The 81,069-nt window shown below is 38.5% G+C and carries 87 protein-coding genes, 1 pseudogene and 1 riboswitch; of the genes and pseudogenes, 78 read left to right on the top strand and 10 right to left on the bottom strand.

Translation table 11 applies throughout. From position 1 onward, the window contains the following. Positions 1 to 92: 92 nt before the first annotated feature. A complete protein-coding gene (locus HMPREF3116_RS00445) occupies positions 93 to 917 on the bottom strand; it encodes a metallophosphoesterase (RefSeq protein ID WP_070466842.1) in 825 nt (274 codons plus the stop codon). A 125-nt stretch (positions 918 to 1,042) separates the two neighbouring features. On the opposite strand from HMPREF3116_RS00445, the gene HMPREF3116_RS00440 reads away from it, so the two are divergent. Then, the gene (locus HMPREF3116_RS00440) at positions 1,043 to 1,423 is read left to right on the top strand and encodes a DUF6568 family protein (RefSeq protein WP_070466840.1); all 381 of its coding nucleotides are present in this window, start codon (positions 1,043 to 1,045) and stop codon (positions 1,421 to 1,423) included. Positions 1,424 to 1,566: 143 nt separating this feature from the next. Further along, positions 1,567 to 2,190, top strand: coding sequence for a hypothetical protein (locus tag HMPREF3116_RS00435; RefSeq protein WP_070466839.1), 624 nt, complete (start codon positions 1,567 to 1,569; stop codon positions 2,188 to 2,190). 58 nt (positions 2,191 to 2,248) lie between these two features. Here the strand turns inward: HMPREF3116_RS00435 and HMPREF3116_RS00430 are convergent, their stop codons facing one another. After that, a complete protein-coding gene (locus tag HMPREF3116_RS00430) occupies positions 2,249 to 3,712 on the bottom strand; it encodes a phosphate:AMP phosphotransferase (protein WP_070466837.1) in 1,464 nt (487 codons plus the stop codon). A 193-nt stretch (positions 3,713 to 3,905) separates the two neighbouring features. Here HMPREF3116_RS00430 and HMPREF3116_RS00425 point away from each other — a divergent pair, with 193 nt between their 5' ends. From HMPREF3116_RS00425 to HMPREF3116_RS08705, 8 genes and pseudogenes are all read left to right on the top strand, one after another. Beyond that, positions 3,906 to 4,529, top strand: a complete 624-nt coding sequence (locus HMPREF3116_RS00425) for a carbonic anhydrase (RefSeq protein ID WP_070466835.1) — start codon at positions 3,906 to 3,908, stop codon at positions 4,527 to 4,529. 86 nt (positions 4,530 to 4,615) lie between these two features. Further along, the gene (locus HMPREF3116_RS00420) at positions 4,616 to 5,176 is read left to right on the top strand and encodes a ribonuclease domain-containing protein (RefSeq protein ID WP_070466833.1); all 561 of its coding nucleotides are present in this window, start codon (positions 4,616 to 4,618) and stop codon (positions 5,174 to 5,176) included. Between the two features lie 18 nt (positions 5,177 to 5,194). After that, positions 5,195 to 5,464 (top strand): barstar family protein, encoded by a 270-nt coding sequence (locus HMPREF3116_RS00415; protein WP_070466832.1) that lies wholly within the window; start codon positions 5,195 to 5,197, stop codon positions 5,462 to 5,464. A 55-nt stretch (positions 5,465 to 5,519) separates the two neighbouring features. Next, positions 5,520 to 6,332, top strand: coding sequence for a hypothetical protein (locus HMPREF3116_RS00410; RefSeq protein WP_070466830.1), 813 nt, complete (start codon positions 5,520 to 5,522; stop codon positions 6,330 to 6,332). A 362-nt stretch (positions 6,333 to 6,694) separates the two neighbouring features. After that, a complete protein-coding gene (locus HMPREF3116_RS00405; protein WP_371440290.1) occupies positions 6,695 to 7,357 on the top strand; it encodes a TMEM164-related integral membrane acyltransferase in 663 nt (220 codons plus the stop codon). A 173-nt stretch (positions 7,358 to 7,530) separates the two neighbouring features. After that, positions 7,531 to 8,730, top strand: a pseudogene (locus tag HMPREF3116_RS09090) (alpha/beta hydrolase). A gap of 119 nt (positions 8,731 to 8,849) precedes the next feature. Continuing rightward, complete coding sequence (locus tag HMPREF3116_RS00390) at positions 8,850 to 10,586, top strand: DUF975 family protein (protein WP_070466825.1); 1,737 nt, start codon at positions 8,850 to 8,852, stop codon at positions 10,584 to 10,586. Between the two features lie 68 nt (positions 10,587 to 10,654). Then, entirely contained in the window at positions 10,655 to 10,783 is a 129-nt protein-coding gene (locus HMPREF3116_RS08705) for a YvrJ family protein (protein WP_083272695.1), read from the top strand. Between the two features lie 119 nt (positions 10,784 to 10,902). Here HMPREF3116_RS08705 and uvrC read toward each other — a convergent pair whose 3' ends face one another. Beyond that, positions 10,903 to 12,708 (bottom strand): excinuclease ABC subunit UvrC, encoded by a 1,806-nt coding sequence (uvrC, locus tag HMPREF3116_RS00385; protein ID WP_070466822.1) that lies wholly within the window; start codon positions 12,706 to 12,708, stop codon positions 10,903 to 10,905. 316 nt (positions 12,709 to 13,024) lie between these two features. On the opposite strand from uvrC, the gene HMPREF3116_RS00380 reads away from it, so the two are divergent. From HMPREF3116_RS00380 to HMPREF3116_RS00360, 5 genes are all read left to right on the top strand, one after another. After that, the gene (locus HMPREF3116_RS00380; RefSeq protein ID WP_070466821.1) at positions 13,025 to 14,386 is read left to right on the top strand and encodes a metallophosphoesterase; all 1,362 of its coding nucleotides are present in this window, start codon (positions 13,025 to 13,027) and stop codon (positions 14,384 to 14,386) included. A 75-nt stretch (positions 14,387 to 14,461) separates the two neighbouring features. Beyond that, the gene (locus HMPREF3116_RS00375) at positions 14,462 to 15,820 is read left to right on the top strand and encodes a DEAD/DEAH box helicase (protein ID WP_070466819.1); all 1,359 of its coding nucleotides are present in this window, start codon (positions 14,462 to 14,464) and stop codon (positions 15,818 to 15,820) included. A 90-nt stretch (positions 15,821 to 15,910) separates the two neighbouring features. Beyond that, positions 15,911 to 17,290, top strand: a complete 1,380-nt coding sequence (gene glmU, locus HMPREF3116_RS00370; protein ID WP_070466817.1) for a bifunctional UDP-N-acetylglucosamine diphosphorylase/glucosamine-1-phosphate N-acetyltransferase GlmU — start codon at positions 15,911 to 15,913, stop codon at positions 17,288 to 17,290. Positions 17,291 to 17,415: 125 nt separating this feature from the next. Further along, positions 17,416 to 18,411, top strand: coding sequence for a ribose-phosphate diphosphokinase (locus HMPREF3116_RS00365; RefSeq protein ID WP_070466815.1), 996 nt, complete (start codon positions 17,416 to 17,418; stop codon positions 18,409 to 18,411). A 182-nt stretch (positions 18,412 to 18,593) separates the two neighbouring features. Further along, positions 18,594 to 19,535, top strand: coding sequence for an AEC family transporter (locus tag HMPREF3116_RS00360; protein ID WP_070466814.1), 942 nt, complete (start codon positions 18,594 to 18,596; stop codon positions 19,533 to 19,535). A 229-nt stretch (positions 19,536 to 19,764) separates the two neighbouring features. Here the strand turns inward: HMPREF3116_RS00360 and HMPREF3116_RS00355 are convergent, their stop codons facing one another. Then, positions 19,765 to 20,721: an L-lactate dehydrogenase gene (locus HMPREF3116_RS00355; protein ID WP_070466812.1), complete on the bottom strand. Its 957-nt coding sequence runs from the start codon at positions 20,719 to 20,721 to the stop codon at positions 19,765 to 19,767. A 794-nt stretch (positions 20,722 to 21,515) separates the two neighbouring features. Between HMPREF3116_RS00355 and pth the strand changes: the two genes are divergently transcribed. From pth to HMPREF3116_RS00250, 21 genes are all read left to right on the top strand, one after another. Then, positions 21,516 to 22,079 (top strand): aminoacyl-tRNA hydrolase, encoded by a 564-nt coding sequence (pth, locus tag HMPREF3116_RS00350; protein ID WP_070466811.1) that lies wholly within the window; start codon positions 21,516 to 21,518, stop codon positions 22,077 to 22,079. 22 nt (positions 22,080 to 22,101) lie between these two features. Next, positions 22,102 to 25,803 carry a transcription-repair coupling factor gene (gene mfd, locus HMPREF3116_RS00345; RefSeq protein ID WP_070466810.1) on the top strand — a complete coding sequence of 1,234 codons (3,702 nt, stop codon included), beginning with the start codon at positions 22,102 to 22,104 and terminating at the stop codon, positions 25,801 to 25,803. A gap of 36 nt (positions 25,804 to 25,839) precedes the next feature. Continuing rightward, the gene (locus HMPREF3116_RS00340) at positions 25,840 to 27,498 is read left to right on the top strand and encodes a putative polysaccharide biosynthesis protein (RefSeq protein ID WP_083272694.1); all 1,659 of its coding nucleotides are present in this window, start codon (positions 25,840 to 25,842) and stop codon (positions 27,496 to 27,498) included. Positions 27,499 to 27,679: 181 nt separating this feature from the next. Further along, positions 27,680 to 27,958 (top strand): RNA-binding S4 domain-containing protein, encoded by a 279-nt coding sequence (locus tag HMPREF3116_RS00335; protein WP_070466808.1) that lies wholly within the window; start codon positions 27,680 to 27,682, stop codon positions 27,956 to 27,958. Positions 27,959 to 28,053: 95 nt separating this feature from the next. Next, on the top strand, positions 28,054 to 28,500 hold the full coding sequence (locus tag HMPREF3116_RS00330) for an FtsB family cell division protein (protein ID WP_070466806.1): 447 nt from the start codon (positions 28,054 to 28,056) through the stop codon (positions 28,498 to 28,500). Positions 28,501 to 28,595: 95 nt separating this feature from the next. Beyond that, positions 28,596 to 29,156, top strand: coding sequence for a S1 domain-containing RNA-binding protein (locus tag HMPREF3116_RS00325; protein ID WP_070466804.1), 561 nt, complete (start codon positions 28,596 to 28,598; stop codon positions 29,154 to 29,156). A 158-nt stretch (positions 29,157 to 29,314) separates the two neighbouring features. Beyond that, positions 29,315 to 30,763, top strand: coding sequence for a tRNA lysidine(34) synthetase TilS (gene tilS / locus HMPREF3116_RS00320; RefSeq protein ID WP_070466802.1), 1,449 nt, complete (start codon positions 29,315 to 29,317; stop codon positions 30,761 to 30,763). A gap of 196 nt (positions 30,764 to 30,959) precedes the next feature. Then, on the top strand, positions 30,960 to 31,511 hold the full coding sequence (hpt, locus tag HMPREF3116_RS00315) for a hypoxanthine phosphoribosyltransferase (protein ID WP_070466801.1): 552 nt from the start codon (positions 30,960 to 30,962) through the stop codon (positions 31,509 to 31,511). A 79-nt stretch (positions 31,512 to 31,590) separates the two neighbouring features. Then, positions 31,591 to 33,750, top strand: coding sequence for an ATP-dependent zinc metalloprotease FtsH (ftsH, locus tag HMPREF3116_RS00310; RefSeq protein ID WP_070466799.1), 2,160 nt, complete (start codon positions 31,591 to 31,593; stop codon positions 33,748 to 33,750). 217 nt (positions 33,751 to 33,967) lie between these two features. After that, on the top strand, positions 33,968 to 34,843 hold the full coding sequence (hslO, locus tag HMPREF3116_RS00305) for an Hsp33 family molecular chaperone HslO (RefSeq protein WP_070466797.1): 876 nt from the start codon (positions 33,968 to 33,970) through the stop codon (positions 34,841 to 34,843). Positions 34,844 to 34,919: 76 nt separating this feature from the next. Next, a complete protein-coding gene (locus tag HMPREF3116_RS00300; protein ID WP_070466796.1) occupies positions 34,920 to 35,852 on the top strand; it encodes a PLP-dependent cysteine synthase family protein in 933 nt (310 codons plus the stop codon). A gap of 36 nt (positions 35,853 to 35,888) precedes the next feature. Then, a complete protein-coding gene (locus HMPREF3116_RS00295) occupies positions 35,889 to 36,242 on the top strand; it encodes an ArsR/SmtB family transcription factor (RefSeq protein ID WP_070466794.1) in 354 nt (117 codons plus the stop codon). A 217-nt stretch (positions 36,243 to 36,459) separates the two neighbouring features. Next, positions 36,460 to 37,986 (top strand): lysine--tRNA ligase, encoded by a 1,527-nt coding sequence (lysS, locus tag HMPREF3116_RS00290; RefSeq protein WP_070466792.1) that lies wholly within the window; start codon positions 36,460 to 36,462, stop codon positions 37,984 to 37,986. Positions 37,987 to 38,307: 321 nt separating this feature from the next. Continuing rightward, positions 38,308 to 38,718 carry a 30S ribosomal protein S12 gene (gene rpsL, locus HMPREF3116_RS00285; protein WP_059135282.1) on the top strand — a complete coding sequence of 137 codons (411 nt, stop codon included), beginning with the start codon at positions 38,308 to 38,310 and terminating at the stop codon, positions 38,716 to 38,718. A 25-nt stretch (positions 38,719 to 38,743) separates the two neighbouring features. Beyond that, the gene (gene rpsG / locus HMPREF3116_RS00280) at positions 38,744 to 39,214 is read left to right on the top strand and encodes a 30S ribosomal protein S7 (protein ID WP_070466790.1); all 471 of its coding nucleotides are present in this window, start codon (positions 38,744 to 38,746) and stop codon (positions 39,212 to 39,214) included. A gap of 110 nt (positions 39,215 to 39,324) precedes the next feature. Continuing rightward, on the top strand, positions 39,325 to 41,418 hold the full coding sequence (gene fusA, locus HMPREF3116_RS00275) for an elongation factor G (protein WP_070466788.1): 2,094 nt from the start codon (positions 39,325 to 39,327) through the stop codon (positions 41,416 to 41,418). 168 nt (positions 41,419 to 41,586) lie between these two features. After that, complete coding sequence (tuf, locus tag HMPREF3116_RS00270; RefSeq protein WP_070466787.1) at positions 41,587 to 42,774, top strand: elongation factor Tu; 1,188 nt, start codon at positions 41,587 to 41,589, stop codon at positions 42,772 to 42,774. Between the two features lie 212 nt (positions 42,775 to 42,986). Further along, positions 42,987 to 43,808, top strand: a complete 822-nt coding sequence (locus HMPREF3116_RS00265; protein WP_070466785.1) for a hypothetical protein — start codon at positions 42,987 to 42,989, stop codon at positions 43,806 to 43,808. A gap of 4 nt (positions 43,809 to 43,812) precedes the next feature. Further along, positions 43,813 to 44,256, top strand: coding sequence for a hypothetical protein (locus tag HMPREF3116_RS00260; RefSeq protein WP_070466783.1), 444 nt, complete (start codon positions 43,813 to 43,815; stop codon positions 44,254 to 44,256). Then, complete coding sequence (locus HMPREF3116_RS00255) at positions 44,238 to 44,918, top strand: HEAT repeat domain-containing protein (RefSeq protein WP_168125729.1); 681 nt, start codon at positions 44,238 to 44,240, stop codon at positions 44,916 to 44,918. The genes HMPREF3116_RS00260 and HMPREF3116_RS00255 overlap by 19 nt, the downstream gene beginning before the upstream one ends. After that, positions 44,908 to 46,320, top strand: a complete 1,413-nt coding sequence (locus HMPREF3116_RS00250) for a glycosyltransferase family 2 protein (RefSeq protein ID WP_070466779.1) — start codon at positions 44,908 to 44,910, stop codon at positions 46,318 to 46,320. Before HMPREF3116_RS00255 ends, HMPREF3116_RS00250 begins: the two co-directional genes overlap by 11 nt. Before the next feature lie 89 nt (positions 46,321 to 46,409). On the opposite strand, the gene HMPREF3116_RS00245 is transcribed toward HMPREF3116_RS00250, so the two are convergent. The 4 genes from HMPREF3116_RS00245 to HMPREF3116_RS00230 all read right to left on the bottom strand — a co-directional run bounded on the left by HMPREF3116_RS00245 (position 46,410) and on the right by HMPREF3116_RS00230 (position 50,516). After that, on the bottom strand, positions 46,410 to 47,246 hold the full coding sequence (locus HMPREF3116_RS00245; RefSeq protein WP_070466776.1) for an energy-coupling factor transporter transmembrane component T family protein: 837 nt from the start codon (positions 47,244 to 47,246) through the stop codon (positions 46,410 to 46,412). Continuing rightward, on the bottom strand, positions 47,239 to 49,038 hold the full coding sequence (locus tag HMPREF3116_RS00240) for an ABC transporter ATP-binding protein (protein WP_070466774.1): 1,800 nt from the start codon (positions 49,036 to 49,038) through the stop codon (positions 47,239 to 47,241). The genes HMPREF3116_RS00245 and HMPREF3116_RS00240 overlap by 8 nt, the downstream gene beginning before the upstream one ends. 14 nt (positions 49,039 to 49,052) lie before the next feature. Then, positions 49,053 to 49,607 carry an ECF-type riboflavin transporter substrate-binding protein gene (locus HMPREF3116_RS00235; RefSeq protein WP_070466772.1) on the bottom strand — a complete coding sequence of 185 codons (555 nt, stop codon included), beginning with the start codon at positions 49,605 to 49,607 and terminating at the stop codon, positions 49,053 to 49,055. Positions 49,608 to 49,673: 66 nt separating this feature from the next. Then, the gene (locus tag HMPREF3116_RS00230) at positions 49,674 to 50,516 is read right to left on the bottom strand and encodes an SAM hydrolase/SAM-dependent halogenase family protein (protein ID WP_070466771.1); all 843 of its coding nucleotides are present in this window, start codon (positions 50,514 to 50,516) and stop codon (positions 49,674 to 49,676) included. Between the two features lie 314 nt (positions 50,517 to 50,830). Here HMPREF3116_RS00230 and HMPREF3116_RS00225 point away from each other — a divergent pair, with 314 nt between their 5' ends. The 38 genes from HMPREF3116_RS00225 to fabV all read left to right on the top strand — a co-directional run bounded on the left by HMPREF3116_RS00225 (position 50,831) and on the right by fabV (position 74,452). Beyond that, positions 50,831 to 51,238 carry an SseB family protein gene (locus tag HMPREF3116_RS00225; RefSeq protein ID WP_070466769.1) on the top strand — a complete coding sequence of 136 codons (408 nt, stop codon included), beginning with the start codon at positions 50,831 to 50,833 and terminating at the stop codon, positions 51,236 to 51,238. Positions 51,239 to 51,610: 372 nt separating this feature from the next. Next, the gene (gene rpsJ / locus HMPREF3116_RS00220) at positions 51,611 to 51,919 is read left to right on the top strand and encodes a 30S ribosomal protein S10 (protein ID WP_016896561.1); all 309 of its coding nucleotides are present in this window, start codon (positions 51,611 to 51,613) and stop codon (positions 51,917 to 51,919) included. A 65-nt stretch (positions 51,920 to 51,984) separates the two neighbouring features. Beyond that, entirely contained in the window at positions 51,985 to 52,620 is a 636-nt protein-coding gene (rplC, locus tag HMPREF3116_RS00215; protein ID WP_070466767.1) for a 50S ribosomal protein L3, read from the top strand. A gap of 23 nt (positions 52,621 to 52,643) precedes the next feature. Beyond that, positions 52,644 to 53,267, top strand: coding sequence for a 50S ribosomal protein L4 (gene rplD, locus HMPREF3116_RS00210; protein WP_070466765.1), 624 nt, complete (start codon positions 52,644 to 52,646; stop codon positions 53,265 to 53,267). After that, positions 53,267 to 53,557, top strand: a complete 291-nt coding sequence (gene rplW, locus HMPREF3116_RS00205) for a 50S ribosomal protein L23 (RefSeq protein ID WP_070466763.1) — start codon at positions 53,267 to 53,269, stop codon at positions 53,555 to 53,557. The genes rplD and rplW overlap by 1 nt, the downstream gene beginning before the upstream one ends. Positions 53,558 to 53,578: 21 nt before the next feature. After that, complete coding sequence (gene rplB, locus HMPREF3116_RS00200; protein WP_070466761.1) at positions 53,579 to 54,412, top strand: 50S ribosomal protein L2; 834 nt, start codon at positions 53,579 to 53,581, stop codon at positions 54,410 to 54,412. Between the two features lie 37 nt (positions 54,413 to 54,449). After that, entirely contained in the window at positions 54,450 to 54,728 is a 279-nt protein-coding gene (gene rpsS, locus HMPREF3116_RS00195; protein ID WP_004262557.1) for a 30S ribosomal protein S19, read from the top strand. Positions 54,729 to 54,749: 21 nt separating this feature from the next. Further along, the gene (gene rplV / locus HMPREF3116_RS00190; RefSeq protein ID WP_070466760.1) at positions 54,750 to 55,106 is read left to right on the top strand and encodes a 50S ribosomal protein L22; all 357 of its coding nucleotides are present in this window, start codon (positions 54,750 to 54,752) and stop codon (positions 55,104 to 55,106) included. 3 nt (positions 55,107 to 55,109) lie between these two features. Then, positions 55,110 to 55,760, top strand: coding sequence for a 30S ribosomal protein S3 (gene rpsC / locus HMPREF3116_RS00185; protein WP_070466758.1), 651 nt, complete (start codon positions 55,110 to 55,112; stop codon positions 55,758 to 55,760). A 3-nt stretch (positions 55,761 to 55,763) separates the two neighbouring features. Further along, positions 55,764 to 56,192, top strand: a complete 429-nt coding sequence (gene rplP, locus HMPREF3116_RS00180; RefSeq protein ID WP_070466757.1) for a 50S ribosomal protein L16 — start codon at positions 55,764 to 55,766, stop codon at positions 56,190 to 56,192. Further along, positions 56,185 to 56,376, top strand: a complete 192-nt coding sequence (gene rpmC, locus HMPREF3116_RS00175; RefSeq protein ID WP_070466755.1) for a 50S ribosomal protein L29 — start codon at positions 56,185 to 56,187, stop codon at positions 56,374 to 56,376. Before rplP ends, rpmC begins: the two co-directional genes overlap by 8 nt. A gap of 29 nt (positions 56,377 to 56,405) precedes the next feature. Further along, positions 56,406 to 56,669: a 30S ribosomal protein S17 gene (gene rpsQ, locus HMPREF3116_RS00170; RefSeq protein WP_004262572.1), complete on the top strand. Its 264-nt coding sequence runs from the start codon at positions 56,406 to 56,408 to the stop codon at positions 56,667 to 56,669. Positions 56,670 to 56,696: 27 nt separating this feature from the next. After that, positions 56,697 to 57,065: a 50S ribosomal protein L14 gene (rplN, locus tag HMPREF3116_RS00165; RefSeq protein WP_070466754.1), complete on the top strand. Its 369-nt coding sequence runs from the start codon at positions 56,697 to 56,699 to the stop codon at positions 57,063 to 57,065. 32 nt (positions 57,066 to 57,097) lie between these two features. After that, positions 57,098 to 57,436 (top strand): 50S ribosomal protein L24, encoded by a 339-nt coding sequence (gene rplX, locus HMPREF3116_RS00160; protein WP_070466752.1) that lies wholly within the window; start codon positions 57,098 to 57,100, stop codon positions 57,434 to 57,436. Then, complete coding sequence (rplE, locus tag HMPREF3116_RS00155; protein WP_070466750.1) at positions 57,436 to 57,978, top strand: 50S ribosomal protein L5; 543 nt, start codon at positions 57,436 to 57,438, stop codon at positions 57,976 to 57,978. The genes rplX and rplE overlap by 1 nt, the downstream gene beginning before the upstream one ends. A gap of 27 nt (positions 57,979 to 58,005) precedes the next feature. Continuing rightward, a complete protein-coding gene (locus tag HMPREF3116_RS00150; protein WP_004262592.1) occupies positions 58,006 to 58,191 on the top strand; it encodes a type Z 30S ribosomal protein S14 in 186 nt (61 codons plus the stop codon). A 36-nt stretch (positions 58,192 to 58,227) separates the two neighbouring features. Beyond that, positions 58,228 to 58,626, top strand: coding sequence for a 30S ribosomal protein S8 (gene rpsH, locus HMPREF3116_RS00145; protein ID WP_070466749.1), 399 nt, complete (start codon positions 58,228 to 58,230; stop codon positions 58,624 to 58,626). 46 nt (positions 58,627 to 58,672) lie between these two features. Further along, positions 58,673 to 59,209: a 50S ribosomal protein L6 gene (gene rplF, locus HMPREF3116_RS00140; RefSeq protein WP_070466747.1), complete on the top strand. Its 537-nt coding sequence runs from the start codon at positions 58,673 to 58,675 to the stop codon at positions 59,207 to 59,209. A 92-nt stretch (positions 59,210 to 59,301) separates the two neighbouring features. Further along, a complete protein-coding gene (rplR, locus tag HMPREF3116_RS00135) occupies positions 59,302 to 59,667 on the top strand; it encodes a 50S ribosomal protein L18 (protein WP_083272692.1) in 366 nt (121 codons plus the stop codon). A gap of 21 nt (positions 59,668 to 59,688) precedes the next feature. Continuing rightward, complete coding sequence (gene rpsE / locus HMPREF3116_RS00130; protein WP_070466744.1) at positions 59,689 to 60,201, top strand: 30S ribosomal protein S5; 513 nt, start codon at positions 59,689 to 59,691, stop codon at positions 60,199 to 60,201. A 13-nt stretch (positions 60,202 to 60,214) separates the two neighbouring features. Continuing rightward, positions 60,215 to 60,394 carry a 50S ribosomal protein L30 gene (rpmD, locus tag HMPREF3116_RS00125; RefSeq protein ID WP_070466742.1) on the top strand — a complete coding sequence of 60 codons (180 nt, stop codon included), beginning with the start codon at positions 60,215 to 60,217 and terminating at the stop codon, positions 60,392 to 60,394. A gap of 25 nt (positions 60,395 to 60,419) precedes the next feature. Beyond that, positions 60,420 to 60,860: a 50S ribosomal protein L15 gene (rplO, locus tag HMPREF3116_RS00120; protein WP_070466740.1), complete on the top strand. Its 441-nt coding sequence runs from the start codon at positions 60,420 to 60,422 to the stop codon at positions 60,858 to 60,860. Further along, a complete protein-coding gene (secY, locus tag HMPREF3116_RS00115) occupies positions 60,860 to 62,167 on the top strand; it encodes a preprotein translocase subunit SecY (protein ID WP_070466738.1) in 1,308 nt (435 codons plus the stop codon). Before rplO ends, secY begins: the two co-directional genes overlap by 1 nt. A 26-nt stretch (positions 62,168 to 62,193) precedes the next feature. Further along, positions 62,194 to 62,841 (top strand): adenylate kinase, encoded by a 648-nt coding sequence (locus HMPREF3116_RS00110; protein WP_070466736.1) that lies wholly within the window; start codon positions 62,194 to 62,196, stop codon positions 62,839 to 62,841. 120 nt (positions 62,842 to 62,961) lie between these two features. Next, on the top strand, positions 62,962 to 63,180 hold the full coding sequence (gene infA / locus HMPREF3116_RS00105) for a translation initiation factor IF-1 (RefSeq protein ID WP_070466733.1): 219 nt from the start codon (positions 62,962 to 62,964) through the stop codon (positions 63,178 to 63,180). A gap of 31 nt (positions 63,181 to 63,211) precedes the next feature. Continuing rightward, entirely contained in the window at positions 63,212 to 63,325 is a 114-nt protein-coding gene (rpmJ, locus tag HMPREF3116_RS00100) for a 50S ribosomal protein L36 (protein WP_004262605.1), read from the top strand. Between the two features lie 31 nt (positions 63,326 to 63,356). Beyond that, positions 63,357 to 63,722 (top strand): 30S ribosomal protein S13, encoded by a 366-nt coding sequence (rpsM, locus tag HMPREF3116_RS00095; RefSeq protein WP_070466730.1) that lies wholly within the window; start codon positions 63,357 to 63,359, stop codon positions 63,720 to 63,722. A 23-nt stretch (positions 63,723 to 63,745) separates the two neighbouring features. Further along, positions 63,746 to 64,135: a 30S ribosomal protein S11 gene (gene rpsK / locus HMPREF3116_RS00090; protein ID WP_070466727.1), complete on the top strand. Its 390-nt coding sequence runs from the start codon at positions 63,746 to 63,748 to the stop codon at positions 64,133 to 64,135. Between the two features lie 66 nt (positions 64,136 to 64,201). Then, positions 64,202 to 65,146 (top strand): DNA-directed RNA polymerase subunit alpha, encoded by a 945-nt coding sequence (locus tag HMPREF3116_RS00085; RefSeq protein WP_070466724.1) that lies wholly within the window; start codon positions 64,202 to 64,204, stop codon positions 65,144 to 65,146. A 25-nt stretch (positions 65,147 to 65,171) separates the two neighbouring features. Further along, entirely contained in the window at positions 65,172 to 65,552 is a 381-nt protein-coding gene (rplQ, locus tag HMPREF3116_RS00080) for a 50S ribosomal protein L17 (RefSeq protein WP_070466722.1), read from the top strand. 416 nt (positions 65,553 to 65,968) lie between these two features. Continuing rightward, positions 65,969 to 67,876: an acyltransferase family protein gene (locus HMPREF3116_RS00075; protein ID WP_070466719.1), complete on the top strand. Its 1,908-nt coding sequence runs from the start codon at positions 65,969 to 65,971 to the stop codon at positions 67,874 to 67,876. Between the two features lie 115 nt (positions 67,877 to 67,991). Then, complete coding sequence (locus tag HMPREF3116_RS00070) at positions 67,992 to 68,423, top strand: OsmC family protein (protein ID WP_070466716.1); 432 nt, start codon at positions 67,992 to 67,994, stop codon at positions 68,421 to 68,423. Between the two features lie 101 nt (positions 68,424 to 68,524). Continuing rightward, positions 68,525 to 68,650, top strand: a riboswitch (FMN riboswitch). Between the two features lie 121 nt (positions 68,651 to 68,771). Further along, a complete protein-coding gene (locus HMPREF3116_RS00065) occupies positions 68,772 to 69,614 on the top strand; it encodes an energy-coupling factor ABC transporter ATP-binding protein (RefSeq protein ID WP_070466714.1) in 843 nt (280 codons plus the stop codon). Beyond that, positions 69,590 to 70,504, top strand: coding sequence for an energy-coupling factor ABC transporter ATP-binding protein (locus HMPREF3116_RS00060; protein ID WP_070466710.1), 915 nt, complete (start codon positions 69,590 to 69,592; stop codon positions 70,502 to 70,504). Before HMPREF3116_RS00065 ends, HMPREF3116_RS00060 begins: the two co-directional genes overlap by 25 nt. Positions 70,505 to 70,507: 3 nt before the next feature. Beyond that, positions 70,508 to 71,296, top strand: coding sequence for an energy-coupling factor transporter transmembrane component T family protein (locus HMPREF3116_RS00055; RefSeq protein WP_070466709.1), 789 nt, complete (start codon positions 70,508 to 70,510; stop codon positions 71,294 to 71,296). A gap of 21 nt (positions 71,297 to 71,317) precedes the next feature. Then, positions 71,318 to 72,139, top strand: coding sequence for a tRNA pseudouridine(38-40) synthase TruA (gene truA / locus HMPREF3116_RS00050; protein WP_070466706.1), 822 nt, complete (start codon positions 71,318 to 71,320; stop codon positions 72,137 to 72,139). 143 nt (positions 72,140 to 72,282) lie between these two features. Continuing rightward, positions 72,283 to 73,062 (top strand): type I 3-dehydroquinate dehydratase, encoded by a 780-nt coding sequence (aroD, locus tag HMPREF3116_RS00045; RefSeq protein ID WP_070466703.1) that lies wholly within the window; start codon positions 72,283 to 72,285, stop codon positions 73,060 to 73,062. Positions 73,063 to 73,252: 190 nt separating this feature from the next. Next, positions 73,253 to 74,452 carry an enoyl-ACP reductase FabV gene (gene fabV / locus HMPREF3116_RS00040; RefSeq protein WP_070466700.1) on the top strand — a complete coding sequence of 400 codons (1,200 nt, stop codon included), beginning with the start codon at positions 73,253 to 73,255 and terminating at the stop codon, positions 74,450 to 74,452. Between the two features lie 116 nt (positions 74,453 to 74,568). Here fabV and HMPREF3116_RS00035 read toward each other — a convergent pair whose 3' ends face one another. Continuing rightward, entirely contained in the window at positions 74,569 to 75,459 is an 891-nt protein-coding gene (locus HMPREF3116_RS00035) for a fructose bisphosphate aldolase (RefSeq protein WP_070466844.1), read from the bottom strand. A gap of 200 nt (positions 75,460 to 75,659) precedes the next feature. Between HMPREF3116_RS00035 and pepF the strand changes: the two genes are divergently transcribed. Next, positions 75,660 to 77,471, top strand: coding sequence for an oligoendopeptidase F (pepF, locus tag HMPREF3116_RS00030; RefSeq protein ID WP_070466697.1), 1,812 nt, complete (start codon positions 75,660 to 75,662; stop codon positions 77,469 to 77,471). Positions 77,472 to 77,764: 293 nt separating this feature from the next. Here pepF and HMPREF3116_RS00020 read toward each other — a convergent pair whose 3' ends face one another. After that, positions 77,765 to 78,943, bottom strand: a complete 1,179-nt coding sequence (locus HMPREF3116_RS00020; protein ID WP_070466690.1) for a uroporphyrinogen decarboxylase/cobalamine-independent methonine synthase family protein — start codon at positions 78,941 to 78,943, stop codon at positions 77,765 to 77,767. Between the two features lie 127 nt (positions 78,944 to 79,070). Between HMPREF3116_RS00020 and HMPREF3116_RS00015 the strand changes: the two genes are divergently transcribed. The 3 genes from HMPREF3116_RS00015 to rpsI all read left to right on the top strand — a co-directional run bounded on the left by HMPREF3116_RS00015 (position 79,071) and on the right by rpsI (position 80,984). Further along, positions 79,071 to 79,982 carry a LysR family transcriptional regulator gene (locus HMPREF3116_RS00015; RefSeq protein WP_070466684.1) on the top strand — a complete coding sequence of 304 codons (912 nt, stop codon included), beginning with the start codon at positions 79,071 to 79,073 and terminating at the stop codon, positions 79,980 to 79,982. Between the two features lie 151 nt (positions 79,983 to 80,133). Further along, complete coding sequence (gene rplM / locus HMPREF3116_RS00010; protein WP_070466681.1) at positions 80,134 to 80,577, top strand: 50S ribosomal protein L13; 444 nt, start codon at positions 80,134 to 80,136, stop codon at positions 80,575 to 80,577. Positions 80,578 to 80,591: 14 nt separating this feature from the next. Next, positions 80,592 to 80,984, top strand: coding sequence for a 30S ribosomal protein S9 (gene rpsI / locus HMPREF3116_RS00005; protein ID WP_070466678.1), 393 nt, complete (start codon positions 80,592 to 80,594; stop codon positions 80,982 to 80,984). The last annotated feature ends 85 nt before the right edge of the window (positions 80,985 to 81,069 follow it).

The raw sequence follows: 81,069 nt of genomic DNA, 5'->3' as shown, positions 1-81,069 counted from the left end.
GCCCCCTGTGAGACTAGGACGTTGCCATGCAAGATAAAAACCAGTAGCCAAAGCTACTGGTTTTTTGTTGTTATCTTTCTATCAGTATAAATTTAAACCTCTATTATATACATGGCGTGATCGATCTCATGATAGAGGTCATTGTTACGCCATTCACGTTCATAGGCTAAACTATTGCTAATGAAGTGTTGATTGCCATGGTGGATTTGATGTCTGATATGGACATGTCCCATGATAGACGTTTTAATTGGATAGTTTTGATAGAAGGGTAAGTAGTCATCAGTTGCGATATAGGCATTAAAAAAATCAAAGACTCGGTGCGGCATGGGAATTGTAAATTCAGGAATTGTAATGACATGAGTAAGTAGAATAATATTTTTGGGAGTATGTTTTTTCATAACTTGATCTAATGTTTCCATGGTTTCTTGCGCAAAGGTTTTAGAAACTTCCTTATCCGTCGTTTGCCAGTCTAATCTGACTTTGTCTTGCCAAGTAACGAGCTTATAACGACCACGTTCTAATTGATCTTCTGTAAATGCTGGATCATGATAAGCATGGTTGTACCATCCAATATGACCAACAATCGCAGTATCTTTTTTGACCATTAGAGACTTGTTTAATAAGCTTTGTGGATGACTTTTAAAAGTATCATGAATGGATAGTGTATGTTTTCTTTCTTGTTTAGGTTCCCAATAATCATGATTACCGGGTACAAAGTAGATTTTACAACCAGAGAGGGCTTGCAATTTTTCTACAAAGCGAATGGTCTTCTCATAATGGTTAGAGATATCGCCACCTATATATACTTCATCGATTTCTTTATCATTGATGTAGGCAGAAAGTGTGTTTAGAAAATCTGTTTCTTTGTGGTTCTTCCCCCGGTCAATATGTATATCAGAAATAAATCCTAGTTTCATTTGTTTCATCCTTATTTTGGCATTATCCCTATTTTACCATATGGATTGAAAAGGCATATTAATTGAATTTCTATGCTTTAAAGCATACCATAAATCTAAGGAATAAAAATTAGGAGGTATTTGATATGGTAGATGATATTCAACCGTTCACACAAGATGAATTTGAGGAAAAAGTGAAGGATTTTAATGAGATAACTGCAAATGTTGCACAAGAGATGTTAGAGGATGATGAAGCGAAATTGCTTTTTATTGGTCGTTCTACTTGTCCATTCTGTCGTAAATATTTGCCAAAATTGATTCAAGCTTTAGGTAATGATGTGAATAATACATATTACTTAAACTCTGAACAAACAGTAACAGATGATGCATTATCTGACTTTCGTTTTGAAGTTGGTGCTAAGACAGTGCTTTCTTTAGTATATATTGGTGGCGATGGTAAATTTAAAAATTTAAATGCGGATTCTTCAGATTCTGTGGATAAAATTGCGCAAGCTATTTATGGATAAATGATAGTTGCTAGATAGGTCGCATAACTTAATTCATAAATAGAATCTTATTAAACCCTTAAGAAAGATTAAAAGCCCATGAAATCGTTTGAATGTATCTATATTTTTCTTTAGACTGATAAGTATAGAAAGGTGTGATAGTAATGAAAACGCCAAAAGTAGTGATGGGATTACTCACCGCAGCTGTACTTACAGCTGGATATACCATTACCCAAGTTCAAGCACAGGAGCATGCACAAAATTTATATACAAATAATGTAGAAGTAGCACAAGTTAATACTAATACATCTAGTAGTGTATTAACAGATCAACTAGATAGTGATACAAGTACTGAAGAAATAGATAATAGTGAGCAAACTTCAGGACAAGTTTCTCATGAAGTGACACCCGTAGACAGTACAGCTGTACAAGCAGAGAAAGACGCAACTGATGAAAATACTCTAGCGGAAGAAGAAGTTGAAACGCCAGCAAGTGAATCAGTAGTTGCTGAAGAGGTAACTACGAATGATGTTGAATCAGACAGTCAAACGACACTTGATGATGCAGATACTACTAGTGAAGCATTGACAAGCTTACCTGACCAAACTGAAAACCGACAAATTATTATTGATCGTGTTGGTTTGGCTAGTGATGCATTAGATGGTTATAGTGATGAACAAATTGCGCAATCACGAGTTGAAGCAGAAAAACTAGGTTCTGACCCAGGGTACTCTTACTCATGGTTATTACAGCAAACACCAGCTAATGCGACAACTCAATCAATGTAAATTTTAAAGCAGAGAACCCTTTCTATTGAATCAATTTGATTCCAGAAAGGGTTCTTTTTTATTTTGCTAAGAAAGCTTCCATGCGTTTGATGAAGTCTTTTAATACTGTAATGCGAGCATAGCGTTTATCGACACCAGAAATAACTTTCCAAGGTGCTTCTTTTGTAGAGGTAGCTGCTAACATCTCATTCATTGCAGTATTGTAGAGGCCAAATTTGTCTCGATTTCGCCAATCTTCATCTGTGATCTTATATTGTTTATCTGGATCTTTTTCCCGGCCCATAAACCGATCGTATTGCGTATCTTTATCAATGACAATGAGGTACTTTAATAAAAGATAATCTTGGTTAGTAATATTATGTTCCATTTGATTTATTTCCGCATAAGCTTCTTGCCAACGGTATACAGGTGTCAATCCTTCAATACGTTCAACGAGTACTCGACCATACCAAGATCTGTCAAAAATAGTCATGCGTCCTAAACTAGGGAAGTCGCGGTAAAAACGCCATAGGTAATGATGCCGTATTTCCTCATCATTTGGTGCAGCGACTGTTGCAACATCATAACCGCGTGGGTCCATCAGCCGAGTTAAGCGTTGGTAATTCCCACCTTTTCCAGCTGCATCAGAACCTTCATAGACTACAATAACCCCCTTATTTTCCTGATAAGCTCTAAATAGTAAATTTGCGGCCTGTTTTTGTAAATCTTCTTTGATATCGTCATAGTCTTCCTGTGAAATGAAAGGAGAATGATCTATTTGCCCAACAATATTTGGACTATGATCAATAAAGTGTAGTTCCTTTTGTGGTCTAGTTAAATCTTTAGCTAGCCAATCTGTAAGACTATCAATACAAGTTTTGAGTGCCAGGCGTGATTGGTCTTTTTGGTCGTCTATATGTAAAATATGCCAAGGGGTTTCTTTAAAGTTTGTTTTAGCGAGTATATCGATAAAGTGTTTTCGGTAAGCCTTATAATTTTTAAGTTGGTCCTCATCTTCCTCAGTTACAAGTACTTTTCGATAAGGTTCTTTTTTTAAGGCTTTAATGCGCTCAGACATTTCATCCTTACTATGATGAATAAAGAACTTTACCACTAAAGTGTCATCTTGAGTCAAGGATTTCTCCACAAATGAAATATCATTTAAGAGATGGTTGAGCCTTTTTTCTTTCATATTCAATTGGTGAAAGAGATCGTAGTAGAAAGAGCGGTCGAAGAAAACAATTTGACCGCGTTTGGGTGCTCGCATAAAGAAACGACGTAAATATGGGCGTTGTGCATCTTTCAAAGTACTCTCCTCGAAGACAGCTACTTCGTAATGTTTGGGGTCCAGCTCACGGGTTAAATCTTTGAGTAAGAATCCTTTGCCAGATGCTTCCCAACCATCCACGATGACGAGCATACTTTTTTGTGTTTCCTGTAGTTGTCGATGTAATTTAGCAAATTGATCTCCTAGTTCTGAACGCTTCATATCGTGCAAATCAGTTGGAATACTTGTTCTATCAACATTTTTATTTGGTAACATCCGCTTCACTTCTTTCTATTGGCAAAATAGCAATCCTTAGTGAACTTTATTTTCTTATATATATTATAAGGCATAAATGCAATAATGCATAAGGATTGTGCTATTTTCGGTAGAATCGTACAAATTTTTAAAAGATTCCTAGAGTTTTATGATAAAATAATTAGGAACAAAAGTGAGAGAGAAGGAAAACTGAATGAAAGATTTTAAAAAAGCGGTCGATCAGTTCCATGAAACGGCCTATAAAGATAAGCAAGTGATCTATGAGTCATTAGCGCGTACCCATTCGCCACACACTTTGGTGATAACCTGTGGTGACTCCCGTATCAATGTTGAAAGCTTGTTGCAAGCCGATCCTGGAGAGGTTTTCCAAATTCGAAATATCGCAAATATCGTACCAGAATATAATGATCCAAATCCAATATTATCCCTACAGGCAGGTTTAGATTTTACTGTGACTGCCTTAAAAGTAGAAAATATTATTATACTTGGTCATATCAACTGCGGGGGCTGTAATACTTGCCTTAACCCACCAGCTAATTTTGACGAGATGCCCTATTTGAAGAAATGGCTTAGCCAATTAAACCCTGTCAAAGAGGCCATTGCAGATCAATTAGAAATGCTAGATGATCCAGTTGCAAAAAGTGATTTAATGGAAAAAGCAAATATTATCACGCAATACAATCATTTAATGGATTATCCTATTATTGCTGAACGAGTTGCAGCAGGCACCTTGAAAGTATCAGGATGGCACTTTCATACAGATGAAGGCTATGTTGAAGTTTATCAACCTGAAACCAAGACATTTACTAGACTTTAAGTTAAAATAAATATAATTGAAGCGTCCTTAGTTCGAAGGGACGTTTTTCTTTTCGATTTTTAGAAGGATTTTAAGGAGGGGGTTAGATGATGAATCCGCAAAAAGATCAGTTGGAGACTATCCAACGACTGATCAAAAACCCTAAGACGATGATAGGAATAATCATAGCTGCACTTACAGTTTATGCTTCACAAGAAACTTGGACAAATAATAATCAAGGCAATAGCCAGAATAACCAAACGCAAGTTGAAACAAGTGAATCAATCCAAGAAACAACCCAACAAACAAATACGGCTACAGATCAAATTCAAGTATCAGAGGATGGGGCATACACAAGCCCAGAAGAAGTTGCTGCATATATTGATGAATTTGATAAGTTACCAGAAAATTTTATCAGCAAATCAGAAGCTGAAGACCTTGGTTGGGTATCTAGCGAAGGGAACTTATGGGAAGTTGCAGAAGGTATGTCGATAGGCGGCGACTACTTTGGTAATTATGAAGGACTACTGCCAGAAGAAGATGAATACCGAGAAGCAGATGTCAACTATGACGGTGGCTTTAGAGGAGCTGAGCGGATCATTTTTTCCGATGACGGCGATATCTACTATACAGATGATCACTATGAATCCTTCGAACAGCTCTATTAATGACAAGGAGTGACCAGTATGCAAACACTTATTATTGATGGCCGAGACCTTTATGGGAAAAAGGAATTGCACGACTACATCGCAAAAGCATTAGACTTTCCTAGTTATTATGGTGCTAATCTAGATGCCTTAAATGATATGCTCACTTCACGAAAAGAAATCACCAATATCTATCTTCTAAACTTAGATATATTAGCAGATCATATTGGAAGTGATTATACAAAAAAATTCGTCAAATTATTAATGGATATAGAAGAAAAGAATGCATTCTTGACCATTCTTAGGTAAGATGAAGACAAAGCAAGTCTTAACGAAGAGAACAAATGATTAAAGGAGGGAAGAAATGGGTGTAATGTTAACATTAGCCTATGAGGTGGCAATTAAAGATCAGCAGATAGCACTTGAGATTATCAATCAAGCGCACAAGATGATTAAAAGTAAATTCCAACCAGTCTTAATGTCTGACAATGTACAATTAGACCATGCGATTCACAAACAATCTATATTGTTTGCTGATGGCATGTCCGCATATTTATACTACCGATTATTACAACAGGCAATTTACCCCATTCATATTAATGGCGGGCTAGGTCTATCTGAAGATATTGCTCAGTCCTTGACCTATTCTGAACAAGTATTAGAAGAAGCACAAAAATTAGGCGAGGGTTATATTTTATATAATGCCAATTTCTTTGAAGATAGTTTGTTAAATATGCAATTAATTAATTGGCAAAATATTGTCCGAAATCAAACACCAGTTGCCCGGGTATTAGCATTCCTTTATGAAATTCAAGCCCCTGTTTATGTAGATGGTAGCATGCTCACCCAAGATTTTCTAAGTGAAGACTTGATTAGCTTAGATCAGACCAAGCAAGTCTTATATGCGGATGATGAAAAATTATTATCGATGTCAGATATTAATTTTTCAGCTCGGAAAACCAGTAAATGGCTAGAGATTTTTGACCAAGTAGATAAAAAGAAATACTTTATCACTGGTCTGTTTAAAAAAGGCTATGCTACAGCAATTGCCAATATGACCTATATGACGCGACAAAATATTGATTATCATTTTCGTAGTGGACGATTTAGCTATGAGCGTGATATGCTGGCCACAATAGTCTTACAGATGGATCGTGAAATTGCAGCGTTAGGCTAAGATTAAACAACCAATAGATATTTATAAAAGGCTCTAAAATGTCCATACATATTGGCATTTTAAAGCCTTTTTATTAACTTATCAATTGTAAAAAATAGGTAAATGAGTTATTTACAAAAACAACACGTTACAGATGCCTTTTCTACTTGAGCAAATTAGAAAGGCTCTGTTAAGATGAAATTGAATTGTGATGGTTACTGTATAATTACCTTTTACTAGGAAGATTGATGGATGTAAGCTATTTGAATGGGATTGAAAGGATAATGGTGAAGATTTCATGGAATCATGGGATAAACAAACAAGTCAAAGCGCTAGACATATTGATCTCAAAGAGAAGATTTACTTGAGTTGTGTCAGTATTGATGCGCCTTTTATTAATGCATTTTCACTGGCACATATATTTATATTTATTAGCCTTCTTCGTTATTTTGTTTGCTATGTTTATATTTAGAGACTTTATTTATACTTATCGAGTCGCCATTGGCCGCGTAATGTTTACTATTTCTCTTTTGCAACAGATTCTTTTATATTCTTGGTATTATTTCGAAACAAAATTTGACTTAAAGCAAGCCTTACCATTACATATTTGCCGAATATCCACGATTATGGGGATGTTTTACTTAGTAACAGAAAATCAAATGATCATGCAAGTCTTATTCTATTTTGGCTTGTTTGCCTACTTCTCCTTCTTCATGCCCAGTCGCATCAACAAAATCTATCATATTTCGGGATTAAGTTATTTCTTAAACCATGTCATAACGATTTTAATTCCCTATTTTTCTTATTTTACTACCGGCTGGTTACCATCCTTTCGAGGTTTAATCCTTTCACTAGTTGCCTTTGTTATTTACTGGTTAGTAGCATTAGTGGTTAACCGATCAACAGACGGGAATTATTTCTATATGAAATATCGACCGCTACCAATTTTATATAAAGTCAACTTTTCAACCTATGCAGTAGGAAACTTTGTCTTTACCTCGTTATTATTTTTACTTGGCTACGGTATCTTCAACTACTTTGCCTAGCTACTTTCAGAGAAAACATCTTCGCACACTGAGTTGGCACTAGTCCGACTCTAGGTGCTTTTTTTAAAAATTTACAGTCAGTTAAAAGTATGGCTGAAAGGGCATTTCTTGAAAATACGAAAATGGTTATCTAAAATAAGTTATAAAGGTTGGTGTTTAGAAAGGAGATTGCTATGGGCATTATTCAAACATTGGGACGGCAGAGACGACCTCGTATACAAGCAGATTCAAGGTATTATGAACAAGTGAAGTTAATGCAAAAGCGTTATACGAAGCGGACTTTTCCAAATGGTGAATTTATTGTCAAAAAACTGCCCACCTCTGATGTAGGGGGCCAATTGGATGAACGTTTACTGGGATCAATCAAAATTCATCGCGATCCAACACCAGTTATTTACTTTCTTAACGATATGATTAAGAAAAAGTACAATCTCTTTCTATTCTTGTATCGAAGGATAGTAGGAACGACACTTAATCGTGACATATCAGATGGACGGGTGAGGATTCGTGAATTTTACTTTCCAATTGAAGAACGGTTAATGCGCGCTCGGGTGTTTTATCCGGATGAAAGCCAAGGATCAGCAGAGAAAGCACCTGTCATACTCTATATACATGGGGGTGGCTTCATAGGGACCACCTTTGAGACGGTAAAGAACACTTGTAGAGGGATTGCGCATAAAACCGGTGCAGTTGTTGTGGCATTTCCGTATAGTCTAGCACCAGAAAAACCTTTTCCCCAGGCTTTAATAGATGGATTGGCTATGTTAGGGTGGATTCGGGATAACGCTGATTTACTAGGTGTAGACCAAGAAAAAATAGCTGTTATGGGAGATTCGTCGGGCGCTAATATTGCCACGGCTATGACTATTTTTGATATTGAGTCAGATAATCATTGGATTAAACAACAAATTCTTCTCTACCCTATCGTTAATATGGCGATGAAGTAAACAGCAGAATATAAGTGGTCACTAGATGAATATGATATCCACGATAATGATGAAATGATTACCTTTATCGTTAAGTCACTGGGTATTGGTGTGCATTATATTAATAAATTATATGCTAAAGATGTAGACCTTAAAGACCCACTAGTATCGCCATTATTTGCTTCGAATAAAACGATTCAACAAATGCCGCCAACGATTATTGTGACAGCAGAATATGATTTCTTACGCATTGAGTCAGAAGCCTATGCGAAGCGTTTAGTAACTAATGGTGTACCAATTTCCTTTTTCCGCTATCGCGGTTTAGACCATGGCTTTGTGGATAAAATAGGGATATTGCCGCAATCTGAAGATGCATTACGAGAAATTGGTATACGGTTTAGAAAAAACTTTGGCTTATCAACCATGGCTGATATTGAAGGAAAATGACCTTTTCTTTCAATGTTTGAATGATTTTCATGTATAATCATATATGTAGTATTTATTGCATACATCAGAAAAAATGTAAGTGATCAAATTGAAACGGATGAACAAAAGGAGTGTGTCAAATGTCTTATAAAATTCCACAAAAGGCTTCTGAGATTAATAAGGAAGCGAGTGCTATCCAGCAAGGGAACACTCTGGCCATTTTGGGTGCGACTTTAATTACTGGCGTTATTACTGGTTTTATTACTTGGGCAATTGAAATGATTACAGGAACGGGAGATTCATCTAGTACAACAACGATGTCAGGAACAATGGGAGCGGTTGCTGGTATTGCTTCATTATTAATCAGTGTATTTATCTCTTTACCGATACAATTAGGGGTTGATTGGTCGGTTTTACGATTAGTAGATGAAGATCGTTTCCATATTGGGAACATTTTTGAACCTTTCCAAAGACGTTATTTCCGTAATATTTGGAATCAAATCATCTACATCGCCGTTTTCACCTTATGGACGATTCTAATTGCTGTTGTGCTTGGGCTAGTTGGCGCAGTTATTTTTTATCTCATTGGTGCACCATTAACGCCACCAACTGATTTCACAGGAGGGGATGCATCTGGTTTAGCGGGGGTTTTTGTAGGACTCGTTACCCTATTTGCCTTACTGTATGTCATTTTTATCACGATTATTACGCTACGTTTAGCAATGAATAACTACCTACTATTTGATAATGACCGTATCGGTGGTAAAAAACCATTGAAAGTTTCTAAAGTGATGATGAAGGGAAATAAGTGGACCCTATTTTGGATTAGTTTCCAAAATGCCATTTATCCAATCTTATTAGCGATCGTGATGTTTGGTGCTTTAACGATTTTTGGTTTATTCCTTCAAAATGGGGGTATATTAATTGGTGTCTTAGCGGTTATCGCAACTATAGCCTTGATAGTATTCTCAATCAAATATTCTATCCGTCAAATGGTCGCAACTGCCTTATTGTATCGTTTAATTACGGATGATTATGGTGATGATTTAGACCGGGCGTTTCCAGAATTAGACCTTACACCTGATACACCAGTTAATAACTATCATACAGCACAACGTCCAGCTTTTACGGAAAATGCGACAGCTATTCATCCAGCGAATGATATAGCAACGGGTATAGCTGCTAATCAAGCAGTTAGCGAAGCTGAAACGGAGAAAAATTCAACGAACGTGCATCCAGTTGAAGCAGATAATCATGTTAGTGAAAGTGGCGGAGCTGCCGCTGTTTTCTCGCTAGCAGATGAAGAGAAAGCTGGTAAAGACGAAGAAACTACTAGTGAAACGCCGGCTGAAACAGACGTTGAATCTGATGAATATAAAGCAGAAAATCAAGTAGTAGATAACAATATGACTGGTTCTTCAGCCTTACGTGGGTCCTATCAAATAGGGCAAGAACCTAATGTACGTCAACCTCACGTGGCGACTTATACAGCTAGTGAGCGACCAATTTCAGCAGTACGTGACCACTTTACTGTGGAAGCTTCTGATTATAATCAAGCAAGACCAAAGGAAGAGAAACCACACTTTGATTTAAATGCTAGTCCAGCCTCTGAATCTAAAGCTGTTCGACATTCCTATGTTGTTGGGGGTCAAGAGGCAACAAATGACCGAGTTGATGATCAACCATTTGACAAGAAGCCATATAACATTATGGGTTACAATACGCCAGATCGAACTGATTTTGGTAAAGTTGAAGATGCCAAAGATATGATTATAGCCGTAGATAAAGCTGAGAGCGGCGAGGATGGCATGTTGAATCCGGACGACTTTGAAAAAGACGTAGACTATGATCCGGAAATTGATCCAGATAAAAAATAAATAATCAAATACTTGTCATCAATTAAACCGTCATCGTTCCTTTTGATAAGGAGGTGGTGGTTTTGGATATGTTAGATGTTTCCATGCAGCTGATTGGCAATGTTGGTTTTCCTATATTTGTGTCTATCTATTTAATGACACGAACCGAGAAAAAGCTTGATGACCTAATTGCAGCCGTAGAAAAACTAGCAAAATAAGAAAAGACGATTATCCATTCAAGTGAGAATGGGTAATCGTCTTTTTTAGTTTAATTATCAGGATGAATAGCTTGGTCTAAGTCTAGTGGACTTGTTTCTGCATTGTTTCCCTTATTTACTCATTCATTGTCATAAGGATTATTCTTTTGCCCCTCCCAAGCAGCTTTGTGGATTTCTATGGCTACTTTTTCTGGAATAGATAAGGATTGTATATCTGCGATTGTTGCTTCTCGGATGGCCTTCATTGTTTTAAAATGCCTTAGAACTTTCGTCCGGGTTTTAGGACCTACACCACTAATATTATCCAGTTTAGAAGTAAAAGATTGTTTACTTCTAGTCTTGCGGTGGAAAGTAATGGCAAACCGATGGACCTCATCTTGAATTCGTTGTAAGAGATGGAAGGCTTGGGACCGCGGGTCAAGTGGTATAATTGCTAGAGGGTCCCCATAGATTAGGTTAGCTGTCCTATGTTTATCATCCTTGACCATACCAGCTACTGGTATATTCAAACCAAGTTCATCTTCTAAGACTTCTCTAGCTGCATTTACTTCTATAGCCCCACCATCCATCAATATCAAATCAGGCAATTGACCATCTTCTTTTAAGAGACGGCTATATCGGCGACGAATGACTTCTTGTGTGGTCGCAAATTCGTTTGACCCATCTACCGTTTTAATCTTATATTTTCGGTACATAGACTTATTTGGACGACCATCTTCATAGACGACCATCGCGGATACTGGGTTAGTTCCTTGAATATTGGAATGGTCAAAGCTTTCAATCACTTTCAAGTATGGTAAGTTTAAAGCTTCCGATAATTGGTCGATAGCCCCCGTCGTTTTTTGTTCCTTCATCGCTAACAGTCTAAATTTGTCCAAGTGGGCAATTTTCGCGTTACGTTCTGCCATTTGTAGCATCTTAAACTTGTCCCCGCGTTTTGGGGTTGCTACTTTTACCTCAACTGTTTCAGCTATCAATTGATTATCTAAATTACCAGGTACTAGAATTTCTTTTGGCTTAGTATGATTGGCTTCCTGATAGAATTGAACGATATATGAGGTTAACTCTTCTTCAGGATCAGAATAAACTGGGAAAAGAGCGGAGTCGCGTTTAATAATGGAAAATTGTCGTAGTAAGAATACCTGGATTGAAATCCATCCTTTATCAAAGTAAAAGGCAAAGACATCACGATCATTGTACTGCTTGCTCATAATATTTTGTGGCTCTACGGTTTGTTCAATATAATTGATTTGGTCACGGTACTCAGCCGCACGTTCAAACTGTAAATCTTCTGAAGCTGCTACCATTTTTGTTTTTAGGTCATCTTTAATATGCTTCACATCACCATTTAAAAAACGACGAATCCGGGCTTTTTGCGCTTCATATTCTTCAACAGAAACTTCATGGTCGCAAGGGCCAATACACTGTCCTAGATGGTAATAAAAACAAGCACGCTTTTCATTCTTCCCACATTTACGTAAGGGATAAGTTTTTTGGAGCAAATCGAGTGTACCTGTTGCCGCATAAATATTTGGATAGGGACCAAAATATTCGCCACCATCATCTTCAACTACGGATGTAATGATCATTTGCGGGTCACGTTCTTTGGTAATCTTAATATAAGGATACATGGTGCCATGTTTTAACCGGATATTATAGTGAGGTTGATGTTTCTTAATGAGATTAATTTCCAACAACAAACTCTCTTTATCGGTTTGGGTGACAATATAATCGAAATGATGAATCTCGCTTACAAGCTGCGCTGTCTTACCCGTATGGGATGATTTGAAATAAGAACGTACTCGATTCTTCAAATTTTTAGCCTTCCCAATATAAATAATTTGATCTTGCGCATTTTTCATAATATAGCAACCAGGCAAGGCTGGTAAAAGTTTTAGGGTATTTTCAATTAACTCACTGGCCATCAATTGGTCTCCTTTCGTTAGTATAGCGGTGTTCGATCAGGTAACAAAAGTCTGTTCAATCTATTATTATACCACCCATAAAAGCTTTTTGGCAGTAAATTGCGTGGTGTTAGTGAATCCATGGAGTATTCAATCAGTAGATGACCTATAAATCACCTTTGTATTATAAGGATTGCTTTGAATATGGTAGAATAAACATCAAAGTTAACAAGTACAGGCGGGTCTTTTATAAGAGACCGTATGTAGATAGATAAAGAGGCTTTACTAGACTACGGGATGTGTCTACGATGGAGATAGAAACCAAGGAGGAATTGTTATGGCAAAAAAATCGGCTTTCAACACATTATTAGGCTTGAGTACCTTAGCGCTAGGTGCTGCTTACGTTAGGTGGCAAAACTATACTGTTGGCACAACAGATTATTTTGTTGAGAATCCTCGTTTCAAAGATAGTTTAAATGGGTTTACCATTGCGCACCTATCTGATTTACACTTGCCTGACCAAAATGTAAACTTGAATGATATTTTAGATCACGTCTACAACATTCAGCCAAATATCATCGCCATTACCGGAGATATTGTGCAAACAGATGCTTCTGATTTAGATGAAGCGACCTTGTTTACATTCTTTAAAGCTTTGACTGACATTGCGCCAACATTTGCTACTTTTGGTAACCATGATGCAGCATCATTGCAACATAACCTTTTGGTTCGCACCATGGGCGCAGCAGGTATTGTTCATTTAAATGACCGAGCAATTACTTATAACTATAGAGGGCAATCACTGACTTTAATGGGCTTAGATGATAAAATGAACAAATATTTCTTAGTTGGAGATGCACTGAGAACAGTGGAATTGACTACTGAACAAATGGCTCAACCAAAGATCTTATTAGCGCATCATCCAGAAGCCTTCTTACGGTATCATGAAAATATCAACAAATCACCGGATTTAGTTTTATCAGGACATGCTCATGGGGGTCAAATCCGTATACCAGGTATTGGGGGATTATTTGCCCCTAACCAAGGAAAATTACCAAAATATACTTCAGGTGTATTCTATTTGCCAGGTAATCCTGACAAACAAATGGTAGTATCGCGCGGGATTGGTGCTTCAAGTTTCCCAATTCGTTTAAACAACCGCCCAGAAGTGATTGCGGTACATTTAACAACGGATATTGAACGTGCTGTGGATGGATTAACTAAATCTATTGATTACATCACTGAACAAGAAGGTGGCGTAACCAAACAACAATTAGAAAAACAATATTTAGCCCGTAAAAAAGAACGAGCAGAAGCACACGGTTATTATTCAGTTTCACCAGATGCCACAGATAGCCAAGAAATTATTGAAGCCATTGACAATGATAGGACAGTGGATGCCTATACATTGTTTGAAAATAAGGAGGAAGAGGGCATGAGAGATCCAAGAGAAAATTCTTTTATAGAAAATAATGACTACGATGATGATGTAGTAGATCGTTCAAGTATAGAACGGCCTAAATATGAAGCAGATGAAGAAAAAGTACCACACAATCCGAGTATTCAATCGCCTTATATCTTATTAGACCCAGAAACCAATGAAAAAACTGTCGTAGATGAAAATGTAGGCACAGAGGAAGTTTTCTCTGATCATTTAAATGAAGAAGTATTTATTGTGAAGGACCCTAAGAAACAATAGGAATTACACAATAATAAGTGAGGGCCAAACCATGGCCCTTATCTTTTGTAGATAGTGAAGAAATAGAGGAAAAAAATGACAGAAAATGATACACAAATGACGAATTTTATCAGCCGATTGCCTGTAGTACTTCAAGAAAAGTGGCAGTCAGCTGGATTTGATCAAGCAACTGATATTCAAACGGACGCTTTCCAACCCATGTATGATGCAAAAAGTGTCATCGCATCTGCACCAACAGGATCTGGGAAAACTTTGGCTTACTTATTGCCTATTTTAAGCAGGATGGTTATCAACCGCGAAGGAGAAAAGCAATATAATGGTGGTGTAAAGTTGATTGTTTTAGTACCTTCTCAGGAATTAGCTTCTCAAGTCGGAGACGTAGTGCAAGATTGGGCTCGTGCAGTTGACTTTAAGGCTTTGAAAATTATTGGTGGTGCCAATGTCAAACGCCAAATTGAAAAAATTCGTGAAAGACCAGACATTATTGTGGGCACTTCTGGCCGGATGATTGAGTTGATTGATCAACGAAAATTGAAAGTCCATGAAGTAGATACGATGATTATTGATGAAGCAGATGCCTTACTGGATCAAGAGCATATCTTACAAACAAAACAATTAGCAAAAAAATTACCAGGTAGCGCACAAGTAGCTTTATTTTCAGCAACCGTACCAGATACCTTAACAGACTTAGCTAGTGACTTGTTAGCTGAGCCAGTTGTGGCATTAGCGACTAAAAAAATAGGTGCTGCCTTTGAAACGCAAAGACGGGATGGTTATATTACCGTGCCCGTTCGTAAACGTGATGATATGCTACGTCGTCTAGCACAAATTGATGGGATGCAAGCTTTGGTTTTTGTTAGAACCGTGGCAGAAATTGAGCGATTGCAACAAAAGCTACAATTTAATCATATTCAAACAGCCTACCTACATTCGAAAATGGCCGCACAAAACCGTCAGCAAGCCATCAAAAAATTTATTAAGGGCGAATACACGTACTTGTTCACAACGGATGTGGCTGCTCGTGGTTTAGATATTGATGACCTACCTTTAGTGATTCAATATGATTTACCGGCAACACCTGAGCAATATATTCACCGTGCTGGTCGAACTGGCCGGATGGGTAAAGACGGCATTGTATTGACATTCGTGAATGATCGTTCGCTAAGAGATTTGAAGAAACAAGTTGGTGATGATATTCATCTCACCGCATTCTATACTTATGGTGGTCAACTGACTGATCAAGTACCGAGTGCAAGTCAGCGTGATGAAGATCAACCCCTTTTACAAAAGGAGAAAGAAGATAAGCTTGTTAAAGCGAAACCAAAGGTGAAGAAGGCTAAGAAAGAGCATAAATCGACACCTTCGGTTAAGGCGCGTAAGAAGAACCGGAAACGGGATCACAAGAATAAAGGAGCTAGACGACACAAGGGGTAATCTGGACTGGTCGAATGGCTTGAAATTAGATACAATAAAGTAGCAATTATCAATAATGGATGAATGATTTTAGAGGAGTGAATGTACATAATGAGCGACCGTTATGCAGTGATTCTAGCAGCAGGTAAAGGGACTCGAATGAAGTCTAAGTTGTATAAGGTGTTACACCCAGTAGCGGGTAAACCTATGGTAGACCATGTTTTAACTAGCGTGAATAAGGCTGGTATTGATGAAGTAGTGACAATTGTTGGTCATGGCGCAGATGCTGTCAAGGAATTGTTAGGTGACCGTACGTCATACACTACACAAACGGAACAATTGGGTACTGGGCATGCTGTACAGCAAGCAGCTGATGTTTTAGCTGAAAAACAAGGTACAACTTTAGTGATCTGTGGAGATACACCTTTATTTACAGCAGACACTATTGCGCGTTTGTTAGATGTCCATGAAGATGCTGGTTTTAAAGCGACTATTTTAACTGCACCAGCTGATGATCCAACTGGTTACGGTCGTATTGTCCGTGATAAAGAAGGTCAAGTGGTTAAAATTGTTGAGCAAAAAGATGCTAATGAGGCAGAAAAATTAATTACTGAAATTAATACAGGAACTTATGTTTTTGACAATGCTTTATTATTTGATGCTTTAAATAAAGTAGGTAATGACAATGCTCAAGGTGAGTATTACTTACCGGATGTGATTGGCATTTTGAAAGATGCTGGCGAACCTGTAGGGGCTTTCCAAATGGATAATCTTGATGAGTCACTTGGTGTAAATGACCGTGTGGCATTAGCGCAAGCAAACCAAACGATGTTTAAACGCATCAATGAAGAACATATGCGTAATGGTGTAACGATTGTAGATCCGACATCCGTCTACATTGAGGCAGATGTTAAAATTGGTGCAGATACTGTGATTGAACCGAATGTTTACCTTAAAGGAAATACGGTTATCGGGGAAGACTGCCATATTTATGCTGGAACAACGATTCGTGATTCCAAGATTGGTGACCGTGTGAAAGTGCGAGCATCCGAAATTGAAGAAAGTCAAGTAAAAGATGGCGTGGATATTGGACCAAATGCTCACTTACGTCCAGCATCTATTATCGATGAAAATGCACATATTGGTAACTTTGTAGAAATTAAAAAAGCCCATATCGGTGAAGGCACTAAAGTTGGTCACTTAACTTATATTGGCGATGCTACTTTAGGGAAGAATATTAACGTATCTTGCGGTGTTATTTTTGCAAACTATGATGGTGTCAATAAACATCATTCAACAATTGGCGATAATTCATTTATCGGATCTGATGTAACGATCATTTCACCAGTAAATATTGAAGCAAATGCCTTTTTAGCAGCGGGATCTACAATTACTAAGGATGTGCCAAGTAAGGCTTTAGCCATTGCGCGTTCACGTCAGGAAAATAAAGCGGGATTTTGGGATAGACTGCCAATTGGTAAAAAAGATTAAGATTGCAAAAATTGTAATCAAATTCACATTTTTCGGTTCGCTATTTAGCTAACAATCGTCATTTTTCTATGGTAGAATAGGTACGATAAGAGTGTCTGATCATTCAGTATTGTGGAGGGAAAAAAATGTCAGAATCTATAGTCGATCATAGACTAAAAATCTTTTCATTGAGTTCAAACAAAGAACTTGCTGAAAAAATTGCAACTTCAATGGGTGTCGAGTTAGGTCATATTTCAGTGTCACACTTTAGTGATGGTGAGATTAAAATTGCAATTGAGGAATCCATTCGCGGAGACCATGTTTACATCATCCAATCAACATCTGACCCAGTTAATGATAACTTGATGGAAATGTTAATCATGATTGATGCTTGTCGTCGTGCAAGTGCAAAAACCATTAATGTGGTAATTCCTTACTTTGGCTATGCTCGCCAAGACCGTAAGGCTCAGCCACGTGAACCAATCACAGCCAAGTTAGTAGCACGTATGATGGAAAATGCTGGCGCAACACGCATTCTTGCTTTAGACTTACATGCAGCACAAATTCAAGGTTTCTTTGAAGTACCTGTTGACCACCTTTATGGTGCGCCATTACTAGCTGAATACTTTTTAAACCATGAAAGATACATTGATTCAGACATCGTTGTGGTATCACCAGACCATGGTGGTGTAACACGTGCACGTAAGCTAGCTGAATTCTTGAAAGCGCCAATTGCTATCATTGATAAGCGTCGTCCAAAAGCCAATGTAGCTGAAGTGATGAATATCGTAGGGGATGTTTCGAATCGTCACGCTATTATCATCGATGATATGATTGATACTGCTGGTACTATTACCCTTGCAGCATCAGCAATAAAAGATGCTGGCGCATTATCTGTTGTAGCTTGTTGTACGCATCCAGTTTTATCTGGTCCAGCTATCCAACGCTTGGAAGATTCAGTATTAGATGAAGTTGTTGTTTCTGATTCAATCTACTTAACAGAAGAAAAACGTATCGATAAAATTAAACAAGTAACTGTAGCTGAATTAATCGCGGAAGCTATTGTGCGTATCTACGAAAATCGTTCAGTATCACCGTTATTTAATGAAAAATTCAAAGGTATGCACCATGTTATTGAATAAGTTGGTTGACATATATCTAAATTGAGAAAAAAGCAGTCCTTACCTTGTTGGTGAGACTGCTTTTTTCTATATATCAGTGTTTTAGTAGAGTGTGCTACAATAAGATTATTAGAGTTGGACAGTCTTTATAGTATTTTAGGCGCCAACTATCTGTTAAAATCATCTGATAATGGAGGGAATTTATGTTTGGTAATTTTATGATAGGCTTTAATGCTGTTATGCCGATGCTGATTTATATGTTGCTAGGTCAATTTTTTGCTCAATCGGGAATGATTAAGGAGGCATCTTTTCAAGATTTTAATAAAGCATTGTTTAAAATCTTATTACCGATTAACCTATTTACTAATATTTACAAGTCTGATTTCCAACAATCGTTCAATGGTTTTGCTTTAACCTATATCATTGTTATTGCCTTAGTGCTTTATTTTATCCTTGCCTTTATCATTCCTAAGATATCAGATGACCGGACCCGTTACGGGGTGATTTTACAAGGATCAGTGAGAGCGAATGCAATCCTGTTTGGCTTACCGTTGGGGACATCATTACTTGGGGAAGAGAATATGGGAATGGTGACAATTACCCTAGCTATTATCGTACCGTTTTGGAATATTATGTCGGTGGTGGGGTTTTCTTTATATTCCGCGGATAAGGTATCCTTTAAGCAAATGGGACGGAGTATTATAACCAATCCTATGGTTATTGCAACTTTAATCGGTTTGCTGGTTGTTTTATTAGGCTTACAATTTCCAGAATCGGTGAATACAACTTTAACCAATATCAACCGGATGGTCTCACCACTGGCTTTAATGGTAATGGGAGGGACATTCTCTATTTCTAAATTGAAGGACATTGATTTTAGCTTAATTTTTACAGTAGCCAATAAATTACTGATTTTACCTTTAATTGGGATTACGTTAGGCGCCCTCCTAGGTTTTAGAGGAGATGCTATCATTTCAATCTTGATTGCTTTTGCAGGACCAACAGCGGTATCATCCTATGCTCAAGCGATTGCAGCAGATGGGGACGGTGATTTAGCTAATCAGACAGTAGTATTTACGACCATCTTATCTATGGTCACACTGGTATTCTGGATTACTGTAATGAAAACATTCAGTCTATTCTAATTTAAATGAAGTCAATAAATAAAGGTGAAACAAAAGTCGTCTAGGATTAACGTACTGGATTAAAAGCTGAACAATAACGAAATGTTATTGGCGTCTTTTTTTTGAAGTATCGGATAATGCTGACTTTTGAAACCTGGTTATAAACGTTTTTATATAGCAAAAAGAGGCTGGGATATTTTTGTCCCAGCCTCTTTTCGAATATTATACGATTAAATTTGTTCTGCTTATTTTAAAAGTCTAACTTTGCCCAAGCAGTTTCTAAGGTTTCTCGTAATTTTGTGGCAGATAAGTCCATTTGCTGTTGCTCATGGTCAGTTAAGTCTGCTTCAATTACACTACGAACACCATCACGATTGATGATAGCTGGTGCACCAATATATACATCTTTTTGATTGAATTCACCATCAAGATAAACAGATACAGGTAAGATAGCATTTTCATCATGCAAGATTGCTTTTAGGATACGAACTAAAGATACACCGATACCATAATAAGTTGCGCCTTTTTTCTCGATAATCTTATAAGCCTTGTCACGCACATGATAGAACAAGTTAACTAGCGCTTCTTCATCAATTGTTGAGGATTGAGACACCCATTCATAGATTGATTGTCCACCGATATTTGCGTGTGACCATACAGGGAACTCAGTGTCACCATGCTCACCCATAATGTAGGCATGAACGTTACGTGCATCAACATCAAGTGCTATAGCTAATTCTTGACGGAAGCGCGCTGAGTCTAATGAAGTACCAGAACCGATTACACGGTTGGCAGGTAGGCCAGAGAATTTCCAAGTAGCATAAGTTAAGATATCTACAGGGTTAGTAGCAACTAGGAAGATACCGTCGAATCCTGACGCCATTACTTGGTCTACCATGGTCTTAAAGATACGTAAGTTTTTGTCTACTAAATCTAAACGGGTTTCACCAGGTTTTTGCGCAGCACCAGCAGTAATGACTACAACATCTGCGTCGCTACAATCATCGTATGTAGCTTTGTAGATTTTTTTAGGAGATGTGTAAGCTAGTGCGTCGATAAGGTCTAATACATCCCCTTCAACGCGGTCTTCATCTAAGTCAATAATCCCTAATTCTCTTCCGACACCTTGAATTACAGAAGCATATGCAAATGCAGATCCTACAGCTCCATCACCAATTAAAATAACTTTTTGACCATTTTTTGACATAATAGATTCTCCTTAACTTTTTGTCTCTTATAGTGTACAAATCAAACCATATGGTAAATGTTTCATTAACCCGTGCAAAGCTAGTGAACAATTGGTTTAAAATTAGCTTGATCAACAGTTAGTGAAATGTTTAACATAATAATACCACGCTGTTCAAAAAAATCAATAGTATTTTACGATGTTTTTTTAAATATATATATAACTCACTGCCAAATCATCGTGTGTAAACGTATACAAGACGATGATTTCAGCGTTTTAAACAAAAACATTTCTCTGTTACATCTGTATTTTAAAACTGTACTATTAAAAATGAGAACTTTTTCTAAAAGTTTGTGAAAAAATGATTAAACTAAAATATTTAGGAACAAATTTGTCTTTTTATATGGATAATACTCGTAAAAATGATGTGACGACAAAAGGGCTTCGTTCATTTTGGATGAGCATCTAATCCTATGATGGCAAAAATGTATCCGTTTTCCAAATAAGACCCCTTCATTTAAGAAAAATCACCTACTATAACACTGAGCAAAATGTGCTAAAGGGTATGTTCGTGTTGTAGCGTTCTTTGTCTTTCAAGCTTGTGGACCCTTTGTGCTATAATAGGTTTATAAATATACATATAAGCTGTACGGGATGACTTGCACTAGGTAGATGAGTTCCCGTACAGGTTTTTGTGTGTTAATAAGTGTGCACGATTAAAATGAACATCGATATAAATCATGTAAAAGATCATTAAAATGAGAAATCAATATGAGATAAAACTATACGGAACTAAGACTAAGGAGATATTAAGAATGAAATTAATCGTTGGATTGGGAAATCCTGGTAAAAAATATGAGGGTACACGTCACAATATTGGATTTATTGTTTTAGATGAATGGGCATATCAACACCAAGAGTTATTTAATAAAACCGGATTTAAAGGAGAATATTTTGAAACTTTCATGAATGATGAAAAAATTATTTTTCTTAAACCAACAACTTTTATGAATAATTCTGGAGAGGCTGTTAGAGCGGTTGCCGATTACTATTCGATTCCAGTTGAAGATATTTTGGTCGTATATGATGACTTAGATATGGATCCAGGGAGAATTCGTTTACGGCAAAAAGGGTCTGCGGGTGGTCATAATGGGGTTAAATCATTAATTGCCCATCTTGGAACAGACAAAATTCGTCGTATTAAATTAGGGATAGGACATCCAGGAAAAAGTGGAACGGTTGTTCATCATGTCTTATCTAAATTCCCAAAAGAAGACCATACCCAAATGTTAGCTGCTACGCGTTCAGCTGTTGAAGCGATTGATTACTTGTTAGCTGGTCATACTTTTGAAGAAACCATGACCAATTTTAATCACTAGCCAATAAGAAGGAGGAGACCGCTTGGATTTACAAACATTTTTCTTGCAAGAAACACAGAATGAATCATTTAAACAAGAAGCCAAAAAGGGACAGTCTGTCCTTTATTTAGGTCTTCAAGGTGCAAGTCGCGCGTACATGGCCAAAACATTGTTAAGTTTGGCAAATGAGCAAAAAGTAGTGATTGTTACCAACAATCTATTACAAGCTGATCATTTTTATAATGATTTACAAAATGACTTTGACGAGGACGAACTACATCTATTTAATGTGCCTGAGTCTGTAGTAGCTGACTGGGCGATTGCCAGCCCAGAGGCTTTGGCTGACCGGTTAACGGTGTTAAAATGGGCCAGAGACCCCGAGGCAACTGGTGTCTTAATCACGCCTATGTTTGGCCTTAAACGCTTATTGACGCCGCCAGAAATTTGGGACAATACCCGCTTACAGGTGAAATTAGGGGACGAATTAGAACCAGCTAAATTGGTCCAACGTTTATTGCATCAAGGGTACCAACGGGCTGAAATCGTGATGACACCAGGAGAAGTGAGTCAGCGCGGGGATATCGTCGATTTCTATCCTTTAAATGCAGCCTATCCAGTCCGAATATCGCTTGGTTTTGATGAAGTGGAACGTATTTCTACTTTCGATCCCAATACACAAAAGTCGTTGCAAGACCAAACATCTATTCAGATTCAACCATCGCAAGAATTTATCGTTTTACCAGAACAATTACAGGCACAAGCAGATGCTTTTAAGCAACAAATGTCTAAATCACTTACTAAAATTAAAGATGAAGTTGTACGTGATTTGGCAACAGCTGTGGTCAATGATGAAGTTTCGGCCTGGAAGAATGGGGAAATGACGGAAAATTCCAAATACTTCCACCGTTATATGTATCCAGAAACAACAACACTTCTTGATTATATTAGCGATCAAGCCTTTCTTATTTTGGATGACTATGCCCGTTTAATTCAAGAAGAAGCGAACTGGGCCAATAATACAGAGATGTATTTACAAACTATGGTCGAAAGGGGACAGTTACCGGCACAAGTTCAAGTATATGATGACTTTAAAAAAACCATCCAAAACTTCAAAGGTCGAAAATTCTACTTTTCACTTTGGCAGCAGGGGTTAGGGTCGCTAAAATTTGATGGTCTCTATCAGTATCAAACAAGAATGATTACCCGATTTTATGATCAAATGGATGCTTTGAAAATTGAATTAACAGCCTGGATTCGTACTGGACGCACAGTGGTTATCATGTTGAAAGATAAGGATCGGGTAAAGGAAGTTCAAGCTATTTTACAAGAAATAGATGTGGCAGCTGAAGCAACCGATGAGGGGAATATATTTGCCAATAAGGTGAATTTAATTGCTGGAGGCTTATCAGGATCAATTGAATTTGTCCAAGAACGACTGGTTTTATTAGCAGAAGCGGATATTTTTCATATACAGAAGAAACGACGTAAAGCGAAGAAACCGCTGATTTCAAATGCGGAACGTATTAAAAATTACCAACAATTAGAAGTGGGCGATTATGTCGTTCATGTAAATCATGGGATCGGGCGCTATACCGGGATTGAAACCATCGAATTCGCTGGTACACACCAAGATTATTTAACGATAGTATTCGCAGACCAAGCAGCAATTCATGTGCCCATTGATCAGATTGATCTGGTTCAAAAATATGTCTCCGCTGAGGGGAGAGAACCCAAGTTAAATAAAATGGGCGGTAGCGAATGGGCTAAGACAAAACAGAAAGTATCTAGCAAGATTGAAGATATTGCAGATGAATTGATAGACCTATATGCCTCACGTGAAGCACAGAAAGGATTAGCGTTTGGTCCAGACACACCTGAGCAGTTAGCGTTTGAAAATGCCTTTCCATATTCAGAAACCGATGACCAAATTCAATCAATTGCAGAAATTAAGAAAGACATGGAATCTGAGAAACCGATGGACCGCTTACTGGTTGGAGATGTTGGTTTTGGGAAGACGGAAGTCGCTATGCGAGCTGTTTTTAAAGCTTTGATGGAAGGTAAACAAGTAGCCTTCTTAGTGCCTACAACTGTTTTAGCACAACAACATTATGAAACATTTGTGGAGCGATTCGCGGATTGGCCATTTGAGATAGGCTTATTATCTAGATTTAGAAGCAAAGCGCAACAAAATGAAACAATTGCTGGTTTAAAAAAGGGACAAGTAGATATTGTGATTGGTACCCACCGTGTGCTATCTAAAGATGTCGAATTCCTGGATTTAGGGTTGTTGGTAGTGGATGAAGAGCAGCGCTTTGGAGTGAAAGCTAAAGAAAAACTGAAAGCTTTAAAAGCGAATGTGGATGTCTTAACCCTAACCGCAACACCAATTCCTCGGACATTGAATATGTCTATGTTGGGCGTTAGGGACTTATCGGTTATTGAAACACCACCTGCCAACCGGTATCCTGTCCAAACCTTTGTAATGGAGCAAAATTATGGCGCGGTGAAAGATGCGATAGAGCGTGAAATTGCCCGTGATGGTCAGGTATTTTATCTCTTCAATAACGTTGCGCAAATCGAAGAAAAGGCTGCCCTTATTAATGAACTGGTGCCTGAAGCTAGAGTAGCCATTGCTCACGGTCAGATGACCGTAGTTCAATTAGAAAATGTCATGATGGACTTTGTTTTAGGTGAATTTGATGTGTTAGTGACAACCACAATTATAGAAACTGGAGTAGATATCCCAAATGCGAATACCTTACTGGTTGAAGGTGCTGATCGGATGGGGCTATCGACTTTATATCAATTGCGGGGTCGGGTAGGTCGTTCAACTCGGATCGCCTATGCCTACTTTATGTACCGCCCAGATAAAATGCTATCTGAAGTATCAGAAAAACGCTTGATGGCCTTGCGTGATTTTACAGAATTAGGATCTGGCTTCAAAATCGCCATGCGTGACTTATCTATTCGTGGTGCGGGGAACTTATTAGGGAAGCAACAACATGGTTTTGTCAATTCTGTCGGATTTGACCTCTATTCACAGATGTTACGTGAAGCAGTTCAACGTAAGCGCGGGGTTTTACCAGCTAAGCAGACGGCACCGGTGGAAATTTCCTTATCTATCGATGCCTATATTCCACAAAGCTATATTCATGATGAGCGACAAAAAGTTGAAATCTACAAACGTGTAAATGCTATGACAAGTGTAGATGAGATGTGGGATCTAGATGATGAATTAATGGACCGGTACGGTGAACCGCCAGTTGAAACACAGCTTTTATTACAAGTGGGAACGATTAAATCAGCAGCAGATAAGATTGGTGTTACAAGTATTAAACGCATCACTAAAAGTAATACAATTGAAGTCCTTTTCCATGATGATTTAGACCAAAAAGTAATGACACCAGCAATATTTAAGGCTTTAGAAGATAATCCTTTCCGTTTAGCAATGAAGCAAGTAGGTTCGGCTTTATTAGTTAGTCTTGGACTCAATAAGTTATCTACTGAAGAATGGTTGGATTACTTGCTACAATTCATGACCCAATTGGCTGATAATGAAAATATTGTCCAAATGAAAGCTGATCAACTAGCTAAGGAAAAGGCAGAATATGAGAAAGCCCAAGCTTTGAAGACGGCACAAGAAGAAATGGCTAATAAGGCAGCTGTAGATGCAAAAGTGAAAGCGGCTGAAAATGATGCGAATGCGACGAAACTTTCGGATGAGCCAGGTCAAGTAGGTGACTAGATAGTGAAAAATGAAGATAGAAATCAGGAGAAGCGAATGCAGGCATTAGAACCAACAACTGGTCAACATGCTATGCAAGGAGCTGCCGTCCTAACAGTAGCAGCGCTGATTGCTAAAATGTTATCTGCTATCTACCGTGTACCACTCCAAAATCTAGTTGGAAATGAAGGTTTTTATGTTTATCAGCAAATATATCCTATCTATGGTATTGGGATGACTTTCGCCTTAAACGGCCTGCCTTCTTTTATCGGTAAGCAAGTTGCCTTAGTCCAAAGCGACCAGAAACAAACAAAAACGCTGCTTAAAGGCTATGCCCTTATTATTTCGATTTTTGCCCTGATTTGTTTTGCCCTTGTTTATTTTGGGGCAACTCAGATCGCTTGGATGATGGGGGATAACTTATTAACGCCAGTCATCCAAAGTGTATCTTTTATGTTCTTATTCATGCCAGGCCTATTACTGACAAGAGGTTTTATGCAAGGTCGTAATGAAATGATACCGACTGCTATTTCGCAAGTTGTGGAGCAATTTGTTCGTGTAGCGTTTATTTTAACAGTAGCTTTTTTATTTGCTCGGATGCAGGCTAATGGACAAAATCCGGATGTCTATCAAATGGGATTTTGGACTATGCAGTCTGCTTGGATTGCTGCTGGCGCAGCCAGTTTAGTGATGGGATATTATGTTTTAAATTACCGTGAAAAAGCGATGTATCAAGATTTCTTAGGGGGACATTACGGTTTAAACCAAGATGTTTCAACACATAGTACAACAAAACTCACTTTGGGGAAATTGATCAAAGATTTTGTCACAGAAGGTTTTGTCATTTGTTTTTTCTCGGCTCTTTTAATTTTTTACCAACTTATTGATGCCTTTACCGTTTATGCCCAACTTGTTGATAACGGCATAGCTATAGCGCTAGCCAAAGATATGAAAGGGATTTATGACCGAGGTCAACCAATTGTTCAACTCGGTATGGTAGTTGCCACATCGCTTGCCACTTCCTTTCTACCGACCCTTGCCTTAGTGAAAAAGGGCGAACATAAGCAAGCTAGCGAATTTGAACTTGTCAGCAGGCAATATTTACGAGTGACGTTATTTTTTGCCATATTGATTACGGGCGGTTTGATATCGATTATGCCACAATTAAACCATTTCCTATTCGCTAGCACTGATGGGTCTACGGTTTTAATGGTTTATGTGCTGATGATTATATTTGCCAGTCTTGTACTGGGACAAAATAATATACTCCAAGCCCAAGGTCAGTGGGCTAAGTCCGGGATAGCTTTTGTCATGAGCATGTTAGTGAAAGGAATTGCTACACCTATTTTAGTTGACTGGTCAAAAACGACAGGAGCAGCTTGGGCAACTAACCTCGCTTTAGTCGTTATGGTGATTTTACTAGATAAGATGTTGCCTAAAACGTTGCGCTTAACGAGTTGGGGGCGTGTCGGTATAAAAACGGGCTTGTTAGCGGTATTGATGGTTGTGATGAACTTTATCCTGGCTCATTTATACCAGCAAGTCCTCTATATACCAGTCACTCGACACTTAGAGGCGGTATTAATGGTAGGGCAGATTATCCTAGGGCTATTGATTGTTTGGTTATATTTACGTAAGGATCCAATATTAACCGAATCTGAATGGCAGACCTTGCCAAAGGGAGACTTGATCTGGCATTTATTAAAGGGCAATTGATATCGGTTAGTTAGTATGCTTTATAATTAACATAGCTAAAAAGATTCGCTTAATCATAAATGCTTAGTTAAAAACATGATATACTGAACTTGTGTTAGAAATGACTGGTTTTCTTGTATCGTGTTAAAAAGAGAGTATGTAAATTCAAAATAAAAAGCGTATAGAATAAAGGAGCAAAATTTTGCGATTAGATAAATTTTTAAAAGTGTCCAGAATTATAAAAAGAAGAAGCGTTGCTAAAGAAGTTGCAGATAAGGGCCGGATTACCATCAACGGTCGACTAGCTAAATCAGGAACAGATGTCAAAATTGGGGACGAGCTAGTGATTACATTTGGTAATAAAGATATGACTGTTCGTGTAGATGATTTGAAAGAAACCACAAGAAAAGATGAAGCTGAGCATATGTTCACTATTGTTAGCGAAGAATACCACGAAGACCAAGAAAAAGGTGGTTTTTAGACTGGATTTATGATGGCGCTAGCATTGAATTATTGTTATACTATTTAAGTATATGATTGATAGGTTCAAGACAACCATAGAAAGGGGTTTTTGCTATGCGGCTAGAAGATCGTCTTGACCGTGACAGCAAAAAAGTGACATCATTAGCCGAACACCGTAAAGCGAAAACCAAGAAGTGGTCAAGAAAACCCAAGACCACAGCTGATTGGATTACTTGGCTTGTTGTGGGGGTTTTCGCTGTTGTGACTTTAGGTTGTGTATCAACTGCTTATGCAGCGCATAAAGACCGGCAAGCTGTCGAAGAACAAATTGCCTTAACTGAAGATGAGATTGCAGGTGAACAAAAGGCAATCGATACCTTAAGTCAACAAGCTAGCTTATTAAAAGATGATGAGTATGTGGCGAAATTAGCACGATCACGTTACTACTTAAGTAAAGATGGTGAGATTATTTTCAGTGTGCCTGAAGATAACGCATCTAAACAAGCAGAAATTTTAAATAAGGCTTATTTACAGCAAAATAAAGAAAATAATGATGAATAAATCGTGCTAACAAGGTAAACTAGAGATAGCTTTACTCATCCGGATAAAAGGCTATTTACCGGATGGAAGAATTTCAAGGAGGATATTTGGGATACATGGCAATTGAAGTAGGAAATAAAGTTACCGGAAAAGTTACAGGGATTACAAAATTTGGTGCGTTTGTTGATTTAGGAGAAGGCAAAAATGGTTTAGTCCATATCTCTGAAGTAGCTGAGGGCTTCGTAAAAGATATTAACGATGTCTTATCGGTTGGAGATGAAGTAACCGTTTTAGTGACCAATGTAGCTGATGATGGTAAGATTGCGCTGTCAATCCGTCGTTTAAATGCTGATGGTACAAGTAAGCCAGCGACAGCAAACCGCGGACGTAATGATGGTGGCGGTCGTGCCCGTGGCAACCAAAACTTCCGTAAAGATGACAACCGGGATGACCGTAGTGGTGGCTATCAAGGAAAAGCAAAAAATAATCACCATTCGGCTGGTCGTTCTAATTTTGCTGGTGGCAATTCATTTAAGTCAAACGCTGGCAATAAAACAGGAACAAGCGATTTCGATAGCATGATGTCATCATTCTTAAAAGAGTCAGATGATCGTTTAAGTTCTCTAAAACGTAATACTGAAGGTAAACGCGGTGGCCGTGGAGGTCGTCGTTCCTAATATTAAACGAATAGGGTGTGGCAAATGTTGTTACCCTAGCGCTTGGTGTTGACACTTATTGAAAGGGTCTGTGGCAATTTGCTGCAGACCCTTTTGGCATTAAATGATAAAGGTAGTAAATGTTGAAAGAAAATATTTATTGAAGGGGCAATGGGTGGATGACTGAAAATGTATTGAAAATTGTACGTGATTGGACCTTAGCAACGAAAGAACGATTGAAAAAGAAAATTCCAGCAGATTATGTCCCAATCGATGGTCAAATCCCCTTTTTATTGGCTGTTTCTGGTGGCGTAGATTCTATGGTGCTACTAGATGTTTTTGACCGGTTAAGTAAACAGGGGTTGGTTAATTTTTCAGTCATTCATATCAACCACCAGATACGTAAAGAGTCAGATGCTGAGCAAGATATGGTTGTTGCGTATTGTGAGCATCGGGGGATTCCTATTCAAGTGGTTGCTTGGGATCATGAGGACCCTGAGAATCCAAACCGATCAGAATTGGCGGCACGTGAATTCCGATACGCAGTATTTCAGCGCATGATGGTCTTGAATAAGACACCATTTTTAGTCACTGCCCACCACCAAAATGACCAAGCTGAAACAGTATTGATGCGGCTAGTGCATGGTGGTCGTTTGAAGAGTATCGCAGGTATCCAACCTTATCGTCCGATTCAGTTGGATAAGGGGATGCAGTCGGGCTTTGTTCTCCGCCCCATGTTGACTATTGAAAAAGCGGACTTATACGACTATGCAGCTTTGTATAACTTAGATTTTAGTGAAGATCAATCTAATCAAGATTTAGCCTATACCCGCAACCGATTTAGGCAAACATATATACCGGAATTGGAGGCGGAAGATGGCGCCTTGATTGATCATTTAGGTGAATTTGCTATGGCTGCTCAAGCGACCAACCGCTTTGCGGATGCTTATATGGACCAGATTTTACAAGCTATTCTGGTAAAAAAAGATGATGTATGGCAAGTAGATCTAAGAGCTTTTTCGAATTATGATTTTTCAGAGCAAATCCTGTTGTGGCAGCGGTTGTTTGATAGAACGAAGATTGCTCATTTCGCTACTTTTAGTCAAGACGGGTTTAAGCGGATGGTGGCTTTCTTACAGCGTGATAATGGCCAAGGTGAGTGGCGGTTGCCGGGAGGCTACCGCTTAGTCAAAGTGTATGATACGGCGTATATTCTGCCTGGTGGCCGGTCGGATTTTTTGGCTAGTGGTAGTACGAGAGAAAAGGCTGGGCAGACTTTAAACTGGCAGGACTGGGTAATAGTAGGCGACCAAATCAAACTAGGTTGGTTTGATGAAGCTAAAGCGGATGAGTTCTTGGACCAAGGAGCCGTCTTATTGGCTACTGTAGATGTTGATGTTAGTTTGACAGTGCGTAATCGCCGTCCCGGAGATTTTATCCGACTATCCAATGGTCATAGGCAAAAGTTGAACCGCTTTTTAATCAATGAAAAAGTCCCGTCTGGTATTCGAGATGCTCTATTTGTGTTAGCGGATAGCAATCAAGAGGTGTGGGGCCTCTTTTATAAGGGAGAGGTCTTATATGGGAATCGAACAGGTTCGGGGACTAAAGTATTCGTAAAATTTTAAGGGTTTTTGACGTAATTGTTGGAGAATAGTGTTAAGATTGATATAATACTTTTCGCTTACTGAATGATTTTAGGGTGGTTTTTCTGCGCTAGGGCGTCCAGGTTTGGGTGAGTAAATTTAATTAATTGCTATTAAATTAAGTTATTTGCTAAAATAACTTAGAATTATGTGAAATAAAATGTGGAGGATTATAGGCATGCATAAGGATGTAGAGGAAATTCTAATTCCGACTGAGAAAATTGCGGAACGAATTCAAGTATTAGGTGAGGAGCTAACAGCAGATTACCAAGATAAAAACCCGATTGTGGTGGCTATTTTAAAAGGGTCTGTCTTGTTCATGACTGACTTAATTCGTGCAATGGATATTAATTTACAAATTGATTTTATGGATATATCTAGTTATGGTGGTGGCGTTGAGTCATCAGGTCAGGTAAAGATCTTGAAGGATTTAGACGCGGATGTGTCTGGTCGTCACGTGATTATTGTTGAGGATATTGTGGATACAGGGAATACTTTGGCGAAAATCCATGATTTGTTCCAACACCGTAATGCAGCTAGTGTGAAGGTGGTTACTTTATTAAATAAACCTGAACGCCGTACTGCCGAAGTTTCAGTGGATTATGTTGGTTTTGAAATCCCTGATAAGTTTGTAATTGGATACGGTATGGACTTTGATGAAGAGTACCGCCAACTGCCTTATATCGGTATCTTGAAGCCTAGTGTTTATGCACATTTATTCCATAATTAGTGAGTTAATTTATTGATACCTATTTTTACTATTTATTTACAGGCTGCTTTAAGAACAACAATTAGAATGGGGAAAATGAATGCAACAAAAGAGACCTAACAGACCAAATAGAAATACTTTCATTAGAAGTGGTTTGCTGTGGCTGATTTTGTTTTTTGCTTTGATGGCATTGGTAAGGTCACTAACAAGTGATTCTACTGGTGGTTCCACTGAAGAATTAACACAATCAGAATTCATTCAAACACTTTCTGATGGAGATGTAGATAGTTTCTCAATCCAATCCAATGCTGGGGCTTATGAAATCCGTGGTACTTATAAGGATTCGGATGGGGAACCGAGTGAATCATCCTCTTCAACGAGTGATGGAATTCCAATTTTTCAAGATTTACAACAAAGTTCAGCTTCTGAGTTTGTTGTAAATGTGTTGCCAAATGATAATACAATCCGAACGATTACAGACGCAGCAACATCTACAAATACAGAAATGACTACTTTAGAAGAAGACCAGTCTGGTATGTGGTTGAGCTTAATATTTACTGCTGTACCGATTGTTTTCTTTGTTGTAATTATGTATATGATGTTCAGCCAAAGCCAAGGTGGCGGTCGAAATAATCCAATGTCTATGGGTAAATCGAAGGCTGTTGATCAATCGAAAAAAGAAGTGAAAGTGCGTTTTTCTGATGTCGCTGGTGCGGATGAGGAAAAACAAGAGTTAGTCGAAGTGGTGGACTTCTTGAAAGATCCACGAAAATTCCAAGCACTGGGAGCTCGCATTCCAAAAGGTGTGCTTTTAGAGGGACCTCCTGGTACCGGTAAGACTTTGATTGCTAAAGCAGTAGCTGGTGAAGCTGGCGTGCCTTTCTATTCAATCTCAGGTTCTGAGTTTGTGGAAATGTTCGTTGGTGTTGGGGCTTCTCGTGTTCGTGATTTATTTGAAAATGCGAAGAAGAATGCACCATCAATTATCTTTATCGATGAAATCGATGCTGTTGGACGCCGTCGTGGTGTCGGTCCAGGATCAGGCCATGATGAACGTGAGCAAACTTTAAACCAATTATTGGTTGAGATGGATGGTTTCTCTGAGAAAGATAATGTCATTGTAATAGCCGCAACTAACCGCTCAGACGTCTTAGATCCTGCCTTATTACGTCCCGGTCGCTTCGATAGACAGGTATTGGTTGGGCGTCCGGATGTTAAAGGACGTGAAGCAATCTTGAAAGTACATGCCCGTAATAAGCCATTCGGTCCAGGGGTAGACTTGAAAGTTCTTGCGCAACAAACCCCAGGCTTTACTGGTGCGGAACTTGAAAACTTATTAAACGAAGCCGCGCTAGTAGCCGCTCGTGTAGATAAGCAACAAATTGATATGATTGATATTGATGAAGCACAAGATCGAGTAATTGCGGGTCCAGCTAAGAAAGACCGTGTGATTTCTAAGGTAGAACGTCGGATGGTTGCTTACCATGAAGCGGGACATACCATTGCTGGTTTAGTGCTAAGTGATGCGCGAGTGGTACACAAAGTAACGATTGTACCGCGTGGTAAAGCCGGTGGATATGCTATTATGCTTCCTCGTGAAGACCAAAACCTATATACAACTAAAGACTTGCGAGAACAAGTTATTGGTTTACTAGGTGGACGTGCTGCTGAGCAACTTGTTTTTAATACACAAACCTCTGGTGCTTCTAATGACTTTGAACAAGCAACTGGTATTGTTCGTGCAATGATTACTGAATATGGTATGAGCTCGGTTCTTGGTCCAATTTCATACGAAGGTAACCACTCAATGCGCGGAGCCGATACAGGTTATGCACAAAGTAAATCTTATTCTGAACGTACTGCTGGTCAAATTGATGATGAAGTACGCAAGTTTATGGAGGATTGTTTGGAAGAAGCAGAAAGTATTTTAGCTTCTCACCGTGAACAATTAGATGTGATTGCTGAGAAATTACTTGAACTTGAAACGTTAGATGAACGTACAATTCGCTCATTATTTGAAACAGGTGAAATGCCTGAACCACTTGATGGTGAAGAAGAACATGAATCTGAAGCAAAATCTTTTGAAGAAGTTAAAAAAGACTTACAACGTGGTGCTGAACACCGTCAATTACGCAATGATGACAGGTCTGAGGAAGCGACTTCAGAAGAACAAACAGAAGCTGTAGATGATGTAAATAATGATTCTGATGGTGACGATAAGAATGATCATCAACGTAATGCGCATATCAATCAAGATTAAGTAAGTACTGTGTACGCTCGTATACATTAGTGAAATTTTAATTGATGAACTTTAGAACCTCCGATGCTAAAAATCATCGGGGGTTTTTCAAACCTTATACGGTTTACTTTTTTAAATGAATATATTTTCACTGTTTAGTAAATTAGGTTAGAATGGTAGTTGAATAAGCGACAAGCGAATAATGCGTGCAAAAACACGTGGTAATGGAGTGAAGTAAATGACAGATAAATTAATTAAGGCAGTAGCCTTTGATGGTGAAGTACGGATCACAGCGGTAGATGCTACAGGTGTTGTCCAAGAAGCACAGGAGAAACACGATACTTGGTCTGCTTCAACGGCAGCACTAGGCCGTACCTTAGTAGGGACATTGATGATGGGGTCAGATATAAAAGATGATGCAAAAATTACTGTGCAAATTAATGGGCATGGCCCAGCTGGAAAATTGGTGGCAGTTGCGAATGGACAAGGAAAAGTGAAAGGCTATATTCAACAGCCACATATTAGCTTAGAACCAAATGACCAAGGAAAAATTGATGTACGCAAAGCTGTTGGGACAGAAGGGCTTTTTACCGTAACAAAAGACTTAGGTTTAAAAGAGCCTTTCTCAGGTCAAGTACCAATCGTTTCTGGTGAAATCGCAGAAGACTTCACTTACTATCTAGCCTATTCTGAACAGACACCATCAGCTGTTGGTTTGGGTGTCTTAGTAGATATAGATGAAACAGTTATAAATGCTGGTGGGTGGATGATTCAATTGATGCCAGGCGTAACTGAACCATCGATTGAGGCAGTTGAAAAAGCAGTAGCTGAGACACCACAAGTTACAGAACTATTATCAGACGGTTTCACAGCTAAAGATATGATCAATCGTTTACTAGGTGAAGAAAATGTTAAATTCTTGGATGAACGTGACGTTCAATTCTACTGTGATTGCAATAAAGACCGATTTGCAGATGGTTTAGCTACCTTAGCTAAAGAAGAAATTACAGCGATGATTGAAGAAGATGGTGGTGCAGAAGTAGTTTGCCAATTTTGTAATAAAAACTATCAATTCACGGTTGAAGACTTAAAAGTGATTGAAGACCAAGCTTGAGGATTGGATTTTCTATAATAAAGAAATTTAACCAGACGATGAAAAGTATTTTACAGAGAAAGGTTTGAGCTAGAAGATGGAAGTTACAAATGATATGAGTCAATTAATTGGAGAAACACCTCTAGTAAAGTTACAACGATCAGTACCATATAAAGCCGCACAGGTATACGTGAAACTCGAAACAGCTAACCCAACTGGCTCAATCTATGATCGTGTTGCCTTAAATATGATTGAAGTAGCAGAAAATGAAGGTCGCTTACATGCTGGCCAACAAATTGTGGTTGCCACCACAGCTGAAGTTGCAGCTTCTTTCGCCATGTTGGGTGCCAGCAAAGGGTATGATGTTAAAGCTTTTGTGCCAGATTCCATATCACAACATGACTTGACAGTCTTAAAGGCCTACGGCGCACAAGTACAATTGGTAGCTGGTGGCCAAGGTGTTGTAAAGGCCATGCCACAAGCTCGAGCTTATGCTGAAGCAGGGAACTACTTATTTATTGATGTATATGACGATGATTCAAATGCTATAGTCCATGAGAAAACAACCGGACCTGAAATTATTGAGGCGTTGAATGGTGCACCAGATGCTTTCGTTACAACAATTGCAACTGGTGGGACAATGACCGGGATTGGTCATGCCCTCAGACAAGAAAATAAAGATATTCAATTATATGCGGTTGAGGATAAGGCCGCTAAATTCCTGTCTGGAGAAGTGGCTAAACCAAGTGCTACTACTGGATTTAATCCAGGTTTACTACCCTTAAATTTAGATACTACGCTATATGACAATATTGTAGCCATTGACCTAGCGAAAGCTAAAGAAACGAGTCGTTTATTAGCGATTAATGAAGGCTTGCTGGTAGGGCCAGCGGGGGGAGCAGCTGTTGCAGCAGCCATAGCAGTGGCTAAAACCCTAGGCCAAAATAAAAAAGTAGTTGCTGTCATACCTGATGACGGTAGACGGTTTGTGGCTGAAGGTAACTTTAACTTCAACGTGAATAATAATTAATGATTGGTAAATAATTAAAAGTGAAAGGAGGCTTTTATGAAGGAAGCAGAAAAATATCTTGAGAACCAACAAGCACATGAAGAGCCGGTTGCACCTGAACAAATTCAACACCTAAGTAAAATGTTTAAAGCTTTGGGCGATCCAACAAGATTACGCATTTTATATTTATTGGGTAATGGAGAAATGATGGCCACTAAAATTTCAGAAGCATTAGGATTGGAACAGTCTGCGGTTTCTCATCAATTAAAGAAACTATTTGATTTACGCTTGGTAAAAAAACGCAAAGAAAGAAATACGATCATTTACAGCCAAGCAGATAGTCATGTGCTACAAATATTAACAGATGCCTTCACTCATATAAAAGAAGACGATTCAGGGATGGAAGGATAAGCGAGACCCATCATATTTAGGTTTTCAACAACTTGAAAATTTGATACAATGCTTGTGTTTTCGTATTCTCATAGAGACTAGTATTTTTATCCGAAAAAACATACGCTCATCGAAATAGTGCGCAAGGCTTGCTTGCTTTTTTTAGAGAAAGTTGGCAATATAGATAAGTATCGAATTGACTAGAGGATAACGATAGATAAAGTAAGGAGTGTATATAGTGACTGAAGAAAATAATCAACATCAATCTACTGATGCGACTGAAGGGTTGAATGATCAATTACTTGTTCGTCGTGAAAAGATGGTTGAGTTAGAAGAAAACGGCTATAACCCTTTTGCTTCAGGGTTTGAACGTAACGCAGTAGCTGCTGATTTACATGAAAAATATGAAGCTTATGACAAAGAGCAATTAGCTGAAATGGATGATACTGTAGCCATTGCTGGACGTTTAGTAACTAAACGTGGTAAAGGTAAGGCTGGTTTTGGAAATATCCAAGATATGTCTGGTAACATTCAAATTTATGTGCGCCGCGACCATATTGATGAAGAGGATTACGACCACTTATGGAAGAAAGCTGACCTAGGGGATATCGTCGGTGTTGAAGGTACTTTAATGCGTACAAACACTGGAGAATTATCTGTTAAAGCAACAAAATTTGTGCATTTAACAAAAGCTTTACGTCCACTACCTGATAAATATCACGGTCTAACAGATGTAGAACAAATCTATCGTCACCGATACTTAGACTTGATTGCTAACCGTGATTCATTTGATCGCTTTACTAAACGTTCGCAAATCATCCGTGAAATACGTCACTACCTAGACAGCAATGATTACTTAGAAGTCGAAACACCTGTCTTACATAATATTGCTGGTGGTGCTTCTGCACGTCCATTCATTACGCACCACAATGCCCTAGATATGGAATTATACTTACGAATCGCTTTAGAGTTACATCTAAAACGCCTAGTTGTTGGTGGTATGGAGCGTGTATATGAAATTGGCCGTGTTTTCCGTAACGAAGGGATTGATACCACGCACAACCCAGAGTTTACGATGCTTGAAGTATATACAGCTTACAGTAAAATGACGGATGTAATGGACCTTGTTGAAGGGTTATTCCAAACAGTTGCCCAAAAAGTTTTGGGTACAACAAGTATTACTTACGACGGCCAAGCCATTGAATTAGGTGGTAAATGGCGTCGCGTTCATATGGTAGATGCAGTTAAAGAGGCAAGCGGTGTAGACTTCTGGCAAGAAATGACAGATTCAGAAGCGCGTGCGATTGCTAAAGCACACAATGTACAAGTTGAAGATAACTTTACAGTAGGGCATGTCATTAACGAATTCTTTGAAGAATTTGTTGAGGATACGCTGATTCAACCAACTTTTGTTTATGGTCATCCAACAGCGATTTCGCCATTAGCGCGCAAAAATGAAGAAGATCCACGCTTTACAGACCGCTTTGAAGTCTTTATTGTTGGTTCAGAATCTGGTAATGCCTTTACTGAGTTAACAGACCCGATTGACCAACGTGAACGTTTCGAAGCCCAAGTGAAAGAAAAAGCAGAAGGTAACGATGAAGCACATCCGCTTGATGAAGAATTCTTGGAAGCATTAGAAACTGGTATGCCGCCAACAGGTGGTTTAGGGATAGGTATTGACCGGATGGTTATGCTATTAACAGATGCACAATCTATTCGAGATGTCCTATTATTCCCAACGATGCGTAACGTTGATTATTAGTAGCCAATGAATAGTTAGAAAAACGACCATTTATGCTCTTACTAAATAAGAGAAATGGTCGTTTTTTTATATTTTATTTGTTGACGCAGCTTACTGAATGTGATAAATTATATAAGGTGCTTTTTGTATGCAGATTCCTGTATTTGTATCCAAATCGAACAGTCGTGCTGACTGGTACATTAGCACACAAACATTGAAAACCTGAAATCGTAGCTGTAAAGCGATTTTTATTTTTTCAAAAAAATTATGACACGCTTGGATGTGTGAGCATAAAGAATACACAAAAATTACCCATTAAGTGGGAAGGAGGAGCTTATAGTTATGCCAACTATTAATCAATTAGTACGCAAATCACGCCAAAGCTCAACTAAAAAATCTGGTTCTCCAGCTTTAGGTCGTGGTTATAACTCAATGAAACGTAAATCTACTTCTACAAACTCTCCTCAAAAACGTGGAGTTTGTACACGTGTAGGTACTATGACACCGAAAAAACCTAACTCAGCGTTACGTAAATACGCTCGTGTTCGTTTATCAAACATGATCGAAGTAACAGCTTATATCCCAGGTATCGGCCACAACTTACAAGAGCATAGTGTTGTTCTAATCCGTGGTGGACGTGTGAAAGACTTACCAGGGGTTCGTTACCACATCGTTCGTGGTGCGCTAGATACTGCTGGTGTTAACGATCGTAAACAAAGCCGTTCTAAATACGGTACTAAAAAACCTAAATAATTAAAAATCGAAAGGAGGAGCACAAATGCCTCGTAAAGGACATATTGCAAAACGTGATGTATTACCAGATCCAATTTATAACTCAAAATTAGTTACTCGTTTAATCAACCGTATCATGGTAGACGGTAAACGTGGTAAAGCAGCTACTATTTTATATACAGCTTTCGACAACATTAAAGCTGAAACGGGTAATGATCCAATGGAGGTTTTCGAACAAGCAATCGAAAACATTTCACCAGTATTAGAAGTTAAAGCTCGTCGTATTGGTGGTTCTAACTACCAAGTGCCAGTAGAAGTTCGTCCAGAACGTCGTCAAACATTGGCATTACGTTGGTTAGTAAATTACGCTCGCTTACGTGGTGAGAACACAATGGAACAACGTTTAGCACACGAAATTATGGATGCTGCTAACAATACAGGTGCTTCAGTTCGTAAACGTGAAGAATCTCACCGTATGGCAGAAGCAAACAAAGCATTCGCACATTTCCGTTGGTAAGATTTTTCTAATTGTCGATAAAATATATTGTCGACTTTTCTCTAAAAACGTTATAATGATTGTGGCAACCAATTATTAAACGAAGCACAGAAAAAAGGAGTAAGGATAAGATGGCTAAAAGAGAATTTCCTCTTGAAAAGACTCGTAATATCGGTATCATGGCCCACATCGATGCTGGTAAAACGACAACTACTGAACGTATCTTGTACTATACTGGTAGAATCCATAAAATTGGTGAAACTCACGATGGTGGGGCACAAATGGACTGGATGGAGCAAGAACAAGAACGTGGTATCACTATTACATCTGCAGCAACAACTGCTCAATGGAATGGTCACCGTGTAAACATCATCGATACCCCAGGGCACGTGGACTTCACAGTTGAAGTTGAACGTTCATTGCGTGTATTAGATGGTTCAGTAGCTTTACTAGATGCCCAATCAGGGGTTGAACCACAAACTGAAACAGTTTGGCGTCAAGCAGATACTTATAAAGTACCCCGTATTGTTTTCGTAAATAAAATGGATAAGATGGGTGCAGACTTCTTGTACGCTGTAAATACCATCCACGAACGCTTACAAGCTAATGCTCAACCTATCCAATTACCAATTGGTTCTGAAGATGACTTCGAAGGTATCATTGACTTAGTGGAAATGAACGCTGAAGTTTACACTTCTGATGACGGTAGAGAATATGAAGAACGTGAAATTCCAGAAGAATACCGCGAATTAGCTGAAAAATGGCATACAAACTTAATTGAATCAATTGCTGATGTTAATGAAGACATTATGGAAAAATACCTTGAAGGTGAAGAAATTTCTAAACAAGAGTTGAAAGACGCAATCCGTCAAGCAACAATCAATGTTGATTTCTTCCCAGTATTATGCGGTTCTGCCTTCAAGAATAAAGGTGTTCAGCTAATGCTTGATGCAGTTATTGATTACTTACCTGCACCAACAGATGTACCACCTATCCAAGGTCACGCGTTTGATGATCCAGAAGCGGTTATTGAAGTTCGTGCTAATGATGATGCACCATTCTCAGCTTTAGCATTTAAAGTAATGACAGACCCATTTGTAGGTCGTTTAACTTTCTTCCGTGTATACTCTGGTACTGTTCAATCAGGTTCATACATCCAAAATGCTACTAAGGATAAACGTGAGCGTTTAGGTCGTATCTTATTGATGCACGCTAACTCTCGTTCTGAAGTAGATGAAGTATTCTCAGGTGATATCGCTGCTGCCGTAGGTCTTAAAGATACTACAACAGGTGATACATTGTGTGACGTTGACAATAAAGTTATTCTTGAGTCAATGGAATTCCCTGAGCCAGTTATCGAAGTTGCTATTGAGCCAGATACTAAAGCTGACCAAGACAAAATGTCTATTGCTTTAGGTAAACTAGCTGAGGAAGATCCAACTTTCCGTGCGTCAACTGACCACGAAACTGGTCAAACAATCATCGCAGGTATGGGTGAGCTTCACCTTGACATCATCGTTGACCGTTTGAAACGTGAATTTAATGTTTCTGCGACAGTAGGTGCGCCTCAAGTATCTTACCGTGAAACATTCACACAAGAAACTCAAGTTCAAGGTAAATTCGTTCGTCAATCAGGTGGTAAAGGTCAATACGGTGACGTATGGATTGAATTCACACCAAACGAAGAAGGTGCTGGATTTGAATTTGAAAATGCAATCGTTGGTGGTGTGGTTCCACGTGAATACATCCCTGCTGTTGAAGCTGGTTTGAAAGATGCAATGGAAAACGGTGTATTAGCTGGATTCCCATTAATCGATGTAAAAGCTAAACTTTACGATGGTTCTTACCACGATGTCGATTCATCTGAGACAGCCTTCAAAGTTGCAGCTTCACTAGCATTACGTAATGCTACTAAGACTGCGCAACCAGCAATCCTTGAACCAATGATGCGTGTAGATATCCAAGTTCCTGAAGAATACTTAGGAGACGTTATGGGTCACGTATCAGCTCGTCGTGGACGTATCGAAGGCCAAGCACCACGTGGTAACGCGTTAATGATTAATTCATTAGTGCCACTATCAGAAATGTTCGGCTACGCTACAACATTACGTTCTGCAACTCAAGGACGTGGTACTTTCACAATGACATTCGATCATTACGAAGCAGTACCAAAATCTATTCAAGAAGACATTATCAAACAATATGGTAAAGGTTCAGAAGATTAATTTTTAAATTAAAACTTCAACCACAGGCTTACGCGTAGAAATCAAGTACTTACTAGGTTTTTCCCAGTGCTGATGCTTGATTTCCTAAGTAAGTTTGACTATAATAAACTTATTGAAAATCTATAAAACTTAGGTTTATATTTTCTATTCTTAGGAGGAATACATAAAATGGCAAAACAAACATATGAACGTATAAAACCCCATGTTAACGTTGGTACTTTAGGACACGTTGACCACGGTAAAACAACTTTATCAGCTGCAATCGCAACTGTATTAGCTAAAAATGGTTTCGGTGAAGCTAAAGACTATGCTGCAATCGATAACGCTCCAGAAGAGCAAGAACGTGGTATTACAATCAATACTTCACATATCGAGTACGAAACAGCTAACCGTCACTATGCGCATATCGATGCCCCAGGACACGCTGACTACGTTAAAAACATGATCACAGGTGCTGCTCAAATGGACGGTGCAATCTTAGTAGTTTCTGCAGCTGATGGTCCAATGCCACAAACTCGTGAGCACATCCTTTTAGCTGGACAAATTGGTGTTCCTGCATTCGTGGTATTCTTAAACAAAGTTGACCAAGTTGACGATGAAGAATTACTAGAATTAGTTGAAATGGAAGTTCGTGACTTATTATCTGAGTACAACTACCCAGGTGACGAATTACCAGTAATCGCTGGTTCTGCTTTATTAGCATTACAAGGTGACGAAGCTCAAGAAGCTAAAATTTTAGAATTAATGGAAGCTGTAGATACTTACATTCCAGAACCAGAACGTGACAACGATAAACCATTCATGATGCCAGTTGAGGACGTATTCTCAATCACTGGTCGTGGTACAGTTGCTACTGGTCGTGTTGAACGTGGTGAAATTCGTACAGGTGACGAAGTTGACATCGTTGGTATTGCTGAAAAGATCGGTAAATCAGTTGTAACTGGTGTTGAAATGTTCCGTAAGAACTTAGATTATGCTCAAGCTGGTGACAACATTGGTGCGTTATTACGTGGTATTCAACGTGAAGACATCCAACGTGGTCAAGTATTGGCTGCTCCTGGTTCAATCACTCCTCATACTAAATTTAAAGCGCAAGTTTACGTTTTATCTAAAGAAGAGGGTGGACGTCATACACCATTCTTAACTAACTACCGTCCACAATTCTACTTCCGTACTACTGACATCACTGGTGTGATTACTTTACCAGAAGATGTAGCTATGGTTATGCCTGGTGACAACGTTGATATGGACGTTGAATTAATCCACCCAGTTGCGATCGAAGATGGTACTAAATTCTCTATCCGTGAAGGTGGACGTACTGTAGGTGCGGGTACAATCACTTCAATCGAAGATTAATTTATCATAATTAATCTTTAAAATTAAATTTGCAAATTGAAAGGAAGACTAGGTGACGACCTGGTCTTCTTTTTTTCAATTTTAGGCATTCATTATATGTTATGGATATGGCATTGTATAGAAAATTATATTTAAAAATAGGAGCAGTGATTTTACTGGGTAATTATAAATTTAAGAGTGGGTTATTAGCTATAGGAGGAACTGTTGTCGCAATGCTATTATTCAATTATTTTAGTAAAGATAAAAATATCGAAGCGGCCGTCTACTCTTGGTATGATCTACAAGTTGAAAATGTTGATCATACAGTAGAAGCAATGAGTACGCATGACATCGATTCGATTTATCAATTCGTTTCGAGTAATCATTTGTCTGATGACCAGTTTGTTGGCCAATTAAATCAATTTGTGAATCAAGTGAATGAAGCTAATAAGCGAGTTTACTTCTTAAATGGGGAGGCCGAATGGGCACTAATTGAAGAAAAGAATGAATTAATTACCTATGTTAAAGAGGTCATTGAATATAAAGAAGCTGGCCATCCGGTGCAAGGATTTGTCTTAGATATTGAACCTCAATCTTTAGAAGAATATCAAGATGATCCCAAAGCTGTTTGGGGAACCTTAGCAGATAATTTAAAAGAAGTTTACAGTCTAACAAAAGCAACGAATATGGAACTGATTGTTTGCCTACCATATTATCTAGACACAGAAGGGTTCGATGAAGAATTAGAAGCAATTATTTCAGAAGCTTCCGATGAGGTAGCCATTATGAATTATTATCGTGGTAAAGAAATTGATCATATTGCTAAAGAAGTAAGTATGAGTAAGCAATATGATAAGTCCATTCAAACGGTTTATGAATTACAACAAGTTGGTATTGCTAACTTGACAGCACAAAATACTTTCCATTACGAGGGGCTAGTAGCGATGATTGAAAACTTTGAGGCTCTAACTAATCATTATGGCAATCAAGAAATTCATTTAGGTATACATGAATTTAATAGTTTGCTAGAGCTAACAGCTTTAGAAGAGGGGTAATTTTTTGATTTGGGAATTTAATTTTCTATTGTTTTACTTAATCCTACTGGTTATTATCAGTATATTCACTTATTTTTCGATATCCTTATACCATCGCTATACTAATTTCTCTGCTAAGAGAAGCGATAAGGAAAAAGAAGAGATGCGCAAGTGGATTATAGAGGTGAAGGGTTTAAATTATGACAGTGAGACTTTCTATCGTGATGTGACATCTCCCAAGAAGATGATTGTATTTTTGGAGATTGCTAAGGAATTACTTAATGGTAGCCTGAAAGATAATGATTTGATCAAAGATTTCATTGATAAGTCATACAAAGATTGGCTAAGAGTCGGCCAGTACTATTTAAAAGAATCTTCAACCCATAAGCTTATTATGCCTATGCAACGAGTAAGTTACCATTTAGGCAAGAGGGCAGGGATACGACTGAGTTGGAATCAATACTATTGAAGATCCCTCTACAATCGTCAATATATTCTAAGAATCACGCTTTTGCGGCTTTAACTAGTTTAGGCAATCCTCATTCAGTGGTAAAAGGACTTGAGCAGTTGAGTCGTGAAGATTTAACACCCTTAAATACAAAATTAATCACGGATAGTCTATTAGCTTTTACTGGTGACTTTGATGAGTTACTACACTTACTAGACACGAATTGGAGTCAGTTGTCATCGCATTATCAAACTGCTATCATTGATTTTGCTCGTATCAAGGGTTCAGCACAATTCCAACAGTTCTTGCTGCCATACTTAGATGGTGAAACAGAAGATGTTGATTATATATGTGCTGTACTCAGATATTATGGAAAAATCGAGACCGAAGAAGCTTATCCATATATCTTATCATGGGCTAATAATGATGATGTGAATTATATAGCATGTACCGGTGTAGCAACGAGTACTTTAATAGCCTATCCTGGTCAAGAAACGATCGAGCAACTAATAAGGAATGTTACATCAAGAGATTGGTATGTACGTCGGAACGCTGCTGAAGCTTTAAGTAAATTAGTAGATCAACCACAACGACTATCATCAGTATTTGAAGGTGAAGATCAATATACGATTGATCAATTGACCTATTATTATGAAAAAAGGGGATTAAGTTATGAATATTGATCTGTTATTTCAAATCTCAGAAAAGTTTTTCTTAGGCTACTTAATTTTTTACATGACTTATATCTTAATAGGTAACATCATGGCTATGGTGAAACTTTATAAACGACGACAAACAAAACTATTGATGAACCAATTAGACCATGAGTATTATTACCCAGTATCCATTGTCGTACCTGCTTTTAATGAAAGTGAAACGATAATAACAACAATCGATAACTTACTGCATTTAGACTATAAAATTTATGAAATTATCGTAGTAGACGATGGATCAACTGATGATACTGCTCAGAAGGTAATTGAACGATTTAATATGGTGAAAAATGATGTCCCCATTCGCCTACAAGTACCTTCCCAACCGATCGAATCAGTTTATGGCATATCGAAAGGTGGAAAAACCATTAAACTGATCCGAAAAGTTAATGGCGGTAATAAGGCTGATGCGGTAAATGCGGGGATTAATGCGAGTGAATATCCATATTTCGTATCGATGGATGCAGATGAGGTCTTACAAGCCGATGCGCTAAAGAATGCCATTCAATTATTCTTCGAAGATGATCGTACAGTAGCTGTTGGGGGACTGTTGGGTATTGCTAATGATGTCGTCTTTAAAGATGCTTATCCAGTAGAAACACCTTTACCAAAAAACTTGGTTGCCGCAATGCAAACCTTGGAATACGGCCGTGCATTTATGGGGTCGCGTATATCTAGTGATGCCTTTAATGCAAATTTAAATATATCTGGCGGTTTTGGTTTATTCAAAAAACAAGCAGTAATTGATATCAATGGGTACGACCCTAATAGTGTTGCGGAAGATATGGACTTAGCTTTACGACTACATCGTCACCATGTCGAGAATGATATTCCTTATAAGATTCGTTTTGCTGAAGATGCAGTATGTTGGACGCAAGCGCCTTTCTCAATGGATGACCTAGCGAAACAACGTGCTCGTTGGCATCGTGGTTTGATGCAAACGATGTGGGCCCATAAATCTATTCTTCTAAATCCAAATTATGGCTTACTAGGCTTGTTATCTTACCCGTACTTTTTGATGTATGAACTTTTAGCGCCGTTTATTGAACTGCTTGGTTTATTTATCATCCTCTTAGGTCTTTACTTAGGGATGATCAATATCTTGATGATGCTGATATTAATAGGCTTATACTTCATATTTAATTTGTTCCAGACTATGGCCTTCTTTGTTGGGCGATACTTTATTCAAGATTACAAAAGTTATCCGGGAGAAGTTGCGAAAGCTTTCTTTGTGACGACTTTGGATGCCTTCTTCTTCAGATCTTACTTGTTGTGGGTACGATTATATTCGGTATTCACTTATCATGCAAAACTACATTCGTGGGCGCCAATTGAACGTGGCACTATCGAAGACCAGAGCGTAAATGACTAGGGTTTAACTTTTAGCTAACAAGATGAATTTTGATATACAAAAAGACCAGGTAAGTTAGATACAATTTCCAACTTACCTGGTTTTTCATTTTAGTGAAATGGGTTATAAAACCGGCCTTGGTTAACTCTAAACAACCATAATCCAAGTCCAACCAATAAACCTGTCACAATCAAGGCGATGATATCAGCCTGTTTAAAAGGTCTAGCTCTATACCAAGTCCGTTTATCTCCCTTTCCAAACCGTCGTAACTCCATAGCTTGGCTGATTACTTCAATCCGATCTAATGAAGAAAAGATGAGGGGCATAATCACTTGTGCCGACCGTTTCACTCTTACAGTCAAGCCAGCCTTGTTAGACATCTCAATCCCTCGTGCCTGTTGGCTTTGTCTTACTGCGAAGAATTGGCTCTGGATATCTGGTATATACCGTAAGGCTAAAGCGACTGCGTATGAAATCCGGTAGGAAATGCCAATTCTATTCAGTGATGAAGCAAATTCGCTGGGATTCGTCGTTAATATGAAGATTAAGGCTAACGGAATCGTTGAAAAGTACTTAATCAGCAGATTGAATTCATAGAAAATTTGTTCCCAAGTTAATGTGTATCTACCGATACCTTCCCATATCACCGTACGAGATTGATAGAGATCAACACCATACTCCGGTTCAAAAATATAAACGGTAATTAAATTCAGGACGGAGAAGACTAGAACAAAATAGATGACCATCCGTACTTCACTCCACCTGATTTGAGAAATATAGAAGAGTAATAAAGATAGAACAGCTAAAGCTAGTAAAAAACGTGTATCATAAGATGTCATTGCGATTACAGAAAGTAAGATAAAGGCAATGAGCTTTGTTGCCCCAGATAAACGGTGAAGAGGAGAATCCTTTTTGATATAACCAAAACTTTGACCATGCTTATTCACTATTTATTTCATCTCCATCCCAAGTGTTTGAAAGTTTTCTTATTTTTGCTTGTCGTTCATATTGAATGAACTGGTCAATAAAGTCTGCTGCTTTAATAAAAGGTAACGTCCTCCCTAAATCATACAGAGATGTAGGTGCTAGGTGTGCTTGGGCCATCAAGTTTTCATCCGTTAACACCGCAGCTGGACGCATATCACCCATAACCTGACCGTCGTGGAAGACAATCGTCCGGTTGGTATACTCCTGAATCAAATGCATATCATGGGTGATCATCAGAATCGTAATTTCTTGATCTCGGTTTAACCCCTTGATAAACCGCATCATATCCGTATAATGTTTATAATCTTGACCAGCTGTGGGTTCATCTAAAATCAAGACTTTAGGATCTAATACTAGAATACTTGCAATTGTTGCCCGTCGTTTTTGCCCATAAGATAAGGCCGAAATTGGCCAGTTCCTGTATGGATATAAGCCACAAATTCGCAAGGCATCAGCCACTTTTTCAGTTAAACCATCTGCATTATTCTCGTACAAGCCGCGGTTTACTAATCCAGACGCAACCTCGTCGAATAAGATATTTTTAGAAATCATGAGATTTGGGTTCTGCATCACATAACCAACTGAATCTGCAATTTCTTTAATCGATAGTGAACTTAAATCCTTTTGGAAAAGAGTCATTCTGCCTGAATCTGGTTGTTCAAAGCCACATATAAGTTTTGCAAGGGTAGATTTACCAGCCCCATTTGTTCCAACAATAGAAATCATTTCACCTGCATGAATAGTCAACTCTAAATTGGAAATTAGAGGCGTGCTATCATAAGAAAAGTAAAGCTCTTCTATTTTTAATATAGGGTCTTTCTTTGTATTAATAGGTGTTTCTTCATTATTAGCAATCCATTTAGATAGCTTGTTCGCTACTGTAGGTGTCACCATATTGGGACGAAACCGACCTAAATTAGGGACATCTTGGATAGGTACACCTGCATAATTAAAGGCGTCTAAATATAAAGGTTGGCGTACACCGATTTGTTTCAATAAGTCAGACCGCAACAAGGCATCAACGGACATATCAGCAAGAAGATGACCATTATCGATTACGAGTACACGGTCAAAGTCGGCGACTAAGGCTTCTTCTAGACGGTGCTCGATGACTACCGTAGTTAATTCTTTTTCCTGGTTTAATTTGGCGATCAATTCCATGGTCGCTAAACCACTTGCAGGGTCTAAGTTGGCTAAAGGCTCATCAAATAAAACGATGGGTGACTCGTCAATTAAGACCCCGCCAATGGATACCCGCTGCTTTTGTCCGCCTGATAAAGATTGCGGGGTAAGGTCCAAAAGGTCCACAAGATCAAGCGTATTGGCCCAACCCGCCACACTAGACATCATGCTAGCTTGGTCTACTTGGTCATTTTCCAAGGCGAAAGCCAGGTCTTCAGCTACTGTTAGGCCGACAAATTGGGCGTCAGTATCTTGTAGAACGGTGCCGACGTTTAGTGATAAGTCAAAAATGGATTTGCTAGCGGAATTTACGCCATTGATCAAGACTTGACCGGTTAAATCGCCTTCAAAAGTATTGGGAATTTGCCCGTTGATAAGCTTACCAATAGTTGACTTACCAGACCCAGAAGCACCAATTATTAAAACTTTCTCTCCTTGCTGGATAGAGAAAGAGATGTCGGTGAGGTTTTTCTCTGCTTGACTAGCATATTTAAAAGAGATGTGTTTAAATTCAATAGCCGGCGACAGATTACTGTCCACCGGCCGATTGTTCTTTGCAAGATTCATCATAGTAAAACTTCCTATTAATTTTCTTTACGTAAAGTACCAGATTTGGTCCGTGTACCAGCATACCCCTTTAATAATAAAGTACCGATGATACCAACTGCTATTGTATTTAAGCTAGCAGATACAATACCTTGAACGAATACTTTAGAGGCTGGCTCAGAGTAAATAAAGATATCTAAGGCAGGCGCTAGAAGTGCCCATGCTAGTAAGTTGACAACAATTTGACCAATATTAAAGGTAATGATATCTTTTTTTGTGAAAAAACCTTGACTCACTTTAAGTTTACGACCGATAAGGCCATAGCCAAAACCAGTAAAACCAGATGTCAGTACCCAAGACCACCATAAACCGTAAGTAAGTAAGTCTTTAATGGCATGACCAATTAAACCAATCAATAAACCTGCGAAAGGACCAAAGACAGTTGCCATTAAGGCCAAGAACGGGTAAGTTGTTTCAATAGAGGTATTTGGTACACCAGTTGGGATGGATAAAAAGCGACCTAAAATAAAGAAGACTGCTGCCCCAATACCAATAGCTACTAAGCTTGTAATAGATGATTGATTATTCTTCATAATGTTTTCTCCTCATTTATTTCTTCTATATAATAGCACTTATCAATGAATTCTAATACCTAGCAATTAAATTTTGTTAATTTCAATGTTCCAATCGATACCCGTACCGACGCCATATGTTTCAGAGAAGTTCTGTTGGTTGATAGCCACGCCTAAGTTTAGGAGCGAATTGATATAACCTACAGGCTCCCCCACTGCAACATCTGCGAAAGAATGACCAAATAGAATGTGGTTTTGGTAATGCTTAATACCGTTGTGATATATTGTCACCGAAATAGTATCGCCGTTTTGAATACCTGCTTCTTTTAACATGCTAGAAGGGATATTAGTCCATAGTGAGCCAAAGCGTATATCTAGAATATCGATAGTACCATAAATTTTATGGTCAACAAGACGTAATTCTCCAAGTTCAAAGCTAGTAATCTCTGAAATGGCAATCTCATTTTTCAAATCATTATAGTAAGTTTCATCTTGGGCTAGTTTTGCACCGTTATAAACGTAAACGTCGCGGCCATGAAAGGTGTGTGACTCTTCAGAATGGGGTAAACGGTTTTTAATTTCATCAATTTCCTTCACTGATTCTAACCCAATATGATTTGCTACATGTGTTAAGGTGCCATTATCTGGTGTCACAATATAATGGCCAGTTTTCGTTTTTGCTACCACTGATTTACGCGCAGAACCCACACCAGGGTCGACAACAGAAACGAAGACAGTTTGCGGAGGCCAATATTTAATAGTTTGCAGTAAACGGTAAGAGGCAGCAAAGATATCGTAAGCAGGGATCTCATGTGTAAGATTAGCGATTGTTAGCTTAGGATCAACTGTGTAAGCTACGCCGTACATTGCAGCGACTGCACCATCAGCCAAACCGAAATCTGTTTGTAAAACTAGAAAGTTATTCGTCATTTTGTATCCTCCAGTATATCAAAAATCCTTTTATAGGCTTATCATACGCAATTTAATACGAATTAACAATCTTTGAAAAGCTAATTAAGCTAGTTAAATACTATCGAAGGTGATAGGCATAGCAAAATATTACTGAGGCTAGTATATGATTTTTGAACAGCCTTTTGGTAAAATATAAACTATGAGCATTTAATCCTATACTATATATAGAAGAAAAAGTTTATGGCCTAACACCACATTAGGATAATAGTCAATAATTTAGTAAACTTAAAACTACATTGGTTATATAGTAGAAAAAACGGGGAGAGGATATCATGACACAACAATTTCCAAAGCAAAGTTTATTGGAAGTATTAACAGCTTATAAGGATGATCAAAACCCACTTACCACTTTACAGTTGCTCACAACGATGGCTACAGCTAGCCTATATGCAATCCGTCAGAAGACAACACCAGCAGATCAAGCTGTGTGGCTCACATATGAAAAAGATGATGGCCATAAAGAGTTAGTAACATTTACTGAGGAGGCACAAGCAAATACATATATAGATGAAAGCCAAAATGTAATTGTTGAACAAGTTACTTTTAAACAAATCGCCTTGATGGTGCTGGCTAAAGATAACTTAATAAATAGCTTTATCGTAAATCCAAATACAACTAAAGCAAAATTTAATCAAGATATTATTCAAAAAATATGGCAGTATGCGATTAAACATGTATAATGTACCTGTTGGAATATGATACAGTAGGGTGCGTTGCTAAGAAACGACAACCAACTGGGAAAGTATTTTTTGAAATGACACACTAGGAAGCGTTGACAATATAAGCTTGAAAAAGGCCTTTCATACAAAAATGCTGAAGAATAAGCATTTTTTTTGAAAGAAATACGAGAAAAAGCTTGCGCTGTCTAGTTTTATTTTGTATACTAATTGGGTGCCGTTTTATACGGAACAACAGTATTCACGTGAAAACGTTGATACACCAATAAGCAGTGATGTATGAGGTTGCGACACACCCGGTACCATTGCCATAAGGGTGGCCGGTAATTCATACGGAGCAAGTCAAATTTAAAATATGACGAGGAGGAAAAAGTCATGGCAAAACAAAAAATTCGTATTCGTTTAAAAGCTTACGAACATCGTGCATTAGATCAATCAGCAGCTAAAATTGTTGATACTGCACAACGTACAGGAGCAGAAGTATCAGGTCCAATTCCATTGCCTACTGAACGCTCATTATTCACAGTAATCCGTGCAACGCACAAATACAAGGATTCACGTGAACAATTCGAAATGCGTACGCACAAACGTTTAATCGATATCGTTAACCCAACACCTAAAACTGTTGATGCGTTAATGAAATTAGATTTACCATCAGGCGTAGACATCGAAATTAAATTATAATCCAGAATCATCGCAATAAATTCGTTAACCCAATTATTAAATAAAAATTATACGGAGGTGTACTCATGACTAAAGGAATCTTAGGAAAAAAAGTAGGTATGACACAATTCTTTACAGAGACTGGTGAATTAGTACCGGTTACAGTTATCGAAGCACAACCAAACGTTGTTTTACAAACTAAAACAAACGAAACTGATGGCTACGAAGCTATCCAAGTTGGTTTTGATGACAAACGTGAAGTATTGGCAAACAAACCTCACAAAGGTCATGTAGCAAAAGCAGAAACTACTCCTAAGCGCTTCATTAAAGAATTCAAAGATGTTGAGCTAGGAGATTACGAAGTTGGATCAGAAATCAAGGTTGATATCTTCCAAGCAGGAGACATCGTTGATGTTACGGGTACTTCAAAAGGTAAAGGATTCCAAGGTGCTATTAAGCGTCATGGACAAGCGCGTGGACCTATGTCACATGGTTCTCATTACCACCGTAGCCCAGGTTCAATGGGTATGGCATCAGATGCTTCTAAAGTATTCAAAGGTAAAAACTTACCAGGACAAACTGGTGGTACGCAAATTACTATCCAAAACTTAGAAATCGTTAAAGTAGATGTAGAACGCAACGTAATCTTGATCAAAGGGAACGTTCCAGGTGCTAAAAAATCTATGGTAACAATCAAGTCTGCAGTTAAATCTGCTGAATAATATTGGGAAGGAGGAACAGTTTCATGGCAAACATTACATTATTTAAACAAGATGGTTCACAAGCCGGCGAAATTACATTAAACGATGAAATCTTCGCAATTGAACCAAATGAAAATGCAATCTACGATGTAGTTATTATGCAACAAGCTTCATTACGTCAAGGTACTCACAAAGTTAAAGGACGTTCAGAAGTTAGCGGTGGTGGACGTAAACCATGGCGTCAAAAAGGTACAGGTCGTGCTCGTCAAGGTTCAATCCGCTCTCCACAATGGGTAGGCGGTGGCCGTGCATTCGGACCAACACCTCGTTCATATGCTTACAAATTACCTCGTAAAGTTCGTCGTTTAGCTTTACGTTCTGCATTATCTAATAAAGTAGCAGAAAACAACTTCATCGTTGTTGATGAATTAGCATTCGAAACACCAAAAACTAAATTATTCCAAGAAGTGTTGAATAACTTACAAGTTGAAAATAAAGTTTTAGTTGTCATTAACAAAGACAATGACAACGCACAATTATCAGCTCGTAACTTACCAAACGTAAAAGTAGTTGATGAAAACAATGTTAACGTGTACGACTTAGTTAACGCTGAAAAAGTCATCATTACCAAAGCAGCACTTTCTAACGTAGAGGAGGTACTAGCATAATGTTGGCAAACGACGTAATCATTCGCCCAGTCATCACAGAGGAATCTATGTTGAAAATGGACGAAAATAAATACACTTTTGAAGTTGCTGTTAAAGCAAACAAAACAGAAGTTAAACAAGCAATCGAAGAATTGTTCAACGTAGACGTGAAAAACGTAAATATCATGAACGTTCGCGGTAAATTAAAACGAATGGGACGTTTTGCTGGTTACACACGCAAACGCCGTAAAGCAATCGTAACTATTGCTGAAGGTCAATCAATCGAAATCTTCGGAAACGAAACAGAATAATTAAGATAGGAGGAAATTCACGTGGCGATAAAAACATATAAAGCAACGACTAACGGTCGTCGTAACATGTCAGGTTCAGATTTCTCAGAAATCACAAAAACAACACCTGAAAAATCATTGTTAGAATCACAAAGCAGACGTGCTGGTCGTAACAACAACGGTCGCATTACAGTTCGTCATCACGGTGGTGGACACAAACAAGCTTACCGTATCATTGACTTCAAACGTAATAAAGACAACGTTGAAGGTGTAGTGAAAGCTATTGAATACGATCCAAACCGTTCAGCTAACATTGCATTAATCCACTATATAGATGGTGTTAAAGCTTACATCATTGCACCTAAAGGCTTACAGGTAGGTGCTCGTATTTCTTCTGGTGAATCAGCAGATATCAAAGTTGGTAATGCATTACCATTGAAAAACATCCCTGTTGGTACTTCAGTACATAACATTGAAACTAAACCTGGTAAAGGTGGACAATTAGTTCGCTCTGCTGGTGCTAGCGCTCAAGTGTTAGGTAAAGAAGACAAATACGTATTGGTTAAACTAGCTTCTGGTGAAGTTCGTATGATCTTAGGTACTTGCCGTGCAACAGTTGGGGTTGTAGGTAACGAACAACACAGCTTAATTAACGTAGGTAAAGCAGGACGCTCTCGTTGGGCAGGTAAACGACCAACAGTTCGTGGTTCTGTAATGAACCCTAACGATCACCCTCACGGTGGTGGTGAAGGTAAAGCTCCAGTAGGACGTCCAAGTCCAATGACACCATGGGGTAAACCTGCACGTGGTATTAAGACTCGTGATAAGAACGCACGTAGCAATAAATTAATTGTACGTCGTCGTAACTCTAAGTAATCACATTAAATAGGATAGCGAAGGGAGCCAAACACATATGAGCCGTAGCTTGAAAAAAGGACCTTTTTGTGATGACCATTTAATGAAAAAAGTGGTTGCACAACAAGACGCACAAAAGAAACAAGTAATTAAAACATGGTCACGTCGTTCAACAATTTTCCCTAACTTTGTTGGGTTAACAATTGCTGTATATGATGGCCGTAAACATGTACCAGTTTATATCCAAGAAGATATGGTAGGTCACAAATTAGGTGAATTTGTACCAACTCGTACATACAAAGGACATGGCGCTGACGACAAAACAACTCGTCGTTAATCTGAGAGGAGGAAATAAAGAATGGCAGAACAAATTACATCTGCAAAAGCAACTGCAAACACAGTTCGCGTTTCTGCTCGTAAAGCACGTTTAGTTGTTGACTTAATCCGCAATAAGACTGTCGGTGAAGCTATTGCAATCTTAAAAAACACTCCTCGTTCAGCATCTCCTGCTGTAGAGAAAGTGTTAATGTCTGCAATTGCTAACGCAGAACACAACTTTGGCTTAGAGCCAGCAAACTTAGTAGTAAGCGAAGCATTCGTAAATGAAGGACCGACAATGAAACGTTTTCGTCCACGTGCGAAAGGCGCTGCTTCTAGAATCAACAAACGTACAAGCCACATTACAGTGGTAGTAAAAACAGCAGAGGAGGCATAATTAATGGGACAAAAGATTAATCCTATCGGTATGCGTATCGGCGTTATCAAAGATTGGGACGCTCGTTGGTATGCAGAAAAAGACTTTGCAGATACTTTACACGAAGACTTACATATCCGCGAATATATCGCTGAAACATTAAAAGATGCTTCTGTATCTCAAGTTGAAATTGAACGTGCTGCAAACAAAGTTAACGTAAACATCCACACTGCTAAACCAGGTATGGTTATCGGTAAAGGTGGTTCAGAAGTTGATGCATTACGTAAAAGCTTAAGCAACCGTACAGGTAAAAAAGTACATATCAACATTGTAGAAATTAAAAAACCTGAATTAGATGCTAAATTAGTTGGTGAGTCAATTGCTCAACAATTAGAAAACCGTGTAGCTTTCCGTCGTGCGCAAAAACAAGCAATTCAACGCACAATGAAATCTGGAGCTAAAGGTATCAAAGTACAAATCTCAGGTCGCTTGAATGGTGCCGACATGGCGCGTTCAGAAACTCAAGTAGAAGGAACTGTTCCATTGCATACATTGCGTGCGGACATCGACTACTCATGGGAAGAAGCCGACACTACTTACGGTAAAATCGGTATTAAAACATGGGTATGCCGTGGTGAAATCCTTCCAACAAAAAATAATCAAGGGGAGGCTTAAAACATGTTAGTACCTAAACGTGTAAAACACAGACGTGAATTCCGTGGCAAAATGCGTGGTGAAGCTAAAGGTGGAAAAGAAATTGCATACGGTGAATACGGTCTGCAAGCATTAGATTCAGCATGGATCACAAACCGTCAAATTGAAGCATCTCGTATTGCTATGACACGTTATATGAAACGTGGTGGGAAAGTATGGATTAAAATCTTCCCACATAAATCTTATACAGCTAAAGCAATTGGTGTTCGTATGGGTTCTGGTAAAGGTGCTCCTGAAGGTTGGGTATCTCCAGTTAAGCGTGGTAAAATCTTATTTGAAGTTGCCGGCGTTCCAGAAGAAGTCGCTAAAGAAGCATTGCGTTTAGCATCTCACAAATTACCTATTCGTACAAAAATCGTAAAACGTGAAATTGGTGGTGAATCTAATGACTAAATTTACAGATATTAAAGATCTTTCCACTGCTGAACTTACTGCTAAAGAACAAGAATTTCGTCAAGAATTATTCAACTTAAGATTCCAATTGGCAACTGGTCAATTAGAAAACACAGCTCGTATTAAAGCTGTTCGTAAAGATATCGCACGTGTAAAAACTGCGTTACGTAATCAAGAAGCGTAAGAAAATTCAGTAAAGGAGGAAACCTGTCCATGGAAGAACGTAATAACCGTAAAGTGTTACAAGGTCGTGTTGTTTCTGACAAAATGGAGAAAACAATCACTGTCCAAGTTGATACTTTCAAATTCCATCCAACGTACGGTAAACGTATAAAATATTCTAAAAAATACAAAGCACATGATGAAAACAATTCAGCAAAAATGGGTGACATCGTTCGCATCGCGGAAACTCGTCCATTATCAAAAGACAAATACTTCCGTCTTGTTGAAATCGTTGAAGAATCAATCATTATTTAATAACAACTGGAAGGAGGTACTCTATAAATGATTCAATCAGAAACTCGTTTAAAAGTAGCAGATAACTCAGGCGCACGTGAAGTCCTAACGATTAAAGTATTAGGCGGATCTGGTCGTAAAACTGCAAACATTGGTGATGTTGTCGTGGCAACTGTAAAAAATGCAACACCAGGTGGAGTTGTCAAAAAAGGTGATGTAGTTAAAGCAGTTATCGTTCGTACTAAGAGCGGCGTTCGTCGTCCAGATGGTTCTTACATCAAATTCGACGAAAATGCATGTGTAATTATTCGTGACGATAAATCTCCTCGTGGAACACGTATCTTTGGTCCAGTTGCACGTGAATTACGTGACAACAACTATATGCGTATTATTTCATTAGCTCCAGAAGTAATCTAAAATCTGAAGAAAATAAGGAGGTGGCCGTTTAAATGAAAGTAAAAGCAAATGACACAGTTATCGTTATTGCCGGTAAAGATAAAGGCAAACAAGGTCGTGTAAAACAAGCTTTGCCAAAAGCAGACAAAGTTGTTGTTGAAGGTGTAAACATCGTGAAAAAACATCAACGTCCAACTCAAATGAACCCTCAAGGCGGTATCATTGAAGTTGAAGCACCTATTCATGTATCTAACGTACAACTAGTAGATCCTAAAACAGGCGAAGCAACACGTGTTGGTTACCAAGAAAAAGATGGTAAACGTGTTCGAGTAGCGAAAAAATCAGGCGAAGTAATCGCTGAAGCAGTATCAGGAGAGGAGGACGCTGAATAATGACTAATCGTCTACAAGAAAAATATAAAAATGAAGTAGTACCATCATTGATTGAAAAATTTAACTATAGCTCGATCATGCAAGCACCTAAATTAGATAAAATCGTTATCAATATGGGTGTTGGTGATGCAGTATCTAACGCGAAAAACTTAGAAAACGCTGTTGAAGAATTAACATTAATTTCTGGTCAAAAACCAGTTATTACAACTGCTAAGAAATCAATCGCTGGTTTCCGTTTACGTGATGGTATGCCAATCGGTACTAAAGTTACTTTACGTGGTGAACGTATGTATGAATTCTTCGATAAATTAGTAACAGTTTCACTACCTCGTGTACGTGACTTCCGTGGTATCAGCAACCGCTCATTCGATGGACGTGGTAACTATACTTTAGGTATCCGTGAACAATTGATCTTCCCAGAAATCGACTTTGATAAAGTATCAAAAGTTCGTGGTATGGACATCGTAATTGTTACAACTGCAGAATCTGACGAAGAATCATTAGAATTATTAACGCAACTAGGAATGCCATTCCAAAAATAATAAAGTCTTGAAGGAGGCGTGAGTAATTTGGCAAAAAAATCAATGATCGAAAAGAACAAGAAACCAGCTAAATATTCTACTCAAGAATATACTCGTTGTGAACGTTGTGGACGCCCACATTCAGTTTACCGTAAATTTAAATTATGCCGTATTTGCCTTCGTGAACTTGCCTATAAAGGGGAAATTCCTGGAGTCAAAAAAGCAAGCTGGTAAATTGCTGGTAATTAAGTAAAGGAGGGTGTACTCGTAATGGTCATGACTGATCCAATTGCGGACTTTTTAACACGTATTCGTAACGCCAACATGGTGCGCCACGAATCATTCGAAAGTCCATCATCAAAAATCAAAGAAAATATTGCTGCTATCCTTAAAGAAGAAGGATATATCAAAGATTACGAAATCATCGAAGATGATAAACAAAATGTTATCCGTGTGTTCATGAAATACACTAACGATAACCAACGAGTAATCACAAACTTAAAACGTATCTCTAAACCTGGTTTACGTGTATACGCGAAAAGTGATCAAATTCCTAAAGTTTTAAATGGCTTAGGTACTGCATTAGTTTCAACATCTGAAGGTGTTATTACTGATAAAGCAGCTCGTGCTAAAAACATCGGTGGCGAAGTTTTAGCTTACGTTTGGTAATTAATAAAAATAAAAACAACATTATTGAAAGGCAGGTGCAGTCTAGATGAGTCGTATTGGTAATAAAGTTATCGAGATTCCTAGTAACGTAACCGTAGAAAAAGCTGGTTCAACTATCACTGTTAAAGGCCCTAAAGGCGAATTATCACGTGAGTTCAACCCTGTAATTGATGTTCAAATCGGCGAAAAAGAAATTACTTTCACTCGTCCAAATGATCAGAAAGATGTACGTTCTATTCACGGAACTACTCGTGCATTAGTAAACAACATGGTTGTTGGAGTTTCTGAAGGATTTGAAAAGAAACTTGAAATGACTGGTGTTGGTTACCGTGCACAATTAGCAGGGAACAAATTAACTTTAAACGTTGGTTTATCTCACCCAGTTGAATTTGTAGCGCCAGAAGGCGTTGAAATTGAAGTACCAACAAATACTACAATTAACGTAAAAGGTATCAACAAAGAAGTTGTTGGTGAATTAGCAGCGAATATCCGCTCAACTCGTTTACCAGAGCCATATAAAGGTAAAGGTATTCACTACGTTGGCGAATACATTCGTCGTAAAGAAGGTAAAACTGGTAAATAATTGTAATGTTTTACAATTATTTCCTTTTACTTGTATCCAAATTATATATAAACTAAGGGTGACGATGTCATCCTAACAAATCTAACAAAGAGGTGACTATTTTGATTAGCAAACCAGATAAAAATAAATTACGTCAAAAGCGCCACGCGCGTGTACGTCGCAACATTTCTGGAACAGCAGAGTGCCCACGCTTGAACGTATTCCGTTCTAATAAACACATCTACGCTCAATTAATTGATGACGTAGCGGGTGTTACTGTAGCGAGTGCCTCTACAAATGAAGAAACATTATCAGCCGCAACTAAAACTGAAAGTGCAGCATTAGTTGGTAAAGCTATCGCTGAACGCGGTGTAGCAGCAGGTATTAAAGAAGTTAAATTTGACCGTGGTGGATACCAATATCACGGACGTGTACAAGCTCTAGCAGACGCTGCTCGTGAAAACGGCTTAGAATTTTAGGAAAAGGAGGAAGCCAAGAACATGACAAACACATTTCAAGAATTAAACATTAACGAAAATGACCTTGAAGAACGCGTTGTTGCCATTAATCGTGTTGCTAAAACCGTTAAAGGTGGACGTCGTATGAACTTCGGTGCCGTTGTTGTTGTCGGTGATAGAAATGGCCATGTTGGTCTAGGTACAGGTAAAGCTGCCGAAGTACCAGAAGCAATTCGTAAAGCGGTTGAAGATGGTAAGAAAAACTTAATTACTATACCTCGTGCAGGATCAACTGTTCCTCATGAAGTTATCGGTAAATTTAACGGTGGTAATGTATTACTTAAACCAGCTCAAGCCGGTTCTGGTATCGCTGCTGGTGGTCCTGTTCGTGCCGTAGTTGAATTAGGTGGTATTGGAGATATTACATCTAAATCTTTAGGTTCTAACTCACCAATTAACATCGTACGTGCTACTTTAGAAGCTATCAAATCATTAAAATCTCCGGAAGATGTTGCTGCATTACGTGGTAAATCTGTGGAAGAATTATTAGGTTAAGGGGGAAATTCGAATGACTGAAGTAAAAATTACTTTGAAACGCAGTTTAATTGGACGTCCTCAAGACCAAATTAAAACAGCTCAAGCACTAGGTTTAACAAAAGTTGGTAAATCAGTTGTTAAAACTCGCAACGAAGCAATCAACGGTATGATTACTAAAATTGCTCACTTAGTAGCTGTTGAAGAAGCATAATCTAGAATAGGAGGTGCCTAACAGGATGAAATTACATGAATTACAACCTTCAGAAGGGTCTCGTCACACACGTCACCGTGTAGGTCGTGGTGCAAGTTCTGGTTGGGGTAAACTATCAAAACGTGGACAAAAAGGTCAAAAACAACGTTCAGGTGGTGGTGTACGTTTAGGTTTCGAAGGTGGACAAACACCATTGTTCCGTCGTATTCCAAAACGTGGATTTACAAACATTAACAGTAAAGAATATGCAATCATCAATCTTGATGACTTAAACGTATTTGAAGATGGCGCTGTAGTAAGCTCTACTGACTTAATCGAAGCAGGTATAGTTAAAAACGAAAAATTCGGTATCAAAGTTTTAGGTAATGGTGAATTAGAACGCAAACTAACCGTTAAAGCAGCTAAATTCTCAGCATCAGCTAAAGAAGCTATTGAAGCCGCTGGGGGTTCAATCGAGGTGATCTAATGTTTCAAATACTGAAAAATGGATTTCAGGATAAGGATATTAGAAGCCGATTAGCATTCACAGCAATTATGTTGATTGTATTCCGTATCGGGGCTAGCATAACTGTCCCGGGCGTGAATGCTGCAGGAATTCAAGAGTTAGCTGAATCTGGTTTATTCAGCCTATTGAACACTCTTGGTGGGGGAGCACTTTCTAGCTACTCCATCTTTTCATTGGGTGTTTCACCGTATATAACCGCTTCAATTATCATTCAACTATTGCAGATGGAGATTATACCTTCATTTACAGAGTGGTCTAAACAAGGTGAAGTTGGTCGACGTAAGTTAAATAGATGGACTAGATACTTTGCAGTAGCAATCGGTTTTTTTCAAGCTTTAGCTATTTCAATAGGATTTAATTCATTATCAGCATTAGGGTTAATAGATAATCCAGGCTTTGTAACTTATTTGTTAATCGCTTTATTTATGACTGCAGGATCTATGTTTGTTGTTTGGATAGGTGAGCAAATCACTGAATATGGGATTGGTAATGGTACCTCAATCATTATCTTCGCTGGTATATTGGCACAAGTTCCCTCAGAATTAACTGCTTACTATCAAAGAAACATTGTAGGTGCTTCAAGCAGTGAACTAAATCAACAAATGGTCTATGCAGGTATTTTCATACTTGTATTTATCCTATTGATAATGTTTGTTATTTTCATGAGTCAAGCGGAACGTAAAATTCCCGTTCGTTATTCTAAACGTGCGAATTCAGCATCGCAAAAGTCTCATTTACCATTAAAAATTAACTCAGCAGGAGTTATTCCAGTGATTTTTGCGTCATCATTAATTATGGTGCCACAAACAGTACTTGGATTATTTGCAGCTGACTATAGTGAAGCTTCTTGGTATAAGATATTGTCAACAATCTTTAATTTGAAAGAACCAGCGGGTATCGCTATTTATGCAATTGTCATTATTTTGTTTACATTCTTCTATGCACACATTCAGATTAATCCTGAACGAGCTGCGGAAAACTTGCAAAAAGCTGGTGGTTATATTCCAAGTATACGCCCAGGTTTAGCAACGAAAGAATATTTACAAAAAATGTTAAATCGTTTAAGTACTGTAGGTTCTATTTTCTTGATGGGTGTAGCGGTTCTACCTTTACTTGGGGCATACTTCTTTGATATGCCACAATCAATTGCATTAGGAGGTACAAGCCTACTAATCGTTGTAGGCGTTGCATTAGATACCGCAAAACAAATTGAAGGGCGTACAATTAAACGTCAATACGTTGGCTTTATCCATAATGAAAAAGACTAATGCGTAACTTGCTTGGGAGGATAATAATGAATATTATTTTAATGGGCTTGCCTGGTGCCGGAAAAGGTACTCAAGCAGCTAAAATTGTCGAAGATTACAAATTTCCACATATTTCTACTGGAGATATGTTTAGATCAGCCATTGCAGAAGACACTGAATTAGGAAACAAAGCGAAATCATTCATGGATGATGGCGCACTAGTTCCTGATGAAGTAACAAATGGTATTGTTGAAGAAAGACTTCAAAAAGAAGATACACAAGCTGGCTTTATGCTAGACGGTTTTCCAAGAACAGAAGCGCAAGCTAAGGAACTTGGCGATATCATGACTCGCTTAAATCGTGACATTGATGCAGTTATTTACTTAGATGTGCCAACTGAAACCTTAAAAGAACGTTTATCAGGTCGCATCATTTGTAGTAACTGTGGCGCAACATACCACAAAGTTTTTAATAAGACAAAAGTAGACGGCGTATGCGATGTTTGCGGAAGCCATGATTTCTACCAACGTGAAGACGATAAACCTGAAGTTGTTGAAAATAGATTGCGTATTAATCAAGAACAACAACAGCCGATTTTAGATTTCTATGAAAATCAAGGTAAGCTTTATCGCATTCCTGGTGATATCGGTATTGACAATGTTTACGCTGAGATCCAAAAGATTTTAGATGAATAATATTTGTTGCTTTGAATCACTAATTATGGTAAGATATTCGGGTTGACTGAACATTTCGTGTTTCTATCCTATAATTCTATTAGTGATTAAACGAATCAACCACCATTAGGAGGAAAGACTTTGTCAAAAGAAGATATGATCGAAATTGAAGGTACTGTGACTGAAACATTACCTAATGCTATGTTTAAGGTCGAATTGGAAAATGGTTATGAAGTTTTAGCGCATATTTCAGGGAAAATGCGTGTAAACTACATCCGTATTTTACCAGGTGACCGTGTAAAAGTTGAGATGTCTCCATATGACTTGACGAAAGGTCGTATCACCTACCGATTCAAGTAATGTAGAGATATATAATCGAGGAGGTATAACTGTGAAAGTAAGAGCATCTGTTAAACCAATGTGTGAACATTGTAAAGTTATTCGCCGTAACGGTAAAGTTATGGTTATTTGTTCTAATCCAAAACATAAACAACGCCAAGGCTAATTAAAGATATTAAAAAGGAGGGTTTTCGTATATGGCTCGTATAGCAGGAGTAGATATTCCACGTGAGAAACGTATCGTTATTGCCTTAACATACATCTATGGTATCGGTAAAACGACTTCTCAAAAAATCTTAGCACAAGCTGAAATTTCAGAAGATACTCGTGTACGTGACTTGACTAACGATGAGTTAGACCGTTTACGTGCAGCAGTAGATTCAATTAAAGTTGAAGGTGATTTACGTCGTGAACGTGCTTTAGACATCAAACGTCTACAAGAAATCGGTTCATACCGTGGTATCCGTCACCGTCGTGGTTTACCAGTTCGTGGTCAAAACACCAAGAACAACGCACGTACGCGTAAAGGTAAAGCTGTCGCAATTCAAGGTAAGAAAAAATAATCTAAAAGGAGGTTAATTATACTATGGCTAAACGTCCAGTTTCTCGCAAACGTCGTTTGAAGAAAAATGTCGAAGCAGGTGTAGCACACATTCATTCTACATTTAACAATACTATCGTTATGATTACTGATGAGCATGGTAATGCAATTTCTTGGTCATCTGCAGGTGCTTTAGGATTTAAAGGTTCTCGTAAATCTACTCCATATGCAGCACAAATGGCTTCAGAAACAGCTTCAAAATCTGCTATGGAACATGGTATGAAATCTGTTGAAGTTTCAGTAAAAGGTCCTGGTTCAGGTCGTGAATCAGCTATTCGTGCTTTACAAGCAGCAGGTCTAGAAGTTACTGCTATTCGCGATGTAACACCTATTCCTCATAATGGTTGCCGTCCTCCAAAACGTCGTCGTGTTTAATCGATTGATGAACTTGGATATGCGATGATACATTTTCTCACGTTTTGAAAGGGGTAATTTGTCGATATGATCGAAATTGAAAAGCCAAATATTGAGACAATTGAAATTAGCGACGATAGTAAATTTGGTAAATTCGTTGTAGAACCATTAGAACGAGGCTATGGAACAACCCTAGGTAATTCATTACGTCGTATCTTGTTGTCCTCATTACCAGGTACAGCAGTTACATCAATCCAAATTGACGATGTTTTGCATGAATACTCAACAGTCCCAGGTGTACGTGAAGACGTTACTGAGATCGTGTTGAATGTAAAACAATTATCATTGAAATTGTATGACGTGGAAGAAAAACAAGTAGAAATTGACATCACAGGTCCAGCTGACGTAACAGCTGCTGATATTATTGCCGATGCTGATTTCGATGTTATGAATCCAGACTTACATATCTGCACGCTTGCTGAAGGCGCTCGTTTTCACATGATTATGAATGTTAAAAACGGACGTGGTTTTGTACGCTCAGAAAACAATAAAGTGGATTCTATGCCAATTGGCGAAATTCCAGTAGATTCTATCTACACACCAATTTCCAAAGTGAACTATCAAGTTGAAAATACTCGTATCGGAGAAATCAATGAATATGATAAATTAACGATGGATATTTGGACTGATGGTACAATTTCACCCGAAGAAGCATTAAGCTTAGCGGCAAAAATCATGACTGAACACTTGGAAGTATTCGTTAACTTAACGGATGAAGCTCGTCAAGTTGAAATTATGGTCGAAAAAGAAGAAACACAAAAAGAAAAGATGCTTGAAATGACTATTGAAGAACTAGACTTATCAGTACGTTCATACAACTGTCTAAAACGTGCAGGCATTAATACTGTTGAAGAATTGACTAACAAATCTGAACCAGAAATGATGAAAGTACGTAACTTGGGTCGTAAGTCTCTTGAAGAAGTTAAAAACAAGCTAGCTGCTCTTGACTTATCTTTACGTCAAGAAGATTAATAAATCATAAAGGAGGATAATGACAATGGGTTACCGTAAATTAGGTCGTAATAGCGCTCAACGTAAAGCTATGTTACGTGACTTAACTACTGATTTAATTATCAATGAACGTATTACTACAACAGAAACTCGTGCGAAAGAAATCCGTCGTACAGCTGAAAAAATGATTACTTTAGGTAAACGTGGAGATTTAGCTGCTCGTCGTCAAGCGAACCAATTTGTTCGTAACGAAATTGCTGATGTTCGCGCTGAAGGTGAAGACATCGTAATCGAGTCTGCTTTACAAAAATTATTCAACGATCTTGGTCCTCGTTACGCTGATCGACAAGGTGGGTACACACGTATCTTAAAAACAGAACCTCGTCGTGGTGATGCTGCACCAATGGTTATTCTTGAATTAGTTTAATAAAACTTTTAGTGATGTATAAAACGGAGTGTCATGATGTTGGTTGTACCTAGTATGGCCGAGTCTAGCTCTATCTACTCCTAGCGCGAATGAGTTCGCTAGGAGTGGAATATATCCATTAGTCTTTTGAATATATCAAGGCCAATTCATATAAGTGAATAATTGGTTCGGCATATGTGTTGTTTAACCAACAGGTGTTTGGTAGCATATATGCTTTTTTATTTTCTAAAGTGGTTGAGGCTAGGGCTCAACCACTTTTTTTGATACAATGGAAATTAAATTTTTGGAAACTTTTTATAAAACCTAAAATTGATGTTCTCTTTTTCCAGTACTATCGATATAATATATGTATTATAATTGCGTGAATTGTCTCTAGCTTCGACAATTTCGTGTTGATCAATGGAGAGGCGAGGATAATGAAGAGAAACTACTTTTCACAGTTTGATACAATTAGATTCTTAGCTATGCTAGGTATCATTTTATATCACTATTTAACACATCGTGTTTCTGGTGGTTTTTTAGGGGTAGATATTTTTCTTGTACTTTCGGGCTATTTAGTGACTAGTCAAATGGAGAGTAAATATGAAGCGAATATCCAGGATTCTTATTTTAAGAAAACTTGGAGGCGTATACGTAAAATTTGGTGGCCTATGGTCGTTATTACGATGGTGGGATTGACTTATTTATTATTATTTAGGCAACCACTTTTGGTTAATATTGGTATTAATCTAACAACGTCTTTGTTATTCGTCAATAATTGGCAACAGATACTCTCTGGTTCATCTTACTTTGCGAATATGTTGCATCCATCACTGACAACACATTATTGGTATATAGCTGTTTATATGCAATTTATGGTTCTATGGCCTTTATTCTTTAATGCTAGTCGACGATTTACGAAAACGAAATGGCAGTCGGGTTTGGTCATGCTCGGTGCTGCACTTTTGTCAGGCATTTTGATGGGCGTGATCTTTACACCTGGTGAGGACCCATCAAGAGTATACTATGGAACGGATACGAGATTTTTTTCTATCGCTCTTGGTGGAGCAGCTGCCCAATTGTTGGATATGGAACAACTAGCTGAATGGTTGAAGGACAGATTTGGTCGCTTTCACCACTTTATTGTTGATGTGGTACTATTAGGCTTATTGGCTATCCTAACTTATGGGATGCTCAAAATGCTTGATGCGTCGACGTTCACCTATTATGGTGGGATGTTTGCCTTTAACCTATTAGCTGCCGTAACGATTAGCTTGTTGACTTATAAAGGCTCTTGGGTTGGTTTTCTATTAAAATTTAAACCCTTGCGATGGTTAGGTCAGCGTACATTCCACATGTATTTATGGTATTACCCAATCAATGTGCTATTCCATATGGTACCTACCAATCAGAATTGGTTTACCAATAGTATTTGGCCACAAGTTATTTTGATTATCGTCCTCTCTTGTTTATCTTATGCCCTACTAGAGGAAAAAAGATGGCCGGTACCGATTTTTAATGAAGTCCCAAACAATGAACCAGTCCGTCTTTTCACGAAGATTCATCAATTATTTAGCCAACCAGCACCTTGGTTGACCCGCATTTTATTCATAGCTTTTACCTTCGTATTTATTGGAGGAGCTAGTGCAGTTGCAATTTCTAAACCAGCAGAAAATGTGACTGTAGAAGAGCAGCAAGCTGCTGAGCAGGCCAAGAAAATTGAAGAATTGAATAAACAAAGGGCTGAGCAAGAAAAACAAGCAGATGCGAGTCTTTCAACTTATAAAAAGAATTTGAGTGAAACGTCATTAGGATTTTACCAAGGTATTCCGGATGACCAGGCTCGGTTTGCTTATCAGTTATCTGTGACTTTCATCGGCGACTCCCTAATGGTGGGCGAATCAGAAGGCTTGTATACCTTGTATCCTAATGCGATTGTTGATGCTGCGGTTGGTCGTCAGTTATATACCTTAGCTGGCTATCCAACTAGCTTAGACAGCCAAGGCATGCTTAAGGATGTCGTCTTAGTTGATCTAGGTGCGAATGGTGGCTTTACATCAGCACAAATCAGTGATTTCTTAGACGAAATTGGTCGAGAGAAAACGATTTTTCTCGTGAATACGCATGTTGATCGCCCTTGGGCAGATGATGTCAATAAAACTTTAGCTCAAGTGGCTAGTGACGATAGCGATTCAATTTACTTACTAGATTGGCATGATTACTATACTAGCCATGCTGAAGCGCCTACTTGGTTAAGTCAGGATGGGGTACACTTTAATCCTGATGGCGGTCAAGTTTGGTTACAATTTGTGACAAATGGTATGTATCAAGTATTGAAAAAATAATATTAAATTGATAGGCTATTGCATGCGTTAAATGCAATGGCCTTTTTTGTTAGGAGAAATAGGGGTATAATGACCCATATTAGACTATAACCAAGAGGATGGAGGCGTTTTGCATATGGATTTGGATAAGTTGTTATATACAACACGAGTGCATAATGACCAAGGAATTAAGGGAACGGCCTGGGTTGAAGGAGAAAATGAGTTGCGAGTGGTAACTTCTAGTCCATTGAAACCAGAAGAAGCGGGTACAAACCCCGAGCAATTGATTGCCTTATCATGGGCAACTTGCTTGAATGCGACAATAGAAATTGCCTTAAAACGTCACGGTTTCAAAGATGTATCTAGTGAAGTGGCTATTCAGGTAGACTACAGATTAAATCAGGAAACCTCTATTACATATTTTGGGTTTAAGGTGGATATATATATAGACTTAGCGCAAAATAAAGCGGATGAAATCGTCGATGAAGCAGAAAGTCGATGCCCAGTATCTCAAATTATTGGTGATTACCCGCATGTTGAAATAGTTGTACATGCTAATGATGAGTGACTATTTAGGAGATATTTTAAATGGGATACGATAGGTGTCTTGACATCTAATGATTGCTTTTAATGTTGGATTTTAGTAGACTAAACTAAGAAAAATAAATGAAATGTCTTCAGGGCAGGGTGCGAGTCCCGATCGGCGGTAAAGTCCGCGAATTACCGGCTAATGTGGGTGATTGAACTAGTGAGATTCTAGTACCGACTGTTACAGTCAGGATGGAAGAAGCGTATAGTAGAAGAGACAAGCTAGTGATAAAAAGAAGTTAGCCTGATTTATTCTTCTTTAACAAACTCTTCCAAGTAACATTGGAGGAGTTTTTTCTTAAATATATAAAGTGAGCGAGGAAACAAGATGTCGAAACCGATTATTCAAGTTCAAGATTTGTCTTTTCAATATAGCCAATCAGACGAGAGATTCGCTATAGATGGGTTATCTACGTCAATTTATGAAGGTGAGTGGCTAGCAATTATTGGCCATAATGGGTCTGGAAAATCAACATTTTCAAAGCTATTAGTGGGTCTATTAGAAGCGAAATCAGGCACAATTGAAGTAGACGGAAAAGTCCTATCTATGGAAACCGTATGGGATATTCGTAGTCAAATTGGCCTCGTCTTTCAAAATCCAGATAACCAATTTGTAGGTGCTACTGTAGAGGATGATGTGGCTTTTGCTTTGGAGAATAGGGGCATACCTGTTGAGGAAATGCATGAACGCGTAGCTTCTGCTCTTAAAAGAGTCAAAATGTGGGATTACCGGGACAAGGAACCTGCATCTTTATCAGGGGGACAAAAGCAACGTGTAGCAATTGCTGGTGTTATTGCTATGGCACCAAAGATTATGATTCTTGATGAATCGACATCTATGTTAGATCCAGAAGGACGGGAAGAGTTGATGGCGGTAGTAGCGGATATCAAGCAAGATAATGACTTGACTGTTATTTCAATTACTCATGACTTAAATGAAGCAGCGGAAGCAGACCGTATACTGGTGTTTAAAGAAGGAAACATTATTAAAGAAGGCCGACCAGCTGATATTTTTACTTATGGCCATAAGTTGACTGAAGTAGGGTTGGACGTGCCTTTTGCCGAGCAACTAAAGCGTGCACTTGCTAAACGTGGTGTAGATGTACCGAGTGATTATATTGATGAGGAAGGGTTAGGTGAATGGTTATGCAAATCGCATTTGAACATGTAGGTTTTACTTATGGTGCTGGCACGCCATTTGCTAGTGAGGCCCTGCATGATATTAATGTGACCATTCCAGACGGGTCATACACGGCTATAATCGGGCATACAGGGTCCGGAAAGTCTACCATCACCCAACACCTTAACGCTTTAGTACAACCTACTGTAGGGCAAGTACGGATTGGTGAGGCGGTAGTGTCAGCTGACTCTAAACCTAAAGACTTGAAAGCTATCCGTCAAAGAGTGGGCATGGTCTTTCAATTTCCAGAAGGACAACTATTTGAAGAGACGGTCATTAAAGATGTGATGTTTGGTCCGATGAATTTTGGTGACGATGAAGCAACTGCCAGAAAGAAAGCTGAGTCAGCTCTAGAAGCAGTGGGGATTTTGCCTAGCCTGTATGAACGGTCTCCATTTGAGTTATCTGGGGGTCAGATGCGACGGGTGGCGATTGCTGGGGTAATGGCCATGAAGCCTGAAGTATTGGTTTTAGATGAACCGACAGCTGGATTAGATCCTAAAGGTCGTATTGAGATGATGAATATGTTTGATCGTTTATACCGTGACCAAGGTTTAACAATCGTTTTAGTCACGCATCAAATGGAAGATGTGGCCGCTTATGCCAACCATGTGATTGTGATGGATGCGGGGACATGTGTGAAAGAAGGCACACCAGCTGAAGTATTTCAAGATCCTAATTGGTTAGCGGATCACCAATTAGCTTTGCCGGATGCAGCTGACTTTGCTTTTAATTTACAGCATAAAATACAAGGTTCACTTTGGGATAATGCGCAAGCTATCCCCTTAACTGTTGATGAGCTGGCTGACTTAATTGTAGACCAATTAGATTTACCAACAAGTGGTAATTCAGCTGCCAATATAAAGGAAGGAGACCAATAATAAATGAAAGATAAATTAATTATTGGCCGGTATATTCCTGGTAATTCATTGATGCACAAGTTAGATCCACGTGTAAAATTAGTTGGTTTGATTGTCATGATGTTATTAGTCTTTGCAGCAACTCATTTAACAACAAATATCATTATGATTGTAGTGGTAACTATTCTTGTCTTTTTAACGGGTATTTCTCTTAGGGTCTTTTTACGTGGGTTACGGCCCATGATTGCGATTATAGTATTTACGGTGGTCTTACAGATTTTGTTCACCCATACTGGCGATGTGCTATGGTCTTTTGGTCCCTTAGCTTTAACCACTGGTGGCTTAACAAACGCGGCTTATATTTTTGTTCGTTTCCTATTGATTATTTTCCTATCTACTATTTTAACTTTGACAACGCAACCCCTAGCAATTACTGACGCTATGGAAGCTTTGTTGAAGCCTGTTCGCAATATTTTACCCGTGCATGAAATTGCCTTGATGCTATCGATCGCCTTACGGTTTGTGCCAACTTTACTTGAAGAGGCAGATAAAATTATGAATGCACAGCGGGCTCGAGGGGTGGACTTTTCTGAGGGGAGTATCCTTCTGCGAGTGAAAGCTTTTATCCCAGTATTAATCCCTTTGTTTATTTCTGCTTTTAATAGAGCTTATGATCTGGCTACCGCTATGGAAGCGCGTGGTTATCGAGGCGGTGAAGGTCGGACTAAGTATCGTCAATTGCATTGGGGCAAAAGAGATACCCTTGCGAGTATTGCACTTGCTGTTTTGACAGTAGTTATGATCATCTTATAGTCACTAGAAGGAGGGCAAATTTTGCCTAGATTTAAAGTAACCTTACAATATGATGGCACACCATTTGTCGGTTTCCAAGTTCAACCGAATGGGCCCACGGTACAAGCAGCGCTTGAGAAAGCTTTAAAGCTAATGTCAAAAGGTCATGATATCCCAGTGGTTGGGTCAGGGCGAACTGATTCGGGTGTACATGCCTTGGGTCAGGTCATTCATTTTGATTACCCAGCTGAAATAGAAGAAGCAGCAATCTTACGGGCTTTGAATTCAATTTTGGACGATTCGATTCGTATCATTAAAGTAGAACGAGTAGAAGCGGATTTTCATGCTCGTTTCCATACCAATGGGAAGAAGTATATTTATAAGGTAGATACGTCACCATTTCCTTCTCCCTTTACAAGACAATATATGTACCATCATCCTTATAAAACGGATGTAGACCGGATGCAAGCAGCTTTAAAGGATATCATAGGTATCCATGACTTTAAGTCTTTCTGTTCGACAAAAACAGATAAAATAAATTTTGTTCGGGAAGTTTACCGAGCTGAAGTAACGGCTGATCCAGAAGAAGAGACGTTAACCTTTGTGTTTGCAGGGTCTGGTTTCCTTTACAATATGGTCCGTATTTTGGTGGGGACCTCTTTACAAATTGGGGATGGTTTACGGCCAGTTGATGAAATGAAACGATTGATTGCAGCCAAAGACCGCAATGAAGCGGGACCGACGGCGGCTGCTCATGGTTTATATTTAGCTGAAGTCTACTATTTGGACCCAGTAGAACGAAAGAAAGTGACCAGGGACTACTTCGACTATAAAGCAAGATTAGGGGATAATCAGACTTTATAATAACAAGATGCGGATATGGAATTAAAATGCTAATGTTTTATCATAAATTTTATATAGATTAAAATGTGAAAACTCGATACAATAAACTTATCAAATTGTATCGAGTTTTTTTATTTTACCCTTGATATAAGAAGGAGTCCAACATGAAAAGTGTAAAAATTGCTTCCTTGAAGTTTGGGGAGGATAGACCAAAAATTATTATTCCTTTAGCTGAGGATAATGCTGTAGATATTATGAACTGTGCCAACTTCTACCGCCGTCAGCCAGGTGATATGGTTGAATGGCGGATTGATTATTTTGACGATTTTGACGAGCTGGAAGAGTTGGCTGAATTGAGTAAACGGGTGAAAACCTCTATTCAAAAACCTTTACTTGCCACCTTTAGAACCTTGAACGAAGGCGGGGAGTCAGCTATTGGCAAGAGCCAGTATGTTGAAATGTATCGGTATTTAATCCAAGCAAAAGCAGTAGATGCTATTGATATTGAATTTGAACGCGGTCAAGATATTTTAGACAACTTGATTCCATACGCTCATAAGCATCAAGTGAAAGTGATTGTATCTTATCATGATTTTGTCAAAACACCTGGAGAAAATGATATGGTCAAACGTCTACAAAAGATGGGTCAGTCAGAGGCGGATATCGTTAAAATGGCTGTTATGCCACACGACGAAGCGGATGTATTATCCTTAATGAACGCAACCAAACAAGCGTCTACTTTAATTGACCAACCATTGATCACTATGTCAATGGGCAGATTAGGTAAGATTACCCGTATTGCCGGAGAAATCTTTAAGTCCAGTGCGACTTTTGCTACTGTAGAAGGAATGACTTCTGCGCCAGGCCAAATGGACGTTGAAGATGTAGAAGAGTGTGTAGCCTTGTTGAACTTGCAGGCTGATGATATGGATGATGACTTTTAGCTAAAACGAAACATGATGTAGGAGGATTGCAGGCTTTAAACCGCAGTCCTTTTATTTTTGAACTTTTTTCATTCAACAGCTAGTTTTTTGATATAATTATGTAAAACTTTACTACTAGTTTTCTTAACTATATAATGAATGGATGAACAATAGGCAAAAAACAGAGATGAGTATACATTAGGAGAGTAATATGACATTAGAATTTAAAGCAAAAATGCGCGGTAATGTACTCGTTGGGGTAAATCCAATGGGCTTGAAACAAGCTGTAAATAATCAAATTCAATATGTAAAAGACCAAGGAACCTTTGAAGGCCCAAAGAAAGTTTTAGTATTAGGAGGGTCTTCTTCTTATGGTTTGGCTAGTCGGATTAATCTAGCTTTTGGCGCAGGTGCGGATACGATTTCTGTTTCCCATGGTGGAGGACCGAAATCTGAAAAAAACTTAGGGAAGCCAGGTTGGTATAATAATATCTTTTTCCGTCAAGCAGCAGAGGCAGAAGGGTTAATTGCGAAAAATATTATGGCCGATGCCTTCTCAAACGAAGCTAAAGACCAAGTTATTGACTTTATTAAGCGTGAATTTGGTGGAAAAGTAGATTTTGTGGTTTATTCATTAGCTTCAGGCCGTCGTACTGATCCAAATACAGGTGAAACATACAATTCTGTCATTAAATCAATCGGACAAGAAGTTGTTGGACCAAATGTGAACTTACAAAAGGAAACTTTTGATGAACAAGTGCTTCAACCTGCAACTGAACAAGAAATCGCTGATACTGTAAAAGTAATGGGTGGTGAAGATTGGCGGATGTGGATGAATGCTTTACATGAAGCAGATGTGCTTGCTGAAGGTGTTGAAACGGTGGTTTATTCGTATTTAGGTGCTGAATTAAACGAATCTTACTACAATAAAGGGACTTTAGGTCGTGCTAAAGCTGACTGTGATAGAGCAGCAGCCTTAATCAATGAAGATTTAAAAGATATCAATGGAAAAGCAACTGTTGTTGTGGCAACAGCTGTGACGACAAAAGCGTCATCAGTTATTCCATTCTTCCCAGTTTATTGTCTAGGTTTGTATAAGGTAATGGAAGCACGTGGTCAACATGAAACGCCAATTATGCATATTGACCGGATTTTCCGTGACATGTTGTTTGGTGATAAGCCAGAGTTTGATGAAGAAGGCCGTTTGCGTCCGGATTCATGGGAATTAGATCCAGAAGTACAAGCTGAAACGAAGGCTTTAATTGAACAGATTAACCAAGACAATTTTAATACTGACTTTACTGCATGGGATACTTTCATGACAGAGTTTTTAAACTTAAATGGTTTTGAAGTAGCTGGATATGAAGAAAAACCAGTAACTTATGAAGAAATCGTGAATTTAAAACCCTAAACAGTGATAACCATTATCAAGCACGGTAAGTAAGAGGCGTTCGACTTATCGTGCTTTTTGCTATCAAAAAAGCTCAGAAGACCCAAATCTCCTGAGCATATTTAAATTAAATGCTTTTATTTTTTGTTAACGGATGCGTCGTAAATGGTATCAATAGCGCTGGCTAATAAGTCATTAAATTCGTCATCTGCTTGGCTTGCGCGCAAGTCGGATGCGAGGGCACGTGAGAATGACGCGATCATATCGTGGTTTTCCGCCAATAATTCATTGGCTTCTTCACGGGTATAACCACCTGATAAGGCCACTACACGAACAACATTAGGATGACTGGCTAATTCACGATAAGTATCTGGTACAGTAGGGATAGTCAGCTTCAACATGACTAAGTCATTTTCCCCTAATTGGTTTAAATGTAATCTGATTTCTTCAGCTAATAATTCTTCGATGGCTGCCTTGTCTTCAGCCTTGATATTCACTTCAGGTTCAATAATCGGTACTAAACCTGCATCGATAACCTGTTTAGCGACTTCAAATTGTTGGTCGACCACTTCTTTAATGCCGACAGGGTTAAATGCGAGAATATTAGACCGTTCCTTAGTACCGAAAATACCGCGGTCATTTGCACGTGCTAATAGGTCGTCAAGGTCTGGCATATCTTTCATTAATTGTACGCCATTGGCTTCTTCAGCAAGTCCTTTATCGATTTTAAGGAAGGGGACGATCCCTTTTTCAGCTAAGTATTCTGCGGTGTATTTGCCGTCTACTTGGCGATCCATGGTATTTTCAAATAGGATAGCAGCTAGAATTTTATCGCTGGTAAAAGCTGGGCTGGTCATGATTCGCGTCCGCATTTCATGAACTTTCGCAAACATTTCGTCTTCATTGCTGTATGTATCTTCAGCTACCCCATAGGCTAATAGGGCTTTTGGTGTTGAACCGCCTGATTGGTCTAGGGCAGCGATAAATCCAGGCGCATTTGACATGCGTTCTAATTGTGTTTGATTGATTGACATATTGAAAATTCCTCCTTAAAAATTAGCGGTGGTATCATTTCGTCACCTATTATTATGAACCTAATATTTTAAAAATCCAAAGAAAGACACTTGTGAAAAAGGACAGCCAACCTATTTCTGGTAAGTTTTGGGGTTTTAGTGTTAAACTTGTTTTAAGAAAAATACCATTAAGCTAGGAAAGAAGGATTTGCCGGATGACAACAGAAAATACATTCCCAACGCGTGACCAGGTTAAAGTCGAAACGACGTGGGATCTCAGCCAAATTTTTAAAGATGAAGCTACTTTTGAAGAGAAGTTAGCCGAATTTAAAGACCTAGGACAAGCTTTCAAAGAGGATTATGAAGGCAAATTAAGTGACGCGAGTGCTATTGCTAAAGCAATTTTAGCAGCATCTGATATTCAAGTATTAGGGTCACAATTGATGCACTATACTTTTTTAGCGGTTGAAGCCGACCGTACGAATTCACAAGCAGTCTTGAAATTACATAAGGTATCGGCAGCAAGTAAAAATGTTCAAGAAGCCATGCTATTCTTCCAAAATGCCTTGCTAGAAAAACCAATGGCTGAACTGGAGAAAGTAAAGACTATTGCCCCAGAAACAGCAGATTATATTGCGGAAGTTGAGCGCCAACAAGCGATATATTTGGGTGCTAAGGTAGAAGATGTCTTATTCCAATTCGACCAAGCGCATGATCAAAATTACGAAGTATATAACAACGCTAAATTGGCCGACTTAACATTCCCTGATTTTGAAGTAGCGGGTAAGACATATCCTTTAAGCTTTGTTTTATACGAAGATAAATATATGTTTGAAGAGGATACAACCGTTCGTCGGGCAGCTTTTGACGCTTTCTCAAAAGAATTGGCAAAATACCAAAATACTTTCGCAACAACTTATTATGGTCACGTCTTGCAAGAAAAAGCCCAAGCCAATATCCGTGGCTATGAATCAGTAATTGACTACCTACTCTTTAGTCAAGACGTTGATCGTGACTTATATGATCGTCAAATAGATGTTATTATGGAGAAATTGGCACCGGTTATGCGTAAATATATCAACCACGTCAAAGAAGTTCGTGGATTAGATAAAATGACATATGCTGACTTAAAAATCGGTTTGGATCCAACTTTTTCAAAACCCGTTTCTTTTGAAGAATCAGAAGCCTACGTTAAAGAAGCCACAGCGATCATGGGGGAAGACTACTTTAATGAAATCGCACCAGCCTTCAGTGACCGTTGGGTAGATTATGCCCAAAATATTGGTAAATCAACTGGTGGATTTGCAACAATGGCAGCAGATGTCCATCCATATATTTTGATGAGCTGGACTGAGCAATTATCTGATGTTTATACCTTAATTCATGAATTGGGCCACGCCGGTCAAATGAGCCGGGCAGAAGCCAACAACTTGTTTATTTCAAGTGAACCAAGCTTATACCTGATTGAAGCGCCATCAACATTCAACGAATTACTATTAACTGGGTACTTACAAGCTAATGGGGAAGACGATCGTACTCAACGCTTTGCCTTAGCCAATATGCTGACCAATACATACTTCCATAATTTTATTACGCACTTGTTAGAAGCGGCCTACCAACGTGAAGTTTACCGCCTAATTGACCGCGGGGAAGCCTTCACAGCTGAAACCCTTTCTGACTTGAAAAAAGGGGTATTAGAAGCTTTCTGGGGTGATGCTGTAGAAATCAATCCGGGTGCTGAATTAACTTGGATGCGTCAACCACATTACTACATGGGCTTATATTCATACACCTATTCAGCAGGCTTAACAATTGCGACACAAGCCTATTTGAATATCCGATCAGGTGAAGACGATCAAGCTATTGAAAAATGGATCAACTTTTTGAAATTGGGGCGGGTTAATCCAGTTGAAGCTGCAAAAGTAGCAGGAGTGGATATTACAAGCAGTGAACCATTAGAGAATACCATTGTCTTCTTAAACGATACAGTTGACGCCATTATTGACTATTCAAAGAAATTGGCTTAAAGAAGACAGGGGATTGCCACAAATAAATAGAGAGAAAGTTTGGTGGACAGATGATTTGGGTATTTTTCGTAGCAGCTTTTTTGCTACTGATTACCAGTAATTATATGTACAAAAAAGAGCAGAAGCGGATTTACCTGATCTTTGGGGTGCTAGCAGTAGTCCTGTTAATCTTCTTCATGGCTTTCTTTATGCTGCATACCACACAGGGAATGTAACATATGAACACATTAAGAAAAGCGGTTGGCGTGGGGGCCAACCGCTTTTTTGAAGGATGGTAGTTTTGTGATGATCATTTATTCACCAAAGTATTTATAAGCGATGTCTTGTCCTTGTTTGATTTTGTCCCATTGGTTTTCATGGGTTAATTCATTACCACCGTCACATGAGGCAAAGCCACATTGGTGAGATAGGTATAATCGATCTTTTGATACATATTTGCTAGCTTCTTCTAAGCCGTTTAGGGCGCGTTCTTCATCGTCTAAATCAGCTGTTTTTGATGATAGTAAACCTAATACAACTTCTACTTGGTCGTTGTCTTTGAAGGCTTCTAATGCATCGATTGAACCAGCACGCTCGTCGTCCCATTCTAAGTAGAAACGGTCGTAACGTTGGTTTTTCAAGAAATAATGCGCAATTTTTTCATACGAACCGTTGGATGCATGTCGAGATGCGTAGTTACCACGACAGTTGTGGGTGTACACTTTTAACCCTAATTCATGACCGTAATCAATGATTGCATTATTAATAGCTACATAAGCTTCTGCACTGGCTTTAGCTGCCTCATCATCCCAAGTACCATCTTCATTTCTGAATGGTGAGTTTGATGAGTCTTCTGCATGGATTGTCCATAGACAGTCATCTAATTGAATGATTTTTCCGCCTTCTTGTACATATTCATCTAAGAATTCTTTGTAGGCATTGATTAAACCTTCTTTTAATTCAGCTTGTGATTGGTATACTTGGTTGTATGTTTGTAGGTTTAAACCTAAATCAACATAGATATGACCTGGTGAAGGGATACAAACTTTTACATCAGCATCTGAATCATTTAAGGCGACTAAGCGCTTGTAGTGGTCAATAAAAGGATGGTTTTTACCTGATAAAGGTTTGAAGATTTCAATTCCGATATCTTTACGTGTTTCAAATGGGTTTTCGTCGTTATGATCAACAAAGATATACCCTTGATCAGCAATGAAACGACGTACCCCGTCAAAGCCCCAAACAAAGTCTAGATGCCATAATGATTTTGAGTATTCGCCATCTGTAATTTCAGGGAAGTCTAATTCGATTTCTTTTTTTACGATATCAGCTACAGCTTCGTCTTCTACTTTTTTATAATTGTCAAAGTCTTGGTAGAATGGATATTGAATATCATCGCGAGCTTCAATCTGACGTTTATAGGTTAGTAAGTCTTCTGGACGTAAGAATGAGCCAACTGTAAGGAATCGTTTTGAAGTTTGTGTTTGTGTCATAGTAATGTTCTCCTTTTTCGATAAATATTTTTGAACTTGTTATGAGTATATGGGTGTGACATAATAATTACAAATATCTATTGGGTGTTGGTTTTCATAGTTTGAAACTATGATTAGGGGGTAAGAGATGCGAATTGAAGCTTTACAGTATTTTATGAAGGTTGTTGAAGTGGGCAATATGACTCAGGCAGCGAAAGAATTGTTTATAGCCCAGCCTTCTTTGTCGAAAGCTATGACAAATTTGGAGGCGGAAATGGGGATAACCTTGTTCCAAAGAACAGCTAAGGGGACCGTTCTGACGGTGCAAGGGGAGGAATTTCTCCAGTATGCAAGGCAGGTTTTAGAGCAGATTGATCTAATGAATCATCGCTATAAGGAAGGAGACCAAGCCAACCGAATATTTTCTGTGTCTGGGCAGCATTATGCTTTTGTAGTGGATGCTTTTGTGAAGTTACTAAGGGAGATGGATGCAGATCAGTATGAGGCGACATTGAAAGAAGAACGAACATTTGAGGTGTTAGATGATGTTGCGAATTTTACCTCTGAGATAGGCGTTATTTACCGGTCTAATTATAATCAGAAGGTATTAGAAGGGGCTTTTCAAGAGAAGCAACTGACTTTTACACCATTGTTTAAAGCGGCACCACATGTGTTTATTGATAAAGGGCATCCTTTAGCAAAGCAAACAACCATTAGTTTAGATGACTTAACCGCTTATCCTCGTTTATCATATGAACAAGGCACCCACAACTCTTTCTACTATTGGGAAGAGATTTTAGCGGATATTCCTGTCCCCAAACGGATTATTGTATCTGACCGGGCAACGTTATTTAATTTACTCATTGGTCTAGATGGCTATACGATTTCTTCAGGCATCATTAATGATGATTTAAATAGTCCAGATATCTTAGCAATTCCTCTTGAGTCAGACGAGGTGATTGAACTGGGTTACCTAACCGCTAATCGTCACCAACTTTCTTCAATTGCTAAACGCTATTTAGCTTTGCTCGAAGAATCTATCCAACAATACGCCAAATAAGAAATCTATGATAAGGAATTTTTTCGTGGAAAAGGATTGACTTAATGAATTTTAAAATGGTACAATATAAGACGGTATTGTTTGCCCCATGATAGGCCCCGGAAACCAATTATGAATCGAACAATCAGACAAGATAAACGGAGGAAATATAATGCGTACAACATATATGGCGAAAGCAAACGAAGTTGAACGTAACTGGGTTGTCTTAGACGCTACAGATGTTCCATTAGGACGTCTATCAACAGTTGCGGCAAGCATGTTACGTGGTAAAAATAAACCAACATTCACACCAAACGTTGACACAGGTGATCAAGTTATCATCATCAACGCTGAAAAAGTGAAATTAACTGGTAAAAAAGCAACAGATAAAAAATACTACCGTCACTCAGGTTACCCAGGTGGTATCTATGAAACAACTGCAGGTACATTACGTGATGAAAAACCAGCACGTTTAATCGAAACTTCAGTTAAAGGTATGTTACCAAAAAACCGTTTAGGCCGTTCTCAATTTACACACCTACACGTATACGCTGGTGCGGAACACCCACATGCAGCACAACAACCTAAACAATTAGACATTAACGAATTAATCTAAGGAGGGAAAAGCAAATGGCACAAGCTCAATACATCGCAACAGGCCGTCGTAAAAACTCAACAGCCCGTGTACGCTTAGTACCTGGTACAGGTAAAATCGTTTTTAACGGTAAAGAAATGGAAGATTACCTACCATACGAATCATTATTCGTAATCGTTAAACAACCTTTAGCAGTTACACAAACTGAAGGCCAATATGACATCTTCATCAACGTTAACGGTGGTGGATATGCTGGTCAATCAGGTGCAGCGCGTCACGGTATCTCTCGTGCATTATTAGAAGTAGATCCTGACTTCCGTAAACCACTTAAAGATGCTGGTCTTTTAACACGTGACCCACGTATGAAAGAACGTAAAAAACCAGGTCTTAAAAAAGCGCGTAAAGCACCTCAATTCTCAAAACGTTAATTTCATTGTTATATCAATGTTTACAAGCACTTCATGGTTCACGCCATGGGGTGTTTTTTGGCTCTTCGTCAAATCGGACTGATGA

Origin of the sequence: Aerococcus sp. HMSC10H05 (genome assembly GCF_001806975.1) — a bacterium.
Lineage (GTDB): Bacteria > Bacillota > Bacilli > Lactobacillales > Aerococcaceae > Aerococcus > Aerococcus viridans_B.
Note: the sequence above shows the minus strand (reverse complement) of the source record. Positions and strands in the feature narration are given on the sequence as shown.

What these genes read in the sequence shown, in the direction of transcription:
- HMPREF3116_RS00445 (WP_070466842.1), bottom strand. Translation starts at nt 917, where the DNA reads ATGAAACTAGGATTTATTTCTGATATACATATTGACCGGGGGAAGAAC.
- HMPREF3116_RS00440 (WP_070466840.1), top strand. Translation starts at nt 1,043, where the DNA reads ATGGTAGATGATATTCAACCGTTCACACAAGATGAATTTGAGGAAAAA.
- HMPREF3116_RS00435 (WP_070466839.1), top strand. Translation starts at nt 1,567, where the DNA reads ATGAAAACGCCAAAAGTAGTGATGGGATTACTCACCGCAGCTGTACTT.
- HMPREF3116_RS00430 (WP_070466837.1), bottom strand. Translation starts at nt 3,712, where the DNA reads ATGTTACCAAATAAAAATGTTGATAGAACAAGTATTCCAACTGATTTG.
- HMPREF3116_RS00425 (WP_070466835.1), top strand. Translation starts at nt 3,906, where the DNA reads ATGAAAGATTTTAAAAAAGCGGTCGATCAGTTCCATGAAACGGCCTAT.
- HMPREF3116_RS00420 (WP_070466833.1), top strand. Translation starts at nt 4,616, where the DNA reads ATGATGAATCCGCAAAAAGATCAGTTGGAGACTATCCAACGACTGATC.
- HMPREF3116_RS00415 (WP_070466832.1), top strand. Translation starts at nt 5,195, where the DNA reads ATGCAAACACTTATTATTGATGGCCGAGACCTTTATGGGAAAAAGGAA.
- HMPREF3116_RS00410 (WP_070466830.1), top strand. Translation starts at nt 5,520, where the DNA reads ATGGGTGTAATGTTAACATTAGCCTATGAGGTGGCAATTAAAGATCAG.
- HMPREF3116_RS00405 (WP_371440290.1), top strand. Translation starts at nt 6,695, where the DNA reads ATGCGCCTTTTATTAATGCATTTTCACTGGCACATATATTTATATTTA.
- HMPREF3116_RS00390 (WP_070466825.1), top strand. Translation starts at nt 8,850, where the DNA reads ATGTCTTATAAAATTCCACAAAAGGCTTCTGAGATTAATAAGGAAGCG.
- HMPREF3116_RS08705 (WP_083272695.1), top strand. Translation starts at nt 10,655, where the DNA reads ATGTTAGATGTTTCCATGCAGCTGATTGGCAATGTTGGTTTTCCTATA.
- uvrC (WP_070466822.1), bottom strand. Translation starts at nt 12,708, where the DNA reads ATGGCCAGTGAGTTAATTGAAAATACCCTAAAACTTTTACCAGCCTTG.
- HMPREF3116_RS00380 (WP_070466821.1), top strand. Translation starts at nt 13,025, where the DNA reads ATGGCAAAAAAATCGGCTTTCAACACATTATTAGGCTTGAGTACCTTA.
- HMPREF3116_RS00375 (WP_070466819.1), top strand. Translation starts at nt 14,462, where the DNA reads ATGACAGAAAATGATACACAAATGACGAATTTTATCAGCCGATTGCCT.
- glmU (WP_070466817.1), top strand. Translation starts at nt 15,911, where the DNA reads ATGAGCGACCGTTATGCAGTGATTCTAGCAGCAGGTAAAGGGACTCGA.
- HMPREF3116_RS00365 (WP_070466815.1), top strand. Translation starts at nt 17,416, where the DNA reads ATGTCAGAATCTATAGTCGATCATAGACTAAAAATCTTTTCATTGAGT.
- HMPREF3116_RS00360 (WP_070466814.1), top strand. Translation starts at nt 18,594, where the DNA reads ATGTTTGGTAATTTTATGATAGGCTTTAATGCTGTTATGCCGATGCTG.
- HMPREF3116_RS00355 (WP_070466812.1), bottom strand. Translation starts at nt 20,721, where the DNA reads ATGTCAAAAAATGGTCAAAAAGTTATTTTAATTGGTGATGGAGCTGTA.
- pth (WP_070466811.1), top strand. Translation starts at nt 21,516, where the DNA reads ATGAAATTAATCGTTGGATTGGGAAATCCTGGTAAAAAATATGAGGGT.
- HMPREF3116_RS00340 (WP_083272694.1), top strand. Translation starts at nt 25,840, where the DNA reads ATGCAGGCATTAGAACCAACAACTGGTCAACATGCTATGCAAGGAGCT.
- HMPREF3116_RS00330 (WP_070466806.1), top strand. Translation starts at nt 28,054, where the DNA reads ATGCGGCTAGAAGATCGTCTTGACCGTGACAGCAAAAAAGTGACATCA.
- HMPREF3116_RS00325 (WP_070466804.1), top strand. Translation starts at nt 28,596, where the DNA reads ATGGCAATTGAAGTAGGAAATAAAGTTACCGGAAAAGTTACAGGGATT.
- tilS (WP_070466802.1), top strand. Translation starts at nt 29,315, where the DNA reads ATGACTGAAAATGTATTGAAAATTGTACGTGATTGGACCTTAGCAACG.
- hpt (WP_070466801.1), top strand. Translation starts at nt 30,960, where the DNA reads ATGCATAAGGATGTAGAGGAAATTCTAATTCCGACTGAGAAAATTGCG.
- ftsH (WP_070466799.1), top strand. Translation starts at nt 31,591, where the DNA reads ATGCAACAAAAGAGACCTAACAGACCAAATAGAAATACTTTCATTAGA.
- hslO (WP_070466797.1), top strand. Translation starts at nt 33,968, where the DNA reads ATGACAGATAAATTAATTAAGGCAGTAGCCTTTGATGGTGAAGTACGG.
- HMPREF3116_RS00300 (WP_070466796.1), top strand. Translation starts at nt 34,920, where the DNA reads ATGGAAGTTACAAATGATATGAGTCAATTAATTGGAGAAACACCTCTA.
- HMPREF3116_RS00295 (WP_070466794.1), top strand. Translation starts at nt 35,889, where the DNA reads ATGAAGGAAGCAGAAAAATATCTTGAGAACCAACAAGCACATGAAGAG.
- rpsL (WP_059135282.1), top strand. Translation starts at nt 38,308, where the DNA reads ATGCCAACTATTAATCAATTAGTACGCAAATCACGCCAAAGCTCAACT.
- rpsG (WP_070466790.1), top strand. Translation starts at nt 38,744, where the DNA reads ATGCCTCGTAAAGGACATATTGCAAAACGTGATGTATTACCAGATCCA.
- fusA (WP_070466788.1), top strand. Translation starts at nt 39,325, where the DNA reads ATGGCTAAAAGAGAATTTCCTCTTGAAAAGACTCGTAATATCGGTATC.
- tuf (WP_070466787.1), top strand. Translation starts at nt 41,587, where the DNA reads ATGGCAAAACAAACATATGAACGTATAAAACCCCATGTTAACGTTGGT.
- HMPREF3116_RS00265 (WP_070466785.1), top strand. Translation starts at nt 42,987, where the DNA reads ATGCTATTATTCAATTATTTTAGTAAAGATAAAAATATCGAAGCGGCC.
- HMPREF3116_RS00250 (WP_070466779.1), top strand. Translation starts at nt 44,908, where the DNA reads ATGAATATTGATCTGTTATTTCAAATCTCAGAAAAGTTTTTCTTAGGC.
- HMPREF3116_RS00240 (WP_070466774.1), bottom strand. Translation starts at nt 49,038, where the DNA reads ATGATGAATCTTGCAAAGAACAATCGGCCGGTGGACAGTAATCTGTCG.
- HMPREF3116_RS00235 (WP_070466772.1), bottom strand. Translation starts at nt 49,607, where the DNA reads ATGAAGAATAATCAATCATCTATTACAAGCTTAGTAGCTATTGGTATT.
- HMPREF3116_RS00230 (WP_070466771.1), bottom strand. Translation starts at nt 50,516, where the DNA reads ATGACGAATAACTTTCTAGTTTTACAAACAGATTTCGGTTTGGCTGAT.
- HMPREF3116_RS00225 (WP_070466769.1), top strand. Translation starts at nt 50,831, where the DNA reads ATGACACAACAATTTCCAAAGCAAAGTTTATTGGAAGTATTAACAGCT.
- rpsJ (WP_016896561.1), top strand. Translation starts at nt 51,611, where the DNA reads ATGGCAAAACAAAAAATTCGTATTCGTTTAAAAGCTTACGAACATCGT.
- rplC (WP_070466767.1), top strand. Translation starts at nt 51,985, where the DNA reads ATGACTAAAGGAATCTTAGGAAAAAAAGTAGGTATGACACAATTCTTT.
- rplD (WP_070466765.1), top strand. Translation starts at nt 52,644, where the DNA reads ATGGCAAACATTACATTATTTAAACAAGATGGTTCACAAGCCGGCGAA.
- rplW (WP_070466763.1), top strand. Translation starts at nt 53,267, where the DNA reads ATGTTGGCAAACGACGTAATCATTCGCCCAGTCATCACAGAGGAATCT.
- rpsS (WP_004262557.1), top strand. Translation starts at nt 54,450, where the DNA reads ATGAGCCGTAGCTTGAAAAAAGGACCTTTTTGTGATGACCATTTAATG.
- rplV (WP_070466760.1), top strand. Translation starts at nt 54,750, where the DNA reads ATGGCAGAACAAATTACATCTGCAAAAGCAACTGCAAACACAGTTCGC.
- rpsC (WP_070466758.1), top strand. Translation starts at nt 55,110, where the DNA reads ATGGGACAAAAGATTAATCCTATCGGTATGCGTATCGGCGTTATCAAA.
- rplP (WP_070466757.1), top strand. Translation starts at nt 55,764, where the DNA reads ATGTTAGTACCTAAACGTGTAAAACACAGACGTGAATTCCGTGGCAAA.
- rpmC (WP_070466755.1), top strand. Translation starts at nt 56,185, where the DNA reads ATGACTAAATTTACAGATATTAAAGATCTTTCCACTGCTGAACTTACT.
- rpsQ (WP_004262572.1), top strand. Translation starts at nt 56,406, where the DNA reads ATGGAAGAACGTAATAACCGTAAAGTGTTACAAGGTCGTGTTGTTTCT.
- rplN (WP_070466754.1), top strand. Translation starts at nt 56,697, where the DNA reads ATGATTCAATCAGAAACTCGTTTAAAAGTAGCAGATAACTCAGGCGCA.
- rplX (WP_070466752.1), top strand. Translation starts at nt 57,098, where the DNA reads ATGAAAGTAAAAGCAAATGACACAGTTATCGTTATTGCCGGTAAAGAT.
- rplE (WP_070466750.1), top strand. Translation starts at nt 57,436, where the DNA reads ATGACTAATCGTCTACAAGAAAAATATAAAAATGAAGTAGTACCATCA.
- rpsH (WP_070466749.1), top strand. Translation starts at nt 58,228, where the DNA reads ATGGTCATGACTGATCCAATTGCGGACTTTTTAACACGTATTCGTAAC.
- rplF (WP_070466747.1), top strand. Translation starts at nt 58,673, where the DNA reads ATGAGTCGTATTGGTAATAAAGTTATCGAGATTCCTAGTAACGTAACC.
- rpsE (WP_070466744.1), top strand. Translation starts at nt 59,689, where the DNA reads ATGACAAACACATTTCAAGAATTAAACATTAACGAAAATGACCTTGAA.
- rpmD (WP_070466742.1), top strand. Translation starts at nt 60,215, where the DNA reads ATGACTGAAGTAAAAATTACTTTGAAACGCAGTTTAATTGGACGTCCT.
- rplO (WP_070466740.1), top strand. Translation starts at nt 60,420, where the DNA reads ATGAAATTACATGAATTACAACCTTCAGAAGGGTCTCGTCACACACGT.
- secY (WP_070466738.1), top strand. Translation starts at nt 60,860, where the DNA reads ATGTTTCAAATACTGAAAAATGGATTTCAGGATAAGGATATTAGAAGC.
- HMPREF3116_RS00110 (WP_070466736.1), top strand. Translation starts at nt 62,194, where the DNA reads ATGAATATTATTTTAATGGGCTTGCCTGGTGCCGGAAAAGGTACTCAA.
- rpsM (WP_070466730.1), top strand. Translation starts at nt 63,357, where the DNA reads ATGGCTCGTATAGCAGGAGTAGATATTCCACGTGAGAAACGTATCGTT.
- rpsK (WP_070466727.1), top strand. Translation starts at nt 63,746, where the DNA reads ATGGCTAAACGTCCAGTTTCTCGCAAACGTCGTTTGAAGAAAAATGTC.
- HMPREF3116_RS00085 (WP_070466724.1), top strand. Translation starts at nt 64,202, where the DNA reads ATGATCGAAATTGAAAAGCCAAATATTGAGACAATTGAAATTAGCGAC.
- rplQ (WP_070466722.1), top strand. Translation starts at nt 65,172, where the DNA reads ATGGGTTACCGTAAATTAGGTCGTAATAGCGCTCAACGTAAAGCTATG.
- HMPREF3116_RS00075 (WP_070466719.1), top strand. Translation starts at nt 65,969, where the DNA reads ATGAAGAGAAACTACTTTTCACAGTTTGATACAATTAGATTCTTAGCT.
- HMPREF3116_RS00070 (WP_070466716.1), top strand. Translation starts at nt 67,992, where the DNA reads ATGGATTTGGATAAGTTGTTATATACAACACGAGTGCATAATGACCAA.
- HMPREF3116_RS00065 (WP_070466714.1), top strand. Translation starts at nt 68,772, where the DNA reads ATGTCGAAACCGATTATTCAAGTTCAAGATTTGTCTTTTCAATATAGC.
- HMPREF3116_RS00060 (WP_070466710.1), top strand. Translation starts at nt 69,590, where the DNA reads ATGCAAATCGCATTTGAACATGTAGGTTTTACTTATGGTGCTGGCACG.
- HMPREF3116_RS00055 (WP_070466709.1), top strand. Translation starts at nt 70,508, where the DNA reads ATGAAAGATAAATTAATTATTGGCCGGTATATTCCTGGTAATTCATTG.
- aroD (WP_070466703.1), top strand. Translation starts at nt 72,283, where the DNA reads ATGAAAAGTGTAAAAATTGCTTCCTTGAAGTTTGGGGAGGATAGACCA.
- fabV (WP_070466700.1), top strand. Translation starts at nt 73,253, where the DNA reads ATGACATTAGAATTTAAAGCAAAAATGCGCGGTAATGTACTCGTTGGG.
- pepF (WP_070466697.1), top strand. Translation starts at nt 75,660, where the DNA reads ATGACAACAGAAAATACATTCCCAACGCGTGACCAGGTTAAAGTCGAA.
- HMPREF3116_RS00020 (WP_070466690.1), bottom strand. Translation starts at nt 78,943, where the DNA reads ATGACACAAACACAAACTTCAAAACGATTCCTTACAGTTGGCTCATTC.
- HMPREF3116_RS00015 (WP_070466684.1), top strand. Translation starts at nt 79,071, where the DNA reads ATGCGAATTGAAGCTTTACAGTATTTTATGAAGGTTGTTGAAGTGGGC.
- rplM (WP_070466681.1), top strand. Translation starts at nt 80,134, where the DNA reads ATGCGTACAACATATATGGCGAAAGCAAACGAAGTTGAACGTAACTGG.
- rpsI (WP_070466678.1), top strand. Translation starts at nt 80,592, where the DNA reads ATGGCACAAGCTCAATACATCGCAACAGGCCGTCGTAAAAACTCAACA.